Origin of the sequence: Bacillus sp. PS217, from assembly GCF_037963535.1 — a bacterium.
GTDB lineage: Bacteria > Bacillota > Bacilli > Bacillales > Bacillaceae > Bacillus > Bacillus subtilis.
This window is the reverse complement of the sequence record NZ_CP150157.1, coordinates 1,612,580-1,727,922: the sequence shown is the minus strand read 5'-3', so window position 1 is coordinate 1,727,922 and position 115,343 is coordinate 1,612,580. Positions and strand designations below refer to the sequence as shown.

General features: G+C 43.7%; 122 protein-coding genes, 2 riboswitches and 1 other annotated feature (2 of these 125 running past the window's edge). Of the genes, 3 read left to right on the top strand and 119 right to left on the bottom strand.

The window, feature by feature from the left end; genetic code table 11:
- The 59 genes from cdsA to NSQ83_RS08800 form a co-directional block, all read right to left on the bottom strand.
- A protein-coding gene (cdsA, locus tag NSQ83_RS09090) for a phosphatidate cytidylyltransferase (protein ID WP_080481272.1) crosses the window boundary here: on the bottom strand, positions 1 to 651 show its 5' portion. The gene continues 159 nt to the left of window position 1, outside the view; 651 of the gene's 810 nt are visible here — the first part of the coding sequence; its start codon is at positions 649 to 651; its stop codon lies beyond the left edge, outside the window.
- A 3-nt stretch (positions 652 to 654) separates the two neighbouring features.
- Positions 655 to 1,437, bottom strand: a complete 783-nt coding sequence (locus NSQ83_RS09085; protein ID WP_003231925.1) for an isoprenyl transferase — start codon at positions 1,435 to 1,437, stop codon at positions 655 to 657.
- A gap of 130 nt (positions 1,438 to 1,567) precedes the next feature.
- Complete coding sequence (frr, locus tag NSQ83_RS09080) at positions 1,568 to 2,125, bottom strand: ribosome recycling factor (protein ID WP_003231927.1); 558 nt, start codon at positions 2,123 to 2,125, stop codon at positions 1,568 to 1,570.
- A 1-nt stretch (position 2,126) separates the two neighbouring features.
- Positions 2,127 to 2,849, bottom strand: a complete 723-nt coding sequence (pyrH, locus tag NSQ83_RS09075) for a UMP kinase (RefSeq protein WP_003220923.1) — start codon at positions 2,847 to 2,849, stop codon at positions 2,127 to 2,129.
- 145 nt (positions 2,850 to 2,994) lie between these two features.
- Positions 2,995 to 3,876 (bottom strand): translation elongation factor Ts, encoded by an 882-nt coding sequence (gene tsf / locus NSQ83_RS09070; protein WP_003231929.1) that lies wholly within the window; start codon positions 3,874 to 3,876, stop codon positions 2,995 to 2,997.
- Positions 3,877 to 3,977: 101 nt separating this feature from the next.
- Positions 3,978 to 4,718 carry a 30S ribosomal protein S2 gene (gene rpsB / locus NSQ83_RS09065; protein WP_003220918.1) on the bottom strand — a complete coding sequence of 247 codons (741 nt, stop codon included), beginning with the start codon at positions 4,716 to 4,718 and terminating at the stop codon, positions 3,978 to 3,980.
- 143 nt (positions 4,719 to 4,861) lie between these two features.
- Complete coding sequence (gene swrB / locus NSQ83_RS09060) at positions 4,862 to 5,365, bottom strand: swarming motility protein SwrB (RefSeq protein WP_015252089.1); 504 nt, start codon at positions 5,363 to 5,365, stop codon at positions 4,862 to 4,864.
- 28 nt (positions 5,366 to 5,393) lie between these two features.
- Positions 5,394 to 6,158: an RNA polymerase sigma-28 factor SigD gene (gene sigD, locus NSQ83_RS09055; RefSeq protein ID WP_003220911.1), complete on the bottom strand. Its 765-nt coding sequence runs from the start codon at positions 6,156 to 6,158 to the stop codon at positions 5,394 to 5,396.
- A gap of 22 nt (positions 6,159 to 6,180) precedes the next feature.
- Positions 6,181 to 6,681, bottom strand: a complete 501-nt coding sequence (gene cheD, locus NSQ83_RS09050; RefSeq protein WP_003244852.1) for a chemoreceptor glutamine deamidase CheD — start codon at positions 6,679 to 6,681, stop codon at positions 6,181 to 6,183.
- The gene (gene cheC / locus NSQ83_RS09045) at positions 6,678 to 7,307 is read right to left on the bottom strand and encodes a CheY-P phosphatase CheC (protein WP_003231935.1); all 630 of its coding nucleotides are present in this window, start codon (positions 7,305 to 7,307) and stop codon (positions 6,678 to 6,680) included. Before cheC ends, cheD begins: the two co-directional genes overlap by 4 nt.
- Positions 7,308 to 7,325: 18 nt before the next feature.
- Positions 7,326 to 7,796, bottom strand: coding sequence for a chemotaxis protein CheW (gene cheW, locus NSQ83_RS09040; RefSeq protein WP_003231938.1), 471 nt, complete (start codon positions 7,794 to 7,796; stop codon positions 7,326 to 7,328).
- 21 nt (positions 7,797 to 7,817) lie between these two features.
- Positions 7,818 to 9,836, bottom strand: coding sequence for a chemotaxis protein CheA (gene cheA / locus NSQ83_RS09035; protein WP_015483230.1), 2,019 nt, complete (start codon positions 9,834 to 9,836; stop codon positions 7,818 to 7,820).
- 5 nt (positions 9,837 to 9,841) lie between these two features.
- A complete protein-coding gene (gene cheB, locus NSQ83_RS09030) occupies positions 9,842 to 10,915 on the bottom strand; it encodes a protein-glutamate O-methylesterase CheB (RefSeq protein WP_080529321.1) in 1,074 nt (357 codons plus the stop codon).
- 1 nt (position 10,916) lies between these two features.
- Complete coding sequence (flhG, locus tag NSQ83_RS09025) at positions 10,917 to 11,813, bottom strand: flagellum location/number ATPase FlhG (RefSeq protein WP_198878782.1); 897 nt, start codon at positions 11,811 to 11,813, stop codon at positions 10,917 to 10,919.
- Positions 11,804 to 12,904 (bottom strand): flagellar biosynthesis protein FlhF, encoded by a 1,101-nt coding sequence (flhF, locus tag NSQ83_RS09020; RefSeq protein WP_198878781.1) that lies wholly within the window; start codon positions 12,902 to 12,904, stop codon positions 11,804 to 11,806. The genes flhG and flhF overlap by 10 nt, the downstream gene beginning before the upstream one ends.
- A complete protein-coding gene (flhA, locus tag NSQ83_RS09015; RefSeq protein ID WP_003231947.1) occupies positions 12,904 to 14,937 on the bottom strand; it encodes a flagellar biosynthesis protein FlhA in 2,034 nt (677 codons plus the stop codon). Before flhA ends, flhF begins: the two co-directional genes overlap by 1 nt.
- 32 nt (positions 14,938 to 14,969) lie before the next feature.
- A complete protein-coding gene (gene flhB / locus NSQ83_RS09010; protein WP_003231949.1) occupies positions 14,970 to 16,052 on the bottom strand; it encodes a flagellar biosynthesis protein FlhB in 1,083 nt (360 codons plus the stop codon).
- Positions 16,052 to 16,831: a flagellar biosynthetic protein FliR gene (gene fliR / locus NSQ83_RS09005; protein WP_003245510.1), complete on the bottom strand. Its 780-nt coding sequence runs from the start codon at positions 16,829 to 16,831 to the stop codon at positions 16,052 to 16,054. Before fliR ends, flhB begins: the two co-directional genes overlap by 1 nt.
- A gap of 7 nt (positions 16,832 to 16,838) precedes the next feature.
- On the bottom strand, positions 16,839 to 17,108 hold the full coding sequence (gene fliQ, locus NSQ83_RS09000) for a flagellar biosynthesis protein FliQ (RefSeq protein ID WP_003220888.1): 270 nt from the start codon (positions 17,106 to 17,108) through the stop codon (positions 16,839 to 16,841).
- A 14-nt stretch (positions 17,109 to 17,122) separates the two neighbouring features.
- Positions 17,123 to 17,788 (bottom strand): flagellar type III secretion system pore protein FliP, encoded by a 666-nt coding sequence (fliP, locus tag NSQ83_RS08995; protein WP_003245692.1) that lies wholly within the window; start codon positions 17,786 to 17,788, stop codon positions 17,123 to 17,125.
- Positions 17,781 to 18,440: a flagella biosynthesis regulatory protein FliZ gene (fliZ, locus tag NSQ83_RS08990; RefSeq protein ID WP_198878780.1), complete on the bottom strand. Its 660-nt coding sequence runs from the start codon at positions 18,438 to 18,440 to the stop codon at positions 17,781 to 17,783. Before fliZ ends, fliP begins: the two co-directional genes overlap by 8 nt.
- Before the next feature lie 14 nt (positions 18,441 to 18,454).
- Positions 18,455 to 18,817 (bottom strand): chemotaxis protein CheY, encoded by a 363-nt coding sequence (cheY, locus tag NSQ83_RS08985; protein WP_014476812.1) that lies wholly within the window; start codon positions 18,815 to 18,817, stop codon positions 18,455 to 18,457.
- A 25-nt stretch (positions 18,818 to 18,842) separates the two neighbouring features.
- Positions 18,843 to 19,979 (bottom strand): flagellar motor switch phosphatase FliY, encoded by a 1,137-nt coding sequence (fliY, locus tag NSQ83_RS08980; protein ID WP_198878779.1) that lies wholly within the window; start codon positions 19,977 to 19,979, stop codon positions 18,843 to 18,845.
- Positions 19,969 to 20,967, bottom strand: coding sequence for a flagellar motor switch protein FliM (gene fliM, locus NSQ83_RS08975; RefSeq protein WP_003220879.1), 999 nt, complete (start codon positions 20,965 to 20,967; stop codon positions 19,969 to 19,971). Before fliM ends, fliY begins: the two co-directional genes overlap by 11 nt.
- Before the next feature lie 33 nt (positions 20,968 to 21,000).
- Positions 21,001 to 21,423: a flagellar basal body-associated protein FliL gene (gene fliL, locus NSQ83_RS08970; protein WP_003231964.1), complete on the bottom strand. Its 423-nt coding sequence runs from the start codon at positions 21,421 to 21,423 to the stop codon at positions 21,001 to 21,003.
- Entirely contained in the window at positions 21,420 to 21,635 is a 216-nt protein-coding gene (gene swrD, locus NSQ83_RS08965; RefSeq protein WP_003231966.1) for a swarming motility protein SwrD, read from the bottom strand. The genes fliL and swrD overlap by 4 nt, the downstream gene beginning before the upstream one ends.
- A gap of 39 nt (positions 21,636 to 21,674) precedes the next feature.
- Positions 21,675 to 22,469: a flagellar basal body rod protein FlgG gene (gene flgG, locus NSQ83_RS08960; RefSeq protein WP_003231968.1), complete on the bottom strand. Its 795-nt coding sequence runs from the start codon at positions 22,467 to 22,469 to the stop codon at positions 21,675 to 21,677.
- 21 nt (positions 22,470 to 22,490) lie between these two features.
- Positions 22,491 to 22,913, bottom strand: coding sequence for a flagellar hook assembly protein FlgD (gene flgD, locus NSQ83_RS08955; protein WP_003231970.1), 423 nt, complete (start codon positions 22,911 to 22,913; stop codon positions 22,491 to 22,493).
- Positions 22,910 to 24,373: a flagellar hook-length control protein FliK gene (locus NSQ83_RS08950; RefSeq protein ID WP_198878778.1), complete on the bottom strand. Its 1,464-nt coding sequence runs from the start codon at positions 24,371 to 24,373 to the stop codon at positions 22,910 to 22,912. Before NSQ83_RS08950 ends, flgD begins: the two co-directional genes overlap by 4 nt.
- A 12-nt stretch (positions 24,374 to 24,385) precedes the next feature.
- Complete coding sequence (locus NSQ83_RS08945) at positions 24,386 to 25,000, bottom strand: MotE family protein (RefSeq protein WP_014479784.1); 615 nt, start codon at positions 24,998 to 25,000, stop codon at positions 24,386 to 24,388.
- Between the two features lie 11 nt (positions 25,001 to 25,011).
- A complete protein-coding gene (gene fliJ / locus NSQ83_RS08940; protein WP_003231977.1) occupies positions 25,012 to 25,455 on the bottom strand; it encodes a flagellar export protein FliJ in 444 nt (147 codons plus the stop codon).
- A gap of 2 nt (positions 25,456 to 25,457) precedes the next feature.
- Positions 25,458 to 26,774 (bottom strand): flagellar protein export ATPase FliI, encoded by a 1,317-nt coding sequence (fliI, locus tag NSQ83_RS08935; protein WP_198878777.1) that lies wholly within the window; start codon positions 26,772 to 26,774, stop codon positions 25,458 to 25,460.
- Positions 26,771 to 27,523: a flagellar assembly protein FliH gene (fliH, locus tag NSQ83_RS08930; protein ID WP_198878776.1), complete on the bottom strand. Its 753-nt coding sequence runs from the start codon at positions 27,521 to 27,523 to the stop codon at positions 26,771 to 26,773. Before fliH ends, fliI begins: the two co-directional genes overlap by 4 nt.
- On the bottom strand, positions 27,516 to 28,532 hold the full coding sequence (gene fliG, locus NSQ83_RS08925) for a flagellar motor switch protein FliG (RefSeq protein WP_003231981.1): 1,017 nt from the start codon (positions 28,530 to 28,532) through the stop codon (positions 27,516 to 27,518). Before fliG ends, fliH begins: the two co-directional genes overlap by 8 nt.
- Before the next feature lie 12 nt (positions 28,533 to 28,544).
- Positions 28,545 to 30,155 carry a flagellar basal-body MS-ring/collar protein FliF gene (gene fliF / locus NSQ83_RS08920; protein WP_051388163.1) on the bottom strand — a complete coding sequence of 537 codons (1,611 nt, stop codon included), beginning with the start codon at positions 30,153 to 30,155 and terminating at the stop codon, positions 28,545 to 28,547.
- Positions 30,156 to 30,200: 45 nt separating this feature from the next.
- Positions 30,201 to 30,521 carry a flagellar hook-basal body complex protein FliE gene (gene fliE, locus NSQ83_RS08915; RefSeq protein WP_003238544.1) on the bottom strand — a complete coding sequence of 107 codons (321 nt, stop codon included), beginning with the start codon at positions 30,519 to 30,521 and terminating at the stop codon, positions 30,201 to 30,203.
- A gap of 10 nt (positions 30,522 to 30,531) precedes the next feature.
- The gene (gene flgC / locus NSQ83_RS08910) at positions 30,532 to 30,984 is read right to left on the bottom strand and encodes a flagellar basal body rod protein FlgC (RefSeq protein WP_003245521.1); all 453 of its coding nucleotides are present in this window, start codon (positions 30,982 to 30,984) and stop codon (positions 30,532 to 30,534) included.
- Positions 30,984 to 31,373: a flagellar basal body rod protein FlgB gene (flgB, locus tag NSQ83_RS08905; RefSeq protein WP_003245656.1), complete on the bottom strand. Its 390-nt coding sequence runs from the start codon at positions 31,371 to 31,373 to the stop codon at positions 30,984 to 30,986. The genes flgC and flgB overlap by 1 nt, the downstream gene beginning before the upstream one ends.
- 379 nt (positions 31,374 to 31,752) lie before the next feature.
- Complete coding sequence (gene codY / locus NSQ83_RS08900; RefSeq protein WP_003220850.1) at positions 31,753 to 32,532, bottom strand: GTP-sensing pleiotropic transcriptional regulator CodY; 780 nt, start codon at positions 32,530 to 32,532, stop codon at positions 31,753 to 31,755.
- 39 nt (positions 32,533 to 32,571) lie between these two features.
- Positions 32,572 to 33,984, bottom strand: a complete 1,413-nt coding sequence (gene hslU / locus NSQ83_RS08895; RefSeq protein WP_256683486.1) for an HslU--HslV peptidase ATPase subunit — start codon at positions 33,982 to 33,984, stop codon at positions 32,572 to 32,574.
- 7 nt (positions 33,985 to 33,991) lie between these two features.
- On the bottom strand, positions 33,992 to 34,537 hold the full coding sequence (gene clpQ, locus NSQ83_RS08890; protein WP_003238555.1) for an ATP-dependent protease subunit ClpQ: 546 nt from the start codon (positions 34,535 to 34,537) through the stop codon (positions 33,992 to 33,994).
- Between the two features lie 12 nt (positions 34,538 to 34,549).
- On the bottom strand, positions 34,550 to 35,464 hold the full coding sequence (gene xerC / locus NSQ83_RS08885; RefSeq protein WP_003231988.1) for a tyrosine recombinase XerC: 915 nt from the start codon (positions 35,462 to 35,464) through the stop codon (positions 34,550 to 34,552).
- A 67-nt stretch (positions 35,465 to 35,531) separates the two neighbouring features.
- Entirely contained in the window at positions 35,532 to 36,839 is a 1,308-nt protein-coding gene (trmFO, locus tag NSQ83_RS08880; RefSeq protein ID WP_003244725.1) for an FADH(2)-oxidizing methylenetetrahydrofolate--tRNA-(uracil(54)-C(5))-methyltransferase TrmFO, read from the bottom strand.
- Positions 36,840 to 36,914: 75 nt separating this feature from the next.
- A complete protein-coding gene (gene topA, locus NSQ83_RS08875; protein ID WP_198878775.1) occupies positions 36,915 to 38,990 on the bottom strand; it encodes a type I DNA topoisomerase in 2,076 nt (691 codons plus the stop codon).
- 187 nt (positions 38,991 to 39,177) lie between these two features.
- The gene (gene dprA / locus NSQ83_RS08870; protein ID WP_198878774.1) at positions 39,178 to 40,071 is read right to left on the bottom strand and encodes a DNA-processing protein DprA; all 894 of its coding nucleotides are present in this window, start codon (positions 40,069 to 40,071) and stop codon (positions 39,178 to 39,180) included.
- 60 nt (positions 40,072 to 40,131) lie between these two features.
- Positions 40,132 to 41,034, bottom strand: a complete 903-nt coding sequence (gene sucD, locus NSQ83_RS08865; protein WP_003238566.1) for a succinate--CoA ligase subunit alpha — start codon at positions 41,032 to 41,034, stop codon at positions 40,132 to 40,134.
- 28 nt (positions 41,035 to 41,062) lie between these two features.
- Entirely contained in the window at positions 41,063 to 42,220 is a 1,158-nt protein-coding gene (gene sucC / locus NSQ83_RS08860; RefSeq protein WP_003244732.1) for an ADP-forming succinate--CoA ligase subunit beta, read from the bottom strand.
- A gap of 172 nt (positions 42,221 to 42,392) precedes the next feature.
- The gene (locus tag NSQ83_RS08855) at positions 42,393 to 42,674 is read right to left on the bottom strand and encodes a FlhB-like flagellar biosynthesis protein (protein WP_003232001.1); all 282 of its coding nucleotides are present in this window, start codon (positions 42,672 to 42,674) and stop codon (positions 42,393 to 42,395) included.
- On the bottom strand, positions 42,671 to 44,401 hold the full coding sequence (locus tag NSQ83_RS08850) for a hypothetical protein (protein WP_198878773.1): 1,731 nt from the start codon (positions 44,399 to 44,401) through the stop codon (positions 42,671 to 42,673). Before NSQ83_RS08850 ends, NSQ83_RS08855 begins: the two co-directional genes overlap by 4 nt.
- A gap of 31 nt (positions 44,402 to 44,432) precedes the next feature.
- Positions 44,433 to 45,200: a ribonuclease HII gene (gene rnhB, locus NSQ83_RS08845; protein WP_029317794.1), complete on the bottom strand. Its 768-nt coding sequence runs from the start codon at positions 45,198 to 45,200 to the stop codon at positions 44,433 to 44,435.
- Between the two features lie 70 nt (positions 45,201 to 45,270).
- Entirely contained in the window at positions 45,271 to 46,119 is an 849-nt protein-coding gene (ylqF, locus tag NSQ83_RS08840; RefSeq protein WP_041057465.1) for a ribosome biogenesis GTPase YlqF, read from the bottom strand.
- 142 nt (positions 46,120 to 46,261) lie between these two features.
- Positions 46,262 to 46,609: a 50S ribosomal protein L19 gene (rplS, locus tag NSQ83_RS08835; RefSeq protein ID WP_003220825.1), complete on the bottom strand. Its 348-nt coding sequence runs from the start codon at positions 46,607 to 46,609 to the stop codon at positions 46,262 to 46,264.
- Between the two features lie 139 nt (positions 46,610 to 46,748).
- Positions 46,749 to 47,480 (bottom strand): tRNA (guanosine(37)-N1)-methyltransferase TrmD, encoded by a 732-nt coding sequence (trmD, locus tag NSQ83_RS08830; protein WP_003232011.1) that lies wholly within the window; start codon positions 47,478 to 47,480, stop codon positions 46,749 to 46,751.
- Entirely contained in the window at positions 47,477 to 48,001 is a 525-nt protein-coding gene (rimM, locus tag NSQ83_RS08825; RefSeq protein WP_003232013.1) for a ribosome maturation factor RimM, read from the bottom strand. Before rimM ends, trmD begins: the two co-directional genes overlap by 4 nt.
- 4 nt (positions 48,002 to 48,005) lie before the next feature.
- On the bottom strand, positions 48,006 to 48,392 hold the full coding sequence (locus tag NSQ83_RS08820; RefSeq protein ID WP_032721548.1) for a YlqD family protein: 387 nt from the start codon (positions 48,390 to 48,392) through the stop codon (positions 48,006 to 48,008).
- Between the two features lie 121 nt (positions 48,393 to 48,513).
- Positions 48,514 to 48,759, bottom strand: coding sequence for a KH domain-containing protein (locus NSQ83_RS08815; protein ID WP_080529314.1), 246 nt, complete (start codon positions 48,757 to 48,759; stop codon positions 48,514 to 48,516).
- Entirely contained in the window at positions 48,759 to 49,031 is a 273-nt protein-coding gene (gene rpsP / locus NSQ83_RS08810) for a 30S ribosomal protein S16 (protein ID WP_003220815.1), read from the bottom strand. The genes NSQ83_RS08815 and rpsP overlap by 1 nt, the downstream gene beginning before the upstream one ends.
- Positions 49,032 to 49,136: 105 nt before the next feature.
- Positions 49,137 to 50,477: a signal recognition particle protein gene (gene ffh / locus NSQ83_RS08805; RefSeq protein ID WP_003232020.1), complete on the bottom strand. Its 1,341-nt coding sequence runs from the start codon at positions 50,475 to 50,477 to the stop codon at positions 49,137 to 49,139.
- 13 nt (positions 50,478 to 50,490) lie between these two features.
- Positions 50,491 to 50,823 carry a putative DNA-binding protein gene (locus tag NSQ83_RS08800; RefSeq protein WP_003238590.1) on the bottom strand — a complete coding sequence of 111 codons (333 nt, stop codon included), beginning with the start codon at positions 50,821 to 50,823 and terminating at the stop codon, positions 50,491 to 50,493.
- 177 nt (positions 50,824 to 51,000) lie between these two features.
- On the opposite strand from NSQ83_RS08800, the gene NSQ83_RS08795 reads away from it, so the two are divergent.
- Positions 51,001 to 51,486, top strand: a complete 486-nt coding sequence (locus NSQ83_RS08795) for an Ig-like domain-containing protein (protein WP_003245834.1) — start codon at positions 51,001 to 51,003, stop codon at positions 51,484 to 51,486.
- A gap of 35 nt (positions 51,487 to 51,521) precedes the next feature.
- Here the strand turns inward: NSQ83_RS08795 and ftsY are convergent, their stop codons facing one another.
- From ftsY to NSQ83_RS08730, 13 genes are all read right to left on the bottom strand, one after another.
- Positions 51,522 to 52,511 (bottom strand): signal recognition particle-docking protein FtsY, encoded by a 990-nt coding sequence (gene ftsY / locus NSQ83_RS08790; RefSeq protein ID WP_003232026.1) that lies wholly within the window; start codon positions 52,509 to 52,511, stop codon positions 51,522 to 51,524.
- 19 nt (positions 52,512 to 52,530) lie between these two features.
- Entirely contained in the window at positions 52,531 to 56,091 is a 3,561-nt protein-coding gene (smc, locus tag NSQ83_RS08785; RefSeq protein WP_080529313.1) for a chromosome segregation protein SMC, read from the bottom strand.
- Between the two features lie 100 nt (positions 56,092 to 56,191).
- A complete protein-coding gene (gene rncS / locus NSQ83_RS08780) occupies positions 56,192 to 56,941 on the bottom strand; it encodes a ribonuclease III (protein ID WP_003232030.1) in 750 nt (249 codons plus the stop codon).
- A 139-nt stretch (positions 56,942 to 57,080) separates the two neighbouring features.
- A complete protein-coding gene (acpP, locus tag NSQ83_RS08775; protein ID WP_003154310.1) occupies positions 57,081 to 57,314 on the bottom strand; it encodes an acyl carrier protein in 234 nt (77 codons plus the stop codon).
- An 83-nt stretch (positions 57,315 to 57,397) separates the two neighbouring features.
- The gene (gene fabG / locus NSQ83_RS08770; RefSeq protein WP_003232035.1) at positions 57,398 to 58,138 is read right to left on the bottom strand and encodes a 3-oxoacyl-[acyl-carrier-protein] reductase; all 741 of its coding nucleotides are present in this window, start codon (positions 58,136 to 58,138) and stop codon (positions 57,398 to 57,400) included.
- Positions 58,131 to 59,084: an ACP S-malonyltransferase gene (gene fabD, locus NSQ83_RS08765; RefSeq protein WP_029726491.1), complete on the bottom strand. Its 954-nt coding sequence runs from the start codon at positions 59,082 to 59,084 to the stop codon at positions 58,131 to 58,133. The genes fabG and fabD overlap by 8 nt, the downstream gene beginning before the upstream one ends.
- 18 nt (positions 59,085 to 59,102) lie before the next feature.
- Complete coding sequence (gene plsX, locus NSQ83_RS08760) at positions 59,103 to 60,104, bottom strand: phosphate acyltransferase PlsX (RefSeq protein WP_003232041.1); 1,002 nt, start codon at positions 60,102 to 60,104, stop codon at positions 59,103 to 59,105.
- A 13-nt stretch (positions 60,105 to 60,117) separates the two neighbouring features.
- Complete coding sequence (fapR, locus tag NSQ83_RS08755) at positions 60,118 to 60,684, bottom strand: transcription factor FapR (protein WP_003232044.1); 567 nt, start codon at positions 60,682 to 60,684, stop codon at positions 60,118 to 60,120.
- Positions 60,685 to 60,792: 108 nt separating this feature from the next.
- Positions 60,793 to 62,841 carry an ATP-dependent DNA helicase RecG gene (gene recG, locus NSQ83_RS08750; protein WP_029317792.1) on the bottom strand — a complete coding sequence of 683 codons (2,049 nt, stop codon included), beginning with the start codon at positions 62,839 to 62,841 and terminating at the stop codon, positions 60,793 to 60,795.
- The gene (sdaAA, locus tag NSQ83_RS08745; RefSeq protein WP_003232049.1) at positions 62,819 to 63,721 is read right to left on the bottom strand and encodes an L-serine ammonia-lyase, iron-sulfur-dependent, subunit alpha; all 903 of its coding nucleotides are present in this window, start codon (positions 63,719 to 63,721) and stop codon (positions 62,819 to 62,821) included. The genes recG and sdaAA overlap by 23 nt, the downstream gene beginning before the upstream one ends.
- Before the next feature lie 25 nt (positions 63,722 to 63,746).
- Complete coding sequence (sdaAB, locus tag NSQ83_RS08740) at positions 63,747 to 64,409, bottom strand: L-serine ammonia-lyase, iron-sulfur-dependent subunit beta (protein WP_003232050.1); 663 nt, start codon at positions 64,407 to 64,409, stop codon at positions 63,747 to 63,749.
- A 138-nt stretch (positions 64,410 to 64,547) separates the two neighbouring features.
- Positions 64,548 to 66,209 (bottom strand): DAK2 domain-containing protein, encoded by a 1,662-nt coding sequence (locus NSQ83_RS08735; RefSeq protein ID WP_198878772.1) that lies wholly within the window; start codon positions 66,207 to 66,209, stop codon positions 64,548 to 64,550.
- Positions 66,210 to 66,224: 15 nt separating this feature from the next.
- Positions 66,225 to 66,587 (bottom strand): Asp23/Gls24 family envelope stress response protein, encoded by a 363-nt coding sequence (locus NSQ83_RS08730; protein ID WP_003232054.1) that lies wholly within the window; start codon positions 66,585 to 66,587, stop codon positions 66,225 to 66,227.
- Positions 66,588 to 66,863: 276 nt separating this feature from the next.
- Between NSQ83_RS08730 and rpmB the strand changes: the two genes are divergently transcribed.
- Positions 66,864 to 67,052 carry a 50S ribosomal protein L28 gene (gene rpmB / locus NSQ83_RS08725; protein ID WP_003221548.1) on the top strand — a complete coding sequence of 63 codons (189 nt, stop codon included), beginning with the start codon at positions 66,864 to 66,866 and terminating at the stop codon, positions 67,050 to 67,052.
- A 72-nt stretch (positions 67,053 to 67,124) separates the two neighbouring features.
- Here rpmB and spoVM read toward each other — a convergent pair whose 3' ends face one another.
- The 17 genes from spoVM to NSQ83_RS08640 form a co-directional block, all read right to left on the bottom strand.
- Complete coding sequence (gene spoVM, locus NSQ83_RS08720; RefSeq protein ID WP_003221545.1) at positions 67,125 to 67,205, bottom strand: stage V sporulation protein SpoVM; 81 nt, start codon at positions 67,203 to 67,205, stop codon at positions 67,125 to 67,127.
- Between the two features lie 71 nt (positions 67,206 to 67,276).
- Positions 67,277 to 67,921, bottom strand: coding sequence for a thiamine diphosphokinase (locus tag NSQ83_RS08715; RefSeq protein ID WP_014479765.1), 645 nt, complete (start codon positions 67,919 to 67,921; stop codon positions 67,277 to 67,279).
- 72 nt (positions 67,922 to 67,993) lie between these two features.
- Positions 67,994 to 68,647: a ribulose-phosphate 3-epimerase gene (gene rpe, locus NSQ83_RS08710; protein WP_003232058.1), complete on the bottom strand. Its 654-nt coding sequence runs from the start codon at positions 68,645 to 68,647 to the stop codon at positions 67,994 to 67,996.
- A gap of 4 nt (positions 68,648 to 68,651) precedes the next feature.
- Complete coding sequence (rsgA, locus tag NSQ83_RS08705; RefSeq protein ID WP_003232060.1) at positions 68,652 to 69,548, bottom strand: ribosome small subunit-dependent GTPase A; 897 nt, start codon at positions 69,546 to 69,548, stop codon at positions 68,652 to 68,654.
- 14 nt (positions 69,549 to 69,562) lie between these two features.
- Positions 69,563 to 71,509, bottom strand: a complete 1,947-nt coding sequence (prkC, locus tag NSQ83_RS08700) for a serine/threonine protein kinase PrkC (protein ID WP_017694852.1) — start codon at positions 71,507 to 71,509, stop codon at positions 69,563 to 69,565.
- Positions 71,503 to 72,267 (bottom strand): protein-serine/threonine phosphatase PrpC, encoded by a 765-nt coding sequence (gene prpC / locus NSQ83_RS08695; protein ID WP_014479762.1) that lies wholly within the window; start codon positions 72,265 to 72,267, stop codon positions 71,503 to 71,505. Before prpC ends, prkC begins: the two co-directional genes overlap by 7 nt.
- A gap of 6 nt (positions 72,268 to 72,273) precedes the next feature.
- Entirely contained in the window at positions 72,274 to 73,365 is a 1,092-nt protein-coding gene (rlmN, locus tag NSQ83_RS08690) for a 23S rRNA (adenine(2503)-C(2))-methyltransferase RlmN (RefSeq protein ID WP_195727863.1), read from the bottom strand.
- Between the two features lie 3 nt (positions 73,366 to 73,368).
- A complete protein-coding gene (gene rsmB, locus NSQ83_RS08685; protein ID WP_195727864.1) occupies positions 73,369 to 74,712 on the bottom strand; it encodes a 16S rRNA (cytosine(967)-C(5))-methyltransferase RsmB in 1,344 nt (447 codons plus the stop codon).
- Complete coding sequence (gene fmt, locus NSQ83_RS08680; protein ID WP_195727865.1) at positions 74,699 to 75,652, bottom strand: methionyl-tRNA formyltransferase; 954 nt, start codon at positions 75,650 to 75,652, stop codon at positions 74,699 to 74,701. The genes rsmB and fmt overlap by 14 nt, the downstream gene beginning before the upstream one ends.
- Before the next feature lie 4 nt (positions 75,653 to 75,656).
- On the bottom strand, positions 75,657 to 76,139 hold the full coding sequence (gene def / locus NSQ83_RS08675) for a peptide deformylase (RefSeq protein ID WP_015383630.1): 483 nt from the start codon (positions 76,137 to 76,139) through the stop codon (positions 75,657 to 75,659).
- A 26-nt stretch (positions 76,140 to 76,165) separates the two neighbouring features.
- On the bottom strand, positions 76,166 to 78,583 hold the full coding sequence (gene priA / locus NSQ83_RS08670) for a primosomal protein N' (protein ID WP_198878771.1): 2,418 nt from the start codon (positions 78,581 to 78,583) through the stop codon (positions 76,166 to 76,168).
- Positions 78,580 to 79,800: a bifunctional phosphopantothenoylcysteine decarboxylase/phosphopantothenate--cysteine ligase CoaBC gene (coaBC, locus tag NSQ83_RS08665; protein ID WP_042975747.1), complete on the bottom strand. Its 1,221-nt coding sequence runs from the start codon at positions 79,798 to 79,800 to the stop codon at positions 78,580 to 78,582. Before coaBC ends, priA begins: the two co-directional genes overlap by 4 nt.
- Positions 79,801 to 79,882: 82 nt before the next feature.
- Positions 79,883 to 80,086 (bottom strand): DNA-directed RNA polymerase subunit omega, encoded by a 204-nt coding sequence (rpoZ, locus tag NSQ83_RS08660; RefSeq protein WP_003221520.1) that lies wholly within the window; start codon positions 80,084 to 80,086, stop codon positions 79,883 to 79,885.
- Between the two features lie 3 nt (positions 80,087 to 80,089).
- Positions 80,090 to 80,704: a guanylate kinase gene (gene gmk / locus NSQ83_RS08655; protein ID WP_003232083.1), complete on the bottom strand. Its 615-nt coding sequence runs from the start codon at positions 80,702 to 80,704 to the stop codon at positions 80,090 to 80,092.
- A gap of 7 nt (positions 80,705 to 80,711) precedes the next feature.
- A complete protein-coding gene (remA, locus tag NSQ83_RS08650; RefSeq protein WP_003154355.1) occupies positions 80,712 to 80,981 on the bottom strand; it encodes an extracellular matrix/biofilm regulator RemA in 270 nt (89 codons plus the stop codon).
- Positions 80,982 to 81,057: 76 nt separating this feature from the next.
- The gene (locus tag NSQ83_RS08645) at positions 81,058 to 81,933 is read right to left on the bottom strand and encodes a YicC/YloC family endoribonuclease (RefSeq protein WP_015252115.1); all 876 of its coding nucleotides are present in this window, start codon (positions 81,931 to 81,933) and stop codon (positions 81,058 to 81,060) included.
- Between the two features lie 82 nt (positions 81,934 to 82,015).
- Positions 82,016 to 84,688, bottom strand: coding sequence for a calcium-translocating P-type ATPase, SERCA-type (locus NSQ83_RS08640; protein WP_015252116.1), 2,673 nt, complete (start codon positions 84,686 to 84,688; stop codon positions 82,016 to 82,018).
- A 121-nt stretch (positions 84,689 to 84,809) separates the two neighbouring features.
- On the opposite strand from NSQ83_RS08640, the gene rqcH reads away from it, so the two are divergent.
- Positions 84,810 to 86,522: a tRNA modification protein RqcH gene (gene rqcH / locus NSQ83_RS08635; protein WP_021479315.1), complete on the top strand. Its 1,713-nt coding sequence runs from the start codon at positions 84,810 to 84,812 to the stop codon at positions 86,520 to 86,522.
- Between the two features lie 37 nt (positions 86,523 to 86,559).
- On the opposite strand, the gene sirC is transcribed toward rqcH, so the two are convergent.
- From sirC to NSQ83_RS08485, 30 genes are all read right to left on the bottom strand, one after another.
- On the bottom strand, positions 86,560 to 87,048 hold the full coding sequence (gene sirC, locus NSQ83_RS08630) for a precorrin-2 dehydrogenase (protein WP_015715866.1): 489 nt from the start codon (positions 87,046 to 87,048) through the stop codon (positions 86,560 to 86,562).
- Complete coding sequence (sirB, locus tag NSQ83_RS08625) at positions 87,029 to 87,814, bottom strand: sirohydrochlorin chelatase (protein ID WP_015715865.1); 786 nt, start codon at positions 87,812 to 87,814, stop codon at positions 87,029 to 87,031. Before sirB ends, sirC begins: the two co-directional genes overlap by 20 nt.
- Positions 87,815 to 87,816: 2 nt before the next feature.
- Positions 87,817 to 88,590, bottom strand: a complete 774-nt coding sequence (gene cobA, locus NSQ83_RS08620; RefSeq protein ID WP_167559772.1) for a uroporphyrinogen-III C-methyltransferase — start codon at positions 88,588 to 88,590, stop codon at positions 87,817 to 87,819.
- Between the two features lie 98 nt (positions 88,591 to 88,688).
- Complete coding sequence (cysC, locus tag NSQ83_RS08615) at positions 88,689 to 89,282, bottom strand: adenylyl-sulfate kinase (protein ID WP_015715863.1); 594 nt, start codon at positions 89,280 to 89,282, stop codon at positions 88,689 to 88,691.
- A 12-nt stretch (positions 89,283 to 89,294) separates the two neighbouring features.
- Positions 89,295 to 90,443 (bottom strand): sulfate adenylyltransferase, encoded by a 1,149-nt coding sequence (gene sat, locus NSQ83_RS08610; RefSeq protein WP_014479751.1) that lies wholly within the window; start codon positions 90,441 to 90,443, stop codon positions 89,295 to 89,297.
- A gap of 48 nt (positions 90,444 to 90,491) precedes the next feature.
- A complete protein-coding gene (cysP, locus tag NSQ83_RS08605; RefSeq protein WP_198878770.1) occupies positions 90,492 to 91,556 on the bottom strand; it encodes a sulfate permease in 1,065 nt (354 codons plus the stop codon).
- 11 nt (positions 91,557 to 91,567) lie between these two features.
- Complete coding sequence (locus NSQ83_RS08600) at positions 91,568 to 92,269, bottom strand: phosphoadenylyl-sulfate reductase (RefSeq protein WP_003221498.1); 702 nt, start codon at positions 92,267 to 92,269, stop codon at positions 91,568 to 91,570.
- 161 nt (positions 92,270 to 92,430) lie between these two features.
- Positions 92,431 to 92,536, bottom strand: a riboswitch (SAM riboswitch).
- 144 nt (positions 92,537 to 92,680) lie between these two features.
- On the bottom strand, positions 92,681 to 93,313 hold the full coding sequence (gene pyrE / locus NSQ83_RS08595; protein WP_029726497.1) for an orotate phosphoribosyltransferase: 633 nt from the start codon (positions 93,311 to 93,313) through the stop codon (positions 92,681 to 92,683).
- Entirely contained in the window at positions 93,310 to 94,029 is a 720-nt protein-coding gene (pyrF, locus tag NSQ83_RS08590; protein ID WP_119899308.1) for an orotidine-5'-phosphate decarboxylase, read from the bottom strand. The genes pyrE and pyrF overlap by 4 nt, the downstream gene beginning before the upstream one ends.
- Positions 93,998 to 94,933, bottom strand: a complete 936-nt coding sequence (locus tag NSQ83_RS08585) for a dihydroorotate dehydrogenase (protein ID WP_119899306.1) — start codon at positions 94,931 to 94,933, stop codon at positions 93,998 to 94,000. The genes pyrF and NSQ83_RS08585 overlap by 32 nt, the downstream gene beginning before the upstream one ends.
- The gene (gene pyrK, locus NSQ83_RS08580) at positions 94,933 to 95,703 is read right to left on the bottom strand and encodes a dihydroorotate oxidase B electron transfer subunit (protein WP_198878769.1); all 771 of its coding nucleotides are present in this window, start codon (positions 95,701 to 95,703) and stop codon (positions 94,933 to 94,935) included. The genes NSQ83_RS08585 and pyrK overlap by 1 nt, the downstream gene beginning before the upstream one ends.
- Entirely contained in the window at positions 95,700 to 98,915 is a 3,216-nt protein-coding gene (gene carB / locus NSQ83_RS08575; protein WP_182932254.1) for a carbamoyl-phosphate synthase (glutamine-hydrolyzing) large subunit, read from the bottom strand. Before carB ends, pyrK begins: the two co-directional genes overlap by 4 nt.
- Positions 98,900 to 99,994: a carbamoyl phosphate synthase small subunit gene (locus tag NSQ83_RS08570; protein WP_198878768.1), complete on the bottom strand. Its 1,095-nt coding sequence runs from the start codon at positions 99,992 to 99,994 to the stop codon at positions 98,900 to 98,902. Before NSQ83_RS08570 ends, carB begins: the two co-directional genes overlap by 16 nt.
- Complete coding sequence (locus NSQ83_RS08565; protein ID WP_198878767.1) at positions 99,991 to 101,277, bottom strand: dihydroorotase; 1,287 nt, start codon at positions 101,275 to 101,277, stop codon at positions 99,991 to 99,993. Before NSQ83_RS08565 ends, NSQ83_RS08570 begins: the two co-directional genes overlap by 4 nt.
- Positions 101,261 to 102,175, bottom strand: a complete 915-nt coding sequence (locus NSQ83_RS08560; RefSeq protein ID WP_198878766.1) for an aspartate carbamoyltransferase catalytic subunit — start codon at positions 102,173 to 102,175, stop codon at positions 101,261 to 101,263. Before NSQ83_RS08560 ends, NSQ83_RS08565 begins: the two co-directional genes overlap by 17 nt.
- Positions 102,176 to 102,319: 144 nt before the next feature.
- Positions 102,320 to 103,627 carry a uracil permease PyrP gene (pyrP, locus tag NSQ83_RS08555; protein WP_015483210.1) on the bottom strand — a complete coding sequence of 436 codons (1,308 nt, stop codon included), beginning with the start codon at positions 103,625 to 103,627 and terminating at the stop codon, positions 102,320 to 102,322.
- 173 nt (positions 103,628 to 103,800) lie between these two features.
- Entirely contained in the window at positions 103,801 to 104,346 is a 546-nt protein-coding gene (gene pyrR, locus NSQ83_RS08550) for a bifunctional pyrimidine operon transcriptional regulator/uracil phosphoribosyltransferase (RefSeq protein ID WP_003232127.1), read from the bottom strand.
- Between the two features lie 182 nt (positions 104,347 to 104,528).
- Complete coding sequence (locus tag NSQ83_RS08545) at positions 104,529 to 105,440, bottom strand: RluA family pseudouridine synthase (RefSeq protein ID WP_003245307.1); 912 nt, start codon at positions 105,438 to 105,440, stop codon at positions 104,529 to 104,531.
- Between the two features lies 1 nt (position 105,441).
- Positions 105,442 to 105,906: a signal peptidase II gene (gene lspA / locus NSQ83_RS08540; RefSeq protein ID WP_003245047.1), complete on the bottom strand. Its 465-nt coding sequence runs from the start codon at positions 105,904 to 105,906 to the stop codon at positions 105,442 to 105,444.
- A gap of 102 nt (positions 105,907 to 106,008) precedes the next feature.
- On the bottom strand, positions 106,009 to 106,383 hold the full coding sequence (ylyA, locus tag NSQ83_RS08535) for a sporulation-related RNA polymerase-binding protein YlyA (RefSeq protein WP_003245479.1): 375 nt from the start codon (positions 106,381 to 106,383) through the stop codon (positions 106,009 to 106,011).
- Between the two features lie 144 nt (positions 106,384 to 106,527).
- On the bottom strand, positions 106,528 to 109,293 hold the full coding sequence (gene ileS / locus NSQ83_RS08530) for an isoleucine--tRNA ligase (protein WP_015715852.1): 2,766 nt from the start codon (positions 109,291 to 109,293) through the stop codon (positions 106,528 to 106,530).
- Positions 109,294 to 109,345: 52 nt separating this feature from the next.
- Positions 109,346 to 109,572, bottom strand: a binding site (T-box leader).
- Positions 109,573 to 109,634: 62 nt separating this feature from the next.
- Positions 109,635 to 110,129, bottom strand: a complete 495-nt coding sequence (gene divIVA, locus NSQ83_RS08525; protein ID WP_003221468.1) for a septum site-determining protein DivIVA — start codon at positions 110,127 to 110,129, stop codon at positions 109,635 to 109,637.
- A 94-nt stretch (positions 110,130 to 110,223) separates the two neighbouring features.
- Entirely contained in the window at positions 110,224 to 110,997 is a 774-nt protein-coding gene (locus tag NSQ83_RS08520) for an RNA-binding protein (protein WP_015252130.1), read from the bottom strand.
- Between the two features lie 60 nt (positions 110,998 to 111,057).
- Positions 111,058 to 111,330, bottom strand: coding sequence for a YggT family protein (locus tag NSQ83_RS08515; RefSeq protein ID WP_014479736.1), 273 nt, complete (start codon positions 111,328 to 111,330; stop codon positions 111,058 to 111,060).
- Positions 111,331 to 111,336: 6 nt separating this feature from the next.
- Positions 111,337 to 111,792 (bottom strand): cell division protein SepF, encoded by a 456-nt coding sequence (gene sepF, locus NSQ83_RS08510; protein ID WP_003244791.1) that lies wholly within the window; start codon positions 111,790 to 111,792, stop codon positions 111,337 to 111,339.
- The gene (locus tag NSQ83_RS08505) at positions 111,789 to 112,481 is read right to left on the bottom strand and encodes a YggS family pyridoxal phosphate-dependent enzyme (RefSeq protein ID WP_198878764.1); all 693 of its coding nucleotides are present in this window, start codon (positions 112,479 to 112,481) and stop codon (positions 111,789 to 111,791) included. The genes sepF and NSQ83_RS08505 overlap by 4 nt, the downstream gene beginning before the upstream one ends.
- A 6-nt stretch (positions 112,482 to 112,487) precedes the next feature.
- A complete protein-coding gene (gene pgeF / locus NSQ83_RS08500; protein ID WP_195727867.1) occupies positions 112,488 to 113,324 on the bottom strand; it encodes a peptidoglycan editing factor PgeF in 837 nt (278 codons plus the stop codon).
- 162 nt (positions 113,325 to 113,486) lie between these two features.
- The gene (locus NSQ83_RS08495; protein ID WP_003232153.1) at positions 113,487 to 113,732 is read right to left on the bottom strand and encodes a YlmC/YmxH family sporulation protein; all 246 of its coding nucleotides are present in this window, start codon (positions 113,730 to 113,732) and stop codon (positions 113,487 to 113,489) included.
- An 82-nt stretch (positions 113,733 to 113,814) separates the two neighbouring features.
- Positions 113,815 to 115,095, bottom strand: a complete 1,281-nt coding sequence (ylmB, locus tag NSQ83_RS08490) for an N-formyl-4-amino-5-aminomethyl-2-methylpyrimidine deformylase (RefSeq protein WP_195727868.1) — start codon at positions 115,093 to 115,095, stop codon at positions 113,815 to 113,817.
- 87 nt (positions 115,096 to 115,182) lie between these two features.
- Positions 115,183 to 115,284: riboswitch (TPP riboswitch) on the bottom strand.
- 12 nt (positions 115,285 to 115,296) lie between these two features.
- Positions 115,297 to 115,343, bottom strand: partial view of an ABC transporter ATP-binding protein gene (locus tag NSQ83_RS08485; RefSeq protein WP_029726507.1) — the final stretch only. It continues 748 nt past the right edge of the window; 47 of the gene's 795 nt are visible here — the last part of the coding sequence; its start codon lies off the right edge, out of view — the gene reads right to left on this strand; the stop codon is at positions 115,297 to 115,299.

Here is a 115,343-nt window from a genome sequence, read left to right as displayed (position 1 = left end):
GAAAACAGACAAAAACAGCGTGATCAACAGCAGATAGATATACGGGATCGGAAGTTGTGCAACAAGCTGAAAAATCGTCGCCAATACAAGTGCGATGACAATTCCGCCTGCAAACCCTTCCACTGTTTTATTCGGACTGATTTCAGGCCACAGTTTCCGCTTCCCAAGCGATTTACCGACAAAATAGGCACCGGAATCGGTGGACCAAATGACAACACACGCGTAAAAAATGTATGTTAATCCGTATTGGTCAAGATTTCTGATTTCGATAAAATAATGAAAACACATTCCGATGTAAATTGCTGCAAGCGTAATAAACCCGACTTCATCAAAAGTAAAGGTGTTCTTGACCAACACTGTGTAAGTCAGCAATAGCAGTACCGCAAATAAAGCGATTTCCATTTTGGAAATTCCGCCCGCTTCAAAAAACGAATACTGGCTTGGCAATAAGAACATCCACAATAATAAAAGACCGATCAAACCAGGCAGTGAAACCAGCTTCAGCTTTTTCATCCGTAAAAGTTCAAAAAGCGCCACACTGCCCATAGCATAAATTAATATGGTGAACGGCAATTTCCCGACAATAACCAAAAATAAAAATACAATTGCTGCCAGAACACCTGTCAAAATTCTTTGTTTCATGTCCACCATCCTCTAAATTCCGCCAAACCTCCGGCCTCTCTGCTGAAACTCTCCTAACGCCTGCAAGAAGTGATCTTCTTTAAAGTCAGGCCACAAGACGTCAGTAAAGACAAATTCACTGTAGGCAACCTGCCATAGCATAAAATTACTCAGCCTTATCTCGCCGCTCGTTCGAATTAAAAGTTCAGGATCCTGCAAAGATTCAGTCATCAAATAAGTAGAAAAAAGCGATTCATCAATGTCTTCAATATTCAAAGAGCCTTCCTTCACTTTTTCCGCGAGTGATTTTGCAGCACTGACAATTTCAGTACGGCCTCCATAGTTAAGAGCAAAATTAAGGATCATTCCGTCGTTTTGCGCCGTGTCCTGTACAGCTTTTTCAATCGCACGTAATGTGTGCGCCGGCAAAGCCGTTTCATCCCCAATGATCCGAACCTGTACATTTTCCTCAACAAGCTCTGGAAGATACGTATTCAAAAATTCTTCCGGAAGCTTCATTAAAAAATCGACCTCCATTTTCGGTCTTTTCCAGTTTTCTGTTGAAAATGCATACAATGTCAGTACTTTGACACCTAATTCGTTTGCGAGCTTCGTGGTCCTTTTTACCACCTTCATCCCTTCATGGTGGCCTGCAATTCTGGGAAGAGAGCGTTTTTTAGCCCAACGGCCATTTCCATCCATGATAATGGCGATGTGTTCGGGAATTTCTCCCTTAAGTATGTCTTCTTTTGTATAACGTTCTAAGTTGGAAGCCGCAGTTTGCTGATTCTTCCAATTTTTGAGTATGTTGAGCATGAGATTCCTCCGTCACCCAAAAAGGTTACATTCCCTGCTGATAATCAATGTAATCAACAGTATTAACAAAAAAACCCCCTGTAAACATGAGAGGGTCTTTTCACTATTATCTATTGTACATAGTTTTTCATTAAACTTCCATGATTTCTTTTTCTTTGTCTTTTGTGACACTGTCAATTTTTGACACATATTCATCTGTCAGTTTTTGAACGTCTTCAGTGGAAGCACGCAGTTCATCCTCAGTAATGTCTCCGTTTTTCTCAAGTTTTTTGAGATCATCGTTAGCATCACGGCGAACGTTACGAACAGCTACTTTTGCTTCTTCAGCATATTTTTTTACAACTTTCACTAATTCTTTCCGTCTCTCTTCTGTTAGTGCCGGAATTGCAATTCGAATCATATTGCCGTCACTTGTTGGTGTAAGACCTAAATCAGCTTTTAAAATCGCTTTTTCGATATCACCGATTGCTGTTTTATCGTATGGCGTGATAACGAGCATACGAGCTTCAGGCACGTTAATAGAAGACAACTGATTTAAAGGTGTCTGCGCTCCGTAATATTCAACCGTTACTTTATCTAATAATGATGGATTTGCACGGCCTGCGCGTACAGTAGCCAATTCGCGCTGATAAGCAGCAATTGCTTTTTCCATTTTTTCTTTTGTTTGAGTTAATACTTCTTTTGACACGTTATTTCCCCCTCACGATCGTTCCGATTGATTCACCGATAACGGCACGTTTGATATTTCCTTCTTCCATAATAGAAAAGACGATAAGCGGAATGTCATTGTCCATGCATAAAGAGGAAGCTGTTGAATCCATGACTTCCAGGCCGTCTTTAAGAACGTCAAGATAAGAAAGTGATTCATACTTAACAGCTGATTCATCTTTTCTAGGATCAGCATTATACACACCGTCAACGTTATTTTTAGCCATTAAAATAACGTCTGCCTCAATTTCAGCAGCCCGCAGTGCAGCTGTCGTATCAGTTGAGAAATATGGGTTTCCTGTGCCCGCAGCGAAAATAACGACACGTTTTTTCTCTAAGTGGCGTATCGCTTTTCTTCTTATGTACGGTTCAGCAACTTGTCTCATTTCAATGGATGTTTGCACTCTGGACTGGATTCCGAGTGTTTCCAAGCTGTCTTGAAGAGCAAGCGAATTCATTACTGTCGCCAGCATTCCCATATAGTCAGCAGTCGCGCGGTCCATGCCCAGGTCACTTCCTGTTTTTCCGCGCCATAAGTTGCCGCCGCCTACTACAACAGCCACTTCGACTTCAAGCTCAGCGATTTCCTTCACTTGCTTTGCAATGGATTGAATGACAGTCGGGTTAATTCCATTTCCCTGTTCTCCTGCCAATGCTTCCCCGCTAAGCTTTAATACGATACGTTTGTATTTTGGTTTTTCCATGATAACCTCCAAGTGTAAACATTGCCGTTTTCTATTATGCAAGAGAAAAAAAGGTTTGTAAATATAGTTTTAAAAATAGGGAACACAAAATGTGTCCCCTATACTGCCTGAAAAGACGCGACTTAGCCGCGAAATCTTTTCACCATTATTTTTTCACTTGGTTCATTACTTCTTCAGCAAAGTTTTCTTGACGTTTTTCGATGCCTTCTCCAACTTCATAGCGGACAAAAGTTTGAACAGTAGCGTTTTTCGCTGCAATAACTTGTTTCACTTTTTCATCTGGGTTTTTAACGAACGCTTGGTCTAATAGACAAATTTCTTCGAAGAATTTGTTCAGACGGCCTTCAACCATTTTCGCTACGATGTTTTCAGGTTTGCCTTCTTGGAGGGCTTGCTGAGTTAAGATTTGACGCTCATGATTTGTTTCTTCTTCAGATACTTGATCACGAGAAATGTAACGAGGGTTAACTGCAGCAACGTGCATTGCGATATCTTTCGCAGTTTCTTCATCAGTTGTACCGTTGAGAACAGTTAATACACCGATGCGGCCGCCCATGTGAAGGTAAGCACCGAATGCAGAGCTGTCGTCTTTTGTAAGAACTGTAAAGCGGCGAAGAGTGATTTTCTCACCGATTTTAGCAACTGCGCTTGTGATGTACTCTTCAACAGTTGAGCCATTTTCCATTTTTTGACCCATTGCTTCTTCAACATCTGCTGGCGTGTTTGCAAGAAGGTGGTCAGCTAAAGTGTTAAGAAGCTCTTTAAAACCTTCGTTTTTCGCAACGAAATCAGTTTCAGAGTTTACTTCTAGGATAACGCCTTTGTTGCCGTCAGTTTTAATAAGAGTAGAACCTTCTGCTGCGATACGGTCAGCTTTTTTCGCTGCTTTTGCAATCCCTTTTTCTCTTAAAAGATCAATTGCTTTGTCCATATCTCCGTCAGTTTCAGTTAACGCTTTTTTACAATCCATCATGCCCGCGCCAGTTTTTTCACGCAGTTCTTTTACTTGCTGTGCAGTAATTGCCATTTGTATTCCTCCTTATATGTTTAAACAAGAGTATGTATATTACACATTTTTCTTGAAAAAAGGTGATAAAAGGCAGTCCCTCTTATCACCTTTTGAATAGGTTACGCAGTTGTTGTTTCTGTTTCTGGTGCAGTTTCTTCAGCAACTTCCGCTTCTTCTTCGCCTTGCTTCGCTTCTAAGATTGCATCTGCCATTTTAGAAGTTAGAAGTTTAACAGCGCGGATAGCGTCATCGTTCGCTGGGATAACAACATCGATTTCATCTGGATCACAGTTAGTATCTACGATACCGATGATAGGGATGTTTAATTTGCGAGCTTCCGCAACAGCGATGCGCTCTTTGCGAGGATCGATGATGAATAATGCATCAGGAAGATCCTTCATATCTTTAATTCCGCCTAGGAATTTTTCAAGACGCTCTAATTCTTTTTTCAATTGAACGACTTCTTTTTTAGGAAGTACATCAAACGTACCGTTTTCTTGCATTTTTTCAATGTCTTTAAGACGTTTAATACGTTTTTGGATTGTTTCAAAGTTTGTTAATGTACCGCCCAACCAGCGTTGGTTGACATAGTACATGCCAGAGCGTTGAGCTTCTTCTTTAACAGAATCTTGAGCTTGTTTTTTTGTTCCGACGAAAAGGATTTTTCCGCCTTCAGCAGCAAGATTTTTAGTGAAGTTGTAAGCTTCCTCTACTTTTTTGACTGTTTTTTGAAGGTCAATGATGTAGATTCCGTTACGCTCCGTGAAAATGTAACGCTTCATTTTTGGGTTCCAACGGCGTGTTTGGTGACCGAAGTGAACACCAGCTTCAAGCAATTGCTTCATAGAAATGACTGACATGTTATTTCCTCCTAATATAATGGTTTTTTTCCTCCGCTTAGGTCATTTTTGTGCAGAACTGCCGCCTGCAGCACCCTCTGCATAAATCGTTAAGCGTGTGTATTTAACACCAAGACATAATATAACACAGCTTTATCCGACAATCAAGAATCCTTTACACCTTTGGAGCGAAATTTTAAAAATAGCTCGATTTCTGTCTTTCCGCTCTTCATTTTCTGGGCAATTTGACTTGCCGAATATCCCTGTTCATATAATTCTATGACCTGGTCTTCAAATGATTGGACCTCACTGTTTACGATCTCTTCCCGACGGTCAACCTCTGTAATCAGACCTTCAATATGTTCAGGAAGATTCTCTGCCTCTTGAACTGGATCCCGCTCTTGATATGTTTCAGAGTGCTGAAGGCCTGGCTTTTGGGATTCTTCATCTGATTGACTTGCAGATGAAGCTTTATTTTCTATCAGTTTCTCATTTTCTTCTTTTAATTCAAGCAGAAATGCCGCCAAGGTGTTTTCCGTCTCTTCAAGTATCTGTTTTTGCTGTTTTTCTGTTTCTTTCACTGCAGCGAGCCTCGTATACAGGATAATGACAGCGTACAGAAGAACGCCGTGGAGCGTAAAGCTTAAAAGCCATAATAGTGTTGACATGTTTTTCACTCGCTAACCATGAAATTCATTATTGTATCACTTTTTCCAGCAGATTCTTTAATTTAAATAATGCCTTTGAATGGATCTGAGATATGCGGGACGTAGAAAGATTTAATACTTGTCCGATTTCTGTCAGTGTCAACTCCTCTTTGTAGAACAAACTCACAACCAGCTGTTCTTTTTCAGAGAGTTCGTGAATTTTTTCCGCAAGCTGTGCAATCAGTTCATCCTTCATAATCTTTTCTTCAGGCGGAACATTTTTGTCATCTCTGATCATGACTTGAATGTTTTCCCCGTCATCTTGATCATGGAGCTTTTCATCAATCGACAGCAGATTTGCAAAAAAACCTTCATTCATTGTTGACACGACATCCTGTACCGTCATTCCGAGTTCCTCTGCAATTTCCGCGGGCGATACATTCCGAAGATACCGCTGTTCAAGCTTTTCAATTGCCGCTTCAACCTTTTTTGTTTTTTCGCGTGAGGTTCTGGGCAGCCAATCTTCTTTACGAAGCCCGTCTATGATTGCGCCGCGAATTCTAAACGAGGCGTAGGTATCAAATTTTAAGTCCCGGCTGGGGTCAAATTTTTCAAGGGCATCATATAAACCAAGCATACCAAGGCTCATAAGATCGTCTTTATGCACTGATTTCGGCAGCCCGACAGAAATTCTGCCTACATGATATGTGACAAGCGGCATGTAACGGCGCATTAAGTCGTCACCGGCTTTAGGATCTTTCCACTCTTTCCAGCGCGTCCAAAGCACCTGATCTTCATAATTCAAGGATTGCATTGTTATCCCCCTAATACCTTAATTAAATCGTTTTTTCACCTTGTTTAACAGTTCGAATATGCAGCATGCAGGACTTCGGTTCAAATTCTATCGTCCGGCCGCTTGAGCCGCCCGTATCTTCACTAATAATAGGAATATTAAATAAAGACAGCTGTTCTTTTATCGCTAATACATTTCTCGGTCCGATCTTCATCAAATCATTTGTCGATTTAAATTTAAACATCTCTGATCCGCCGGCCAGCTTTGCTTTTAATGCAAATTTCCGGCATCCCGCTTCTATCAGCATATCAATCGTGGTCTGTACGGCGGTGTCAGCGTACTTAGCCCGGTTGAGCTCGGCAGTTTTCGATAACGTCGAATCCGGAAGCATGACATGAACAAGACCCGCCGTTTGCTTTTCTTTATCATAAAGCACCAGCCCCACACATGAGCCCAAACCAGAGGTCCGGATGGTATCCGGGAAGCGGGCGATCTTCACGTCAGCAATCCCAACCTTTATAACAACAGCCTCAGTTGTACTCATAATGATGCACCTAAGGCGACAAAGAGCTTTTCAAATGAATCATAGTCCGGCAGCATAAACATATGCGCTTTTAGCTCCTGCTGATGGCTTTGGTCAAAAATTGACGTGTCGACAACAATGGCGTGTTCTCCAACCTGACTGAGCTCCATCAGCCCTTCGCTGATCACAGCTCCGAACATGTCCAATGAGACTTCAGGAACACTTGGATAGAGCTGGAGTTTCGTCAAATCCGCCAAAGCTGTTAAATATGACCCCGCTAAAATATTGCCCAGTTCATGCAAAGCGGATGAGCTCATGTGGTCTTCACCTAAGTCCTCTATGTCAAAATCGGGGTTTCCAATAAGCTCTCTGATAAACTGCTCCGCCTGAAAAAAAGGCATTATAAAGAACATTGAACCCGTTAAATCGCCTTCCATTCTTAAAAAGATGCTGGCAACCGGGACATCGGCGCCGCCGAAAAAATCAACAAGCTCATCAAAAGACAGCAGCTTTGCAAATGGGACTTCCATATCTATCTTTCTATTTAACAGCTGGGCCATTGCAGAGGCGGAGTGGCCGGCGCCTATATTGCCGACTTCCCGCAAAATGTCCATCTGCTCTTCTTTGATTCCATTAAAAATACTCATGTCATAACCCCTTTAAGATTAAGCTTGATCGGGCACAGCGGACTGAGATGATTCTTTATCCAAAACCGCGTTCGCATCAATAATATTTAAGAGTCTGTTCTCTTGTTTCACAATCTGTTCGATCGACACATCCGTATCTTTCTGAACGCCTTCTGGAGCAGATTCTATTTCACTTTCGTGTACGGTAATCACATCATTCGCTTCATCCACAATCCAGCCGACTTCAATATCACGATAAGCAATAATGATAATTCGTGTTTCATCGGTAATTTCATACTCTGGCAAATTCAGGCGTTTTCTTAAATCAATAACCGGAGTCACCACCCCGCGTAAATTGATTACCCCGCAAATATATGGTTCGACGCCAGGTACCCTCGTTGGCTTTTGCCATTTTTCAATTGATTTCACCTGAGTGACGGAAATGGCATATTCTTTGCCATTTACCATAAAGACTATCATTTTTTCGCCTGTTTTAATTTCTGCAGTCATGTGAGACACCTCCTCGAATGGTTAAATAATCAGTGCATTACAATCAATAATGAGCGCTACTTCTCCGTCTCCTAAAATAGTAGCTCCGGAAATTGCAAAGACGTTTGTTAAATAATCTCCGAGTGATTTCAGCACAACTTCCTGCTGGCCAATAAAGGAGTCCACCACAAATGCAGTAGGTTTGTCGCCTTTTTTCACGACAATGATATGGAGCTGTTCCGCATCTTTTCTTGTATCTTCTATTTTAAACTCTTCTTTTAAATAAACGACAGGGACAATATGCCCTCTAAAGTCAATCACTTCACGGTCATGCGTTTGCAAAATGTCTTTTCTGTCAATAACTGCTGTCTCAATGATTGAAGAAATCGGAATGGCAAATGTCTCTTCTTCCAACTTAATCAGCAGAACTGAAATAATAGACAAGGTAAGCGGCAGCTGGATGCTGAATAGAGAGCCTTGACCCTCGGCTGATTTCACACTGACTGAACCGCCAAGAGACTCCAGTTTGTTTTTTACAACGTCAAGTCCTACACCGCGGCCGGAAATATCAGAAATTTGGTCAGCAGTTGAGAACCCCGGAGCAAAAATCAATTCGTAAATTTGGTTGTCTTCTAAGGTTTCAGCTTCTTTTTCCGTTATGACCCCTCGCTCAAGCGCTTTTTCCAGAATTTTTTTGCGATTAAGGCCTGCGCCGTCATCCTCTACTTCGATAAAGACATGGTTGCCGCTGTGATAAGCTTTAAGCACAACTTTTCCTGATTCCGGTTTTCCCTTTTGCAAACGTGTTTCCGGCGCCTCGATACCATGGTCAATACTGTTTCTGATCAAGTGAACGAGTGGATCTCCGATTTCATCAATTACTGTACGATCCAGTTCAGTTTCCGCACCGATGATCGAGAGTTCAATTTTTTTATTCAGCTCTTTCTGAAGCTGGCGAATCATTCTCGGGAATCTGTTAAAAACGGTTTCAACCGGGACCATTCTCATATTCAGAATAATCGATTGCAAATCTCCGGAAATTCTCGTCATTCGTTCAACCGTTTCAGTCAGTTCATTGTGCTCAAGCTCTTTCGCAATCTGCTCGAGACGCCCGCGGTCAATGACAAGCTCTTCAAATAAGTTCATTAAAGAATCAAGCCTGTCAATGTTGACACGAATTGTTTTAGATCCGCCGGCTGAATGCTTCGCCTGTTCATCGTTTTTAGCAGGCTGTTTTTGTTTCTCCTGCTTCGCAGGTACAGCTGCTGCTGGTGAATCTTCTTGCTTAGATTCTTCAGGCTTTTCAGCTGATGTTAAAGGAGCCCCTTGAATGACTTCAACATGCTCAATTTCCGACACACCATTGATTAATTGTTCAATGTCTTCCGCTGATTGATGTGTTAAGAAACAAACTTGAAAGTCAGTTCCAAAATCTTCTGTTTCAAGCACTTCAGCACTTGGAATTGTTTTGGCTACTTCTCCGACTTCATTTAGTTTTTCAAACACCATATAGACACGAACTGCTTTTAACATACAGTTTTCGTTCAGAGAAATCTTGATTTCATATCGTTTGAAGCCTTGCTCCTCCGCTTCTTGTATAACTGTGCGTTCAAATTCATCATATTCCCAATCAGATGCTGAACTCTGTGCTTCTGCAGGTTCCGCGGAGGCAGCGGATTCAGCGTGCGCACCATTCACATCAAGCTTGGCACTCACTTCTGAGATATCTCTTTTACCATCCCCGCCATCAATAATAGACTGAACCATTGCTTCCAGGTGATCCAGAGCTTCAAACAAAATATCCAGCCAGTCTGAGGTGACTGCCATGTCTCCGTTTCGGATTGCATCCAGCACGTTTTCAAGCAGATGGGTAAGATGTGCTAAATCCGTGTAGCCCATCGTTGCGCTCATTCCTTTTAATGTATGGGCAGCCCTGAATATATCATGTACGAGCTGAAGATCAGTCGGGTCTTTCTCTAAAAGAAGAAGCTTTTCATTACATGTTTGTAAATGTTCTTTACTCTCATCAATAAAGACATCTAAATACTGATTCATATCCATTTGAATCACACCCTCTCTTTTTTCACACAGCTTGTGATGGATGCTGCGATATCTTCCACATGTTTAATCTCATGAATGAGACCCGCTTTAACAGCAGCTTTTGGCATCCCGTATACGACACAAGATTCTTCAGACTCCGCAATGGCTTTCACATTGCCGGCTGTTAGCATGTCCTTTAGCCCAGCAGTGCCGTCACTGCCCATGCCGGTCATGATAACCGCTACTTTTTCATAATCTGTCAGTTTCCCGACAGAACGGAATAAATAATCAGCAGATGGTTTATGACGGCTTGGTGTGTCATGGTTATCAAGCACAATCTGGAGTCCTTCGCTGTTTTTAATAACGGATATGTTTTTTCCGCCCGGTGCTATGTAAACACAGCCGTTAAGAGCTGCTTCACCATCTTTTGCTTCTTTTACCTGAATGTCAGATAAATGATTCAGCCGATCAGCCAAAGAAGCAGTAAACCCTTCAGGCATGTGCTGTACGACAACCACTGGTGCGTTCAAATCCTTAGGGAGCTTCGGTATCACCTTTTGTAACGCCCGTGGACCGCCTGTTGATGTGCCGATACACACAATTTGTCTGCCCGTGCCAGGTTTCGGTTTGCTTAATTCAGGCTTAAAGACAGCACGCACAATAGGTTCGGGCCGAACTGTCTGGGAAACAGGACGTTTCCGCTTGCCGGAAAGTCCTGCCGCGACGACACGCTCAACTAATTGTTCTTTAATTTTGTATAGATCCAGAGATATTGAGCCTGATGGCTTTGTGATAAAGTCAAAGGCACCGATCTCCAAACAATTAATTGTGCATTCTTTACCTTTCTCGGTCTGGCTAGACACCATAATGACCGGCAAGTTATAAATCTCAATAATTTTGCGGAGCGTATCTGTCCCATTCATGACCGGCATTTCAACATCTAGAGTAATAACATCCGGTTTTAATAATTCAATCTTCTTAAGCGCTTCTTCTCCGTTTCTCGCAGTTCCGATTACTTCTATCTGCTTTTCTTCGGTCAGAAAATCACTTATCATTTTTCTCATAAAAGCTGAATCATCAACTACAAGCACACGAATCAAATTAAGCCCTCCTCATTAAAAAAGAAGATAATTTCTCAATAAATGTCTGTTTGTCTTCTTTGTGTCTCGTTTCTTCTCTTTCAAACAAGGCGTCCGCTAAAATACGGACTGACCGGCTGGCTTTTGCCTGAGGGCTTTTTATGAAAAAAGGAACCTGTTCGACAACCGCTTTGCTCACGATCACATCGTCAGAAACGGAACCGGCAAACTGAACCTGAACATCCAAAAACATATGAATTGTACGGGAGAGGCGGGAAAAAGCGTCAAGCCCTTCCTTTTGGTCACGGCACCGATTGACAGCCACCTTCATTGAAAGCTTATTTTCTGTCAAAACCAAGTGCTTGACAGCGCTGTATGCGTCCATAATGGCCGTCGGCTCGGGAGTTGTTATAATCAAAATATCTTCTGCTGATAAAATAAAAGGCAGTTGATCTTTTGATAAGCCCGCTCCCATATCAAACAGCACATAATCGAACTGGCTTAATGCATGAGAAAGTTCATTGGCAAAAAACGTCCATTTTCTCTGATCGAGCTGAAACATCACATCCAGACCGGTTCCCCCTGATATATACCGCAAACCCTTTGGGCCAATGGATAATGACTGCAGCAAAGGCTTACGATCGGTTAAAACATCGATTATCGTGGCAGACGATGAATTTCCCATTAATATATCAATGTTCCCCATCCCGATATCAAGGTCGATGAGCAGCACCTTCTTACCTTTATCCTGCAGCGCAAGTGCCATATTTAAGGTAATATTGGATTTTCCGACACCGCCCTTGCCGCTGATGACAGCAAGTGTCTTCGCTTTTTGTGAATAAACCATCGGCAGAACGCGCTCACGTTTTTCCATTTTCGCCCGTAAAGTTGCTGCTTGGTCATATCTGTTCATCTGCACAGCATCCTCACAAAACCAAGTGGAGATACAGTCTGTATATCCTCAGGCACATTCTGTCCGTTTGTCATAAACCCGACACCTATTTTTGATTCTGCCAGTATATTAAATACAGAACCTAAGGAAGTCGTTTCATCTATTTTCGTAAAAATATACTGATTGACAGGGATGGATGAAAACCGTTTGACAATATGCTTCATATCTTCATATTTTGCAGTCGCGGATAAAACAAGAAATGACTGAATGCTGCTCTCAAAAGGAATCGTTTCTTTCAGTTCATCAATGTATTGCGGGTCCTTGAAGTTTCTTCCGGCTGTATCAACAAACACATGATCATACTCAGAAAATAACTCCTTCGCCTGCTGAAATTCTTCTTTTGTATAGCAAACTTCCAGAGGAGCCTGCAGCAGTTCAGCGTATGTTTTCAACTGTTCAACAGCTGCAATACGATACGTATCTGTTGTAATAAAAGCGATTTTTTTATGTTTTTCAAGCATAGATATGGCTGCGAGTTTAGCAAGTGTAGTTGTTTTACCAGCCCCTGTTGAACCAAAGAGAACGATATATTTTGAATGAATTGGCTCCTGCCACTTGTCTGCTGCGGGCAGCATATCGCATAGTATTTCCTGAAGTTTGCCGACAACATTTTCTTCAGTCAAGCCGCCTGCTTCAACAGAGAAGCGAAGCAATTTTTTCAGAGTGTTCGTTTTCGTAGACTCTTTGATCCCTGTTTCTTGCAAAAGCTTTTCTGCTTTTCGCAGCGGCTCAGGAAGTACAGATTGATATGCTGAAAAATCACCAAGCTCCTGTTGCGCCGGAATTTGAGGGGGATATGTTCTCTCCTCTATTTTCAGACTGCTGACCGGAGTTTTTAATGTTTGTTTCGGTTCAGCTGCCTTCTGAGGCATTTTTTTCTCAAGAAAGTCCTGATCCAATACGGCGATTACTTCAACAGCAGGCTTGTTGACGAGGCCAAACCATTTTCGCTTTTTAATTTTTTTCGAATTTAATATGACCGCTTCATTACCTAACTCTTTTCTGATGAGAAGTGCCGCTTCTTGCATTGAAGCAGCAGTAAATTTTTTTATTTTCATTAAATATCCACCACTCCAATGCTTTGTACCTCAACATTCGCCTCAAGTTCGTTATAAGAGAGTACCGGAAGATCAGGGAAGTATCGTTCCAGAAGCTGCTTCACATACATTCTGACAGGCGGCGAGCAAAGAAGAATCGCGGTTTCCTGACGTAATGAGAGCTGTTCAGCTTCTTTGGCGACAGAGCGCACTATACTTTCTGAAATATCTGGTTCAAGTGATAAATAGTTCCCGTGTTCCGTCTGCTGCACACCGTCTGCTATTGCTTTTTCTACACGGCCCGAACAAGTAACAACCTTCAACACTTCATTTTCTTTGGCAAACTGGGCTGTAATTTGTTTAGCAAGCGCTTGTCTTGTATACTCTGTCAAAAGATCAGAATCTGTTGTTAATTTCCCATAGTCAGCAAGTGTTTCAAAAATCGTTACTAAGTTTCGAATTGAAACTTTTTCTTTTAAAAGCTTAGCAAGCACTTTCTGAATATCACCGACAGACAATGGATTCGGCGTAACCTCTTCAACCAGGACTGGATACGATTCTTTCAAGTGATCGATCAGCTGTTTTGTCTCCTGCCTTCCGATCAATTCGTGGGCATGCTGCTTAATTTTCTCCGTAATATGCGTTGAAACGACTGATGCAGGATCAACTACTGTATAACCAAGCATGTCGGCTTCATCCTTTACCGCTTCGCTAATCCATTTAGCCGGCAGCCCGAATGAAGGCTCCACTGTTTCAATCCCTTCAATGAGATCGTCCTCAGGAGTAGGCGACATCGCTAAATAATGATCAAGCAACAACTCGCCTTTTGCTACTTCGTTTCCTTTAATTTTCAATCGGTATTCATTAGGCTGCAACGCTATATTATCTCTGATTCGCACGACAGGAATGACAAGCCCGAGTTCCAAAGCCAACTGACGGCGTATCATAACAATTCGGTCTAATAAATCACCGCCTTGATTGGCATCAGCAAGCGGTATCAGGCCATATCCAAACTCAAATTCTATCGGATCTATATGCAGAAGCTGAACAACACTTTCAGGGCTTTTAAGCTCGTCCACCTCAGCCTCTTCCTCAAGAATCTCATCCACTTCTTCTTTTTCCTTACCTGATTTAGATAGTGTATATGCGCCAAAAGCAAGCAATCCCGCAAGCGGCCCCGTCAGAAGGATGCCGATCGGAGTGAAAATACCTAAAAGCATGATCGTAGCTGCTGCGACGTATAAAAGCTTTGGATACGCAAACAGCTGGCCTGTAATGTCATGCCCTAAGTTTCCTTCAGAGGCAGCTCTTGTGACCACAATACCCGTAGCCGTAGAAATTAACAGTGCCGGGATTTGCGAAACAATTCCATCCCCTACAGTCAGCATCGTAAAGTGTGAAGCAGCCTCTTGAATGGACATGCCCTGCTGAAGCATCCCGATCACGATTCCGAAAATAATATTGATCATCACAATGATGATTCCGGCAATGGCGTCACCTTTTACAAATTTACTGGCACCGTCCATTGCTCCATAAAAGTCTGCTTCTCTTGCCACTTTTTCGCGGCGATGCTTCGCTTCCTGTTCGGTAATCATCCCTGCGTTTAAATCAGCATCAATACTCATCTGCTTCCCAGGCATTGCGTCCAGCGTAAACCTTGCTGCAACCTCGGAAACACGTTCAGCACCTTTTGTAATGACGATAAACTGAATAATAATAAGGATGATAAATACAACGAGTCCAACTAATACATTTCCGCCGACAACGAAATTTCCGAAAGTCTCGACGACTTTACCTCCTTCACCGTGTGAAAGAATTGAACGGGTAGTTGAGACGTTCAAGCCCAAACGAAATAGGGTCAAAAGCAGCAACAGTGACGGAAAAATCGAAAACTGAAGCGCTTCCTGCATATTCATTGTGGTGAGAAGCACGATCAACGCAAGAGAAATATTAATAATGATCAAAATACTTAACAGCCATGGAGGAAATGGAATCACCAGCATCGCCACAATGAGGACAACACTTATTAAAACGGATAAATCTCTTGTTGACATGCTGTTTTTTCTCTCCTTTTAAATCGAAAAATTCAATATACTTTTTGTTTTGTTTTATATACGTAAGCCAGAATTTCTGCTAAAACTTTAAAAAATTCTTCCGGCACTGCCTGGTCAATTTCCACCTGATCATATAACGCACGGGCAAGCGGTCTGTTTTCTACCATCATGACATCATGCTCTTTAGCAATTTTCCTGATTTTTAACGCAAGGTGGTCGACGCCTTTTGCAACAATATAAGGTGCGTCCATTTTTTCTTCATCATATTTCAAAGCAATCGCATAGTGAGTCGGGTTTGTGATAATGACATCTGCTTTTGGAACTTCCTGCATCATCCGCCTCATCGCCATTTCCCGCTGTCTTTGTTTAATTTTAGACTTGATAATCGGGTCTCCTTCAGATTTTTTGTACTCATCTTTTATATCTTGTTTTGACATTTTGATATTTTTCTCATAGTCAAATCTCTGATATAAATAGTCGAGACCAGCAAGAATCAACAATGCACCTGCACCGCTTAGTCCCATCCACAAAGTGAGTTTTGAAACGAAAGAAAGTGCCTCTTCGGGTGTCAGGAGAGGAAGCCGGAGAATTTCTCCATAATGCAGCCAAAGCACAGCAAAAGCCGCAAAACCAACGACTACGATTTTCAAAATTGATTTAATCAGCTCTACAATCGCCCTCATACTGTATATTCGTTTAAAGCCTTTGATCGGATCCAGTTTTTCAAGCTTAGGCTGTATCACTTCAGCAGAAAATAAGAACCCAACCTGCATATAGTTGCTTACGACTCCTGCAACAAGAGCAACAAGCAAGATCGGTGCGAGTATCATGCCCATATCCTTTAATAAGCTGACAAACAATGTATGCACATTTGATTCTGAGAGCTTCATTGTGAGCGATTCGGTATAAAATGTTTCTATGAATGACAGCAGCCTGTCTCTCATATACGGACCAATTGCAATAAGCGAAAGGAATATTACCAGTAAAGAAACGGCGGTATTGACATCCGAGCTTTTGGCTACTTGCCCTTTTTTTCGCGTATCCTTCCGTTTTTTCGGAGTGGCTTTTTCTGTCTTCTCTCCCGCAAAAAACTGCAGGTCAACTCTAAGCTTCATTAAGAAACACCGACCAATGCTAAAAGATTCCGCATCGTTTCAATCGTTAAACTGAAAACATTCCGGACAACGACGAAGATAACGGACATACATACAATGAGCATAATGAAACTGACAGCGATCTTTAAAGGCAGACCGACCACAAATACATTTAACTGCGGAACAGTTCGAGCCACGATACCTAATGCTAAATCAACTAGAAACAAACTGGCCACAACCGGCGCTGACATTTGAAAAGCGATAATAAACATTGCATTAAAGCTTTTCGCAATAAAATAGGCAAACTTTTCATCGCCGAAATTCGGAAATGCCTGATCAACTGAAATATACTGAAAGCTGTAGTAAATACCATCCAGCAACAAATGGTGGGCATTGACACTTAGCATAAACAAAAGTGCCATCGTATAGATAAACTGGCCAATCAACGGACTTTGTGCACCGGTTTGCGGATCAATAACGTTTGCTATTGAAAATCCCATTTGAAAATCAATAAACGAGCCGGCAATCTGCACTGCGGCAATCATCATATAAGCAATTAAACCCAGACATAGGCCGACCAAAGCTTCTTTAAACGCCAAAAGCATATAGTGCTCATCTATCTCCAAAGAGGGCGGTTTATCAATGGTGCTGAAACAAATGACCGCAAGAAAAAAAGCAAAACCTATGCGATGAACAGCTGGCACATTTCGATGTCCAAATAGCGGAATCGTTACAAAAAAAGCAGAGATTCTAATAAAAACCAATAAAAAAGCAGGAAATAAGTCAATAATTGAATTCATCTCTACATTACCCTGCAAAACGATTTAAATTAGAAAACAGCTCTGTTGTAAATGAAAGAATCGTCGACAGCATCCACGGACCAAAAAAAATGAGAGCCAGGAGAACCGCCACGATTTTCGGAATAAACGCCAAAGTCTGTTCCTGGATTTGAGTTGTCGCCTGAAATATGCTGACAATTAAACCGACCAGTAAAGCAATAGCCAATAATGGCCCGCTGATCATCAGCGTTACGTATACGGCTTTTTCCGCCATAGAAATTACAAATTCTGAACTCACGTTTAGCACCTACCCTAAAAGCTCTGAAGCAAAGATTTCACAATTAAATACCAGCCGTCTACCAAAACAAAAAGTAATATTTTAAAGGGCAGAGAAATCATAACTGGAGGCAGCATCATCATTCCCATTGACATCAAGACGCTCGCCACTACCATATCTATAATTAAAAAAGGGATAAAAATCATAAAACCTATTTGAAATGCTGTTTTAAGCTCCGATATGGCAAAAGCCGGAACCATTGTTGTTAACGGAATATCCTTTAATGATTCAGGTTTATCCATTTTCGCGTAATTCATAAACAGCGCCAGATCCTTCTGCCTTGTGTGTTTACTCATAAATTCTTTAATCGGTTCCTCAGCTTTCGTATACGCTTCATCCAAGCTGATTTTGTTGTCCATTAATGGGGTCAGCGCTTCTTTATTAATTTCTGAAAAAGTAGGAGCCATAATAAAAAATGTTAAAAACAGCGCAAGCCCGATTAGAACCTGGTTTGGGGGCATAGATTGCGTCGCAAGTGAAGTTCTGACAAATGACAGAACAATGACGATGCGAGTAAAACAAGTCATAAGAATCAATATTCCAGGCGCCACTGAAAATACAGTTAACAATAATAGTAATTTAACAGTCGAACTTACGTTTTCCGGATCGCTTGAACTGAAAATATTTATAAACTCATTCATGATGACGTGGGCCTTTCTTCTTTCCTTCAGAACGGTTTTGTTTTAACTCTTCAAGTTGCTCTTTTAATGCTTTTGAAAATGAAGGCAGTTTTTGCTGCGGCTGATGTTCAGAACTCTTAAGCGGCTTCACAAACTTTTGCCACTCTATTTTGCTTGACATTGCCTCTTCATGCTGACTGAGAATGACTTCAATCTCTTTTTCATCCTCAATTTCTTTCAGCAGCTGGATCGTCTCTCCTACACCGACGATGAGCACACTTTTTCCGACCTTGATCAATTGTATGGATCTGTTCTGGCCGACCGATGTGCCGCCAATATTTTCAACATATTGAAAAGGCTTTAGGAGCCGATTTCTTTTGTTCATGAGCTTAACCAGCCCGTAAATCAGCGCGATAACAAACAGTAAAGCGAAAATCATCTTTACAAAATCAAAAGCTGAGACAGAAGGAGCAGCCACTCCCTCCGTCTCATCAGCAGTTTTTGTTGTTTTCTCTTTCTTTTGTTCTGACTTATCTGCAGTTTTTTCATCTTTCTTTTGAAACCATTCGTTTACAGTTGAATTATCAGAGTCTGCCGCGGCAGCAGCAATCGGATGTACACTGAATAAAACGAAAAAACAAATAAAAACAATAAAATATTGACTCTTTTTCAACAGTCGTACACCCTTTAACTTAATGTTTTGTTGATTGCTTCAAGCACACGGTCAGCCTGGAAAGGTTTCACAATGAAATCCTTAGCGCCGGCCTGAATGGCATCAATAACCATTGATTGCTGTCCCATAGCAGAACACATGATGATTCTTGCCTGCGCATCAATTTGTTTAATTTCTTTTAATGCTGTAATACCATCCATTTCTGGCATCGTGATATCCATAGTAACAAGGTCAGGTGAATGCTCTTTATATTTCTCTACCGCTTGTGCTCCATTTTCAGCTTCCGCCACAACTTCAAAACCATTTTTAACCAAAATATCTTTAATCATCATTCGCATAAATGCTGCGTCATCTACAATTAAAATTCTATGTGCCATAATCTATCTCTCTCCTTGTGTTTCGTTATTTTAAATTATTAATGCGCTCTGCCTGGCTTAAAATGTCAGTGACTCTCACTCCGAAGTTTTCTTCAATGACAACGACCTCGCCTTTGGCAACGATACGCTGATTAACTAAAATATCTACAGGCTCACCGGCTAATTTATCAAGCTCGATAATACTTCCGGCAGAAAGCTCTAAAATCTCTTTTACGCTTCTCTTCGTTCTGCCAAGCTCCACAGTAATCGAAAGCGGGATATCCAAAAGCATATCCAGATTATGAATAGGGGCTTGTACAGCTTCGTTTGGATCAAACGCGGAAAATTCCACCGGTGAAACCTGAACTGGCGCTGCTTTTTTTGCTGTTCCCTGCCTTTTTGGCGGCTGCTGCTGTTGCTTCGGTTCAATACGCGGCTCTGGCGTCACAGGCTCTTTCGGCTGTTCGTATGTAACTTCAGGCTGCACCGTTTCTTCTTTCTCTGCACTTTCTGAGTTCATAAGGCTTGAAATTAAATCTTTCGCAAATGTCAATGGGTAAAGCTGCATAATGCTGGAGTCTATTAATTCTCCCACCTTTAAGTTGAAAGAAACTTTCACCAGCATTTCATCATCAGGAATACGGTCTGTACCCTTTTCTTCAGTAACATCCAGCAATTCAACCCGAGGAGGCGAAATATCAATTTTTTTACTGAATACAGTAGACATTGATGTGGCAGCCGATCCCATCATTTGGTTCATTGCTTCTTGAACAGCACTTAAATGGATTTCACCCAGTGAAGGGTCCGCACCTTTTCCGTCTCCCCCGATCATTAAGTCAGCAATGATCGCCGCGTCACTTTGTTCCACGACTAACAGGTTGCTTCCGCTGAAGCCCTCCGTATAATTCACTTCAATCGCTACATACGGTTCAGGAAACGCATCGCTGATTTTACTTCTTGGAATGACCGTTACGCTTGGAGTCGTAATATCGACCTTTTGATTTAAAAGCGTTGACAGTGCTGTCGCAGAACTGCCGAATGAAATATTACCGATTTCACCGATCGCATCACGCTCCATTTCCGATAAGTCATCTACTTCCGGAACCTCTGGCTCATCAAGCGTGCTGCCAGTACCGTTAAGAAGCGCGTCAATCTCATCTTGAGATAATCTATTATTCTCCATCTTGTTCACCTCTTATGTCGTGATCTAAAATTTGCACTGCCTGTTTTCGATTCACCCGGCCGGCTTGTCCTAAAAATTTCGGCTTATCTCCGACCAATACAGTAAGAGGATCCGTGACTGATTTGTCCAAAGTTATGCAGTCTCCGACTTCTAAACTTAAAAACTCTTCTATCGTCAGTTCAGATGTGCCGAGCTCGGCCACGACAGGTATTTGTGCTGTCATGATACGTTTTTCAAGCGACTTTGTTTCCTCAGGCTTGGGCTCATTTCGGTCTGATTGCATCCAATAGTGGACTGAAAGCTTCGGTATGAGCGGCTCGAGTACGATATGCGGGATACAGAGATTAATGACACCGCTGATTTCACCAATTTGAGTATTGAGCGAGATCACCACGACTGTTTCATTAGGAGATACCATCTGAACAAATTGCGGATTCACTTCAAACTCAGTCATTTCCGGTTCAATATCAGCAATTGACTGCCAAGCTTCTTTATAATTACCCAGTGCATTTTCAAATAAATTAGAAATGATTTTTGTTTCAATTTCTGTCAAACTGTCAACCTTGTTATGACTGATTCCAATCCCGCCCATGACTCGATCCATCATCGTATAAGCTATCGTGGGGTTGACCTCCATCATAATTCTTCCTTCCATCGGATGAACATCAAATAGATTTAGAATCGTCATGTTTGGAATCGATCTGATAAATTCCTCATACGGAACCTGATCAACAGAACTGACAGATATGTGAATATAGGTTCTGAGCTGAGCAGAAAAATGAGTGGTAAGAAGTCTTGCAAAATTGTCATGAATTCTCGTTAAACTGCGGATCTGATCCTTAGAAAACCGCAGCGCACGTTTGAAATCATAAACCTTGACTTTCTTCTCTTTTTCTTCTTTTTTCAGCTCTTCAGCGTCCATTTCACCTGTTGATATTGCAGAAAGCAGTGCATCTATTTCATTTTGGGAGAGAACTTCTCCTGACATTTTCCTCACCTCCGTATTCTGTCAAATTATGCTTTATTGCAGATTAAAGGAGGTAATATACACTTTTTCTACTTTTCCTTCTTGGAGGTAGCTATTTATTTTATCTTTTAGTTCCTTCTTAAAGGTTTCTTTTCCCTTGTCTCCCTCAATCTGATCAGCATTCGTATCAGCCAGCAGTGATATAACAGCGTCTTTCACTTGGAAATCACGTTTCTCAAGTTCTTCTTTTGATTTATCAGAATCAGTTTCAAGTTTAATAGCAAGACGGATAATGTTATCAGACTTTAAATTTGTTGTGATCTCTTCTACATCAACAGAAGACGCAACGATTTCATCAATACTTTTTTTCGCTTCACTTTTTTCGGACTTTCCGCCTAAAACAAAATAAGCCGCCGCCCCGAGAGCACCAATTACGATAAGAATAATTAGTAATATGATCATTAACTTTTTCTTCATTCCGGTTCCTCTATTCCTTGATCCATTGCAAATATTTGTATTTTTCGGTAGAAAGCTGCGATCTTTTCCAGAACAGCTTCTTCATCTTCTTTTACTACAAACTTCTTACCATTTGACAGAGTAATTGTAGTATCCGGAAAACATTCAATCTGTTCAATAAATAGCGCATTCAGTGTAAAGGGCTGCCCGTTCAAACGGGTTACTTTAATCATAAAACAGCGGAGAAGCGATTACTCGCCTCCCCTCCCTCCTTAACGTTTAAGGTTAACCAGTTCTTGAAGGATTTCATCAGATGTTGTAATAATTTTTGAGTTTGATTGGAATCCGCGCTGGGCTACGATCATTTCAGTAAATTCGTCAGTTAAATCGACGTTAGACATTTCGAGAAATCCTGATTTAAGAGCACCAGTTCCGCCGTCACCAGGCTGGTTCGCTGCACTGGCCGTTCCAGAGTTTAAAGATTCACGGTATAGGTTGCTTCCGATTTTATCCAATCCATCACTGTTGGCAAAAGTAACAATCCCGATTTGTCCCCCGTCTTGTGTTTTCCCCTCAGCATCAACAATTGACACCTTTCCATCAGAACCAATGCTAAAGCTTTGAGCATCAGTAGGAATTTTAATTGTTCCGCCATTCATATTTAGTACATGGTAGCCATCACCTGTAACCAGTGTTCCAGTATTATCTAAATAGAAGTTCCCTGCTCTTGTATAAGCTGTCCCGTCACCTGTATCAATTCGGAAGTAACCGTCGCCGTCAATTGCTAAATCAAGTGTTCTTCCTGTGCTTTGTGTCGCGCTTGTTGAATGAATTGTATCAATTGTGCCAGATGATGAACCTAAACCGATTTGCTTAGAGTTTGTTCCGCCGATTGTTGCACCAGCAGCAGAACCGCCGGCAATGGTTTGGCTTACCATATCTTTAAAGGTCACACGGCTCTTTTTGAATCCTACTGTATTTACGTTGGCAATGTTGTTACCGATTACGTCAAGCTTTGTTTGAAAGTTCTTCATACCGCTGATTCCAGAATAAAGTGAACGTAACATAATATATTCCCCCAGATGTTTTTATTTAGATGATTGTCCCACAGACATGACATTCGCAGGACTGATCTCGGTCCCATCATCAAGAACGAGATAATAATTTCCTTTAAAATGTTTAACAGAGCTTACTGTGCCTGTTTTATCTGTTGCACTTTTACCATCAGTCCAAGATACTTCTTTTCCCATCCAATCAACATACGTTGTAAACGGATCTTGGTTTTCAACGAATTGAGTCATTGTCGTATTCAGATTCATCATTTGCTCCAAGCTTGAAAAAGTCGCCATCTGGCTGATAAATTCTTTATCGTCAATCGGGTTAAGCGGATCTTGGTTTTGAACTTGAGTCATTAATATTTTTAAAAACTCGTCTTTCCCCAAGCTGCTGTTGTTCGTCGACACAGTGTTCGTTTTTTCAGGCAGTTTATATTCTGAACTTATAGAAGTCATTCTTCTTCCTCCATTTCAACCATCGACACTTCATCGAGCAGATCGCCAAAATCATTTGATTGCTTTTTCTGTCTTTGCTGTCTCTGCCCCTCTTGCTGCTGTTTTTGTTCATCAGCAAGCTGGCCGTATATCGGCTGATCCCCGCTTTGGACGGGAAGAGTAAAACGGTCAATTTGGACGGCCATATTCGGCAATGATTGCTTCAGCTGAGGAAGATGCTGTTCAAGCAATTCTTTTGCTGATTGGCTAGATGCTATGATTTTACTCTGAAACATTCCATTTTCATTTGTCAGCTTGATTGTGACAAATCCTAAATGTTCAGGGTTCAGCCGAATAGTGAAACTTCCCGTCGATCTGCCGAAAGGCGTATATTTCATCTGCTTCCACGCATTAATCACTTGATCAGCCACCGTTTTTGTTTCGGCATTTGGTATATCAGATGACATCTGCTGCAGATCAAGTGTTTGAACTCCTCCTATGCCCCGATACCCCGAAAACAGCATTTGGAGTCCTGATTTACTATCTACAGGCTGAATACTTCCAGAAACATCCGATGCATTTTTGCTGGATGAACTCTGCGAGAGCGGTGTGAGAACACGCTTCCCAAAGTCTTGTGATGATTCGGATGATTTCGATAACAAGAAGGCTTTCAGCTGGCTTTCAGCTAGACTCCATTCTTTGGTCCCTTTTTGAGGAAGCATAGACATTTGGTCCATTAAGCTTTGAAAACTTTTCAGCTCTGACGCTGTCATGGAGTAAAGTTTTGAACTTGACTCAGCTTTAGTGAATATTTGCTGTTTAAGATCCTGAATGAGTTGTTGAGATACACCCTTTTTTTCTAATGCAGAAAGGAATTGATCTCCACTTTGGTAAATGGCATGAGCTTCATTCCCATTCCCGCGATCAGTCAGCTTATTCCCTTCTACGAGCTGGCTAATGAACATCTGGATATAGATAAGCTCTTTAGCAGGCTCGGATACTTCATTTTCCTCATTTGATTGCTCTGTATCAGACTTCAGTGCTCCATTAATGTCAGAAGCAGAATCATTGGCACTCAGAGCTGTTTTAGCTTCTGAAAAGATTTTCTCCGTTTCTGTGAGCAATTGATCCGTCCCGCCTGACATTTTTGATTCAACTGCTTGCAAAAGATTTTGCAACATTTGCAGAGCATTCGCATCCAATTGCTTCCCTGTCAGTTTGCTTAATGTTTGCAAAAGATCCGCATTTTGTTTGTCTTGATCTTCAGGACTTGCATTTAGCCATTCACCGATCTTTTTAAGCGCATCTGCTAAAAGCTGATCTTCGGAATTAGGAGTACCCTTTCCTTGTTCTGAAAGTTCCTTCAATCCAGCCTCAGACATAAGCCAGTTTTGAAAAACTCCCTGGCTACTTTTCATGTTTTTAGCGGCAGAACCCGTTGTGGTTTGCAGCAAAGGTCCGGCTAATTCAAGCAGCTTCACCTTTCATTCCCCCTATTCTTGGCTGGCAGCAATTTTTTCTGTATAGGTTGCTGCTTGCTCAGGAGTCATTTTCGCCAATATGTCAGCAAGCTGCTTTTTGCTTAGGCCATTCAATATTTTCAGTGCTTCTTGCTCCTTTAATTGGGCAATAATTTTAGCAGCCTTTCCGCTGTCCATGCTTTTGTACACACTGATCACTTTGTCATTTTCAGAAGAAGCTTTCGAGTCTGCTGATCCTTCAGTATGATCTTCTGATGACTTTTTTTGATCCTCAGCCGTCTTTTCAAGTGAACGGATCTTTTGATTGAGCCTATCGATTTCTGATTTACTTGTTTCTAAATCTTTATTCAATATACTGATTTCACTTTTTTGATCCTTAATGGTCTTTTCCAGAGCTGCCGTATTACTGCTATCCTTACTTGATGCTGCGCCTTTTTTATTTTCGGTTTCAGGGACCAATTCTTTAAGAACCGGCGTTTTTGCCGCAGCATCCTGTATCGGCTTTATGACATTGATACCAGCAGCCCAAAGAACAATCCCCCCTGCGATTAATAGAAACATCAGCGGGAGGATAATGATAAGCAAAACCGAACGGAACTTACCTGATTCTTTCTTTTTGCCGGACATTACATTCGCTCCTAATGGCCTTGAATCATAAACTGCTTAATCGAAATATCGTCCATTTCTTTCATTTCTGCAGCTTTATCTTCAAGAGCAAACATTTTAAACTGTTTTTCACGCATTTTTTCAAACTTTTTCACTTCAATGTTTTTCTCTGTCAAAATTTCTTGTTTTTGATTCATTTGATTTCTTTTCATAATGACAAGCTTTTGATAGTGATAGATCGTATTATCAAGATTTGAGACAAATTGTTGGTAGTGCCTCATTTCTTGTACACTCATGCCGCTTTTTAATTTCTTTTCCTTATTTTGTTCCAGCAATTCCTTTTTGCTCATATTCTCATATAATTTTTCAGCAACGTTTTCAAATTCAGAAACTGATTGCTGATACTCGGATAAGGATTGGTCTTTTTCATTTTCTTTTAGTTCCAGCAGCTTTTGGAATCTAAATTGATAAGCCACGTTTATTCCTCATTTCCTGTCAAACTAGTTAATACAGCAATGCTTTCTTCCAATAAAGCCGGTTCGTCTGTTCCCTGCTTTAAAAATTGAATAAGCTGCGGATAAAATTGTATCGCTTCATCAATTTCTCTGGATGATCCTCTTTTGTAAGCTCCGATATTAATGAGATCTTCCGAATTTTGATATGTCGATAAAAGTTCACGGAATTTATTTGCCGCATCCAGATGCTGTTTTGTTGAAATGTTTGTCATCACCCTGCTGATGCTTTTTAGTACGTTAACTGCAGGAAACTGGCCTTTATTGGCAAGCGCCCTGTCCAACACAATATGTCCGTCTAAAATTCCGCGTACAGTATCGGCAATCGGCTCATTCATGTCATCCCCGTCTACCAACACTGTATAAAATGCCGTAATGGTTCCATGCTCGTTTGCACCTGTTCGTTCTAGTAAACGAGGTAAAATAGCGAACACTGAAGGTGTATAACCTTTTGTCGTCGGAGGCTCTCCTGCAGCCAGTCCAATCTCTCGCTGCGCCATTGCCACCCTTGTAACAGAATCCATCATAAACATGACATTTTGGCCTTTATCTCGGAAATACTCGGCAATTGCAGTCGCTGTATATGCCGCTTTCAATCTCATTAATGCTGGCTGGTCTGAGGTGGCAACGACTACAATCGATCGTTTCAGCCCCTCTTTCCCCAGATCTTTTTCAATAAACTCCCGAACCTCTCGTCCGCGTTCTCCGACAAGTGCAATGACGTTTAAGTCAGCCTCTGTCTGTTTGGCGATCATCCCCATTAAGGTGCTTTTTCCGACACCGCTACCTGCAAAAATTCCAATCCGCTGGCCTTTACCGACTGTCAGCAAGCTGTCAATTGATCTGACTCCAACACCCATCTTTTCACGGATAGGCGGCCGTTTCATCGGGTTGGGCGGTGATTGCTCCGTTGATACAGGCGAAAGCCCTTTAGGCAGAAGTTTTCCGTCAAGCGGTTCTCCAAAAGCATCGATGACTTGTCCAATCAGTCCGGTTCCAACTTTAACCCGAAGTGATTCCCCAGTAGCTTCTACAATGCTGCCAGGTGCAATGCTCGCAGCCTCTAAATAAGGCATAAGCAAAATATTTTCTTCCTGGAAGCCGACTACCTCAGCTTTAATGACTTTCCCAGATTGTCCTTTTGCATAAATCAGGCACACGTCGCCAATTGAGCTTGCTGGCCCTTTTGATTCAATCATCAGGCCGATGACCCGCTTGACTTTTCCGTACCGTTTATACGAGTCTGTCATTTCTATACAATCTATCAGACTCTGTGTCTTCATTCAGCTGCACCTGCTTCCAGCGCTGTCAGAAGTTTATCTTTCAATTGCATCAATTGTGTGTCAACACTCGCATCTACCCTGCCAAAAGGAGTTTCAATATAACAGGTTCCTTTTTGAGCTTTTTCATCAGCATATATGCCAAGCCGACATTCTTTATAAAGAAGCTGCTGGATTTCATCTTTTTGCTGAAAGATTGTCTCATAGTAATATGGATCAACATAAATTGATATATCGTCATATTCCTTCACTTCGTTTATAACCTGTTGTACAAGCAGGAGGAAAGCCTCTTTATCATCAGACTTTTGCTGCCAAACTTTTTTTGCTAGGGCAACGGCAAGCTCAACGATTTCTTCATTAGCGTCTTCAAGCTTGTCCTCAACAGCTTTTCTGGACATTTCAGTTATACTGTTTGCTTGGCCGATCAGTTCTGCATACTGTTTCATTGCCTCAGCTTTGCCCAGCGCTACTCCTTGTTCAAAGCCCTCGGCTTTTGCTTCTTCAATAAGCTTCTGTTTTTCAGCCGCCCAATCGTTTTTCTCCTGTTCAATTTGACGGCGAATATTTTCTATATGACTGTTTGCCTGCTCAGAAATCCGGTCAGCTTCCTCTTTCACTCGGTCCATAAGCGCCTCCGGGTTCTCTTCAGCCTGCAAAAGGTGAGAATGATCAATACGCACCTCTTGTATAGAAAGTTTTCTTTTTTCCTTTTGTGGAGAAATAGATGATTCTTGTTTAATGATATTAGACAATAATATCATCCCCTCCGCCTCTTGCTATTACAATTTCACCGGCTTCTTCAAGCTTTCTGACGATGCTTACAATTCTCGATTGAGCTTCTTCTACATCTTTCAAACGTACAGGGCCCATAAATTCCATTTCTTCTTTGAAGGTTTCAACCATACGCTGTGACATATTGTTGAACACAATTTCTTTGACTTCCTCGCTTGCAACCTTTAATGAAAGGAGCAAATCGTCGTTCTCAACATCGCGAATGACTCTCTGAATTGCACGGTTATCAAGTGTGACAATATCTTCGAAGACAAACATCCGCTTTTTAATCTCTTCAGCAAGATCGGGATCCTGAATTTCCAATGAATCCAAGATCGTCTTCTCTGTCCCTCTGTCTACCCCGTTTAACACTTCCACAACAGCTTCAATTCCGCCTGTTTGTGTATAATCCTGAGTAAATGCAGAAGATAATTTTTGTTCCAGAATCCGTTCTACCTCGTTAATTATTTCTGGAGACGTTCTATCCATGACCGCGATTCTTCTCGCAACCTCAGCCTGCACTTCAGGGTTCAGCTCGGATAAAATTTGCCCGGCCTGCACTGGATCTAAATAAGACAAGATTAACGCCATCGTCTGCGGATGCTCTTGCTGGATAAAATTCAAAATTTGTTCTGGCTCCGCTTTTCTGGCAAAATCAAATGGTTTAACCTGCAAAGAAGAAGTCAGCCTGTTTAGAATGTTCTCCGCCTTATCCTCTCCAAGCGCCTTTTCCAGAACTTGTCTTGCATAGCTTAAACCGCCTTGAGAAATATAATCTTGCGCAATGGCTATATTATGAAATTCTTCTATGATTTCATCCTTTTTTTGATGATCGACGCTTCGAACACCTGATATTTCCAGAGTAAGCCTTTCAATTTCTTCATCGGTTAAGTGCTTATAGACAGAAGCTGACACATCTAACCCCAAGGAAATCATGAGAATGGCTGCTTTTTGTTTTCCTGTAAGCTTATCTTGATCACGTCTCGCCATTTCTAATTCCTCCTAATCCTCGGCCAGCCAGCTTCTCAGCAGTTTTGCAAAATCTTCCGGCTTGTCTTTCGCCATCTTTTCAAGCTGTTTTCGTCTGACTGATTCCGCTGTTTCATTTTCCTCTTCGTTGATATCAGGCAAATTGATTGGTTCTTGAGGAACCTCATACTCATATTCCTCAAATTCATCCTCTTGCGCCCGTTTCTTTCTGATAAGCATAATGATCAGAACAATGATCGCTGCGATTAAAACACCGCCTACAATATATGCCCACAGCGGGATACCTGAGGATTTTTCCGTATTTGTATCCAAATTGACTTTTCCGTCGAATGGCTGTACGGAGACAACAATCTTATTATTGATATCAGCATCAGATAAATTCTGGTTTTGCGTTTCATCTTTATCCAAAGATGTTCTGACTACAGTTGAAAGGATTTTTTGTATATCATCTTGTCTTTCAGTTGATAGCGACGCTGTGTTTTTGGCATCAGGCGGCTCTACCATTACTTGAATCCCTAAATCTCTGACCTTATAAGGACTTTCAGCGATTTCTTTATGAATTCGGTTAACCTCGTAATTGATTTTGTTGCTGTTTTTTTCGTAGTTCCCGCTTTCGGTATTTTCACCGTCAGCCTTATAATTTGTTACATCTTCCTCGCCGGTTCCGGCAGTTCCGCCGTTGGCTGCACCGTCGCCCTGATATGTTTCAGATACCTTTTCAGCGCTGACTGCAATGCCTTCCATGTTTTCTTTATCCACAGGTTCGACAATGTCTTCTGTCCGATTTTCTTTTGTGAAATCAATGTCTGCTGTAACGGAGACAACGACTTTATCTTGGCCCATCATCGTACCAAGAAGTGACTGTACATGTTTTTGAATGTCTTTTTCAACTTGAGACTTAATTCCTTGCTGAGAAGAATAACTATCCGCGTAGGACCCTGCATCGCTGTCTGATTTGTCGTAGTATGTAGAATTTTGATCCATGATGACGATGTTATCTTCTTTTAGATTCGGCACGCTTTTAGATACCAGATGATATAATCCGTTGATTTGGCTTTGATCAAGTGTATAACCCGGTTGAATCTGCAAAACGATTGATGCAGATGCTGCAGATTGCTCTTCACCGACAAACACCGCGTCTTTCGGGAGATTAATCATTACTTTTGAACTTTTAATACCGTCCATTTCATTGATCAAGTTTGACAGTTCTGTCTGTGTAGCTTTTACTTTCACCATATCAAACTCATTGTCTGTCAAACCAAAGCCGGCATTCTGTCCAAAAAATGAATAATCAATTGATCCGGTTTTAGGAAGTCCTTCTGCAGCCATCTGCACTTTCAAAGAATCAACCTGATCCTCCGGAACACTAATCACTGTACCGCCATTCGAAAGTTCGTTTGGCACTTTTTTTGCATCCAATTCTTCTTTGATTTGTCCTGCTTCTTCGGCAGACAAATCTTTGTACAGCGGCGCCATTTTAGAATTTGAAGCAAAAACACTAATAATAATTCCAATAATAATAATTGCCGCTAAAGCACTAACCATTAAAATCTTTTGTAATTTAGATCTATTTTTCCAAAACTCACTCGTTTTGTTTTTCATTTGCATTAGAGTACGATTCATGTTAACCCCCGGTCATTCCACTCTTTCTCTAAATCGTCAGACCCCCTACATTTGCATTCTCATAATCTCCTGATAAGCTTCCACAGCTTTATTGCGGAACTCTGTTGCTGCAGTTAGAGAGATGCTAGCTTTTTGAGCAGCGATCATGACCTCATCAAGATTTACATCTTTTCCTGCAGCCAAGGCATTAGTCATGTTGTCAGAAGCTACTTGGGACTCATTTAACGAACTAATAGAGTTTTTTAAAAGCTCCGAAAAGCTTGTTTGATTTGAAGAATCTGTTTTTTGGCTATTGTTTACTTGATTTGTTGCATTTTGAGTGTTTTGAGTATTTTGAACCTGAAAAGGAGAAATTGCATTAATCACATTCATTCACCTACTTTCCGATTTCTAACGCCTTCATCAGCATTCCCTTTGTGGCATTCATCGCCGTGACATTCGCCTCGTATGATCTAGTGCTGCTGACAAGATCAACCATTTCCTTTAATGGATCAACATTAGGCTTTTGTACATATCCTTCAGCGTTTGCATCAGGGTCTGTCGGATCATAGACAAGATTAAAATCCGAATCATCCTCCGTAATTTTTGAAACCTTCACACCGTTTCCAGCATTCCCGCTTCCGCTCATTTGAGAATTGAGAATGGAAGAGAACGATTCACCTTTTGACTGAAGGGAAACCATTTTTCTTCTGTAAGGCACCCACTCTCCATTCACCTGCTTAGCTCTTGTGGTATCCATATTTGCTAAGTTAGATGATACAACGTCCATTCTGACTCGCTGAGCTGTTAAAGCCGATGCTGAAACATTTAAGCTATGAAAAGCTGTCATCATTTTCCTCCTGTTAATACGGTCTTCAGCGAATTAAATTTACCGTTCATTCTTTCAACCAAAGCTTGATAGTTGATTTGATTTTGCGCCAATTCTGTCATCTCTTTGTCAACATCAACATTGTTTCCGTTTTGCTGATACGATGTATCTCCGCTCGCAACAATTGAATAATTCGAATCAGTATCAGAAAAATCAACATGACGATAGTCTGTTTTTATCGCTTCAAGACGCGAGGATTCTTGATCTAATAAATTTTGGAAAGAGACTTTTTTCGCCTTATAGTTCGGTGTATCTATATTGGCGATATTATTAGTTATGACTTTTTGCTTAATATCCGCTCTGCTCAAGGCATTTTCAAGATTTTGTATCGTTCCAGAAAATAAGCTCAAATCCACTTACCTCCATTTCAGTTTTTTTCACCCTCAATATCCTTGTCGAGAATTGTAAAACTATATGCTTATTGTAAGAAATAACAGGCATAAAGTCTATGAAGTTCGTGTAAAAAAATGTCCTCACAATTATCTATTTTGCAACTAGGTATAAAGTCCTAGATTGTTAGAACTACATTTCTCGCCTTGATATAAGCCTGAAAATAGCAGAATTTCTGTTTTTTCTCCTTTCTTTTCGGCATTTTTGAAACTTTTTGAAGAAAAATGCAAAATTTATTAAAAGTATTACATAGAAAGACTTTAAACCCAGGAAATAAAGCTTATTGATTTCCTTTATTTGAAATAAAAAAAGAACCCTCAAAAAGGGTTCTTTTTGTGATTAATGAGATTTTAGATTTTCTAATTCAATTAGGAATTTGTTGTTTAGTACCTTGATATAAGTACCTTTCATTCCTAATGATCTAGACTCGATAACACCGGCGCTCTCCAGCTTTCTGAGTGCGTTCACAATAACAGAACGGGTAATGCCGACACGGTCAGCAATTTTACTTGCAACAAGAAGACCTTCGTTTCCGTCAAGCTCCTCAAAAATGTGCTCAATTGCTTCAAGTTCACTGTAAGAAAGCGAGCTGATAGCCATTTGTACGACAGCTTTGCTTCTTGCTTCCTCTTCAATTTCTTCTGCTTTTTCTCTTAGGATTTCCATTCCGACAACTGTTGCGCCGTATTCAGCTAGAATTAAGTCATCGTCATTGAATTGATCTTGTAAACGTGAAAGAATAAGTGTTCCTAATCTTTCCCCGCCTCCGATGATCGGCACAATTGTTGTTAAACCAGCTTGAAACAGGTCTCTGTTCTCAACAGGGAAAGCAGTATATTCACTATTAATATCCAAGTTAGAAGATGTTTCAGGGACATTAAACAGATTTTTCGTATATTCTTCAGGGAATTGACGATCCTCAAGCATTTTTTTCATACGATCATTTTCAATTTGCTGGTTAATAGAATACCCAAGGAGTTTCCCTCTGCGGCTTACAACGAAAATATTGGAATCAATTACATCCCGCAGCGTCTCCGCCATTTCCTTGAAGTTTACCGGTTTCCCTGCCGCAGCTTGCAGCATGGAGTTAATAATTCTTGTTTTTTGTAATAAAGCCATGATAAATAATCCTCCTAAACATTCCTCATATTAAATTTTTCACAATATAAATTGACTTAAATCTTTGTTTTTGGCTATCGTTCCGAGCTTTTCTTCGACATACTGTGGTGTAATCGTTATTTTCTCCATCGTTACATCTGGAGCTTCAAACGACAAATCTTCTAATAGGCGTTCAAGTATTGTATGAAGGCGTCTCGCACCGATATTATCTGTGTCCTGGTTCACATGATAAGCAACTTCAGCAATCTTATGAATAGCTTCGTCAGAAAATTCAAGAGATATACCTTCTGTCTGCAATAATGCCTGATATTGTTTCAGCAGCGCATTATCCGGCTCAACCAAAATTCTCACGAAGTCGTCTACCGTGAGTTTGTTCAGTTCTACACGAATCGGGAAACGCCCCTGCAGCTCAGGAATCAAATCAGACGGTTTGGCCATATGAAACGCTCCTGCTGCAATAAATAATACATGGTCTGTTTTTACAGAACCATATTTTGTGACAACGGTAGAACCTTCAACAATCGGAAGGATATCCCGCTGAACGCCTTCTCTTGAAACATCGGCAGAAGAAGATGCACCGCCGTTCTTTGCGATTTTATCAATCTCATCGATAAAGATAATCCCGCTCTCTTCTGCTCTCTGAACAGCTTCCTGGCCGACTTCATCCATATCGATGAGTTTGCTTGCTTCTTCATTCGTCAGGACTTTTCTGGCTTCTCTGACTGTCATTTTGCGCCGCTTCTTTTTCTTTGGCATTAATCCGCTCAGCGCATCCTGCATGTTCATACCCATCTGCTCCATACCCGAGCCCTGCAGCATGTCAAACATAGAAGGCTGCTGCTCTTCGACTTCTACTGTTACATAGTAGTCTTCGAGCTCTCCTAAAGCCAGCTGATGCGCCATTCGTTTTCTTTTTTCTTCGATGTTTGCTTCTTCCTGGCTCTCCGCCTCATCTTCACCATTCGGCTGGCTGCCTCCAAAAAACATTTCAAACGGATTTTTAACGCCAGATTGTTTTTTCTTCCCAGGAACTAACAGACGAACAATGCGTTTGTTTGCATTTTCTTCTGCCTGTTCCTTTACTTCATTCATTTTCTCTTCTTTTATAAGCCGAACAGAAGTCTCCACAAGATCTCTGACCATTGATTCAACATCTCTGCCTACATAGCCGACTTCGGTAAATTTAGTAGCTTCAATTTTGATAAATGGCGCACCTGAAAGCTTAGCGATTCGTCTGGCAATTTCAGTTTTCCCGACGCCGGTAGGACCCATCATTAAAATGTTTTTCGGAACGACCTCGTCCTTCAGCTTTTCATCCAGAAGACTTCTTCTATAGCGGTTTCTTAATGCCACGGCGACAGCTTTTTTCGCATTTTGCTGACCGACAATATATTGGTCTAACCGATCTACAATCTGTCTAGGAGTTAACGGTTTTTTTTCCATGCGCCTCAAGTCCTTTCTATTCAAGCTCTTCCAGTATGATTTGATCGTTCGTGTAAACACAAATTTCGCCTGCTGTTTCTAACGCGGCTCTGGCAATCTCACTTGCAGACATGCTTTCACCGGCATGCTTTTTCAGTGCTCTTCCCGCTGCCAAAGCGTAATTGCCTCCTGATCCAATCGCGAGAATGCCGTCATCTGGTTCGATCACCTCGCCTGTTCCCGATACGAGAAGCAAAGTATCCTGATTCATAACAATCAGCATGGCTTCGAGCTTTCTTAGCACTTTATCACTGCGCCATTCCTTCGCAAGCTCAACAGCCGCCCGTTTTAAGTTGCCGTTATATTCTTCAAGCTTAGCTTCAAACTTTTCGAATAAAGTGAAAGCGTCTGCAACAGATCCCGCAAAACCAGCAAGAACTTTGCCGTTAAACAGTTTTCTCACTTTCCGTGCCGTGTGTTTCATGACAACAGCCTGACCAAATGTTACTTGGCCGTCTCCGGACATAGCGCTTCGTCCTTTATGCTGTACGGCAAATATTGTGGTCGCATGAAAAGATGACATAAAGGGCCTCCTTTAATTTTTCTTAAATGCTCTTGGATGGTGAGACATATATGTGTTTCTCAACATTTCCTTCGAAACGTGCGTGTATATCTGTGTAGAAGACAGATTGGAATGCCCGAGCAGTTCTTGAACGCTTCTCAAATCCGCTCCTTCATTTAACAGATGCGTGGCGAACGTATGTCGAAGCATATGCGGATGGATATGTAAAGTGCTTGACGCTTTTTGAACAAGCCCGCTTAAAATATGTCTGATGCCACGGGCTGTAAGCGGTCCGCCTCTTTGATTTACGAATAATAGATCATGAGGTTCTTTTGCCTTCATCAGCAAGCACTGTCTTCCGCTATTCATGTATACCTTCAACGCTTCGCGGGCATAAGACCCAAAGGGGATATAGCGCTGCTTCTTGCCTTTACCGTGAACAAGCACAGTGTCCATAAATAAATCAACGTCGTTAATAGTTATGGAACAGCATTCACTGACCCTCATTCCGGTGGCATAGAGCAGCTCTAACAGCGCTTGATCCCTCATTCCGGCCGGCTGGCTTATATCTGAAACTTCAAACAGCTCCTCAAGCTCTTTTTGATATAGAAACTTCGGTATCCGTTTCTCCTGTTTTGGCAGATGAACAAGCTGAAACGGATTTTCTTCAATAAGCTTTTCCCGCATCAGAAACTTATAAAAGCTTCTTAATGCAGATATCTTTTTGCTTATTGTTCTTCTCGATAAACCTTTTTCATAGGCTTCTGTCAAAAAAATCCTAGTATCTTGATATGCAGCTTCTTCAAATCCATTTATACCTTGAACGCGCAGGAAAGTCTCGAATTCTTCAATTGAATCCACATAATTCACAATAGTATATTGTGAATAATTTTTTTCAATTTGTAAATATTCAACGAATAACTTTACGAAATTCTTAACATTCTCCATGCCTAATACCTCCCCAGGAAGGGCTTTTAAATGGTATCACAAATCGCGCTCAGGTTGCAATCAATACCTATATTGTTTTCGAAATTGTTTGAATTGTTTCAATCGCACGGTTCGCGTATTGTTCATTTCGTTCTTTTTTATTTTTAATTTTAACTGGCAATTCTTTCAAAAGCCCAAAGTTTGCATTCATCGGCTGGAAGTTCTTCTGGTTTGTTGTTGTAATATAATGTGCCATACTGCCAATTGCTGTTTCCTGAGGGAAGATCACAAGCTCTTCTCCCAATACAAGCTTCGCCGCATTAATGCCTGCTACAAGTCCTGAGGCAGCTGATTCCACATATCCTTCTACTCCCGTCATTTGGCCTGCAAAGAACAGATCACTGCGGTTTTTAAATTGATAAGTCGGCTTTAACAGGCTTGGAGAGTTAATAAATGTGTTTCTATGCATCACGCCATATCTGACGATTTCTACATTTTCAAGTCCTGGAATCAACTTGAGAACTTCCTTTTGGTCTCCCCATTTTAAATGTGTCTGGAATCCTACAATATTATAAAGTGTTCCCGCAGCATCATCCTGTCTGAGCTGAACGACGGCATAAGGGCGTTTTCCTGTAACAGGATGCTCTAGACCAACCGGTTTCATCGGACCGAAAAGCATTGTTTTCTTACCCCGTTTTGCCATAACTTCAATCGGCATGCAGCCTTCAAAGAAAATCTCTTTTTCAAATTCTTTTAACGGCACTGTTTCTGCTGATGTTAATGCTTCATGAAAACGGTCAAACTCTTCTTCTGTCATCGGGCAGTTCAAATATGCTGCTTCACCTTTATCATAACGGGATTTTAGGTACACTTTATCCATATCAAGGCTGTCTTTTTCTACAATTGGCGCCGCTGCGTCATAAAAATATAAATAGTCCTCTCCAGTCAGCTCCTTCAGCTGGGCAGACAGCGATTCAGATGTTAACGGACCCGTTGCGATGATAGTAGGGCCTTCAGGAATTTCAGTCACTTCTTCATTAATAACGGTTACGTTTGGATGATTTTTCACCCGATTTGTCACACTTGCGGCAAATTCATGACGGTCTACTGCAAGAGCGCCCCCGGCAGGCACCGAACATTCGTCAGCCGCAGCGATAATGGCTGAATCAAGCGCACGCATTTCTTCCTTTAATACACCGACAGCGTTAGCAAGTGTATTAGAGCGAAGAGAGTTGCTGCAGACAAGCTCAGCAAATTTATCTGTATGATGCGCAGGCGTTTGTTTAACTGGCCGCATTTCATACAATTTGACTTGAATCCCACGTTTGGCAAGCTGCCATGCTGCTTCACTTCCTGCGAGTCCGGCTCCGATTACATTCACTGTTTGTTGGTTCATCTTTCACATCTCCTAGTTTATTATTCAAGGCCTTCTTTTAACACACAAAGAAGGTGAGCAAGACCCTGCTCACCGCTACTTCTGTGGTTCTTCCTTATAATCGCATTCCACGCATTGGACTTGTATACCTTTTTTGAGTTTTTTCTCGACGAGCATTTTTCTGCATTTCGGGCATTTTCGTTCAATTGGTTTGTCCCATGATACGAATTCACAGTCCGGATAACGGTCACAGCCGTAAAACACCCGTTTCTTTTTCGATTTTCGCTCAACAATGTTTCCTTCTCCGCAGCTCGGGCACTTCACACCGATTTGTTTCACAATCGGTTTCGTGTTCCGGCAGTCAGGGAAGTTGGAGCAAGCTAAGAATTTACCGTACCGTCCCATTTTATATACCATTGGAGAACTGCACAATTCACAATCCTCTCCAGCATACTCTGGTTCAATCTCAACTTCCTTCATTTCCGATTCGGCTTTTTTGACGCGTTTTTCAAAATCGGTGTAGAAATTATCGATAATCTTGACCCATTCGGTATTTCCTTCTTCAACATGATCAAGATCTCTCTCCATTTTAGCTGTAAACTCAACGTTAATGATCTCAGGGAAAAACTCCATGATCAAGTCAAGAACGATCTGACCTAATTCAGTCGGAACGAAACGTTTATTATCCAATGCCACGTAGCCGCGCCGCTGAATAGTATCAAGTGTCGGAGCATATGTGGATGGACGGCCGATACCGCGTTCTTCAAGGGTTTTAACAAGCCGGGCCTCAGTATATCGCGGAGGCGGCTGGGTAAAATGCTGCTCAGGTTCTATATCTTTTGATAATACCGTGTCGCCTTCTTGTAAGTCAGGCAGCATCCGGTCTTTTTCTTCCATTTGATCGTCTTTTCCTTCAACATACACCTTCATAAACCCGGAAAACTTGACTTTACTTCCATTTGCACGAAATGTCAAACCGTTGTTTGTCAGGTCGACACTCATTGTATCGAGAACAGCCGGTGCCATTTGGCTGGCAACAAAACGCTCCCAAATTAATTTATACAGTCTCATTTGGTCTCTGCCGAGGACTGCTTTTAATTCACTTGGTTTTCTAAGAACTGATGTCGGCCGAATTGCTTCGTGGGCATCCTGGGCATTTTCATTCTTTTTCGCAGGCTTCCGTTTTCCGCCTAGGAACTCTTTTCCATATGTCTGATCAATAAATGCAGCTGCTTCATCAACAGCCGTATTTGAAATACGGGTTGAATCCGTTCTCATATACGTGATCAGACCAACCGTTCCTTCTCTTCCTAAATCAATTCCTTCATATAATTGCTGTGCAATCATCATCGTTTTCTTCGCTCTGAAATTGAGCTTGCGAGCCGCTTCCTGCTGCAGGGTAGAAGTGGTAAAAGGCAAAGCAGGATTACGTTTGCGTTCCTTTTTGGTTACTTTTTCAACTGTATATTGATTCCCTTTGAGCTGAGAAAGAATCTCTTTTACATCAGCTTCACTATTTAAAGGAAGTTTTTTGCCGTTTTTCCCGAAAAAGCTCGCTTCAAAGGTTTCTTGACCTTTTAAGAACGTACCGTCAATTGTCCAATATTCCTCAGGCTTAAAGTCGTTAATCTCTTTTTCACGGTCAATAATCAAACGGAGGGCAACGGATTGCACGCGTCCTGCGCTAAGCCCTTTTTTGACTTTTTTCCATAAGATTGGACTGATTTTATATCCGACAAGCCTGTCTAAAATACGTCTCGCTTGCTGTGCATCCACTAAATCCATATTGATCATGCGGGGATGCTTAAACGATTCCTTAATAGCGTCTTTTGTAATTTCGTTAAACACCACACGGCAGTCTGAGTTGAGATCTAAATCAAGACTGTGTGCCAAATGCCATGCAATCGCTTCCCCTTCTCTGTCGGGGTCAGCTGCGAGATACACTTTTTTGGCTTTTTTCGCAGCCGTTTTCAGCTCTTTTAATACCGGGCCTTTACCTCGAATGGTAATATATTTCGGTTCAAAATTCTGTTCTATGTCAACTCCCATTTGACTTTTTGGAAGATCCCGGACATGTCCCATTGATGCTTTTACTTTATATTTTTTACCTAAGTAACGTTCAATCGTTTTCGCCTTAGCGGGCGATTCCACGATGACTAGATAATCAGACATTTTCATCCCCCTCAAGAGGTGTTCTCTCTCTTTTCAAGATATTTCAATTTTATTTTTGCAGCTGTCTTTATTTGGCTTTCAACATTTCATTCTTTATCATGAACGTCATTAATTAAATAGAAAACAATATGCAACTTTAAATCCTCACTATTATTAAATATTACAATACCGTTTGTCAAACGATAATTCAAAAGGGTTCCGTATATTGAACGTTTCGCTCAGGAAGTTCCTCGAAAATATCCTCTGCTGACCATATGGCTTTAGCCCCCTGCTGGATCAGTTTTATAGGACCTCCGGCGTAAGGGTCAAACAATGAACCGGGTACGGCAAATACCTCTCTCCCTTGTTCCAATGCTTGATAGGCAGTAATCAGCGAACCGCTTTTTTCTTTGCCCTGAACGACAATAACGCCTTCACTTAGTCCGCTGATAATACGGTTTCTCATAGGGAAATGCCATTTTTGGGGTTTAGTTTCAGGTGGGTGCTCTGACAGCAGGATATGGTGTTTAGCCATGTGATCTGCTAACTGAAGGTTTTCTCGGGGATAAATGTGTTGAAATCCGCCTGCAATGACGCCAATTGTCCGCCCCTTCGCCTTAATACTTGCAGCATGGGACATTCCGTCTATCCCAGACGCCAGTCCGCTGACAATCACCCAACCTTTACGACAGATCTCTTTTGTAAGATGATTGACAACTTGTTTCCCATAAGCTGTTGGATTTCTTGTCCCTACAATTCCAATTTTTCTCCCTTTCGAAAGAAGAGTCATATCACCTTTTGCAAACAGTACGGCAGGGGGATCATAAATGCTTTTAAGCCAGAAAGGATATTGCTTTGAAGAAATAGGGATGGTGTTAATGCCTTGCTCACGATAAGCAGCAAGTACACGCGGGAGCTTTGGATAAAGTTGTTCTATTTCGTTTTTTAATGCAGCTGCTTTTATTTGATCACGAGTAACCGTTTGTAACACGGGTGATGTCAGCGACATAGACGGATCGGCTTTCCACCATTTTAATAGAAGGGATGGGGATAATAATTGATTGATTCTGCAAATCGTTAGGCAGGCAGCAGCCTGATCCAATAGATTGACCTCCTTTTGTTAGAAAAAGCAGGAACAGCCTTGACGGCTGTCCCTTTTTTATTAATGCGTTTTACAAGTTTCGAACAAGTTCTTCTCTTTCAGCACCTTGATTAAGGTTTCACCCATGACAGAAGGTGTCTCTGCAACTTCGATTCCGCATGCATTAAGGGTTTTGATTTTTTCATCAGCTGTCCCTTTTCCGCCGGAAATAATGGCGCCTGCATGCCCCATGCGCTTCCCAGGAGGTGCTGTTTTACCGCCGATAAAACCGACTACCGGTTTTGTCATGTTGGCTTTTACCCACTCTGCCGCTTCCTCTTCGGCAGTACCGCCGATTTCGCCAATCATGATGACTGCGTGTGTGTCAGGATCTTCGTTAAACGCTTTTAAAACGTCAATAAAGTTTGTTCCATTTACAGGGTCGCCACCGATTCCAACAGCTGTAGATTGCCCTACACCCGCTTCTGAGAGCTGGTGCACCGCTTCGTATGTTAATGTCCCTGAACGTGATACAACGCCTACATGACCCTTTTTATGGATGTATCCGGGCATAATGCCGATTTTACATTCTTCAGGCGTAATGACACCAGGACAGTTCGGCCCTATCAGTCTCGTTTTCTTGCCTTCCATGAAGCGTTTGACCTTCACCATATCCAAAACCGGGATATGTTCTGTGATACAAATCACGAGATCAAGCTCCGCATCTACCGCTTCCATAATCGCATCAGCTGCAAACGGTGCGGGCACATATATAACAGACGCGTTAGCGCCGGTCGTTTGAACTGCTTCAGCCACTGTATTAAATACAGGAACACCTTCCGCTTCTGTTCCGCCTTTTCCAGGTGTTACACCGCCAACGATATTTGTGCCGTATTCAAGCATCTGCTTCGTATGAAATAAAGCGGTAGAACCTGTAATCCCTTGCACAATAACTCTTGTATCTTTATTAATGAAAACACTCATTATTTGGTCCCCTGCCTTTCATTCTTTCTTAAACTAAGGATACGATTTTCTGCGCGCCGTCAGCCATTGATTCCGCAGATGTAATGTTTAATCCTGATTCACTAAGGATTTTCTTCCCTAGATCCACGTTTGTGCCTTCAAGACGGACGACAAGCGGCAATGTCAAACCAACTTGTCTAGTCGCTTCAACAACCCCTTCTGCGATGACATCACATTTCATAATGCCGCCGAAAATGTTGACAAAAATCCCTTTAACGTTTTGATCAGAAAGAATGATTTTAAATGCTTCCGTGACTTTTTCAGCGGTTGCACCGCCGCCCACATCAAGGAAGTTGGCCGGTTCTCCTCCATAATGCTTGATAATATCCATCGTGGACATTGCAAGCCCCGCGCCGTTTACCATACAGCCGATATTTCCATCAAGGGAAATGTAGCTTAGATCATATTTGGACGCTTCAATTTCTTTCGGATCTTCTTCATCCAAATCTCTGTATTCCATAATGTCCTTTTGTCGGTACAACGCATTGCTGTCAAAATTCAATTTTGCATCAAGCGCCATCACATTTCCGTCGCCGGTAACAACAAGCGGATTGATTTCGGCGATTGAGCAGTCTTTCTCAACAAACGCTTTATATAGTCCAAGCATAAATTTAGCAGCTTTTCCCACGAGCTCTTTTGGAATATTAATAGCGAATGCAATTTCTCTGGCTTGATAGCCTTGAAGGCCAACAGCCGGATCAATGACAGCTTTTTTGATTTTTTCCGGTGTTTTCTCCGCAACCTCTTCAATTTCCGTTCCGCCTTCTTCAGAAGCCATCAAAACGATTCTTGAAGTGGCGCGGTCAAGCACTAGACCGATGTAATATTCTTTTTTAATATCGCAGCCTTCTTCAATAAGTAAGCGTTTTATTACTTGGCCGTCCGGACCCGTCTGATGTGTAACTAGGGTCTTACCTAATAGTTCTTCGGCATACGCTTTTACTTCGTCTAATGATTTTGCTATTTTTACCCCACCAGCTTTGCCTCGACCGCCAGCATGAATTTGAGCCTTTACGACATAAACCGAGCTGGATAAGCTCTTTGCACTCTCAACTGCTTCTTCTGCTGTAAAAGCCACTTTACCTTCAGGAACAGATACCCCATATTTTCTGAGGACTTCTTTTCCCTGGTACTCATGGATATTCATTTCCCATCCTCCTAACTTATGTAACAAAACTAAAATAGACTGCGCTTTCATTCTATAATAATACTGGAAGAATTGTCTACAGTTCGATGCAAAATCTTTTAATCCTTCTAAACATTCAAACTTTTACTTTATTAAAAACATAAATTTCAAAGGAGGATGGGGAATATTTTAGCTATTTTTTGTTTTTTACGCTTTCGTCCAATTTGTAAATGAATGAAAAAATCTCGGCTACCGTTTCATAAAGAGCTTCAGGAATTTGATCATCTACCGTCAAATGGCGCATTAATTCGACAAGGGTCCGATCTTCTTGAATCGGGACCCCTGCTTTTTTCGCTTCTTTGATAATGTTGTCAGCTACATGGCCCTTCCCTGTGGCAATCACTCTCGGCGCCTTGTCTTTTTGTTCGTCATAATGGAGAGCAACAGCTTTTCTGATCGGTGTCTGCTCTTTCATATTTTCACATCCACTTCCTGATCACTGATACTTGTTATATATTGATCGATTGAAGCCTTTTCTTCGGTGTGAACCCTTTTTTTAGCGTTTACCCCTGAAAGGCTGTACCCCATTTCCTTTAGCCCCTGTTTAAGCGCGGGCACCATCGGATCGATCGCAGCCTGCAGCTCGAAATCAGTCTCTATTGTAATGGTCATGACTTTTTGCTGTACCAAGCAATCAACGACGGTTTCTTTTAGTGTATCAAGCTGCAGCAAAAACAAAAGGCGGCAATGGGAAGGATCAAGCTTTCCATCCGCTTCTTTCTTTCCTTTAAACAGAACAGTCATGTCCTGAACCCCTGACTTCGAAAACATCGGAAATGACATTACAATTTGGCTGTATGATGGATGGTCCTGCTGCATGAAAAGCTGGCCATTTAATTTATGAAAAAGCTGATCGGCTTCTTGTTTGACTGGTTCGGCTACCTCATGCGATGCTCTTAAGGCAGAAAGAGCCAGCTTGATGGATTGCATTTCGCCAGATGTGACTGCGCTTCCTTGTTCAAACGCTTTAATGAACGCAACCTCGTCCCTTGCGCCGATTGCCGTTTTCACTTTGGATAAGAAAGAAAGAACATCTGCCTTATCCGCCAAATGGGGTGCTGTCTGCTGAACAGCCTTTAAAAAGACTTCGGCTTCCTGGTCTGTGACTTGTGCCGCTTGTAAAACAGCTGAAGCTGCAAGTGACTTACTATCACCCGATGAAGCAGCCGCTTTAATCCAATTTGCTGCTTCTTTAACAATTTGGAGACTGTTTTTTTCAGCAGATTCCGTCAGCTTCACCAGCAGCTGGCGGGCTTCTTTAATTGGAATGTCTGCTGCTGTTTTAACAGGCTCTTCTTGTATACTTCCCTGTTCTGCTGTGTGATTTGCAATCGGCAGGCTGGCTTTTCCGGGGGAGCCAGCTGGTGTGCTAAGCTCCCTGCTTCCAGCTGTATTCGTCGGAGAAGGTGCTTTCGTATTGTCGGTTAAAGAAATAAGCTTATCAATCAGCCGTTCTGCATGGACATCGATTTCACTATTTAAAAGCACCGTAATTGCTTCCTTTAGCTTTGACATCATTTGGCTCTGCTGAGGGTTTTGGTCGATTGCCTGTAGCAGCTGGGATACGTGCTGATGCAACGGAACAGGCGATTTCACAGCGTGAACACCATTTAAAATCTCGTAGTGAATGGGAAGATCACGCTTTAAAGCGAAGAGAACCGTTTCAACTGCTTTTTTTGTGTCTTGCGAAGGCAGCGTGTCCATCCAGCGGACAGCTGTTTTGATATCATTTTCTGTTACGGGTGTTTTGCTCTTCAGCATCGCTCCTGTCATCATGAGAGCTGCGTTTGACGTCTTCACTGACAAGGCATTTAAAAGCTTGCCAGCTGCATCCTGAATGGTTTTAGGATTTTGATCAAAGCTTTGAACGACCTGAAGACGGCCTGCTTGTTCTGCCGTTTTTTTTTCGTAGGAAAACCAATAGTATGCCTGAGGACGAAGCTGAGTTTCAAGTTTTCCCTGAACAGTTTGATTGCCGACTTGAATCAGAGCATGCTGATCTCCTAGTAAACGAAGCACTTTTCCTAAGAGGAGACGCTTCTCCCCGTTTAGCGCTTCGTTTACTTTTGATGTTTCCTGCGGGACGGCTGTACGCCCGAAAAGGTGCTGCAGCGCCTTTTGCACATCATTTCGTATGTTCATTTTAAAAAGGTGCCTCCTTGTCCATGGTGATTTATCTGAAAGATTGAACAGGAGCGAAAGTTTTGCGGTGCAATTCAGTTGGGCCGTATGCAGCGAGAGCTTCCAAATGTTCTTTTGTCCCATAGCCTTTATTTTTTTCAAAGCCGTACATGGGATACGTTTCGGCATAAGCGCTCATCATTCGGTCCCTCGTCACTTTTGCGATACACGCACCTGCCGCAATAGACACGCTTTTGGCATCGCCTTTTATAATTGACGCCTGAGCCGTGTCGAGCGGAAGTGTCATTGCGTCAACAAGCAAATAATCAGGTGTATCCGACAAATCCTGTATCGCTCTCACCATTGCCATTTTTGAAGCTTCATATATATTGATCTCATCAATCACAGTAGCTTCTACAATTCCTATCCCGACCGCCAGTGCTTCCTTCATAATAAGCTCGTAATATTCCTCGCGTTTTTTCTCTGAAAGCTTTTTGGAGTCTGTCAGCCCAAGTATTTCACATTCCTCTGGAAGGATGACTGCGCTGGCGACAACTGGTCCTGCCAATGGCCCCCGGCCGACCTCGTCAACACCTGCAATCAAGCGAAATCCTTTGTTTCTTGCCAGCCTTTCATAGGAAGTCATATTCACCCATTGTTCTTTCAGCGCTTTTTCTTTCGCTTGCTTTTTAAGCCATTGCTCTACAAGCGTTTGAACGCTTTTTCTCGGGTCGTTTTCGCATTGGGCAATAAATGGGTCTTGTGCATCCTTCACTTCCTGCAAACGGTCTTTAATGTCCTTTACGGTTAATGTATTCACTTTCTCTTCTCCCTTACTGTATGTATCGGTTCAGCCAAGAAAAAATAAAGACCCGCATTTCTGCGCGCCTTTACATCGTCGGCTGTTCAAATGACAGCCTGCCGAACTTTTCAGTGCGAATATCGCGAATGATGACTTCAGTCGTCTTATCGTAGTTAATGAGCCCACCGCTCATGAGACAGCCCCGCTTTTCACCTATTGCATCAAACAGCTCAGCAATGTCCTCTGGGATCTCCTCAAGGCCATAACGCTCTTTAAGCCGTTCTGGGTAATGTTCTTCGAGAAAACGAAGACCAAACACGGCCACGTCCTGCAAATTGATAATCGAGTCTTTAATAGCCCCAGTGACTGCAAGTCTCAAACCGACAAGCTCATCCTCAAATTTAGGCCACAAAATCCCCGGTGTATCTAATAGCTCTAATTCTTTCCCAACTTTGACCCACTGTTGAGAAGTCGTAATGCCAGGTCTGTCTCCCGTTTTTGCTATGTTTTTCTTTGCAAGCCGGTTGATGAGCGTTGATTTTCCGACGTTTGGAATGCCGATAATCAAAGCGCGAATCGCTCTCGGTTTCACACCTTTCGCACGCATCCGGTCAAATTTTTCTTGGAGGATCTCTTTTGATGCAGGCACAATTTGATTTAACCCTTGTCCATTTACAGAATTAATAGACAGAGAGCGGATCCCCTGGTTCTCAAAGTGCTCTTTCCACCGCTGTGTAACTGCCGCATCTGCTTTGTCAGCCTTGTTTAACAGCATAATTCGCGGCTTGTTTTTTAGAATATCTTCAATCATTGGGTTTCTTGATGACATTGGAATTCTGGCATCTACCAATTCATATACGATATCGATTAATTTTAATTTTTCGGTTACTTCCCTTCTTGCTTTTGCCATATGGCCCGGGAACCATTGAATTGTCATGTGACACGAACACCGCCTTTATCTTCAGTATGCATGATTCATTGTTGTCCTTTATGTATTTTACGATGCCTGTCCGGCATTTTCAAATTCTGTATAAAAAAAGAGCTTGTTACAGGTAACAAGCTCTTTTCGTTCGTTATCATTATCGTCTGATCTCTTTAATACGAGCCGCTTTTCCGCGAAGTTCACGCAGATAGTAAAGTTTAGCACGGCGTACTTTACCGTAACGTACAACTTCGATTTTCGCGATTTTTGGTGTGTGTACAGGGAAAGTACGTTCAACGCCAACACCGTAAGAAATCTTACGAACTGTGAACGTTTCGCTGATTCCACCACCACGACGCTTAATCACAACACCTTCAAAGATCTGGATACGCTCACGGTTACCCTCAACAACTTTAACGTGTACACGTAAAGTGTCACCAGGACGGAACGCAGGAAGATCAGTACGAAGCTGTTCTTTTGTGATATCTTCAATTAGTTTTTGCATCGTTTTCAACTCCTTCCAACAGATGCTCTTGGCCACAAAAACCGGCACAGCGGAACATCGTTTTCAAGCTTGCAGCGGATAAGCCCGCTTAAGCCACAAGTAGTATCTTATCACAATTTCATAGCCTATGCAATAAAATCTATTCTTTTTCCCATTCAGAAATCCACTTTCTTTGCTGCTCTGTAAGCGGGTAGTCTTTCAACAGATCCGGACGTCTTAGGTAGGTCCTTCTGATCGATTCTTTATTCCGCCATTCTTCAATTTTTGCATGGTTTCCTGACAAGAGTGTTTCAGGCACTTTTAAACCTTTGTAATCTGCCGGTCTTGTATAATGCGGGTGCTCTAAAAGTCCGGTGCTGAAGGAATCCTCAATATGGGAAGCCTCTTTACCCAGTACGCCCGGAAGCAGTCTGACCACACTGTCTGCGATCATCATTGCAGGGAGCTCACCGCCCGTCAGAACAAAGTCGCCAATTGATATTTCATCCGTTACCAAGTGCTCGCGAATGCGTTCATCATAGCCTTCATAGTGGCCGCAAATGAACAGCAAATGCTCTTCCTTAGCTAATTGCTCGGCTTTTTTTTGGGTAAAACGCTCACCTTGCGGGCATACGAGGATAATACGCGGAGCAGCGGCTGCCTTTGATGTCAGGTCCTCGACCGCGTCAAAAACAGGCTGGGGCTTGAGAACCATGCCTGCCCCGCCGCCATAAGGATAATCATCAACAGTATTGTGCTTGTTATCAGAGTACTCCCGGAAATTTACGACTTGAAACTGCACCGCATCTTTTTCCTGGGCTTTTTGAAGAATCGATGAGCCGAGCACGCCTTCAAACATTTCGGGAAACAGCGTCAAAAAATCGATTTTCATTCGTCTATTAACCCTTCCATGAGTTCAATCTCAATTTTCTTTTCCCTGACATCGATATGTTTAACCACTGATTCAATGTAAGGAATGAGTGCGTCTTTTTTTCCTTTTCGTCCGATGACCCAAACGTCATTGGCTCCAGGCGTCAAAATTTCTTTGACCTTTCCGATGAGTTCGCCTTCTTCAGTAAATACTTCACACCCAATAATTTCGTGGAAATAAAATTCACCCTCATTCAGCTCTCCTAATTCTTCTTCAGGAACTTTAATGATTGCGTTTTTCAGCTCTTCTACTTCATTTAGGTTTTGTCTTTCTTTAAACTGCAGGAGATGAAATTGCTTATGCAGTCTATGTGTGTTTACCGTTACCTCCACTGGTTCGTTACGGCCGTCCATAAACAAATACAGCGTGTTTCCCGGCTTGTATCGTTCTTCGGCAAAATCTGTTTTTGAAATCACCCGCACTTCGCCTTTGATTCCGTGGGTATTTACGATTTTGCCTACATTAAACCATCGCTTTGTCATATGATCACCTCTGGCGAATTTCAATTACTTTTCCGTCTTTTATGACGATGGTGTTCGCTGCTGTTTTCTCATGCCAGTCATCCCCGGCTTCAATCGTCAGCAGCGCATCGACTTCCTTTTCTTTCAGCTCACTGCCAAGCGGCAATGTATGTACTTGAGCAATTTGAAAATCGATGATTTTTATATCATCTTTTCGCTTTTCTATTGCCTTTTTAAATTGTTCAATCATATCAGGGTTTTGCTGTTCTTTCTCATGTTTTCTAAGCTGAAAATAGAGCTGGCTGCATTCTCGTTCAAGCATTTGTTTCTTCTCGGCAAAAGAAGCTAAAAGCTTTTCTTTGCTGCACTCGGTTAAGACTTGCATAACGGCTACACGGTGAATAATTTGCATCGCACCAAGCTCCCCGCTTTTAAAACTTTTACTCGCCCAGGCTTTTCTATTTTGCCTAAGCTTCTATCAGTTTACCCTTTTTTTGCGTGTAAAAAAAGGGGAGGTGCCGGCCCTCTCCCTTTTAGTCAAATATTTCAAATTGAACTTTCTTAGAAGACTGTGCGCCAGCTGCAAATACAGCTGTTCGAATCGCTTTTGCAGTCCGGCCTTGCTTTCCGATAACTTTACCGGTATCTGACTTATGGACAGATAAGCGCAGCGCAATCTTTTGATCGGTTTCTTCTCTTATGACGCAAATGTCATCTGGATGATCAACAAGCGGCGTCACAATGTGGACAATCAAATCTTCCAAGTGTTGATCAGTCATTACTTGCCTTGTTTAGCGTTGTGGAATTTTTCCATGATTCCTTGGCTAGAGAACAAGTTGCGAACTGTATCAGATGGTTTCGCTCCAGTTTGAAGCCATTTAAGAGCAAGCTCTTCGTCAATTTTTACTTCCGCTGGTTTTGCAACCGGGTTGTAAGTTCCGACTGTTTCGATGAAACGGCCGTCACGTGGTGAACGAGAATCTGCTACAACAATACGATAGAAAGGAGATTTTTTTGCTCCCATACGTTTTAAACGAATTTTTACTGCCATTTTACTAGCACCTCCGAAAATATTTCAACAAGATAGTATATTAACAATGATAAAAGTGTTTGTAAAGTGTTTTTTCTTAACAACGGTTTTATCATGTATAACCGATTACATAAAAGGTAGCTTAAACCCTTTTTTCTTGCCTTTTGACATGTTTGTCATCTGCTTCATCATTTTTTTCATTTCATCAAACTGCTTAAGCAGACGGTTGACTTCCTGTACGGATGTCCCGCTTCCTTTTGCAATCCGCTTCCGTCGGCTGGCATTGATGATATCCGGCTGTTCTTTTTCAAGAACAGTCATTGATTTAATGATTGCTTCCACATGATTCAGCTGTTTTTCATCAACTTGGATGTTTTTCAGGCCTTTCATTTTACCTGCACCCGGCATCATTTGCAGAAGCTCATCAAGCGGCCCCATGTTTCTGACTTGCCCGAGCTGCTCCAGAAAATCGTCCAATGTGAAGCTCATCGTTCTCATTTTTTGTTCCAGCTCTTTGGCTTTGTCTTCATCAACGCTGGCCTGTGCTTTTTCAATCAATGTCAGCACGTCGCCCATGCCGAGAATCCTTGATGCCATGCGTTCAGGATGGAACGGCTCTAACGCATCAAGCTTTTCGCCCAAACCTGCGAACTTAATTGGCGTGTTTGTAACAGCGCGAATAGAAAGCGCAGCCCCGCCGCGTGTGTCTCCATCCAGCTTAGTTAACACAACACCGGTTAAACCGAGCTGTTCATTAAAGCTTTTGGCAACATTCACAGCGTCCTGACCGGTCATTGAATCGACAACCAGGAAAATTTCTTCCGGATTCGCGATTTCTTTGACGTTGGTCAGTTCATCCATCAGTTCATGGTCGATATGCAAGCGCCCTGCCGTATCCAAAATGACGTAGTCATAATGTTCTTCCTTGGCTTTCTCAATAGCCTGTTTAGCTATTTCTACAGGACTGACCTGATCGCCAAGAGAGAAAACAGGCATATCAAGCTGTTTGCCGAGTGTTTCCAGCTGTTTAATTGCGGCTGGGCGGTAAATATCGGCAGCAACCAGCATCGGTTTGCGATTATGCTTTTTGCGCAGCAGATTCGCAAGCTTACCGCTTGTTGTCGTTTTACCGGCACCTTGGAGACCGACCATCATAATAACAGTCGGCGGCCTTTTTGCGACGGCGATTTTGCTCTCTTCGCCGCCCATCAGCTCAGTCAGTTCCTCTTGAACAACTTTAATGACCTGCTGGCCGGGCGTCAGACTTTTCATGACGTCTTGGCCTACAGCGCGTTCACTTACTTTTTTGACAAAATCTTTGACTACTTTAAAGTTAACGTCAGCCTCAAGCAGCGCAAGACGAACCTCACGCATCATCTCTTTTACATCTTGTTCGCTGACTTTCCCTTTTCCGCGGATTTTAGAAATCGTCTGCTGCAGTCGGTCGGCTAATCCTTCAAATGCCATAGTTTGCCGCCTCCTAATCTAATTTCTCAAGCGCTTCAATCAGAGCTGTAATTTCTTCCTCTTCTTTTGAACCGGAAGCAAGCTCCTTCAGCTTATTAAACATCTCTTTACGCTCCTGAAACTTTTTCAAAAGGAGCAGCTTTTCTTCATATTGTTCAAGCATCGCTTCTGTTCGTTTGATGTTATCATAAACAGCTTGTCTTGAAACCTCATATTCTTCGGCTATTTCGCCTAGGGAGAAATCGTCCAAATAATAAAGCGACATATAGCTCTTCTGTTTTGACGTCAACAACGACTGATAAAAATCAAACAGATAATTCATTCTCGTTGTCTTTTCGAGTGACATTTGAGCTCTCCCCTTTGTTAAGTCAAATCCCTTTACGATAACTTAGTTTACACGGTTTTATTGACACTGTCAAGTTTTTATCTTGTCAAAGCGACGATTAACCTTTTCCAAAATAAGCTAAATATCATCCAATTTATTCCGATATTGTATATGAACCCTATTTTAAGGAGGATTTTTATGAAAAAAATCGGTTTATTGTTTATGTTGTGTCTGGCAGCCCTGTTTACAATAGGTTTCCCGGCACAGCAAGCAGACGCTGCTGAGGCACCTTATAAGGCCTCAATCACAAATATCAGCACAGATGGAGGGGTATACGGTAAAATCAATTACGGACAAGGTCAATATTGGCGAGTCAAGTACAATATTACAGTAAGCGGCAAATTACTCGACCAAAACGGACAGCCAGTGCCAAACGCGCCCGTAAGATTTGAAGCAGACACGAAGGTCGGAAACACAACACAAACTGCTTCAGGAACGACTGATGCAAACGGAACATTTGAAGTTCCAATGTATTTGGGGCCAGCTGCTGGTTACTATACGTATTACACATCTGTTTCCGTTCATTACTATGACATCATCCCATTCAGAGTTTTTTCTGGTGAGTCAAGACTGGTTTCCACTGATAACAGCCTTTATCATTTCGCCTATCAAGTAAGAAGATAAAAAAGAAAAGGCCCCAAGATGTTGAGGCCTTTTTCTTAATCGTCGGCTTTTTCCACTAAATCTGAAAAGAGTCCGTACACATAGGATTCTGGATCAAATTCCTGAAGATCATCAACTTTTTCTCCTAAACCGACTAGTTTAACCGGGATGTGAAGCTCGTTGCGAATCGCAAGGACGATACCGCCCTTTGCCGTACCGTCAAGCTTCGTTAAGGCAATGCCGGTAACATTTGTTGCTTTAGAGAACTCTTTTGCCTGAGCCATTGCATTTTGGCCGGTCGTGGCATCAAGGGCAAGCAGCACCTCATGCGGAGCTTCAGGAACTTCTCTTTCGATAACACGTTTTACTTTTTCAAGCTCTTTCATGAGATTTACTTTGTTTTGGAGACGACCTGCCGTATCACAAATTAATACATCGGCATTTCTTGCTTTCGCAGCATGAACAGCATCGTAGATGACAGCCGCCGGATCGCTTCCGGCCGTCTGCTTAATGACAGGCACTCCAGTACGCTCTCCCCATACTTCCAGCTGTTCAATGGCTCCCGCTCTGAAAGTGTCTCCGGCGGCAAGTACAACAGATTTTCCTTCTTGTTTCATTTTATGAGCAAGCTTTCCGATCGTTGTTGTTTTCCCGACGCCGTTTACACCTACCAGAAGGATTACGTTTAAACGCCCATCCTGGATGTTCAGTTCTGAAATTTGCTCATCTCCGCTGTTATAAATCTCGACCAGTTTCTCAGAAATCACTGACTGGACTTCCTTTGGATCTTGAATATTTCTGCGTTTGACTTCTTTTTTCAGCTCATCTATTAATTCCATAACGGTTGTAAAACCGACATCCGCGCTGATAAGAACCTCTTCAAGCTCTTCGAAGAAATCCTCATCCACTTTACGGTAACGGGATACAAGATCATTCACTTTGTTTTGAAAGGAGTTTCTTGTTTTTTCAAGGCCATCCTTAAACTTTTCAGATACGGAATCTGTCTGTTTTGTGATTTTCTCTTTTAATTTTTTAAAAAAGCTCATCTTTTAACCTCTTTCCTCGTTACTGAACGAATTCTTTTGTTTCTTCCAGCTTAACGGAGATTACCTTGGAAACACCGGATTCCTGCATGGTTACGCCATAAAGCACATCCGCTTCCTCCATCGTTCCTTTTCTGTGGGTAATCACAATAAACTGGGTATCACTGCTGTATTTTTTTAAATACTGCGCAAACCGGAACACATTCGCTTCGTCGAGCGCAGCCTCTACTTCGTCAAGGACGCAAAACGGCACAGGACGAACCTTTAGGATTGAGAATAAGAGCGCTATAGCAGTAAGCGCACGCTCTCCGCCTGACAGGAGGTTTAAGTTTTGCAGCTTTTTCCCCGGCGGCTGAGCGATAATCTCGACTCCTGAATGAAGCAGATCGTTAGGATCGGTGAGCCTCAGTTCAGCTCGCCCTCCTCCGAATAAGGAGCGGAAAACTTGATCAAAGTGTGAGCGGATTTGGACGAATGTGTCGTTAAAGCGCTTCGTCATTTCTTCATCCATTTCTTCAATCACTTGGAACAAGGTATTTTTCGCTTCTGTTAAATCTTCTTTTTGTTCCGACAGAAACTTGTACCGTTCGTTGACCCTCTCAAACTCATCTATGCTTCCGAGGTTCACGGTACCCAGCTCTTCAATTGCGAGTTTAATCAGCTTCACGCGCTTTCTGGCTTCCTCTGGATCAGTTTCAAGCTGATATTTCTCTTTTGCCCCCTCAAAGGACAAGCTGTATTCCTCCCGTAAGTATTGGAGTAAATTATCAAGCTCGACTTCCATTCGTCCGAGTTTGACTTCTTCGTCTTTTAAGAGCGTTGTTTTTTGTTTATACAGGCGTTTCATTTCTTTCAGCTCACGCTCATACGTATCAAGTCCATGCTGAAGCTTGATGCGCTGATCGCGCCTTAATGCAATCAGTTCGATCGTTTTCGTTTTGTCATTCAATTTATGTTTTGCTGCTTCTTCCAGCTTTTCTTCGCCGCTGGTGCTAGATGACATCTCTGACGTTAAGAAGCTTAAGTCTTCTTTTGCTTCTTTTAACGCAAGCTCTGTTTCAGTGAGCTCTTTCTTTAATCTGGCAAGGTTGTCCTCTTCCCCCTTGCAAGCCTGCTCTTTTTTGGCCGCTGCGATCTTCAGCTCAGTCAGCTCGTTGGAGAGAGACTCTTTCGTTGAGGATTGCGTTTGTTTTTGTTTTGTCAGTTTGTCTATGTCCTCTTCAAGCTGTTTCATCTTTTCAGATACGGCAGAGAGCTCTTCTTCAAGCTTGCGTTTGCGCACTTTTCTCTCTTCATCGCTTTCTGACAGAGCAGATTTTTCTTGATCATAGAGCTCTAAATGGGTATTGATATTTTTCTCGGCAACTTGAAGTTCGTACAGCTGGCCTTTCACATCCTGCTGCTTTAACCTTAAGCCTTCCCCGGTTTCTCTTAAGTCAGCCAGTTTTTTCTCCATATCCTGAATGGAGTGCTTAAGGGTTTTGACCTCTTGTTCAAGCAGAGCTGTTTTCTCTTCCATTTCAGCGAGCCGTTTCGTCACATCTTCTAGCTCCCGGCTTCTTCCGAGGAGGGAGTTATTTTTCTTTTTAACCGCGCCGCCCGTCATTGAACCACCGGGGTTCACAACATCTCCCTCAAGGGTTACGATGCGGTACCGGTGCCCGAGAAGCTTCGCAAGCTCGTTTGCACCCTTTAAGTCCTCTGTGATCAGAACGGTTCCAAGAAGATTCTGGATGACGCTTCGATACGCAGAATCAAATGTGACAAGTTCACTGGCAACCCCGAGAAATGATGAATGCCGGGCGGCTATTTCCGCGTCACGGCTTTGAAGCTGGCGGTCTCTAATAACAGAAAGAGGCAGAAACGTCGCCCGGCCGAAGGAATTCTGCTTTAAATATTGAATCGCTTTTCGGGCAGATTGTTCATCGTCGGTCACGACATGCTGAGCAGAAGCGCCGAGCGCTATTTCAATGGCCGTTTCATACTTCTGTTCTGTAGAAATCAGCTCAAGAACCGCTCCGCGAATTCCACCAAGGCGCTCTTTCGCTTTTAGCACTTCTTTAACACCTTGATAAAAGCCGGAAAAATCTCCCTGCATCGTCTCAAGCATGTCCTTTTTTGATCTCGCTTGCTGAACGTATTGGTATGCCTGATACAGAGCGGATTCATTTTTTTCGTATTGGCGCTTTTTCTGCTCATATTTTGTCTGCATATCACGATATGCACCGACTTGACTGTGAATCTCCTGCTCAATTCGGGCGAATTCCGTTTCACATGCGGCTTTACGCGCAGAAATATCACGCCGTTCCTGCAGGTGCTTTTCATTGTTGTCCGCGAGTCTCTGCAATGTGACAGCGGATTGGGACATCTGGTCATCAAGAAGCTGGAGTTCGTTGCGTATCGAAGCCTGGCTGTTTAACAGCTCAAAATAATCACTTTTCAGCTGCTCGATTTTCTCTTCGACATTTTCATTGTGAAGACTGAGAGCCTGCTGTTTTTCTTTTACTTGCGCCCTTAACTGCTTCACCTCAGCCTGAAGCGTTTCGAAGACAGCTTCCTGCTTTGAAAGCTCTTCTTTCAGAACCGTTTCTTTTTGCTGGAACTGAACGATGGCTTCTTCAAGCTGTTCTTGGTTTTGCACAGCGTTTTTCTTTCGTTCTTTCAGGACTTCTTTACGGCCTTCAAGCTTTTCCAGTTCTTCACTAGTTACCAGTAAAACTTGCTGGAGCTCATCTACTGACTCATCAAGCGCTTGTATTTTGTCCCTTGTATCCTCAATCTTTGCTTCTTTCGCAGAAATAGCAGACGATTCAGCAAGCTCTTCTTCTTTTGCCATCTGCACTTTCTCTTTAAGAGTCGACCATTTACCATGCAGCTCTTCGATATCATAGGCAGTCAGCGCAATTTCAACATGCTCCAGCTCTTTCTTTTTCTCAAGGTAGTCTTTCGCTATTGAAGCTTGAATTTTAAGAGGTTCAACCTGTCCTTCAAGCTCATGTAATATATCTTCTACCCGATTTAGATTGTCCTGTGTCTCAAACAGTTTATTTTCTGCTTTTTTCTTTCTCGTTTTATATTTAAGCACCCCGGCCGCTTCTTCAAAGATACTGCGGCGATCCTCCGCTTTGCTGCTCAGGATCTCTTCCACTTTCCCTTGGCTGATAATAGAAAATGCTTCTTTACCAAGCCCAGAGTCCATAAATAAATCAATAATATCTTTCAAGCGGCATGGCTGATTGTTAATCAGAAACTCACTCTCACCTGATCTGTACACACGTCTTGTGACACTCACCTCGTGGAAGTCAATTGGCAAGAAATGATCATCATTATCAAGAGTAAGCGTAACTTCAGCTAGATTTAATCGCTTTCTTGAATCACTCCCGGCAAAAATGATGTCTTCCATTTTTCCGCCGCGAAGAGAGCGTGCCGATTGTTCGCCGAGAACCCAGCGAATGGCATCCGTGATGTTGCTTTTTCCGCTTCCGTTCGGCCCGACAACTGCTGTCACGCCTTTAACGAAGTCTACGGAAATCCGTTCTGCAAATGATTTAAATCCTATAACGTCTAAACGTTTGAGGAACATAGCGATCCTCCTTATGTAATAAGTATTTCAATTCTATCATAAACATTGGTCAAATAAGACGGCATACATACTGAAATCCCCCTGAGTCATAAGGGGGATTTTATTGTTTCGTATGGTGTTTTTGCAATTTAGCTAAAGCTTCCTGAGCAGCGTGCTGTTCGGCTTCTTTCTTTGAACGGCCGTTTCCGACTCCGAGTGGTTCACCTTTTAGAGATACGATGGCTTCAAATTCACGGTTGTGCGCAGGTCCTTTTTCGTTGGAGATTTTATACTCCAGAGAGCCTTTGCCGTCCCGCTGCACGTATTCCTGCAGCTGGCTTTTGAAATCCATCACATGAGAAAAAGCACCATCGTTAATTTTAGGGAACACATAAACTTTTAAGAAACTTTCGACCGGCTCTAATCCTTGGTCAAGGTACAAGGCTCCGATAAATGCCTCAAAAACATCCGCCAATAGAGCAGGACGCTTTCTTCCGCCTGTCATTTCCTCGCCTTTACCCAACAGGACAAGATCGCCGAATGACAGCTCGTGAGCCAATGAAACGAGAGACGGTTCGCAAACAATTGCGGCTCTCAATTTCGTCAAATCTCCTTCACTCATAGCCGGGTATTTGGCAAATAAGAATCTGGAGATCGTCAGTTCCAAAACAGCGTCACCTAAAAATTCAAGCCTTTCATTATCTTCATACGGCTTTTTCCGATGCTCATTCACATAAGATGAATGTGTAAATGCTTGATACAAAAGCTTTTCATTTTGAAAGTGAACCGAAATCCGTTCTTGAAACTCTTTAAATTGTTCTACTTTTTTATAGAACTTTTTTTTATCTTTATAATGTGAGTGTTTTGACATAGTAACCTCCATAGGCACATCAGGTTCACCGCGCTTCTCTGACTAAACCGGATACAGCGCGCGTAAAAGCGGCATGCTGTAATAACTGCACGAATAAAGGGCTAAAGCCCCGCGTTTCGGCGGGACTTTTAGCATCAGCTTATTGCTGGTTTTGTATGTAGTTCACAGCGTCGCCGACTGTTGCAATCTTTTCAGCATCTTCGTCAGAAATCTCCATATCAAACTCGTCTTCAAGTTCCATAACAAGCTCAACTACATCTAGGGAATCAGCACCTAAGTCTTCCTTGAAAGAAGCTTCAAGTTTGACGTCTGCTTCATCAACGCCAAGGCGATCTACGATGATTTTCGTTACACGCTCTAATGTGTCTGCCATAGCAATTCACCTCCCCTCAAGTATTATAGTGGATTCGTTTTTAAAAAACTAGAGAAACTACGATGAAATTTTCGAGAAAAAACTTACATCACCATTCCGCCGTCAATATGAAGCGTTTGGCCTGTCATATAACGAGCTCCCTCTGAAGCTAGGAACGTGACAACACTGCTGACATCGCTAGGTTCACCAAAGCGCGCAAGCGGAATTTGTTTCAGCATTTCGTCTTGAACGTCTTTTGCAAGTTTATCTGTCATATCAGTTGAGATAAATCCTGGCGCTATTGCGTTTACCGTAATATTTCGGCTGGCGAGCTCTTTAGCAGAAGATTTGGTTAAACCGATGACGCCGGCTTTTGCAGCCACGTAGTTGGCTTGTCCAGGGTTTCCGCTGACGCCGACGATAGACGATACGTTAATAATGCGGCCTGAACGCTGTTTCATCATTTGTCTTGTAACAGCTTTTGTGCAGTTGAAAACACCCTTCAGGTTAATGTTAATGACGTCATCCCATTCGTCTTCTTTCATTCTCATGATGAGATTGTCTCTTGTAATTCCCGCATTATTAACCAGAATGTCAATCGTAGAAAAAACAGACAATGTTTCTTTTATCATGTTTTGTACATCTTCGGGATTTGATACATCCGCTTTGACAGCAATTGCTTTTCTGCCCATTGATTTAATTTCATCTACCACTTCATTTGCTTTCGCTTCATTGCCGGAGTAGTTCACGACAACATTTGCGCCGCTTTTTGCCAGATCAAGGGCGATTGAGCGGCCGATTCCGCGGGATGCGCCAGTGACAATAGCCGTTTTATCATTAAGCATTATCATTCTCCTCCTTAAGCGTTTGAATTGCCAGCTCGATCGTTTCCGGATCTGATACAGCAATTGTTTTTAACCGTCTATTTACTTTTTTCACAAGGCCTGAAAGCACTTTTCCGGGACCGATTTCAATAAAAGTCGTAACACCCTCTGCGATCAGCTTGTTAATGCTTTCCTCAAAACGAACCGGAGAGTAAAGCTGCTCAATAAGTTTTTCTTTGATATCTGCTTTTTCAGTCATCACGCCAGCAGAAACATTTGAGATGACCGGAACGTCAGCGTCTTTTATGTCACAGGCGTCCAATACCTCTTTCAGCTTTTCAGCAGCCGGTTTCATCAGTTCAGAATGGAACGGACCGCTTACTTCAAGCGGAATTGCGCGTTTTGCGCCGTTCTCTTTTGCCAGTTCAGATGCAAGCTCAACCCCTTTAGCTGTTCCGGAAATGACGATTTGGCCAGGACAGTTGAGATTCGCAAGCTGTACAAGGTTGCCTTCCTCTGTGACTTTATCGGTTACTTGCTTTAATGCTTCAGCATCCATACCGAGAATCGCAGCCATTGCTCCTTCGCCAGCCGGCACCGCTTCATTCATAAACTCTCCGCGTTTTCTGACGGTATAAACAGCATCTTTGAAAGACAGAGCGCCAGCCGCAACCAGTGCAGAATATTCACCAAGGCTGTGTCCTGCTGTGAAATCAGGTGTAATGCCAGATTCTTTAAATTTCTCAAGAACAGCGATGCTTGTCGTAAGCAAAGCAGGCTGCGCATTGTATGTAAGTGTTAATTCTTCAGCAGCACCCTCAAAAATAAGCGAGCTGAGTTTTGTTTCCAACGTTTCATCGGCTTCATCAAACAGACGCTTTGCAGCAGGCACCTGCTCATAAAGCTCTTTTCCCATGCCGATAAATTGTGATCCCTGACCCGGGAATAAAAATGCAATCTTACTCATGATGTAAAAACCTCCAGACTACTCATCTGTTTTTTCTTCTTTCACTTCTTCCTGAATGAGCGCAGCCACATTTTGGCTGACCATCTCTCTTGCTTGCCGAATCGCATGGAATACAGCATTTGAATCTGAAGAGCCGTGCGCCTTGATCACAGGCGCTTTTAAGCCAAAAAGACTTGCTCCGCCATAATTCGAATACTCCATTTTCATTTTCATTTCTTTCAATTTTGGTTTCAGCACAGCTGCTGCAAGCTTGGATGTCAAAGTAGACGTCATTACGTCTCTCATCATTTTAAAAATTGACAACGCAGAGCCTTCCAGCGTTTTGAGTGTAACATTCCCGGTAAAGCCGTCTGTTACTACAACGTCCGCCACATCATCTAAAAGGTCTCGCGCTTCCACGTTTCCGATAAAATTGATGTTTGCTGTTTCTTTTAAAATTTGAAACGTCTGCTTCGTCAGTTCGTTTCCTTTTTTATCTTCTGTTCCGACATTTAAAAGTCCGACTCTCGGTGAAGTGACACCGCGCACTTGCTGAGAATAAACAGAACCCATGATGGCATATTGAACGAGGTGCTCCGGTTTGGCATCGACATTGGCGCCGACATCAAGGAGAAGAAATCCGTCTCCCGAAACAGTCGGAAGTGTCGGAGCAAGCGCCGGACGGTCAATTCCTTTAATTCTCCCGACAATAAAGAGACCGGCTGTCATTAATGCACCGGTATTTCCCGCTGAAATGCAGGCGTCAGCTCTGTTTTCCGCAACCTCCTGCGCCATAAGAACCATAGATGAGTTCTTTTTTCTTCGCACGGCACGGACCGGTTCATCCGTAGGCTCAATCACTTCATCCGCGTGCAGCACCGTGATGCGATCTGATGTAGTTGTTAAATGTGATTCTATCGTTGTTTTGTCACCGACAAGTGTGATATGGAGATCATCAAATGCCTCTATACCTTTTATAACTCCGTCAATAACAGCTTTGGGAGCGTGGTCTCCTCCCATTGCATCTACAGCTATTCTCATGCATGCTCCACCTTTATGAATGTTTTGAACGATACATGTCAAAGCGTCCAGAAAAAACAATTTCTTCGCCAACGTAGCTGTTCACTTCGACAACCGTTCTTCCTTTTTCTTTTTCGACAGCCGTCACTTTCGCTTTTGCTACGACACGTTCACCCTGCTTTACCTGTCTTGTAAAGCGGATGTCTGCACTTGCAGTCAGCGCCAGCTCGTCATCAATGACTGCAACGGCCAAAGAATTCGCCTGTGCAAATAAATGGTGTCCTCTCGCAATCTGATTCCGGCTGAACACGTGCTCCTGTTTTATTTCTAAAATGGATATCGCCTGATCATCCAGCTCAAGGTCAATAATTTCTCCGATAACTTCATCAAGTGACAGGGACTTCACTTCGTCCTCAAGTGTTTTCTCTGCCACGTTCTTAATTCTTTCTCTCAGTTCAGGTATGGAAAGCTCTAAGCGGTCCAAACGTATCGTCTGGATGCTCACCCCAAATTTACCCGCTAATTCTTCATCTGTAATAAAGGGGGTTGCTTGAATCGTCTGCTGAAGTAATTCCTGGCGTTCTCTCTTATTTCTTCTCATATCTAAACACCATCCGGACAATTAAGACTAGGTACTAATAGTAGTATATAATTTCATAGATTGGAATGCAACGATTGTTTCTGGCTGAACACCAAAAACTTCTGATACTCAGCTTAATTTTTCCCCGTCCATTACTCCGCTCTTCAGCAATTCATCTCTTAACACAGCGTATTCCGGCTCCTTCCAGAACGCGTCAGAAGCCACAAGATTCGCAGCATCCTGCCTTGCCGTTTCAAGCGCTCTGTAATCATGAACCATGTCCGCCACTTTAAATTCCGGCATTCCGCTTTGTTTTTTCCCGAAGAAATCACCGGGACCTCTCAGTTCCAGATCCTTTTCAGACAGCTCGAAACCGTCATTGGTCTCCGACATGATCCTCATCCGTTCTTTCCCTGTTTCTGATTTTGGATCAGCCATCAGAATACAGAAAGATTGATGCTCACCCCGTCCAACACGGCCGCGCAGCTGGTGAAGCTGTGATAGCCCGAAACGGTCGGCGTCATAAATCACCATAATTGTTGCATTCGGAACATTCACGCCAACCTCCACAACAGTGGTTGATACGAGAATTTGACAGTGATTTGCGCTGAATTCTCTCATGACCTGGTCTTTTTCATCGGAATGCAGCTTTCCATGCATAAGGCCGACATTCCATTTTCCCCGAAAAATATCAGAAAGCATATTGTACACGTCAATAGCGTTTTGCACATCAAGCTTGTCTGATTCTTCAATCAGCGGACAGATGATATAAGCCTGCCTGCCTTGCTTTAATTCTTTTTCGACAAATGCCAATATACGATCCAGCATGTCATGTTTTACCCAATAGGTCTCGATTCTCTTTCGTCCAGCCGGCATCTCATCAATGACAGATACATCCATTTCACCGAACACTGTGATCGCTAATGTTCTTGGGATTGGAGTGGCTGTCATAAAGAGAACATCGGGATCCTGCCCTTTGTTCCGAAGCTTTTTGCGCTGCTCAACTCCAAATCTGTGCTGTTCATCTGTAATAACGAGACTCAGCGCCTTAAACTCCACCTCGTCTTGGATTAAAGCGTGGGTTCCTACAAGAATATCAATCTCACCCGCCGCAAGACGCTCAAGCAGTTCTTTTCGCCGCTTCCCTTTAACAGAGCTTGTCAAAAGAGCAACGCTGACGTCCCATTTTTCAAATAGCGAAACGAGCGAATCAGCATGCTGCTCGGCCAGAATTTCTGTCGGCACCATGAGCGCTCCTTGGTATCCGGATAGGATCGCGGCATACAGTGCAATGGCGGCGACTGCCGTTTTTCCTGATCCAACGTCCCCTTGAAGAAGGCGGTTCATTCTGTATGGAGAAGACATGTCTGCTGTTATTTCGCGAAGAACGCGTGACTGGGCGTTTGTGAGGGGAAACGGGAGGCTTTTGATAAATCTCATGAGTTCTTCGTTTGAAAAACGCTGCCGTATCCCTTGTGTCTGCTCTCTTTCCGCCTTTCGGAACGCCTGCATTTTCAACTGAAACAACAAAAATTCTTCATAAACAAACCGCCGTCTGGCAAGCTTTAATGCTTCCCTTGTTTCAGGCTGGTGCATTGCTTTTAACGCTTGATAATAGTCAGGCAGTTTATAGCTTTTTCTTAGCTTTTCCGGAAGAGGATCAGGAAGTGAGTCTGCATATTGGGTCAGCGCCTGCTGAATAAAGCGCCTCATCATTTTGACGGTAACATTTTCTTTCACAGAATACACTGGTTCAATGCTTTTGTCTTCTTGATGCGGCCCGTTTTTCAACTCCTGAACAGAGATGGTTTGGCGGTGCTTGTCCCATTTACCTGAAACCGTCACCACAGAGCCGAGCGAAAGCTTCTTCTTCAAATAAGGCCGGTTAAAACATACGGCTGTGATTAAATAGTGGCCGACCAGAAGCCTGAATGTCAGCCTGTTTCGTTTTTTTCCGTAATAGGTAAGAGAAGGCTCTGAATGAACCTTCCCTTCGACTGTGACTCTTTCATCATGCTTTACTTCTTCTAAATCCCTCAGCTCGTAGTCATCATAGCGATAAGGGAAATAATTCAGAAGATCAGAAATGTCATAAATACCGAGTTCGTGTAATGTTTTTTCTGTTTCCGGCCCAATACCCTTAATGTTAGCTATACTAGTTTGCTGATGTTGTTTCACGTGAACCTAGCGCTCCTCCGAAAATTTTTTTCTCTAATTCTCTTCCTGTCGGTGTTGCCGCTAAACCGCCTTGGCCTGTTTCTCTAAGTGCAGTTGGCATCGTTTGGCCTATTTTATACATGGCATCGATAACCTCATCACATGGAATACGGCTTGTAATGCCCGCCAATGCCATATCAGCGGCAATCATTGCATTTGACGCGCCCATCGCATTCCGTTTCACGCAAGGCACCTCAACAAGCCCTGCAACAGGGTCGCACACGAGGCCTAGCATATTTTTTAATGTAATGGCCATAGCTTCCGCGCTTTGTTCGGGTGTTCCTCCTGCCATTTCAACAATGGCCGCAGCCGCCATGCCTGAAGCTGATCCAACCTCTGCCTGACATCCTCCGGCGGCGCCGGAAATGCTTGCGTTATTAGCCACGACAAATCCGAAAGCCCCGGCTGTAAACAAAAAGCGGATCATTTGTTCTCTTGTTGGATTCAGCTTTTCTTTTACAGCAAATAACGTACCGGGCACCACACCGGCAGAACCTGCAGTCGGTGTCGCACAGATGGTTCCCATGGCTGCATTTACTTCATTTGTTGCAACGGCTTTCGATACAGCATCTAAAATCAGCGGGCCAGACAGGCTTTTTCCTGATCGAATATAGGCCTGCAATTTAACGGCATCTCCGCCTGTTAAGCCCGTTTGGCTCGTAACTCCCTCGAGTCCTTTCTGAACCGCCGCTTCCATAACAGACAGGTTATGATCCATCTGCTGAAAAATGTCCTCTTTTGTTTTTTCTGTTACTTCCATCTCTTGAGCTATCATCACATCAGAGATCAATATTTGTTTTTCTTTAGTAATCTCAATTAATTCTTTTACATTACGAAACATAACTGGCTCCTCCTGACCCTTTTCGCTAGTCAGCAATCTTTGTCACTTGAATAATATTCGGCAGTTTCGACAGCTCGTCGAGAATGTGGTCGTCAATATTTTGATCGACCTCTATTGTCATCAGCGCAAGCTGTCCGATATCTTTCCGGGCTACTTCCATATGTCCTACGTTGATTGAAAATTTCGCCAGAACATTGGCAACACCGGCAATTGTGCCAAACTTGTCATTATGAACAACTAATATGGCCGGATGATTTCCTGACAGCCGGAGCTCAAAACCATTCAATTCTGTGATTTCAATCTTTCCTCCGCCAATCGAAATACCCGTCAGTTCCAGCTCACCCTTTTCATCAGAAATGGTGATTTTTGCTGTGTTCGGATGGACCGGGACTGCGTCTTCTACCCGAAACTCTATATCAATTCCTTTAGCTTCTGCAATTTGTATAGCGGTTTTAATCCGTTCATCGAATGTATCAAAATCAAGCAATCCGCCGATAATCGCGACATCTGTGCCGTGGCCCTTATACGTTTCCGCAAACGAGCCGTAAAAAGATACAATGATGCGCTCAGGTTCTCTGCCAAATAAACTTCTGGCCACTCTCCCGATTCTAGCAGCTCCCGCTGTATGAGAGCTGGACGGACCGATCATAACCGGGCCGATAATATCAAAAACGCTTCTGTATTTCATGCTATTCCTCCTTATGAACCAGAGCTTATTAGCGCTTTGCTTCTAGACTAATTGATCAGATATAAAATGGCAAGCGGGCGCGTTACAGCGCTGCCGCACTTAAAAGCAGACATAAGAATAGAAGGGCAAATTGCCCTTCTATTCTGCAGAAACTATATACGAATACAGAGGCTGTTTCCCATTGTGGATCTCAACCTCAATCTCCTCGTACTTTTCACTGAGAAACGCTTCAAGCTGCTCAGCTTCTTCCTGAGACGCATCCTCACCATATAGAATGGTCACGATTTCATCATCTTCTCCGATCATTTCTGACAGCAGCATTTTCGCGGCTGACAGCTGATTGTCAGAAGTGCCGATAATCGTTCCATTCAGAATGCCCATAAAGTCGCCTTTTTTAATATCTTTACCGTCAATATGAGTATCTCTGACTGAGAACGTCACCTGTCCGCTTTTTACTTGCTGAATGGCGCTTAGCATATTGGCCTCGTTCGCTTCAGCTGCTTGATCCGGGTTAAAAGCCAGCAGGGCTGACATCCCTTGCGGAACCGTTTTAGCAGGAATGACAAAAACCTGTTCATCCACTACGCTGGCCGCTTGGTTAGCAGCCATGATAATGTTGGAGTTGTTAGGCAGGATAAATACCGTATCTGCATTTACAGACTTCACGGCATCAACAATATCCTCAGTGCTTGGGTTCATGGTCTGGCCGCCTTCGATCACAACAGAAGCGCCAATGCTTTTGAATAGGTCTGAAATTCCTTCTCCCATCGCCACAGTCACAATGCCATACGGCTGTTTTGCCGGCGGTGTTTCGTTGTCTGCAGGTTTGCTTTCTTGACTGATGATAGAGGTATGCTGTTCTCTCATATTTTCTATTTTTATTTTGATCAATTCACCGTAATGCTGGGCGTAGTTTAACACGTTTCCCGGCTCTTCAGCATGAATATGAACCTTCGCCAGCGATTCATCCGCAATCACAAGCAGAGAATCTCCAAACTGGCTGAGGTCTTGCCTGAACGTACCTTCGTCGAACTCTCTTTTTGTCTGATCAAGCCTAACCATCACTTCAGTACAGAATCCAAATTCAATATCTTCGGTATTCATCATGCTTTGCGCGCTCTTGTGATGCTCTGCGCTGACCATGTCGTCAAGTGACGGAAGAACTGCTTTCTGAGGTACAGTTTCACCTTTTAATGAAGCAAGGAAACCTTCATACACACAGAGCAGGCCTTTGCCCCCGCTATCGACAACTCCTACTTCCTTTAGGACAGGTAGCAATTCAGGGGTGCGGTTTAAAGACGCCTCTGCTTCTTCTGTCACTGCAATCATCAGCGCAGTGATATCGGTTTCTTTTTCTGCTAAGATCATCGCTTTTTTTGCAGCGTCTTTTGCAACTGTTAAAATGGTGCCCTCTACAGGTTTCATGACAGCTTTATACGCCATGTCTACACCTGCTTGCAGCGCAGCGGCAAACTCAAGTGCATTAATTTCTTTTTTCGTTTCAATGCTTTTGCTAAATCCGCGGAACAATTGGGATAGGATAACTCCTGAATTTCCGCGTGCTCCCATGAGCAGCCCTTTAGATAACGCGGAGCCCACCTTCCCGATATCATCCGTATCCATTTGTTCAACTTCTCTTGCTCCGGAAGTCATCGACAGGTTCATATTTGTTCCCGTATCACCGTCCGGCACCGGAAACACGTTCAGTGCATCAACTGCACTGGCGTTTTGAGACAGATTCTGCGCTCCCGCAAGAATCATCTCGGCAAAGGTTCTGCCGTCTAATGTTCTGATAGACAATCCTACTCCTCCTAACTACGGGTTCGTCACTCGTACGCCTTGGACATAAATATTGACAGAGTCCACTGCCAGTCCGATGGTTTGATTTACTGTGTACTTTACTTTTGTTTGGACATTATGTGCCACTTCAGAAATTTTCGTGCCGTAGCTGACAATGATATACATGTCGATATGTATCTGTTCTCCTTCTTGGCGAACTTGGACACCCCTGCTGAAATTCTCTTTCCGAAGGATTTCAGTCAGTCCGTCTTTAATCTGGTTTTTAGAGGCCATGCCGACAATGCCGTAACAGTCAACCGCCGCGCCTCCTGCAACCATCGCGATGACTTCATTAGATATATCAATCTGTCCGTACTTCGTTCTTAATTCAATGGACACACTAGTTCCTCCTTCGAATGCATAGAGTTACAGCTATTCTACTATATGGTTTCCATTATGAAAAGACCAGGCAATAATCGCTGGCCGTACCTCTACATATACTATAGCGCTGCTGTTTCCGCAAGATGTCAAGTGAATTTTCTTGAAAGATGATGAAACAATAGTTGCAAACGTTTTTTAGCTGTGGTAAATTATTTAAAGTATCCATATCGAAAGCATCTAAGATTATATGAATGTTAAAAAGTAGATGTTTTGTGCAAGTGAGGAGGGAAACAAATGGCACGTAAATGCGTTATCACAGGTAAAAAAACAACAGCTGGGAATAACCGTTCTCACGCAATGAACGCTTCTAAGCGCACTTGGGGCGCGAATCTTCAAAAGGTTCGTATCCTTGTGAACGGAAAACCTAAAAAAGTATATGTATCTGCTCGAGCTTTGAAATCCGGTAAAGTTGAGCGTGTATAACAAAATGAACGCCTGCCCCGATATGTGGCAGGCGTTTTTATGTGGTGAAAGAGGGCTTTGAACCCCTGGGCATTAATCTTTTCTAAATGAGCCCAGCATCGCCCGGACAATTCCTCCTAAAAACTTCGGCAATTTAATGGTGTAAAATTTCATTTTTGTCCCCTCCTATAACGTCCCGTAACCGCCTTGTTCATTGTTTTCAGCAATTGAATGAAAGCACATGCTTAATCCGTGCTTCTTATCATTATTAATATGCCTTTTGCAAACGAAAAAGTACCTCGTGAATGAATGAGTTCGTTACTAATACATAGTGTTGAACCGAGCGTAATATGACAATTATTTAGAGGATATTTAAAACCGGTCAGGGTCAGCTCATGTATGTCTTCGGAAAACGGTATGAAGGAGATATATCGCTTATTTTCATCCTTCTCAATATCATATTCACCAGGAGGGAACATTTGAATATGATTTTGTTTGTCTATCAGCCTAATTTTTATGTTCGTTTTTACACCTCTATACAGTAGCTGAATGTTTCCTAAAAAATGATCAGCTCTGCCGCCTGTAATGCCGAAAATCTGAATAATATCCGGCTGCTTTTCCAGCGCCCAATCAAGGGCGAGGTCTAAATCTGTTTGATCTTTTTCTGCTTGATACACATGAAGGGCGGGAGCGGCTTTTTCTATTCGCCGGCGTTCTTGCTCCGTTATGCTGTCAAAATCTCCGAAGGCTTCAACAGGAATGATCCCGGCATCTAAGAGAGTGACGGTGCCTTTGTCAACACCGATCCAAAGCGTGTGTTCATCCGTATAGCCGGTTAGATCGGGAATGAGATTTTTCGGGCCTCCCGCAACGATATTAATTGTTTTCATCTCTGATTCCTTTCTCTGCATACAGGAAAAAGAGCTTAGGCTATTGTATGCCCAGCTCTTTTCTAAAGCTGCTTATTTACTTCCTCTGATTTCAGAAATTGCTTTTTTGCGGTCAGACTGGCCATAAACAGCTGAACCGGCAACGAGTAAATTTGCGCCCGCTTCAATGACGAGCGGAGCGGTTTCTTTGTTGACGCCGCCGTCTACTTCAATTAACAGATCTTTTTTTCCTTTTTCATCCGCCATTCGCTTAACCTCTTTTATTTTAGGAAGGACTGAATGAATAAATTTCTGCCCGCCGAAGCCCGGGTTCACCGTCATTAAAAGAACAAGATCGAGATCGTCGAAAACATGCTCGATGACTTGTACAGGGGTATGCGGGTTTAGAACCACTCCGGCCTTCACTCCTTGCTCTTTAATGAGCTGGATGGTACGGTGCAGGTGCGGACATGCCTCAGCATGCACAGACAGGATATCTGCGCCTGCTTTCGCAAAAGCCGGGATATAACGATCCGGCTCTTCTATCATTAAATGGACATCAAGCGGCAGATCCGTTACCGGCCGGACGGCTTCTACAATCAGCGGACCGATTGTGATATTCGGGACAAAATGGCCGTCCATAACATCAATATGAATACAATCGGCTCCGCCTTTTTCTACATCTTTAATCTCATTGCCTAAAGCGGCAAAATCAGCGGAAAGAATAGATGGTGCAACCTTTATCATTATGCTAATACCTCGGCTTTCTGTCTTTAATCTCCGTCATAAATTCAACATAATGGTCATAGCGATACTGCTTTAATTCTCCGTCTTCAACAGCTTGTTTCACCGCGCATTTCGGCTCTTTCAGATGTAAACAGCCTCTAAATTTGCATGAAGAGCTTTTTTCTCTGATATCAGGGAAGGTATAGCCCAGCTCTTCTTCCTCAATGTCTGTAAATTCAAGCGAGCTGAATCCCGGTGTATCTGCAACCAAACCTCCGGACGTATGAATCAGCTCCACGTGGCGGGTTGTGTGTTTCCCGCGGCCCAAATGCTCAGAAATCTCGTTTGTTCTTAATCCAAGCTCCGGACTGATCGCGTTGAGAAGCGAGGATTTCCCAACACCGGACTGACCGGCAAATACCGTTGTTTTATCCTGAAAATGCGGGATGATGTCCGCTAAACTGTCTTGGTCCTTAGAGGAGGTAAGGTATACGTCATAACCAATATTCCGATAGTCCTCTGCATAGGCTTGTATCGTATCTTCTGTATCTTGATCTTCAATCAGATCCATTTTAGTAATGCATATAATCGGCTGAATATCATTGGCCTCAACGAGAACCAGGAAGCGGTCGAGCAATGCCGTGCTGAAAGAAGGCTGAACCGCTGAGAAAACCAGGACCGCTTGATCAACGTTGCAAATTGGCGGCCTGATAAGCTCGTTGGTTCTTTCTTTAATTTCCATTAGATATCCTTCTTTGTCATTTTCAGCTTGATACACAACGTAATCACCGACAAGAGGGGTAATTTTGTTTTTTCTGAAAATGCCTCTTCCTCTGCATTGTATTACTTTATCTGAATCCTCTGATTCATCCAGTACATAGTAAAAGCCGCTTAGCGCCTTAATAATTTTGCCCTCAGGCATATTTTCCCTCCTTGTTATTCATCTTTCGGATACTCAATGGTTTTGTAGCTGACAACTTTATTGTTTACCATTACTTGATAGTACCCTTTTTGGCCGGGTTCAATCTTTAGTTCGATCGTTCGTTCAGTCGGCTCTTTTATCTTAAATTCTTCGTAAGTGTCAGAGATGCTGTGATCCGCATCGTCAACCGCGATTTGCACTTGAAGCTCGTCCCCTTCATTTTCTGGTTCGTAGGGGATCTTGACCTTTTCTTTCACTGTTTTCGCAGGTTTTTTCTCTGGTCCGAGAGAGAACGTCACTTCAACTTCGTTTCCCGGCTTTACTGCCGTACCTGCTGCTGGTTTTTGTTTGACAACCTGTCCTTCTGGAACATCATCTGAGTATGCTTCTTTTTCTACAAGCTTTAATCCGTTGTCTTCCAGATATCCAGACGCTGCTTCTTTACTGTAGGTTTTCAAGTCTCTAAGCGTAATGTCTTCGGGTCCGATACTGACTGTAAGTTTGACTTGATCTTCACTCGGGACAAGCTCAGTCCCTGCTGAAGGATTTTGGTCAATGACAGTGCCCGCGTTTTTCTCGTCATTCACTTCATTTACCGTTACATGTTTAAACCCTTGGTCCTTCAACGCTTTTTTTGCCTGGTCGACCGTTTGGCCTGTCACATCACCGATCTCCGTTTTTGTCTTTCCGGTGCTTTTATAAAGAGTGACCGTGGCGCCTTCTTTGACTGTTGTATCCGCTTTAGGGTCCGTTTTTACCATCAGGCCCTCTTCAATTTTTTCATCTGAGATTTCCAACACCTCGGAATCAACCTGTAAACCTTCTTTTTCCAAGAGCCCTGCGGCTTTTTCGTATTCCATTCCGGAGACATCAGGTATTTTGACATCCTTAGGCATGAAAAGCGACGGAAAAACAGTGACAGCAAGAATTCCAGCTGTGATAAAAACGAGGCATATCGTGAGCAAAACCCACGGCCACTTTTTTCTTTTGCCGTTCTTCTTTGTTTTGTTTTCTTGTGCGGTTGTCACTTCAGCTTCTTTTTCGCCAGCAGCTTTAGCGAGTTCTTCATCTTTAATGATAGGTATCGCTTTTGTCATTTCTTCATCTTCTTGAATCGTAAATCTCTTTTCATTGAGTCTGTCGGCATCAAAAGCTGTTTTTATGTCTGCTTCCATGTCTTCAGCCGTTTCGTAGCGATGAAAAGGATCTTTGGCAGTTGCCTTGAGTATGATGTTTTCAACGCTTTGGGGGACCGATGGATTCCACCTTTTTGCCGAAGGAGTTTCCGCTTGAAGATGCTTCAAGGCGATGCTGACTGCTGACTCTCCATCAAACGGAATACGGCCGGTTAAAAGCTCAAATAGAACGATTCCCAGCGCATAAATATCCGATTTTTTTGTGGCTAAGCCGCCCCGGGCCTGTTCAGGTGATAAGTAATGGACCGAGCCCAGAACTGAATTGGTATGGGTGATTGTGGTCGAACTTAGTGCCGTCGCAATTCCAAAATCCGTTACTTTGATATTTCCCATATGATCAATCAAAATGTTATGCGGCTTGATGTCTCTGTGAACAATCTGGTTTTGATGGGCATGAGCGATGGCTGAGACAATTTGCTCCATGATGTTCAGCGCTTCTTTAGGGTGAAGCGGCCCATTTGCTGTTATGTATTCTTTAAGCGTCATGCCTTCAACGTATTCCATGACAATATAATAAATATCATCTTCCTCGCCCAAATCGTAAATGCTGACAATATTCGGGTGATCGAGGCTTGATGCGGATTGGGCTTCTCTGCGGAAACGTCTGATAAATTCATTGTCATTTGCATAGTCAAACCGCAGGATTTTAATTGCGACTTCACGGTCTAGAATGATATCCTCAGCTAAATACACGTTGGCCATTCCCCCGCCGCCTATAACACGGAGAATTTGGTAACGCCCGCTGATCCGCTTGCCGATTAGCACTGATCTTCACCCTCTTCAACTTGTAAAGCAAGCTCAAGCAAAACTGCTGTAATGTTGTCTTCTCCGCCATTCTGATTGGCTTTGTCCACAAGCAGGTTTACTTTTTCCTGAGGAGCTGAATCGCTTTGCAGGATGTCTTTTAACTCAGTGCCTTCCACTTTATTCGTCAGTCCGTCAGAACATAGAAGCAGTTTGTCTCCGGGTTCTATATCAAAGGAACGGGTGTCAATACTGACTGACTGGTCTGTTCCAAGCGCCTTCGTCAACACATTTTTTCGCGGATGATGTTCAGCGTCTTCTCTGGAAATCTCTCCAGTGCGAACCAGTTCATTTACAAGCGAATGGTCTTCTGTCACTTGAACGAAATCATCGTCCTGAAGCAAATAGCATCTGCTGTCTCCGATATGGGCAACAGAAACCGTTTTCCCCGTAAAAAGTGCACATACAATCGTCGTCCCCATGCCTTGGCATTCTTCGTGGGCTTGAGCGTGATCGTATATTTTGCTGTTTACCGAAAGAATCTGTTCAATGAGCCATTTTTCACATTCCGAGGGCGCAGTTGGAATCGTCTCTGCTTCATTCCATTTCTCCCCCATGGCTTTCACAGCCATCTTGCTCGCAACATCTCCAGCAAGATGGCCGCCCATGCCATCAGCGACAACCGCTAATATAAATTCATCTTTCCCCTTGAATATCCCCGCATCATCTTCATTATGCTGGCGGATTTTTCCTGTATCTGTTTTTAAGGCTGTTAACAACCCTCATCACCTCGTCTCGTCTTGACGCTCCTTCGCGCGAAGCTGACCGCAGGCTGCGTCAATGTCATGTCCTTGCTCTCTTCGGATTGTGACATTTACTCCGCGGGATTTCAGCGTTTTTTCAAAAGCAAAAATCTGATCACGCGGTGTGCGCACATAGTCCCGTTCAGGCACGTAGTTTACCGGAATCAAGTTCACGTGGCATTTGACTCCATCCAGCAAGTCGGCAAGCTCTTCGGCGTGTTCCACCTGGTCGTTTACGCCTCCGAACAGCCCGTATTCAAAGCTGATGCGGCGTCCCGTTTTATTAATATAATATTTAACGGCTTCCATTAGATCAGGCAGTTTATATGCTCTGTTAATCGGCATCAAACGGCTTCTAATTTCTGTGTTCGGCGCGTGCAGAGAAATTGCAAAGTTAATCTGCATTTGCTGATCAGCAAATTCGTAAATTTTCGGGATGATTCCACTCGTAGAGACCGTTATATGGCGAGCACCGATATTCAGGCCCTTGTCATGGTTAATGATTTTCAAGAAAGCGAGCATTTCGTTAAAGTTATCAAAAGGTTCGCCGATTCCCATGATCACGACAGAGCTGACGCGTTCATCCGTTTCATCAAGAGCTTTTTGCACTTTGACTACTTGAGCGACAATTTCCCCTGCTTCAAGGTTTCGTTTTAAGCCTCCAAGCGTTGACGCGCAGAATGTGCAGCCAATACGGCAGCCGACTTGTGTCGTTACACATACAGAATTGCCATACTCGTGTCTCATTAAAACGGTTTCGATGGTATAACCGTCATGAAGCTCAAACAAAAACTTCATCGTACCGTCTTGAGAAGTTTGTTTAACAGCCGTTTTCAGCGTTGTTAACACAAAGTGAGTGTTTAATTTCTCACGCAGATCCTTTGAGAGGTTTGTCATTTCTTCAAAAGAAGATACGCGTTTTTCATATAGCCATTCAAAGATCTGAGCCGCACGGAACGGTTTCTCTCCGTTGTCTGTCAGCCATTGTTTAATTTCATCTAATTCAAAAGAATAAATAGACGGACGCTCTGTCCGCAATTCTTTTCTTACTTTTGTTTTATTAAGTTCTGCCATTGCTTATCCCTTCTTTCTCATGCTGCAAATAAAGAAACCATCTGTTCCGAAATAATGAGGAAGGATTTGAAGCCTTCCATCCCGAACAAAGGGTCTCACCTTTTCAGGCAGCCGCTTTTCAAGAGACAAATCGGGTTCAAAATCAGGATGTTCTTGTATAAACGCATGTATTACTTCATCATTTTCTGTCCGGTCCATTGTACACGTACTGTAGACAAGAGTGCCACCTTTTTTTACTAATGGTGCGATTTCCCTCAAGATCGACAGCTGGATTTCAGCTAGACGGGCGCTGTCGTCAGATTTTTTCGTGTATTTCATGTCCGGCTTTCTTCTGATAACACCGAAACCTGAGCACGGGGCATCGACCAATATTCGGTCAAACTGTTCGTTTTCAAACGTTTCCCCCGCTTTTCTAGCATCCATTGTTTCCGCATGAATGATTGTCAGGCCAAGCCGGTCTGCCGCTTCTTTGATCAGCTTCACTTTATGTTTGTGAAGATCAAGCGACGTAACGCTCCCCTTGTTCTTCATTAATTCTGCGATATGAGCCGACTTTCCGCCAGGCGCCGCACACGCGTCAAGCACTGTTTCATCAGGCTTAGGATCAAGGGCGCGGGCGACGAGCATGGAGCTCTCATCCTGGATGGAAACTTCACCGTTTTGGAAGAAATGAGTTCCAGCAATTGTTCCCTTTAAGAGCTTCACAGCATCTTCAGCGAGGTCGCCTTTTTCAACTTCGATTCCCTCAGCAGCCATTTGGTCAAGCAGCTTAGCTCTGTCTGCTTTCATTTGATTGACACGCAGCGTCTGCTTCGGCGGAATGAGATGGATGCGGCAAATCTTCTCCGCAGCTTCAAATCCATACGCGTCCGCCCACTCTTTCACAAGCCATTCCGGATGGCTTGTTTCTGTCGCCAGCCGGCGTACAGGATCTTCGATCGCGTCAAAGGATGGAACACCTTCGCGCTGAATAGAACGGAGCACGCCGTTGACAAATGAAGCAATGCCTTTATGTCCGCGGATTTTAGCAATCTCAACCGCTTCATGGATGGCTGCCCTGTCTGGAATCTTCTCTAAATACTCCATTTGATATAAGGATAGGCGAAGAAGCTGAATCACCCACGGCTTTACCTTTTGAGGCTTATTGATAAACGGTTTAAGCATATAATCAAGCGCGATCTTATTTTGTAATGTACCATAGACAAGTTCAGTCAAAAGCCCTCTGTCCTGATCACTCAGTTCATTTGATTTAATGACCGATTTCAGCAGCAGGTTGCTGTATGCCTGGTTTTGTTCTAATTTGATCAGCGCCTCAAGGGCGATGTCACGAACACTAGTTTTTTTCATTGTTTACTCCTAACACATCACCGGCTTCAACATGAGCGCCTCGCACAAAGTCTTCGCCTTTCATTCGTTTTTTGCCTGCCGGCTGGAGTTCGGTTAATAACAGAGCCGTATCGTTACCTGTGGCAACGATAATCCCTTCCTTTTCAACCGCAACGACTGTGCCTGGCTCAGCTTTGGTTGGTGCGGGTGTTTTTTTCGATTCCCACACTTTCAAGTTTTGTCCATTAAGCGTCGTATAGGCAACAGGCCAAGGATTTAAGCCGCGGACCTGGTTGTAAAGCTCTTCGCCCGTTCTGGACCAGTCGAGCAGCTCTTGCTCTCTTTTAATGTTAGGCGCGTATGTCGCTTTCTCTTCATCCTGCTTTTCAGGTGAAATGCTGCCGGCAATAACGTTTGGAACCGTTTCAGACAATAGCTTCGCGCCAGCAACGCTTAATTTATCGTGCAGTGTTCCGACATTGTCGGTTTCTTCAATGTCCACTTCCACTTTTGAGATCATGTCCCCGGCATCCAATTTTTCTACCATATACATAATGGTAACCCCGGTTTTTTTCTTTCCCTGCAGAATGGAATAATGGATCGGAGCACCGCCGCGCAGTTCCGGCAAAAGGGATGCGTGAACGTTAATGCAGCCGTATTTTGGACTGTCGAGAAGCTCTTTAGGCAAAATTTGTCCGAATGCCGCCGTTACAATCAGGTCAGGCTTTAATGCAAGCACTTTCTCAATTTCTTCTGTCAATCTGACTTTTTCCGGCTGAAGAACCGGGATGCCGTGACGCAATGCCTCTTCCTTGACCGGAGGAGGTGTCATGACTTTTTTTCTGCCCTTCGGACGGTCCGGCTGTGTGACGACCCCCACTACTTCATATCCGTCCTCAATCAGGGTTCTTAAAACAGGAACTGAAAAATCTGGCGTTCCCATAAATACGATTCTCGTCATCAAATCATCCTTCCATATCCGCTAGTTCATCTTCTGTATAGTATTTACTTATTTTAGATGTAAACAACACACCGTCTAAGTGGTCCATTTCATGCTGCACGGCTCTTGCTAAAAAGCCTCGCGCTTCCAGAATGAACGGTTTTCCCTGACGGTTAAACGCACGCACTTTGACATAATCGGCACGTGTGACATCACCATAGACGCCAGGAAAGCTCAAGCATCCTTCAATTCCGGTTTGCTCGCCGCTTTTTTCTAAAATTTCAGGATTAACGAGATCAATTCTCCCTCTGTCATCCCCGATGTCTACAACGGCCGCTCTTTTTAAAATGCCGATTTGCGGCGCTGCCAGTCCGACACCATCCATTTCAAGCATGGTGTCGTACATATCATCAAGCAGTTTTTTTAGCTTTTTATCAAAAACAGTCACGGTTTCCGCAGGTGTTTCCAAAACCTCCGCAGGATGTGTGACGACCTTTTTTACTGCCAATTTGTTACCCTCCAAGACGTGAGATCTTACATCATCATATAAGGATTCATATCAATTGAAATCATTACATGTTTTTGTTCAATTTCGCGTTTATAATGTTCCAGTATCTTCTTCAATAAAGCGGATAACTGGTTTTCCTGTTTGTATTTTATCACGCATTGATAGCGATATCTATCTTTGATCCTGGCTATCGGCGACGCGCTTGGTCCGAGAATTTTCGTGTCATCTCCGCAGTTTGCTTTCAAAAAATGAGCGATTTTTTCAGCTGTAACCGCTGCTTTCGCCACTTCCTCATGAGAAACAGTCACAAGAGCCAAATAGTAGTATGGCGGATAGGATTGCTCTCTCCTGTGCGCCATTTCATGCTGATAGAACGTTTCATAATCGTGTGTTTTCGTCAGCTGGATACTGTAATGAGACGGTGTATACGTTTGAATGATGACATGGCCGGGCTTTTCATGCCTGCCTGCCCGGCCGCTGACTTGCGTTAACAGCTGAAATGTTTTTTCAGCCGATCTGAAATCAGGAATATGAAGTGTTGTATCAGCACTTAACACTCCGACAAGCGTGACATTCGGAAAATCAAGCCCTTTCGCGATCATTTGCGTTCCGAGAAGAATATCCGCTTTTCCTTCTCCGAAAGCTGACAGTAATTTTTCATGGGCGCCTTTCCGTGATGTCGTGTCAACATCCATCCGAATCACTCTCGCACTTGGCAGCACTTTTGTCAGCTCTTCCTCCACTCGCTGTGTTCCCGTTCCGAAAAAGCGGATATGCTCGCTTGCGCATTCAGGACAAGTGTGCGGAACAGGCTCTTCATGTCCGCAATAATGGCATTTCAGCCTTTGGCCGTAACGATGATACGTCATGGAAATGTCGCAGTGCGGGCATTGCGGGACATAGCCGCAATCCCTGCACATCACAAAGGAAGAATAGCCCCTCTTATTTAAAAACAGCACCGCCTGCTCACCCTTGGCAATCGTTTCTTCAAGCTTTTCCATCAATTCAACTGAAAACATCGAGCGATTGCCGTTTCTAAGCTCCTCTCTCATATCGACAAGCGAAACCTCGGGCATCACCCGATGGTTAACACGGTGCTTCAGTGAAAGAAGCTCGTATACGCCCTTTTGCGCTCTAGCATATGATTCTAATGTCGGCGTAGCACTCCCTAATACAACCGGGCAGCTGTGATGCTCAGCCCGCTTGATTGCCACCTCTTTCGCATGATAGCGCGGCATTTCTTCCTGTTTATAGGAAGACTCGTGCTCTTCATCGATGATTATCATTCCGAGATTTTCAAACGGAGCAAAAATGGCGGATCTGGCACCGACGACAAGCCGTACTTCCTTCCGGTGGATTTTACGCCACTCGTCATATTTTTCTCCTGTGGATAAACCGCTGTGCATGACTGCCACCTGGGAGCCGAAGCGGCCCTTGAAGCGGTTGACCATTTGCGGCGTCAGCGATATTTCCGGTACGAGGACGATGGCTTCTTTTCCTTTCGCCAGTACTTTTTCAATTGATTGCAGATAAATTTCCGTTTTTCCGCTTCCTGTCACGCCGTGAAGGAGGAACACTTTATGCTCATCGCTGTCCAATGTCTCGCGTATGGGCTCGAAGGCAGCCCTCTGTTCGTCTGTCAGCGGCAGGGGCTCTGTTTTTTTGAACATTTTGTCCTGATAGGGATCTCTGTAAACCTCTTCATAGCTTTCCTTCAAAAGCCCTTTTTGGATAAGGGTTTTGATGGTTGCAGAGCTCGTGTCCGTTTTTTTGCACAATTCCGCCGCAGGAATTTTCACACCTTCCGGCTCAGAGATGAGAAAGTGAAGAATCGCCTGCTGTTTTGCTGCTTGGCGGGACAATCCCTCAGCCTGCTTAGCAAGCTCTTCTTTACTCGCATTTGCCTGAATATGCCTGACCATTTTTTTATTGGTTTTTTGCGCGACTTTATACGTCACGTCAATGTCCCCTTTTTGAACATGCCTTTGAATCAGTTTCAGCGTCTCATGATCGGGTATATCTGAATACAGCAGCGTCTTTGTTTCAGAAAACAGCCGTTCCACTTGCGGCGGAAGATCGGCTCCGTGTGCAATTTTTAATTCTTTTTCATATTTCGCCTTTAAGGCGGCAGGCAGCATTGCTTGAAGCGCCGTTATTTTAAAAGACAGCGTTTTGTCTGACAGCCATGATGACAGAATCATAAGCTCCTCTGTCAGAACAGGTGTAAGATCTAATAAATCCTCTACTTCCTTGACAGATTTTCCCGATAGGTCAGATGCTTCTTTGACTGCTGTCACAAACCCTTGAATCTTACGGGGGCCAAACGGAACAATGACCCGCATCCCCGTTTTGATCATGCCCTTCAGATGGTCTGGGATTTTATAATCAAAAGGCCTGTCTATATTTTTGGTGCTGACATCAACGATGACTTCTGCAAAATTCATGAGCGCTCTCCGGTTTGTTTTGAGAGGACTGCGATCTCCTGAAGGATTTCAAAAGAAACATCGAGCTTAGACATAATCGGGAGTTCGCGTTTATGCCCGTCTTTGAAAAAGATTGTCACGATATTCGTATCAGCACCAAAACCGGCCCCATTTGCTTTCACATCATTTGCCACAATCAAATCAAGGTTTTTAGCGGCGAGCTTTTTACGTGCATAGTGTTCAATGTCTTGTGTTTCGGCGGCAAATCCGACCAAAATCTGCTCTTTCTTTTTCTCGCCCAATTCTTTCAAAATATCGACTGTTCTTTTCAGTTCTAAGGTCATGCCGCCGTCTTGTTTTTTCATTTTATGGTCAAATACTGTTTTCGGCGTAAAATCGGCTACCGCAGCTGTTTTAATGACTATATCGCTTGCGTCATACACAGAGAGCACAGCTTCGCGCATATCCGCAGCCGATTGAACAGGGATAAACTCAGCAAGGCCTTTAGGCTGATCAAGTGAAACAGGCCCAGAAATTAAGGTTACCCGTGCGCCGAGCTGAACAGCAGCCTCCGCTAGTGCGTAGCCCATTTTGCCCGTCGATTTATTGGTAAAAAACCGGACAGGATCAATCGCTTCCCGCGTTGGGCCGGCTGTAATGACCACATGCTTGCCTTCTAAAGGAGCGGATGTTTCTTCAGCAAAATGTTTTTCGGCCAGCTTTACGATGTTTTCCGGCTCTTCCAATCTGCCTTTTCCTACGTAACCGCATGCTAAATAGCCCTCACTTGGCTCAATAAAACGATAACCGTCCTGATAAAGAACAGAAATGTTTCGTTTGACTGCCGGGTGGTCATACATATGAACGTTCATCGCCGGCGCGATCCAAACGGGAGCCGTTGCTGCCAACAATGTTGTCGTCAGCATATCATCAGCGATGCCGTTTGCCAGTTTTCCAATCACATTAGCCGTAGCCGGCGCTACGATAATCAAGTCGGCCCAGTCTGCGGCATCAATATGAGAAATAACGCTTGGATTTTGTTCTTTAAATGTATCTGTATAGACTTCGTGGCGGCTCAATGCCTGAAATGTCAGCGGTGAAACGAATCGGCAAGCGGATTCAGTCATAATCACTTTGACATTTGCTCCTGCCTGAACCAGCTTGCTCGTTAACGCACAGGCTTTATAAACAGCGATGCCTCCGCTCACGCAAAGTAACACATTTCGATTGTTTAGCAATGAATTCTCCCCCTCTGCACTTTACAAAACCGCACGGAAAAAAATAACAACCTACATGTGATATAGGTTGCTACTTGTGCTACTATTCGCGGTCTTCCTTTTCAAACGAAAGCAGGCCTGCATCAATTTCTTCTAAAGCTTTGCCTACATATTTGTGTGAAATCGTATGTTCAATCATTTGGTCTTTTTTGATTTGCATTTCACGTGCGCGTCTCGCAGAAACAGTCACCAGCGTATATTTTGAATCTAATTTATTCATTAAAGAATCAATTGACGGATCTAACATTGATTATTCAACCTCCAGCATTTTCTTATATCTTGGTGCAACGCGTTCACGCTTCAAATGTTCAGCAAGAACGATTGCTTTGATTTTATCGCAAGCCGTTTCGACATTATCGTTTTCAACGACATAGTCATAAGCATCCATCATTTCGATCTCAGCTTTTGCGGCTTTCATTCGATTTTCAATCAGAGCGTCTGTTTCTGTGCCTCGTGTCACGATTCTGTTTTTCAGTTCAGAAAGGCTTGGAGGCGCAAGGAAAATAAACAGGCCTTCCGGGAAAGCATTTCTCACTTGAAGAGCCCCTTGAACTTCAATTTCTAAAAAGACGTCTTTTCCATCTTGAAGCGTCTGTTCAACATAATCGACTGGCGTGCCGTAATAATTGCCGACATACTCTGCCCATTCAAGCAGCTTGTTGTCCGCAATCATTTGTTCGAATTCGTCTCTTGTTTTGAAAAAATAATCGACTCCGTTCACTTCGCCCTCTCTTGGACTTCTTGTGGTTACTGAAATCGAATATTCAAATTTTGTGTCTTCCTGCGAAAAGATCGCTTGTCGAACCGTTCCTTTACCAACTCCTGAGGGACCTGAGAGAACGATTAATAACCCTCTTTCTTTCATGCGGCAATTACCCCTGCCCTTCATCCATAATTTCTTCTTTAACAGAAAGTCTGTGTGCAACTGTCTCAGGCTGGACGGCAGATAAGATAATGTGATCACTATCCATGACGACAACTGCACGGGTTCTTCGTCCGTATGTAGCGTCAATTAGCATTCCGCGGTCTCTTGCATCCTGAATCATCCGTTTGATTGGCGCAGACTCCGGGCTGACAATCGAAATCATCCGATTGGCGGAGATGATATTGCCAAATCCGATATTAATCAGTTTAATCGTCATCTTCTACGTTCCCCCTGTAAAATAGACGTCTCTAGTTTAGCCTAGTAAGACCGTCTGTAAACAATACGCACAGTCACTATTCTATATTTTGCACTTGTTCTTTTATTTTTTCAATAGAACTTTTCATTTCAACGACAAGCTTTGTGATCTGATGATCATTTGCTTTTGAGCCGATCGTATTTGCTTCCCGATTGAGCTCCTGAACAAGAAAGTCGAGTTTGCGCCCGACAGCTCCGCCACTAGCTAATATATCACGAAACTGGGCGAAGTGGCTCTTCAGCCTTGTAATCTCTTCAGTGATATCAGAGCGGTCTGCAAAAATAGCGCATTCTGTTACAAGCCGGCTCTCGTCTAATACGTCTTCAGTCCATTCTTTGATTCTGGCGTACAGCCGTTCCCGGTAACGAGATACGACATCTGCAGCCAGCAATTCAGTTTCTCTCACCAGCTCTTCAAGCTGATCAATATGCATCAGGCAGTCTTTCGCTAAGAGCAGCCCCTCTTTTTCACGCATTTCACAGAGACCTTTTACCGCTTCTTCTGCAGCATCGATGATCAACGCCTCCAGCTTGTCATTTTGCGTCTGTTCTTCATGAATCTGGACGACATGATCAAGCTTAAAGAAATCCATTACATCGGGCTCTGCAGACAATTGATACCGCTTCTTCATATCTCTCGCGGCTGCGACAAACTCATCGAGCAGCGGCCAATCAATTTCAAGCCTTTTCTCAACAAGCATATCGCTGTCAACAGATACGAAAAGCTCAATTCTTCCGCGCTGAATATGCTGCAGAATGGTCTGTTTCAGCTTATCTTCAAAATATAGCAAAGGCCTTGGCAAACGAGCGTTCACTTCTTTAAATCTGTAGTTCACAGATTTAAGTTCAACGCTTACAGAGAGATCGTCTTGTGTTTTGCTTGCACTGCCGAAGCCTGTCATACTTCGTATCATTTTAAAACACCCAATTCTTCCCTGTTCTCATAATAAAAGGGCAATAGACACGCTATTACCCCTAAGATTATATCATATGAATTTATTTTTTTCTTGTTAAAAGTGACCCCGCCAGCAAAAAAGTAGGGATGGCGGACATACCGATGACGAGCATCCAGTCCCCCGGCGTGATGGCTACAGTATGGAAAATCGGCTGAAGCGGCGGATAGTAGATTACTACAAGCATCAGCAAAATGGATGACAATACCGCGCCGATTAAATACAGGTTTTGAAACGGATTTCTAGAGAAAACAGAAGTTTCGCTGCGGCAGTCAAACACGTGAATAAGCTGAGCGAGCACCAATGTGGCAAACGCGATCGTCTGGGCATAAGCTAAATTTTCCGGATTGCGGTGGTACACAATGATAAACGCTAAAATAGTGGCAACTCCGATTAAAAATCCTCTGGAAACGACCTTCCATCCTAGCTTGCGGGCAAATACCCCTTCTTTCGGATGACGGGGCTTGCGCTTCATGACGTCTCCTTCGGGCTGATCCATGCCGAGCGCCATTGCCGGCAATCCGTCCGTCACCAAGTTGACCCACAAAATCTGAATCGGAACGAGCGGTAAAGGAAGGGCGAGTAGCATCGCAAACAGCATGACAAGGATTTCTCCGACGTTAGACGCCAGCAGGTATCTGATAAACTTCCTGATATTTTCGTAGATGTTCCTGCCTTCTTTTATCGCCGATTTAATCGTCGCAAAATTATCATCTACGAGAACAAGAGATGATGCTTCTTTGGCCACATCTGTCCCGGTAATGCCCATAGAGACGCCGATATCAGCTTGTTTAATGGCAGGAGCATCATTGACGCCGTCTCCCGTCATCGCCACAATATGCCCGTTCTCCTGATAGGCTTTTACGATTTTTAGTTTATGTTCAGGGGAAACGCGGGCAAATACATATACATCCTCCACCACATGAGAAAGCTCTTCTTGAGAAAGCTCATTCAGCATCTTGCCGTCCATGATTTTGCCGCTTTTCGGAAGGAGGCGCAAGTCTTTCGCTATCGCTTTAGCGGTCTCTACATGATCACCTGTAATCATAACGGTCTTAATTCCTGCTTCACGGCATTCTTTTATCGCCTGCCTGACTTCCGGCCGCGGGGGATCAATGATACCTGAAAGGCCAAGCATGGTCAGATCTTTTTCCGCCTGCTCCATTGACGGTGTTTCGCCTGCTTTTATCGGCCTGTAGGCGACCGCTATCGTTCTGAGCGCCTGTGATGCCAAATGTCTTAATACCGCCTCTGTTTCTGCTTTTCTTTCATTTGAAAAAAGAGCCGCTGAGCCGTCATAATAAATACGGGAAGATCGCTGCATCAGTACATCCGGTGCACCTTTTGTAATGATATATCGCTTTCTGTCTTGATCCTCTACGATGACAGTCATCATTTTCCGTGCAGAATCAAACGGAAATTCTTCGACCACCCGGTAGTTTGATTCAACAAACTCCTTTGAAAAACCGCCTTTTCTTGCCGCGGTGAGCAGCGCTCCCTCTGTCGGATCTCCGTCAAGCACATATTCGCCGTCTCTTTTCTCAATATTGGAGTTGTTACAAAGCGCTCCGAACAGAAGCATCTGCTGAAGCGGCTTATGTTCATTGACACTGATCTCTTTTTCGTTTAGTGTGAAGCTTCCTTTCGGTTCATAGCCGGCCCCTGCCACTCTCCATGTTTTCCCTCCGGACCAGACATGTGTCACCGTCATTTTGTTTTGGGTCATTGTCCCTGTTTTATCTGAACAAATGATAGACGCACACCCAAGCGTTTCAACAGCAGGAAGCTTTCTAACAATGGATTTTTGTTTAATCATCCGCTGTACACCAAGTGAAAGCGCCACTGTCACAATCGCCGGCAGCCCCTCCGGAATAGCGGCTACCGCTAACGAGACACCTGCTAAAAACATACTGTACAGATCATGACCCTGAATAACACCGACAGCAACGACAAGTACGGTCAGAAGCAATGCAACAACAATCAAAATCTTCCCGAGCTGCTCCAGTCTTCTTTGCAGCGGGGTTGACAATGTCCCTGCCGATTCAAGCATGTCGGCAATTTTCCCCATAGCCGTATTCATTCCTGTCCCGACGACAACCCCCACACCGCTGCCACGGGTCACAATCGTTCCCATAAATGCCATATTGGTAATATCGCCAAGTGAAACATCCGGTTTTTTCAATTTATCAGCATGCTTCACAACCGGGATAGATTCCCCCGTCAGCGCTGATTCTTCTATTTCAAGGCTTCTCGCTTCAACAATTCGAACGTCTGCGCCAATTCTGTCCCCGCTCGTAAATTTCACAATATCACCCGGCACCAGTTCCTTAGAAGGAATCTTTGTCCAGCTTCCTTCCCTGAGTGCCATGACATGCGGTGTTGAAAGCTCTTTTAAAGCCTGAAGAGATTGCTCAGCACGCCTTTCTTGAAAGAAACCAAGTATGCCATTCACAAACACAATCGCAATAATCGCAACCGCATCTACATATTCACCAAGAAATCCTGAGATTAACGTTGCCGCCAGAAGCACAAGCACCATAAAATCTTTGAACTGCGCGAAAAACAAGAGAAGCGCTGAAGTTTTTTTCCCTTCTTGCAGCTCGTTTGGTCCATGCTTGTCAAGGCGTTTTTTTACCTCTTTTTCTGTTAATCCTTGTTTCATGGACGTATTGGTTGCCTCTAGTAAATCTGTTTGTCCCATTTCATGAAACTTCATTCCGCTCGTCCACTCCCCTGCTCTCTTATAGAGATATCACTCTATAAGCATGCTTATTCTGACTCGTCCCATTTCATGCTATAATTATCGAATGCAGGAAGAATGAGAGGGTGTATTGCATATGTCGTTTGATGGCATGTTTACATACGGAATGACACACGAACTTAACGAGAAAATAATGGGCGGACGAATTACAAAAGTCCATCAGCCATATAAGCACGATGTGATTTTCCACATCCGTGCCAAGGGAAAAAACCAAAAACTATTATTATCGGCACATCCGAGCTATTCACGGGTGCATATCACGGCACAAGCTTATGAAAATCCAAGCGAACCGCCAATGTTTTGCATGTTGCTGAGAAAGCATATCGAAGGCGGATTCATTGAGAAAATTGAACAAGCGGGCTTAGACCGCATTATGATTTTTCATATCAAAAGCCGAAACGAAATTGGCGATGAAACCGTACGAAAGCTTTATGTAGAAATTATGGGCCGTCACAGCAATATCATTTTGACTGACGCAGCAGAAAATGTGATCATCGACGGACTTAAGCATTTATCACCGTCAATGAACAGCTACCGTACAGTACTGCCCGGCCAAGATTATAAGCTTCCGCCTGCTCAGGACAAAATATCGCCTCTTGAGGCGTCAGAAGATGATATTTTGCGTCACCTCAGCTTTCAAGAAGGAAGGCTTGATAAACAAATTGTCGACCACTTTTCAGGCGTGTCTCCGCTTTTCGCCAAAGAAGCGGTTCACAGAGCAGGCCTTGCCAACAAAGTCACACTGCCAAAAGCGTTGCTGGCACTGTTTGCCGAAGTGAAAGAGCACCGTTTCATTCCCAACATTACGACTGTAAACGGAAAGGAATATTTTTATCTGCTGGAGCTGACTCATCTAAAGGGCGAAGCGCGCCGTTTTGATTCATTAAGCGAACTGCTCGACCGTTTTTATTTCGGCAAAGCTGAACGAGACCGAGTCAAACAGCAGGCTCAGGATCTTGAGCGTTTTGTTGTGAACGAACGGAAGAAGAATGCCAACAAAATCAAAAAATTAGAGAAAACCCTGGAGTATTCGGAAAACGCGAAGGAATTTCAGCTTTACGGAGAGCTTTTAACCGCTAATTTATATATGCTGAAAAAAGGTGATAAACAGGCCGAGGTCATCAACTATTATGATGAAGAAAGCCCGACAATCACGATTCCTTTAAACCCGAACAAAACGCCTTCTGAAAACGCACAGGCCTATTTCACGAAGTATCAGAAAGCGAAAAATTCGGTCGCGGTTGTCGAGGAGCAAATCAGGCTGGCACAGGAAGAGATCGAATATTTTGATCAGCTGATTCAGCAGCTTTCGTCCGCTTCTCCCCGGGATATCAGCGAAATCAGGGAAGAGCTTGTAGAGGGCAAATATTTACGCCCTAAGCAGCAAAAAGGACAGAAAAAGCAAAAACCGCACAATCCGGTGTTAGAAACATATGAATCCACCTCAGGCCTGACTATTTTAGTGGGTAAGAACAATCGCCAAAATGAATATTTAACGACCAGAGCGGCGGCCAGAGACGATATCTGGCTTCACACGAAGGACATTCCCGGCTCCCATGTTGTGATCAGGAGCAGCGAACCTGATGAGCAAACAATCATGGAAGCCGCGACAATTGCAGCTTATTTTTCAAAAGCTAAAGATTCAAGTTCAGTGCCTGTAGATTATACAAAAATCAGGCATGTCAAAAAACCAAACGGCGCGAAACCCGGTTTCGTCACTTATGACAGCCAGCATACCGTCTTTGTCACGCCTGATGCTGATACTGTCATCAAGCTCAAAAAAAGCTGAGCCGCATAAAGAAAAGCCAGAGCATTTGTGCTCTGGCTTATTTCTTTCTTCTCACCTGATAAAGCCTGTTCACTTCAGCAACAAAATCGCCGTCAATCAGCTTATCCACGTTTTCAGCAAGCTCTTTCGTGTGCTTTGGACTGGCTCCGCTTGTAGAAACAGACACAGTGACATGCCCTCTTTTTACGATTTTCGGCATATATACATTGCCAAGCTCAGCGTCACTGACACAATTGACAAGCTGAAAAGGCGAAGCGGATTGGGCAATTTCTTTGTTCACTGCCGCATTATCCGTCGCAGCAATAATGAAGAAAGCATTGAGATAATCTTCTTTTTCAATTGTCCGTTTTTCCCATTTGATACGCCGCTCTTCTGCCATTTGCTTGATTTCCGGTTCCACATCCGGACTGACAAGCGTTATATCAGCTCCCTCAGAAATCACCGTTTTCAGCCTTCTGAGAGCGATGCTTCCGCCCCCCGCAATCACAACCTTCTTCTTTTCCAGGCTAATGTGCAGCGGAAGCATATGAACCTCCATCAAAATCAAATTGTCCCTCAGAATTTGCCGCAGTTTCTCTCACACGGTTCAAAAATGCGTTTTTCACATGAGGATGAAAACCGATATAGGAAGAGAGGTAGACGTTCGGATTATGGGCTTTTAATTTCTGAACCTCTCGTTCGATTTCATTCATCAGCATACCCGTAAAAAGCAAATATGGAACGATAAAGGTTGTTATGCCGTCATCTTTTTTAAGTTCTGAAAAAACCTCTTTGTAATTAGGGCCGCATGCTGTCAAAAAGCACGGAATGACTTCCTTGACTGGAATTATTTCCTGAAGAAGATTAGCAATACCGGTTACGTCTCTTTTGACATCTGGATCTGAACTTCCCCTTCCGATGAGTACCACTCTGGCATTTTCATATGGAACACCTATGTCTTTCATTCGGTGATATACAGCCTTGACTACTTCTTCGTCAATCCCGATCGGCTTTCCGTATGAAATGCGGACTGACGGATATCGGGATGCAACACGGGCAATTTCTTCCGGAATATCATGTTTTGCATGCGCAGCTGTTAAAAGAAGCAGAGGCACCACTGCGATATGAGTGGCGCCTTGCTTCACACATGCTTCAAATCCTGTCTCAATTGTGGGCTCCTGAAGCTCTAAAAAGCTGATTTCTTGTACTGGCACAGAGATGTGGGCCTTGCATCCTTCCAAAAAGGCTGCGGCTTCTTGCTGTGCTTTTTTGACCCGGCTGCCGTGGCCGACATATAAAATTGCTTGTTTCATTTTTACAACGCCTCGCTTAAATCTTGTTTTTTTAGTTCAGATTCAAACCATTCCAGCTTATAGTGATAATTTACAACATTTCCAATGACAATTAAACTCGGATTTGTAATGTTTTCTTTTATCACCGTTTCTGAAAGGGTGTCAACTGTACAAAAAACAGATTTTTGCTTGTCCGTTGTCCCCCAATGAATAAAGGCTGCCGGCGTAGAACCGTCCCGGCCGTTTTCAAGGAGTTTTCTTTCAATCTGCTGCACGTTTTTGATACCCATATAGATGACAAGTGTATCAATTCCTGTAGCCAGCGCTTTCCACTTTTCCTCAAAATCTTCTTCTTTTTTATAATGACCCGTTACAAAAGCGACGTTAGAGCCCGCATCCCGATGAGTAACAGGAATCCCGGCATAAGCGGCTGCCGCGATTCCAGACGTAATGCCGGGGATGATTTCAAACGGAATTCCGTTTTCAGAGAGACATTCCGCTTCTTCTCCCCCCCTGCCGAACACAAAAGGGTCTCCGCCTTTCAGCCTGACAACGGTTTTCCCTTTTTGCGCATACTTTACAAGAAACCGATTGATGGTTTCTTGCTTCATCGTATGAAAATCTGGAAGCTTCCCGCAGTAGATCAGGTCTGCTTGCTCTTTGGCATATTGTAAAATCTCTTTATTTACTAATCTGTCATATAAGATGACATCAGCTTTTTCAATGGCTTTCAGCGCTTTAATTGTCAGCAGATCAGGGTCACCGGGACCCGCTCCTACAATATATACTTTCCCCATCGTATTTCCCCCGATCTATTCGAGTTCTTCCAGAGCATTCGCTGTGATGATGTTCTCGCTTGCATTCCGGCATCTGAGAAGAACGCAGCAGATCATATTCAGCTCAATTTTTGTTTAACAAACTCGATCAGCTGATTTTTACACGCTTCACGGTCATGCTGTCCTGATTCAAGAACGAGCTCTGGAGCTTCCGGTTCTTCATAAGGAGAATCAATTCCTGTAAAGAACGGAATCTCGCCGTTTCTTGCTTTTTTGTAAAGCCCTTTCGGATCTCTTTGTTCACAAATATCAAGGTCGCATTTAATGTAGACTTCATTAAATTCGCCCGCTTCCACAAGCTCGCGAACCTGTTGCCTGTCCTCGCGGAAAGGAGAGATAAAAGCAGTAATCACAATGGTTCCCTGCTGAACAAAAAGCTTTGCCACCTCTCCGATTCGGCGGATGTTTTCTTTTCGGTCTTCATCAGAAAAACCAAGATCCTTATTTAAGCCGTGACGGATATTATCCCCGTCAAGCACAATCACTTGGTAGCCTTGCTCAAACAATTCTCTCGCAGCGGCGTTGGCAATCGTTGATTTGCCTGAGCCGCTTAACCCTGTCAGCCAGAGAATGGAGCTTTTATGCTTGTTTTTTTGCTGGTACTCTTCTTTTGTGATAGAGGCTTCATGCCATACAATATCGCGATTTGTCACTGCCAGTCCTCCTTAAGATACGCCTACTTCTTCTTTTTTCTTCATCCCTTTGATTAACACTTCTACGACTTCTTTTCGACTGAATTCAGCAGGCGGCAGCACACCGTCTCTCAGCATACCTCTTACCTTAGTGCCTGATAAAATGACGTGATGCTCTCTGCCATGAGGGCAAGTTTTCGCTGTTCCCATATTTCCGCATTTTTTACAGAAGAAGCTGTGCTCAAATTTCAGCGGTGTAATTCCGAGTTCTTCAGGTTTAAATGTGTCAAACAGCTCCTGTGCTTCGTATGTTCCGTAATAGTCGCCTACACCTGCATGATCACGGCCGACGATGAAATGTGTGCAGCCGTAGTTCTTTCTGACAAGCGCGTGGAAAATTGCTTCTCTCGGGCCTGCATAACGCATCGCCGCTAAAAAGACACCAAGGAAAACGCGATCTTTCGGGTAATAATGATCAAGAAGCACTTGGTAGCTTTCCATCCGTACATCAGCTGGAATGTCATCAGATTTTGTTTCACCTACTAACGGATTCAAGAACAAGCCGTCTACTGTTTCAAGAGCCGTTTTTTGAATGTATTCATGCGCTCTGTGAACAGGGTTTCTTGTTTGGAAACCGACAATGGTTTCCCAGCCTTTTTCCGCAAACTGGCGTCTCGTTTCTAACGGTTCAAATGTAAATTCAGGGAACTGTTTTGAAGCTTTTTTAATCAACGTAATCGGCCCGCCGACATATGTATTGCCGCGGCTGAACAGCTTTTTAACACCAGGATGCTCCTGTTCATCTGTTTTGTACACATTGACAGCTTCTTTTTGTTTGTCAGGCACGTACAGGTCTTCGATTTGGATAACGCCGTATGTTTCTCCTTCATACGTTAACTTTACCGTTTCACCAAGTGACAGTTCCGCTGCTTTTTGCGCATCGACCGGAAGCGTGATTGGAAGAGACCAGACAACGCCGGAAGAAAGACGCATGTTTTCGACTACAGATACGTAATCTTTTTCATTAAAGAAACCTTCAATCGGGCTGTATGCACCGATACCGATCAATTCCAAATCCGCGAAAGAAATTAAATCAAGTTCAATTTCTTTTTGAATGCCGCTCACATCATATGATTCATCTACTCTGTTTACTAATGTTCCTCCGTGTGGTGCTAAGCTCATAATAGCCATCTCCTCCTAGTTAACTTATAAAATTACTCAGATTAATGATCAGATTCCCCCGCCTTGTTCGTGGACTGAGCGTCTCTCTTTACGAATGGCCTTTGTCAGGCTGACGGCACCGCCCGCCGCTAAAAGCACACTTACCATGATAAAGATCGAATAATAATCTGCTTTTAAAAACAAGGATACAAGCAGATAAGAAATCGATAAAGATAAAAACGGCGATACGATCCATACCTTCAGCATCGTTTGAACAACTTGTTTATGGAACACGTTCGGACCGTTTTTTGCCATGCCTATTCCGATAATAGACGATGACGTGACTTGCGCCAAGGGCACCGGCATCCCAAATACAGAACTGATGATCACCAGTCCGGCTCCTGTACCGGATAAGAGAATGCCTTCCCCTTTGGAGAATCTCGTAATTTTCTTCCCGTTTGTTTCTAGCACACGCTGGCCTAATAACAGTGCGCCAAGAGCAACAAAAGCTCCTCCATACAAGGTTCCTTTTCCGACATCAAGCACACCGGCAGCTACTAACGGGCCAACAGCATTCGCCACGTTATTCATGCCGGCAGAGAATGCTTCGAAAAATCCGGCAACTAACAAAACAACGCCGAGGATTTTTTGCTTTTTAGAAGATTTTACTTCAATCTTAAAATAACGAAACAGCTTAGATACGAAATAGGTGAAGCCGAAAGCGAACAGCGGGACAAAAACCCAAAATGACACAATGATCAGAAGATTGTTCACAAACAATACTTTATAAGCCACTCCCACGCCGACAACCGCGCCGACTGTTACTTCACTTGTCGACAAAGGAATGCCGAGCAGATTAGCAGTAAAGAGCGACAGGGCAGCAGCTCCAATAATGATGCAAACAATCGTCAGTGTAATCGTCTGCTCAGGAATAATGCCGGAGCTGATTGTTTTTACAACCTCGCCTCCGCCAATGACCGCCCCGGCAAAGACACCGACTGCGCATAGGATCAAAGCGTAGGTTTTCTTTTTGATGGCTCCGGAGCCGTAAGCAACCCCCATCGAAGCTGCAGCGCCGCTTGCACCAATATTCATCGCGAAAAACAAGCTAAATAAAATAGCGGCTAATTCCATTTTGCAGCTCCTTATTCATGCAGTCCGCATTCTGTTTTCGCCATACCATTCCATCTGCCTGAGCGCAAATCCTCTGCTGTAAAAGCGGGAGCAGTGCAAGGCGCACATCCAATACTTGGATATCCTTGGTCATGAAGCGGATTGTAGTCCAGTTCATTCCGGGATGTGTATCTCCAAATGTCTTTCCAAGTCCAATGGATAAGCGGGCAAACTTTTACTGACTTGAATTTTTCATCTTTGTTTAAGAAATTCGTATTGGCACGGCTTGGCCCTTGATCACGACGCAGGCCGGAAAGCCAGGCTGGATGTCCTGAAAGCGCCTCTCTTAAAGGAACGACCTTTCTAAGATAGCAGCACTGATTCGGCTCTCTTTCCCACAGTTTGTCACCATGTTCTTCGGCTTGTTCCTCAAGGGTGAGGTCTGGTTTTTTCAGGATGATATTAAGACCCGGATAACGCTCTTTCACTCGTTCAATTGTTTCATAGGTTTCTTTAAAATGAAGTCCTGTATCAAGAAACACAATCTCTGCGTCTTTTTTCACTTTATAAATTAAGTCAATCAGAACGATTCCCTCAATTCCGAAACTGCAGGCATAAACAAGTTGATTGCCGTAATGGCCGTATGCCCATTTTAAAACTGACAGCGCTCCTTTATAAGGATCGTCTTCCGGAAATGTAATCGTTGGTTCTTCCCAATTATCATACGTTAACATTTCTTCTTTCCTCCTTTCGGAGACAAACAAACAGTAGCTTTCTGCCGGTTGTCTTTTCCCATGTAATGTGATTCGCGGCTGCTGATATACAGATAGCCTTTTTACCTCTTAAAATAAAAAACTTTCAATCCGGCGGAAAGAAAGACAGGAACAGCATGTAGCCCTTATCTTTCAAAATGGAATTCATTTTGCTGGAAGTAGCACCTTACAAACTATGCAGGTTGCCGGGCTTCATAGGTCCAGTCCCTCAGCCGCTCTTGATAAGTTTTTAGATTTGTAGTAAATTTTAGCACAATTCTAACATAAGTCAACCCGACTTTTTTTATAGGATTAATAAAAAAACAGGCCTCACAGCCTGTTTTCAAGTACATCAAGGCTTTGAAGCCTCTTTACATCATTTGAATTTATTTTTTATTTTTTAAACCAATCTTTCGACTCGGGATTCCGTTTCCATGTTTGCAGCTTTTTTAGATCATCTGAATGAATATTTCCATTTTCAAGCGCGACCTCTGTGAGCGTATCATAATCGGTTAATGAGTAGTATGGCAGTTCTGCCTTTGCGAAGGCTTCCTCCGCTTTAGGAAGTCCGTACGTAAAGATTGAGACGACACCAAGCACCTCACAGCCGGCCGCTTGTAAAGCTGCACAAGCTTCAAGCACGCTGCCTCCTGTGGAGATTAAGTCTTCAATGACGACTGTTTTTTGCCCTTCTTGCACAGCTCCCTCAATCTGATTGCCTTTTCCGTGCGACTTCGGCTTGCTCCTCACATAACACATCGGAAGATTCAAACGGTCAGCCGCAAGAGCAGCATGAGGAATACCGGCAGTTGCTGTTCCCGCAATCATTTCAGCTTCAGGAAAATGCTCTTTGACAAGCTTGCTGATACCTGAGGCGACATCGTTTCTGACCTCTGGGAAAGATAGCGTAAGGCGGTTGTCACAGTAGATTGGTGATAAAATGCCGCTTGCCCATGTGAACGGCTCGTTCGGGCGTAAAAATACAGCTTGGATGTCTAATAGATGTTTTGCGATGATTTGTTTCAAGATTTGATTCCCTCCCATTCAAGTCTGACAGCCTTATAGGCTTTTACCGGGTCTTCCGCTTTTGTAATCGAGCGTCCTACTACAATCGCTGATGAACCTTTCTCTCTTGCAATAGCAGGCGTCGCCACGCGGACTTGGTCATTCGCAGCGTCCTCAGACATTCTGATCCCCGGAGTGACAGTCAGAAATGAAGGCGACACCGCTTGGTAAATGGCTTTTGCTTCATGAACAGAGCAGACCACTCCATCCAGTCCGCTCTCTTCCGCCTGTTTGCTGTAGTGCACAACCGTATCAATCAGAGATTTTTCGATCAGCAGTTCATCTTTCATGATTTGTTCAGATGTGCTTGTCAGCTGGGTTACCGCGATAAGTGACGGACGTTTTTTTCCGGCCGGCGTACCTTCTTCTAAGCCTTCGAGAGCTGCCTGCATCATTTTTTTGCCCCCGGCCGCATGAACATTGACGAGATCTACTCCGAGACTGGCAAGGCGCTTCATCGCTTTGTTTACAGTGGTCGGGATGTCATGAAGCTTGAGATCTAAAAACAGCTCGCAGTTTCTTTCTTTTAATTGTTTCACGATAGATGGCCCTTCTTGATAAAAAAGCTCCATTCCAACCTTTACAAATAATGGTTCTTGATGAAAAGGCGCTAAGAACGCGAGTGTTTCTTCAGCTGATGCAAAATCAAGCGCGATGATGGGCAGGTTGTTTTTCATGATTCCAGCTCCTTCCGATGCATTCTTCAATTGATTGATAGCCGTATTGGCGCAAAACAGATGGGAGCTGTTCAATAATCTCTGGACAGGCAAAAGGATTCACAAAGTTTGCTGTTCCGACAGCGACTGCGCTTGCTCCTGCGAGAAGAAATTCCAGGGCATCTTCAGCCGTTTGCACGCCTCCCATTCCGATAATCGGGATGTTGACCATCTGGCTGACTTCATACACCATGCGAATGGCAACCGGCTTCACAGCAGGGCCCGAAAGTCCCCCTGTTTTATTCGCTAATATCGGTTTGCCGGTTTTTAAATCGAGTCTCATGCCGATTAGTGTGTTGATCATCGTAAGACCGTCCGCTCCCGCTTCCTCGATCGCTAATGCAATTTCTGTGATATTAGCCACGTTCGGGGATAGCTTCACATAAACGGGCACATCCGAAACCTCTTTCACCGCTTTTGTCAAATCGGCAGCCATTTCAGGATTCGTGCCAAAAGCGATTCCGCCTGTTTTCACATTCGGGCAGGAAATATTCAATTCAAGTGCATGGACATTAGGCGCTTTGCTGATATGTTCTGCGACTTCAACATAATCATCGACTTGAGAACCTGCGACATTGGCAATGATCGGTGTATCAAACTGCTCAAGCCACGGCAGCTCATGATGCAACACACTATCCAGCCCCGGATTTTGGAGACCGATCGCATTGAGCATTCCAGCACCAGTCTCAGCTACCCGCGGCGTCGGATTCCCAAAGCGTGGCTCTTTTGTTGTAGCCTTAATCATGATGGCTCCAAGACAAGACAAATCATAAAAACGTGAAAATTCTTTTCCAAAACCGAAGCAACCTGATGCAGGAATGATTGGGTTTTTCAAATCAAGTCCCGGCAATTTCACCTCTAGCATTACAGCGCCACCTCCTGAGCTTTAAATACAGGCCCGTCGAGACATACTTTTACATAGGATGTCTCACTTTCGTTTGTATGGCACACACACGCGAAGCATGCGCCGATTCCGCAGCCCATTCGTTCCTCCATGGACAGATATACTTCTTTATGGGCATATTCCTGTTTTAACGCCTTGAGCATCGGTGTCGGCCCGCAGCTGAGGAGGATATCAAACTCTAGATTTTTCCGTTTAATCACATCTGTGACAAATCCGGTTTCCCCGTAGCTTCCGTCAGCTGTTGCCACATACGTGTCTCCGTACTGCCGGCATTCTTCCTCGTAAAAAACATCCTTTGCCGATTGGAATCCTAAAACGTGGATGACATTTACCCCTTTTTCAATCAAGCGTTTCGACAGCTCTTGGAGAGGCGGCACACCTACTCCGCCTCCTACCAGCAAAGCCGTCTTTCCGGGTTGAACTTCATTAACAGGAAAGCCATTTCCCAAAGGCCCGAGGACATCCACAAATTCTCCCTGCTGCTTCAGTGACAAGAGTCTTGTCCCTTCCCCATCTACCCGATAAATGATGGTGACTTCATTTTTTTCAAAGTTGACGTCTGCGATGCTGATTGGTCTTCTCAAAAGAGGCGTAACCGCTTCGCTCACTTTAAGATGAAGGAACTGTCCAGGGGTTGTAAACCCTTGGACAAGCTCCCCTTTCAGAACCATTTGATACACCCGGTCTGCAATTTGCTGGTTAGAACATACTGTCAAATACGCTTTTTTCATATAGTGACTGCCGCCTCCTGATTTGTGTTGACTGCCGGCATTTGATCAGCACGGAATGTCATGCTTTCCAGCACTCGCAATATCGCCTCTGCCGTATCTAAAGATGTTAGGCAGGCAACACCATTTTCTACTGATTCACGTCTGATTCTAAAACCGTCTCTTGCCGGCTGCTTTCCTTTTGTCAGCGTATTGATGACAAACTGCGCTTCTCCGTTTCTGATGACGTCAAGCAGGTTCGGGCCATCCTGACCGATTTTTCCGACGACCTTCGCTGGAATGGAAGCTTCTTTCAAGTAGCCTGCCGTTCCTTCCGTCGCTAAAATGTTGTAGCCGATCGCGTGGAACCGCTTAGCAATGGCAAGCCCTTCTTCTTTGTCCTTATCAGCTACTGTTAAAAGCACGGAACCGTAGTTCGGGATTTGAATACCTGAAGCAATCAAGGCTTTGTAGAGCGCCTTTTCAAGTGTCGAATCTTTCCCCATGACTTCACCTGTTGATTTCATTTCAGGCCCTAACGTAATGTCCACTCTTCTCAGCTTGGCAAAGGAGAAGACCGGCGCTTTTACAAATACACCTTGCTGTTCAGGCTGAAGGCCCTCTGTATAGCCAAACGCAGCCAGCTTTTGACCAAGAATGATTTTTGTTGCGAGATTCGCCATTGGGATACCCGTAATTTTGCTTAAAAACGGTACGGTTCTGCTTGATCTCGGATTCACTTCTAGCACGTACACCTCACCTTGCGACAAGACGAATTGAATATTGAGCAAACCGACAATATTCAGCCCTTTAGCCAATGCGATCGTGTATTGTTCAATTTTTTTCTTGATGTCCTCTGTGAGAGACTGAGGCGGATAAACAGCGATTGAGTCTCCGGAGTGAACGCCCGCACGTTCAATGTGCTCCATAATTCCCGGAATGACGACTGTTTCACCGTCGGATACTGCATCGACTTCAATTTCTTTTCCTGTCAAGTATCTGTCAATTAATACAGGGTGCTGTGGATTGATTTTAACTGCGTTTTTCATGTAATGAAGCAGCTCTTCTTCATGATACACAATCTCCATTGCCCGGCCGCCAAGTACATAGGAAGGGCGTACCAATACCGGGTAACCGATATCGCTCGCGATGCTTACCGCCTGATCAACTGATGTGGCTGTTTTGCCAAGCGGCTGCGGAACACCAAGTTCTCCAAGCGCTTGTTCAAATTTATCCCGGTCTTCTGCACGGTCTAAATCTTCTAATGAAGTTCCAAGGATTTTCACTCCGCGCGCAGAAAGCTCGTCAGCAAGGTTAATCGCAGTTTGTCCGCCGAACTGTACGACAACGCCCATTGGCTGTTCGAGGTCAATGATGTGCATAACATCTTCAATCGTAAGCGGTTCAAAATACAGCTTGTCTGAGATGCTGAAGTCTGTTGAAACGGTTTCCGGGTTGTTGTTGACAATAATGGCTTCATAGCCTGCTTGTTTAATTGCCCATACAGAGTGAACCGTCGCATAGTCGAACTCGACACCCTGACCGATTCGAATCGGCCCCGAACCAAGCACCATCACACTTTTCTTATCTGTAACGACAGATTCATTTTCTTCTTCGTATGTGCTATAGAAGTATGGCGTTTCTGACTCGAATTCCGCCGCGCACGTATCTACCATTTTGAATACCGGCGCAATCCCCGCTTGTTTTCTCAAGCTGTAAAGCTCAGATTCTTTCATTTTCCACTCGCGGCTGATGTACTGATCAGAGAAGCCGAGTTCTTTTGCCCGTCTCAGCACATCTGTATCGCCCGCATTGGCCTTCAATTCTTTTTCAAACTGTACGATTCCGAACAGCTTATGCAAGAAGAAGACATCGATAGCAGAAAATTCATGGAGGTCTTCTACCGTGTAGCCTCTTCTGTACGCTTCAGCTAAGTAGAATAAGCGTTCATCACCGGCCTTTTTAATTCGCTTTTCAAGAAGCTCATCTGAAATGTCAGCGGCGTCCTTCAATTCAAGATGATACACATCCGCTTCCAGTGATCGCACTGCCTTCAGCAATGACTCTTCAAGCGTGCGGCCGATTGCCATGACCTCACCTGTCGCTTTCATTTGCGTGCCAAGCTTTCTGTTTGCTGATTCAAACTTATCAAACGGCCAGCGCGGAATTTTGGATACGACATAGTCAAGAGCAGGTTCAAATGCTGCATATGTTTTTCCTGTCACCGGGTTCATCATTTCATCTAATGAAAGTCCGACTGCAATTTTAGCAGCGAGCTTTGCAATCGGGTACCCCGTTGCTTTTGATGCAAGGGCAGATGAACGGCTGACACGCGGATTTACTTCAATAATGTAATATTGGAAGCTGTCTGGATCTAAGGCGAGCTGGACATTACATCCGCCTTCGATCCCAAGCGCGCGAATCAGTTTTAACGATACATTCCGCAAGAGCTGATATTCCCGATCGCTGAGCGTTTGGCTCGGCGCGACAACAATACTGTCTCCAGTATGGATTCCAACCGGATCAATGTTTTCCATGTTACAAACGACAATGGCGTGATCCTGGCTGTCTCTCATGACTTCATACTCGATTTCTTTATAGCCGGCGATGCTTTTTTCAAGCAGACATTGGTGTACCGGGCTTAATTTCAAGCCGTTCTCAACGATTTCTTTTAACTCTGTATCATTCGAGCAGATGCCTCCGCCTGTTCCGCCTAATGTATATGCCGGGCGGACAATGACAGGGAATCCAATTTGACTGACGAATTTTTCTGCTTCTTCAAGGGAGTGGATAATCTCACTTTCAGGCACCGGTTCATTCAGTTCATTCATTAATGTTCTGAACAAGTCACGGTCTTCAGCTTGCTGAATCGCAGACAGTTTCGTGCCAAGCACTTCGACGCCGCATTCTGCCAAAACGCCTCTTTCAGAAAGCTCAACCGCAAGATTCAAACCGGTTTGGCCTCCGAGTGTAGGAAGAATGGCATCCGGGCGCTCTTTTCTGATGATTCGTGTCAGGAATTCAGGTGTGAGCGGTTCGATGTAAACCCGGTCAGCCATTTCTGTATCTGTCATGATCGTGGCAGGGTTTGAGTTGACAAGGATGACTTCATAGCCTTCTTCTTTCAAAGCAAGACAGGCTTGTGTTCCCGCATAGTCAAATTCTGCTGCTTGGCCGATGATGATCGGTCCAGATCCGATTACTAAAATTTTGTTAATGTCTACGCGTTTTGGCATACCGCTTCCCCTTCTTTCTCTGTTGTTTCGATCATTTCGATGAATCTGTCAAATAGATGGTTGGCATCCTCAGGACCAGGTGAGGCTTCGGGATGATATTGAACCGTAAATGCCGGCAATGTTTTATGCTTCAGCCCTTCAATCGTATCGTCGTTAATTGCGATATGCGTCACTTCCAGTTCTGTTTTACTGATAGACGAAACTGTATATCCATGGTTTTGAGATGTTAAGGCAACTTTTCCTGTAGCCAGCTCTTTTACCGGGTGGTTTGAGCCCCTGTGGCCGAATTTCATTTTTTCAGTATTCGCCCCGCACGCCAGCGCGAATAATTGGTGGCCGAGACATATTCCGAATAATGGCACTTTTCCAAGAACACCTTTAATCATTTCAATCGCTTCAGGCACATCCTTCGGGTCTCCAGGTCCGTTAGAAAGCATGATACCGTCCGGTTTCAGCTGAAGCACCTCTTCCGCTGTAATGTTGTAAGGCACAACGATGACGTCACATTTCCGTTTGTTCAGCTCTCTTAGAATTCCGTGTTTCATGCCGAAGTCAACCAAGACGATGCGTTTGCCTCTTCCCGGGCTCGGATATGCTGTTTTTGCTGATACTTGGGATACTTGATTTCTTGGCAATTCCGTTTCGTTCAGTCTTTTTAACACTGCTTCGATATCTTCATCAGATGAAGCGAATGTTCCTTTTAGCGCGCCTGCCGTGCGGATCATTCTTGTCAGCTTCCTTGTATCAATCCCCTGGAGTCCGGGAATGTTTTTCATTTTTAAATACTCGTCTAAGGTGTATGCTGAACGCCAGTTGGAAGGCAGCTCACATAATTCTTTGATGATCAGCCCTTTGACAAAAGGGGTAATGGATTCAAAATCATCACGGTTAATGCCGTAATTTCCGATAAGCGGGTATGTTAATGTTACGATCTGTCCGCAGTAAGAAGGGTCAGATAAAATTTCCTGATAGCCTGTCATCCCAGTATTAAAAACGACTTCTCCCATGTTGTGTTCTAAGCTTCCGAAGGCTTCTCCCTCGAATACCACTCCGTTTTCCAGTACTAATCGTCTCTTCATTTGACAAGTCTCCCCTCTTCATAAGCAAGCTTCCCTGCCGCAATTGTAGCGACCGGCCAGCCGGTGCAGCTGATGCCGTTGAATGGTGTATTTTTTCCTTTTGATAAAAATGTCTCTTTGTCTATAACTGCTTCTTTTTCTAAATCGATTAACGTAATGTCCGCAGCTTGCCCCGTTTGTAATGTTCCATATGGGAGACCGAACGCTTCGCATGGCTTGATTGTCATGTAGTCAATCAACTGCTTCAGCGACCAGCTGCCATTTTTGACAAAGTGTGTGTAAAGAAGCGGGAATGCTGTTTCTAAGCCGACAATTCCGAATGGCGCCAGTTTCATTTCTGTGTTTTTCTCTTCTTCCGTATGCGGTGCATGGTCTGTTGCGATAAAATCAATTGTTCCGTCTAAAAGACCTTCAATTAAAGCAGCTCTGTCTTCTGCACTGCGGAGCGGCGGATTCATTTTATAGTTTGTGTCCAGCCCCGGGATGTCCTCATCACAAAGCAGCAAATGATGCGGCGACACTTCTGCTGTCACTCTGATTCCCGCTTTTTTCGCATCGCGTACAACTCTGACAGATTCTTTCGTGCTGATATGGCATACATGATAATGGCAGTTTGCCGCCTCAGCCAGTAGCACATCGCGGGCAATATGAACCGATTCACACACAGAAGGAATGCCGTTTAGCCCGTTCGCTTTGGAGAATGTCCCCTCATGTACGCTCCCTCCGTAAATTAAGGAGTTGTCCTCGCAATGTGCAACAATCGCTTTGTCAATTGCGGCTGCCCGTTTCATCGCTTCATACATCATTCCTGCTGTCTGTATACCAACGCCGTCATCTGTAAAAGCAAATGCCCCGGCTTCTTTTAACGCTTCAAAGTTTGTCATTTCATCGCCGATTTGTCTGATCGTAATGGATGCATATGGAAGAACTCTTACGCATGATGTTTCTTTAATTCTGTTTTGCACCCATTCCATCTGCTCCTTTGTATCAGGAACCGGCCGCGTATTCGGCATTGCTGCTACTGTAGTATAGCCGCCGCGTGCTGCTGCTTTTGCTCCGGTTTCAATGGTTTCTTTTTTCTCTCCGCCCGGCTCTCTAAAGTGTACGTGGAGATCCACAAACCCAGGTGAAACGAGCAATCCTTTTGCGTCAATGACCATTTCTTCCTCAGCTGCATCAAGCTTGCCGATTTCTGAGATGATTTCTCCTGTCACTCGAATGTCCGCTTCTGTTTTTTCACCGTTTTCGTTAAGTATCCAGCCGTTTTTAATGAGATATGACATACGCTGCTTCTCCTCTTTTCACTTTGGTTTGTAAGGCACGCTGTATCACTGCCATTCTGATAAAGACGCCATTTTGCATTTGCTTGAAGATTCTTGATTTTTCACTTTCTACTAGGCTGTCAGCAATCTCCACTCCTCTGTTTACCGGAGCAGGATGCATAATGATCGCATGCTGCTTCATGCGCTCAGCCCGTTCTGCGGTCAAGCCGTATTGATTTAAATAACCTTCCTGGCTGACAGCAGACTGATGTCTTTCATTTTGAATGCGCAGCAGCATGACGACATCGGAAGCCTCAACCGCTTCATCCATTGAGACATATGTGCCGAATGTATTCTCTTCATCCTGCCATTCAGAAGGACCTGAAAACAGGACGCGGGCACCCAATCTTGTCAACACTTCCGCATTAGACCTTGCCACTCTGCTGTGCTTGATATCGCCGTGAATGGAAACGGTAATCCCTTTGAACGTATTAAACTCTTCATAAATCGTCATTAAATCCAGCAGTGATTGTGTCGGATGCTGGCCGCATCCGTCTCCCGCATTCAGAATCGGGATATTCACCTGGCTGACAAGCGCTTGATAGTATTCATCCTCACTGTGCCTGATGACACAAACGTCCACACCGATTGATTCAAGCGTCCGGATGGTGTCATATAAGGTTTCGCCTTTTTGCACGCTTGTGCTTGTTCCATCAAGATTCAGGACATTCATGCCGAGCTTTTTCTCCGCCACTTCAAAGCTGAATCGCGTTCTCGTGCTTGGTTCAAAAAACAGGTTAGCTGCAAACGTTCCTGTCAGCTGATTGTCTGTTTTTCCGCTTTTGAGATCTTGTGCTGTTTGAAGCAAATCTTTGATTTCCTCAGTGCTGAGTTCACTCATCGTCGTTAAATGCTTCATGTTCTTTCCCCTCTCTTTTCAACTTAAGGCTGAAAAAAACCCCGGTCTAAGATAGACTCGGGGTACGGTTAAATAGAGGGCAGCATTGAAGCTTCCTTCTCTTCATAACCCTTCCAAGCCTCTCTGGACTTTCATTAAAAGGTTTTAGATATGATGTTGTTCAGATGTGTCTGCCTGCTCTTCCTTCGCCTGCGGAAGAATCAGGTTTAAGATGACACCGACAATTGCGGCAAGCGCCATTCCTGACACTTGGAATCCGCCTTGAGATACTTGGATAAAAGCGCCTCCTACACCGATGACAAGGATTACTGATGTAATAATGAGGTTTCTGTTGTTTTCATAATCAATTTTGTTGTCAATCAGCATTCTCAGGCCGCTTGAAGCAATGATTCCGAACAGCAGGAAGGAGACGCCTCCCATGACCGCTGACGGCACTGAACTGATCAGCGCTGAAATTTTGCCGATAAAGCCGAAGCAACAGGCAATCACTGCCGCTCCTCCGATGACAAAGACGCTGAATACTCTTGTGATGGCCAGCACGCCAATGTTTTCTCCGTAAGTCGTTGTCGGCGGACCGCCGATCAGGGAAGCGAGGATTGTCGCCACACTGTCACCCATAATAGAGCGATGAAGACCTGGCTTTTTAATGAAGTCTTGTCCGACAACCTTGCTCAGCACCATTTGGTGGCCGATATGCTCTGACATTGTGACAAATGCGACAGGAACCATTGCGGCTGCGATGCCGAGTGTAACTGATGGTGAATAATCTTTGAACGGAATGATAAATTCAGGCACTGCAAACCATTTCGCGTCAAGCACCGGCTGGAAGTTGACAATCCCTTGAGTAAGGGCAAACAGGTATCCGCCGATGATTCCGATCAGAACCGGAATCAGGCTTAAAAATCCTCGTAAGAAAATCGCACAAATAATCGTGATTGCCAGCGTAACTCCTGCGACACTAAAGTGCTTTAAGCTGTAGACCAACTCACTCGCGTTCGGATCAGCATACATCGCCATATTTACTGCAGTGCTTGCCAGTCCCAGCCCGATGACGATAATAACAGGCCCTACGACTACAGGCGGGAGAATCTTCATCAGCCATCCTGTTCCAAGCTGCCTGATCAATAAGGCAATCAGCCCGTACACCAGCCCTGCAAGAAACGCTCCAACCATTGCCGCCCCCGGCCCGCCGGTCGCTTTTACCAGAATGATCGGAGAAATAAAGGCGAAGGACGAACCGAGATACGCCGGAATTTGTCCTTTGGTAATAAGAAGGTACGCCAGTGTTCCGATGCCGCTTGTCACCAACGCCACAGCAGGACTCATTCCGACGAGCTTCGGAACCAAAATGGTTGAGCCAAACATGGCAAACAAATGCTGAAGGCTGAATGAAACCCAAGAGAAAGGTGTCGGGACATCCCTGACCCCTAAATTTACTTTTTTCTTACTCATGATGATTTCCCCCTGATTGTTGACTTTCATTTTAGGATGACTCAATGACTGTATAAAAAAACCTCTTTGCATTTTTACGCAAAGAGGCATACAAAGACCTGCCGAATACTTTTTGGGCCTTTGTTGTGCACCTCTTTGCAACCTCTCTGGATTGCCCTTAAAAAGGTGATCTATTATTCGTTTTCATAAATGGCGACGAGATCGTTTTGGTCTACCTCATCAAGCTGAACCATAACCTTTTCAGACTTTGATGTCGGGATGTTTTTCCCGATATAATCCGCTCGGATCGGCAGCTCCCGGTGCCCTCTGTCCACAAGCACTGCAAGCTGAATGGAGGAAGGTCTGCCTACATCAACAAGCGCATCCATTCCTGCTCTGACTGTTCTTCCGGTATACAGAACATCATCAACGAGAATGACTTTTTGATCTGTAATATCTACCGGAATATCTGCACCTTTTACAAGCGGTTCATCGTTGCTCGTTTTTTTAGAAAGATCGTCTCTGTAAAGAGTAATATCAATTTCACCGACTGTAACAGGATTTCCCTCAATCTGTTCAATGCGTTCCGCAAGGCGTTTTGCCAGGTAAATCCCTCTTGTCTTAATACCGACAAGAATGCAGTTATTCATTCCTTTATTGCGTTCGATCATTTCGTGAGCAATCCTGGTCAGCGCTCGTCTGATTGCCTGTTCGTCGAGAATGACAGCTTTTTGATTCAATGTGTGACACCTCACAGTTCATATAGAAGAAAAAACCCCTCCTGCCAGAGCATAGAGGGGTTTTAGGACAAGGTGCGCGCCTGTACACGCATCCCGTCTATCCGTTATCCTTCTCAGCCTCTCTGGACTGTTTTAAAGAATCTATTCAGCTTCGTTTATTATTTCAGAAAAGAAACCCTCTGTCAACCGTTTTTTCTGAGGTTTTCGATTAATTCTGCCATATCCTCAGGAAGCGGCGCTTCAAATTCGACATATTCTCCTGTTCGTGGATGGTCAAAACCTAAAACTCCCGCGTGAAGCGCTTGGCCATTAAAGTCGATTGTTTTTCTTGGGCCGTATTTCGGATCGCCTGCTAATGGGAATCCGATATATTTCATATGAACACGAATTTGATGGGTTCTCCCTGTTTCAAGCTGGCATTCCACTAACGTAAAATCCTGAAAACGCTCTAGTACATGAAAATGAGTGACAGCGTTTTTGCCATCACGTGTCACAGTCATGCTTTGACGGTCTTTCTTATCTCGTCCGATCGGCGCGTCAATTGTTCCGTCATCGTGAGAAATAAGCCCGTGGACAACGGCCGTATATTTTCGGGTGACCGTTTTGTTGACCAATTGGTTTACGAGTGACTCGTGCGCCATATCATTTTTCGCCACCATTAATAACCCGGACGTGTCCTTATCGATTCTGTGAACAATACCCGGACGCATCACACCATTTATTCCGGAAAGGTCTGTGCAATGAGCCATAAGGCCGTTTACAAGTGTGCCCGTAAGATGCCCGGGTGCTGGGTGAACAACCATTCCGCGAGGTTTGTTGACGACCAGCACATCCTGGTCCTCATAATAAATATCCAGATCCATAGGTTCTGCCAAGACGTCGAGCGCTTCCGGTTCGGGTACAGTGACGGTCACCTGATCACCCGGCTGAATTTTATAATTCGCTTTCACCGCGCTTCCGTTCACGACAACCTGTCCGTCTTTTACCCATTGCTGAACTTGGGTTCTTGACCAATCATTCTCAGTCGATGCCAAAAATTTATCAATCCGCTCACTTTTTTGTTCTTCTGAAGCGGTTATATCAATTTGATTCATGCTATTGCTCCTTTTTCTTTTTCCCGCTGTCCAACAGCATTTGTATAAATAAAAGCATTACGCCGACACATAGTGAAGAGTCCGCGATGTTAAATATCGGGTAATTGTAATTGACAATAATAACATGGATAAAATCCACAACTTCCTGTCTGACAGCCCGATCGATAAAGTTGCCGATGGCACCGCCAAGCATAAGTCCGAGGGCAACGCCAAGAAGCCTTTGTCCCTTTGTATAACGCTGTATGTAATAAACAATACCAATAATAACAGCGGTTGTTATGAGGTAGAAAAACCACATTTGACCCGCTAATATCCCCCATGCAGCACCCGTATTGCGATGGGAGGTGATATAGAATACCTGATCAATGATCGGAATGCTTTGGCCAAGTTCCATGTTCTTAACAACTAGCCATTTTGTCAATTGATCGGCTGCAATAATAAGTAGTGCAATCATATAATACAGCACAAACGTTCCTCCAGTTTACGGTTACTTTAATCCATTATGCATTTTATCAATAAAAAGCACTGGAGTAAAGAAATATCAGGCATATTAACCGGACAGACACTGTTATTCATACAGTGCCTGACCATATTCGATATCCGTTGATTTCCATATCGGAAGCGTTTTTTTCTCAAATTGGACAGAATAAAGAAAATCGTTTGCTGTTCGGGCCGTCGGCAGCACTGCCAGCTTTGCAAGAGGAATGGGGGCCCCAGTTTCTTCACAGTATCCGAATGTGCCGTTTTCGATTTTGGACAATGCAAGGAGAACGTCTTGAAGTTCTTCTTTAATATGATAGATCAGAGTTGCTTTTTGTTTTTGATTGATTGCTGCTTGCGGGCTTGTAGAAACCTGAAAGCAAGAATACTCAAATAATCTCGACTGTAATTCTTCTTTCATCAGAAGAAGTTCCGTATAAATTGCGGTCAGTTGATCATTCATTCTTCACAACTCCTGCTCTTAACGTAGTATCTTTATTGTTGCCTGTGAATGATGATCTAAAGCCCATAAGATTTTTCCTTTCGTTCTAAAGGATGTCACTCTTGGCACAAAAAAAGCCCGGCTTTTACGCCGGGCTCTTTTGCATTATTTTTGATAGTATTTTTCAACGATTTCAGCGTTGCGTAATGAAAGTGTAGGATATTTCGGATTTGCCCCTACATCTTTTGAAATCACACGAGATCTCTCACACATTTCGCCTTCCGCTTTCTCGACAGCGATTTTACCCGTCGCAAAGCTTTGCGCATCGTTCGGCGCTTCATTTTCTTCGCTGATTGTCAGTTCAGACACAATAAACAGCTGAGAAAGGTTTTCTTTTATGGAAGCCAAGAGCTCCTTGTTTTCTTTGTTTGGATACAATTTCAGGTTTGCTTCCAAAGATTTACCGATAATTTTTTCATTTCGCGCAGTTTCTAATGCTTTCAACACGTCATCACGAAGAGCCATAAAGCGGTCAAATTTTTCTTCAGTCGCTTCACTGTTTGGAACCGCGATTGTTTCCGGCATATCGGTCAGCTGAACGCTCTGCTCTTCAACAAATGTTAAATGAGACCACAATTCGTCTGCCGTATGTGGAAGGATAGGCGCTGAAAGCTTCACTAATGCAAGAAGCGTTTCGTAGAATACTGTCTGCATGCTGCGTCTATCCGGATGATCCGCATGCTCGATGTAGACAATATCTTTTGCAAAATCAAGGTAGAATGAGCTCAATTCGATTGTGCAGAAATTATGAATGCTGTGATACACAACCGCAAATTCGTACTCATCATACGCTTTTTTCACTTTATCAATCAGCTTGTTCAGCTTAATCAGCATATACTGATCCACTTCACGAAGATCTTCGACAGCCACCGCATTTGTTTTTGGATCAAAATCGAAAAGGTTGCCGTGAAGGAAACGGAACGTGTTGCGGATTTTACGATATACTTCCGCAACTTGCTTCAGAATAGCGTCAGACACGCGAACGTCCGCCTGATAATCCACCGAAGATACCCATAATCTTAAGATGTCGGCACCAAGCTGTTTCATGACTTTAGCCGGAACAACAACGTTACCGATTGATTTACTCATCTTGCGTCCTTCTCCATCCAGTGCGAACCCATGGCTGAGCACACCTTTATACGGCGCTTTCCCTGTTACGGCTACTGCTGTAGAAAGAGAAGAGTTAAACCAGCCGCGATATTGGTCAGATCCCTCTAGGTATAAATCAGCCGGGCGAACGAGGTCATCACGTTCTTCAAGCACTGCTTGATGTGAAGAGCCTGAATCAAACCAAACATCCATGATATCCTGTTCTTTTGTAAATGTGCCGTTCGGGCTGCCAGGATGCGTAAAGCCTTCCGGAAGAAGATCCTTTGCTTCTTTTTCAAACCAAATGTTTGATCCGTGCTGTCTGAACAATTCAGAAACATGTTCAATGGTTTCATCTGTAATAATCGGTTCTCCGTTTTCAGCGTAAAATACTGGAATCGGCACACCCCACGCACGCTGTCTGGAAATACACCAGTCTCCGCGGTCCCGAACCATGTTGTGCAAACGCTGCTCGCCCCATTCAGGAACCCATTTGGTTTCTTTAATGGCATCCAGCAGGTCTGATCTGAAATCTTTAATAGACGCAAACCATTGCGCTGTCGCTCTGAAAATGGTTGGTTTTTTTGTTCTCCAATCATGCGGATAAGAGTGAGTAATGAATTCAAGCTTCACAAGTGCGCCTTTTTCATCGAGCTGCTGTGTGATCGCTTTATTTGCATCATCATAGAACATGCCTTCAAACCCAGGAGCTTCGCTTGTCATTACACCTTTTTCATCAACCGGGCAAAGCACATCTAAACCGTATTTTTGGCCGATGATAAAGTCATCTTCCCCATGTCCTGGCGCTGTATGAACACAGCCTGTTCCGGCATCAGTTGTTACGTGTTCACCAAGCATAACGAGAGAGTCTCTGCCATATAGCGGGTGTTCAGCGATAATGTTCTCAAGGTCTTTCCCTTTGACCGTTCTTGTCACTTCATACTGATCAAATCCGCATGCCGATGCAACATTTTCGACTAATGCACTTGCTACGACAAAGCGGTCATCACCTACTGCAATCACGCTGTACTCAAGATCAGGGTGCACTGAGATTCCGAGGTTCGCCGGAATTGTCCAAGGCGTTGTTGTCCAAATGATGATGCGCTCGCCGTTTTCAAGAACGCCTTTTCCGTCTTTTACACCAAAAGCGACGTAAATAGATGCTGAACGTTTGTCTTGATATTCGATCTCGGCTTCAGCCAGAGCAGACTCACTTGAAGGTGACCAGTTAACCGGTTTAAGGCCTTTGTAAATGTAGCCTCGTTTTGCCATTTCACCAAATACGCGGATTTGCTGCGCTTCGTATTCCGGTTTTAATGTCACATATGGGTTTTCCCAGTCACCGCGGACACCAAGACGTTTGAATTGCTCACGCTGTCCCTCGATTTGCTTCCAAGCGTACTCTTCGCATAGTTTGCGGAATTCCGCTACTGACATTTCTTTGCGGTTGACCTTTTTGTTTTTTGTCAGAGCTGTTTCAATTGGCAATCCGTGTGTATCCCAGCCCGGCACATACGGTGCGTTGTAGCCGCTCATTGATTTATAGCGGACAATGAAGTCTTTCAAAATCTTGTTAAGTGCATGGCCCATATGGATGTCGCCGTTTGCATACGGAGGTCCGTCATGTAAAACAAATTTCGGGCGGTCTTTCGTCCGTTCCTGAACAAGACGATAGATATCCTCTTCCTCCCATTTTTTTTGAATGTCAGGCTCACGGTTTGGCAAATTTCCACGCATCGGGAAATCTGTTTTCGGCATTAAGAGCGTGTCTTTAAAATCCATTTTCATTCCTCCACTGCATTTTTTCAGAAAATAAAAAAAGCCCTCTCATCCCATAAGGGACGAGAAAGCTTATCTCGCGGTACCACCCTTTTAGAAAAAGCAAGCATACACTTTTTCCTCTTGAGCATCGTAACGTGATGAACGTCCTAACCTACTGTGAGTTCAGCAAGGAAACTAAAGGGCTGATCTACATGATTCCGGCCATCCCGGACTCTCACCATCTCCGGGTCGCTATGAAGGCCTGAAGGAAACATGACTGTCCCTTTCAACCGTTTTTTCATCTGAATTTATGAACGTATTATATTCGACAAGCTAAGAAAATGTCAAGATAATCAGAGAATTTATTCCTTTTCCTCAAATACAGCGTCGACTTCATACTCAAGGAGATGATCCCAATCGTCATTTTTCAGAAGATCAAGCTGAGCTTCAATCAGCATTTGGAAACGTGTTCTAAACACTTTAGACTGTTTTTTCAGCTCTTCAATTTCCATTGCAATTTTTCTTGATTTTGATAACGATTCGTTGATAATGCGATCAGCGTTTTTCTCCGCTTCCCGAACAATCAGCTTTGCCTCTTTTTGAGAATTGCGTTTTACGTCTTCAGCCGCTTCTTGAGCAACTAAAATTGATTTATTCAATGTTTCCTCAATATTGGCAAAGTGTCCGATTCTTTCATCTAGCTCATTGACTTTCGCTTCAAGCTCAGTTTTCTTGCGGAGAACAATTTCGTAATCTTTTCTGACTTGGGCTAGGAATTCATTTACTTCATCTTCATCATATCCGCGAAAACTTTTTGTAAACGTCTTGTTGTGAATATCATTTGGCGTTAATGGCATGATGCCACCTCCATTTTTTACATTTCAGTACGGTTATCTAGTTCACATTATAAAACAAATTTCGCACAGATGGAGAAAAAAACTGAAAAACCGACTATTTTTGTCGTTCAAACGTAACTCTCCATTTGTCTTTTTTGGTTTTCCCTTCGATTTTTGTTAAGCTGCACCGGCCAAAACCTCTGATTGACAGCATGTCCCCTTCCGCGACTATGTATGAAGGATCTTCAACCACCTTCCAGTTCACTTTCACAAGGCCGTTTTTCACAAGCGTCTGTGATTTCTGGCGGGATTGCCTGCTCATAGAGGCGCAGACGGCGTCAAGCCTTAAAGAAGAAACCGTGTCATCTCTTATTTCGACATCAACTGCTGGAATGTTAAGGTCTGACAAGTCGATTTTCTCTAGGCTGACCGCCGCTTTGCCTGCTTGGGTCAGCTGTGCAGCCACAAAATCAGCGGTATCGGCTGAGACAATCAATTGCACTGCTGTCTCAGAAAACACGATGTCACCGAATTTTTGCCGCTTTAATCCTATGCCCATTAATGCACCAAGCAGAGAACGATGATCTACTGAGACAAACTTGTCAGCATAACGGACGTTAAACGCCTGCAATTCAAAATCCGATTCTTCCGGAGTAATGTACTCTGGATACAGAATCGCCCGTTTCCGCTCCGCTCTGTTATAGCCGCCGGAAAAAGCAAGCCCGACGTCAGCCTGTCCCGTAACAGCAGAGAGGATGACCTGCTCTCGGGGATCTAAAAAGTCGGTCAGCTTCATCCGGTACTGCTCCTGGACAATTCTTTTCCATTCGAGCGCCTGATCAATAAAGGCCCGCTCGTCTTTTCTGAAGTGCTGATATATATCGCTCATCGTCTTTCCCTTCTATGTAAAGAGGCTTGGCTGCTGCCAAGCCCCTATCAAACTGTCACATTAAAACGCAATCATGCGATAAAGCCCCCACAAGCCGGTTGTCGCAAACCGAAGCACAAGTATTGCTACGATTGGTGAAATATCCAGCATTGCAATCGGAGGGATGATTTTTCTGAATGGTTCGAGATATGGTTCACAAATCGAAGCCAAAAAACGCCCGACTGCTGTTTCCCTCGTACTCGGCACCCATGACATAAAAATATATATGATCAGGGCAAATGAGTATATTGTGATTAATAAGTTTAAAACCGAAAAAACTTGATAAAGGATCATCTCGCTTTACCACCTCTGATGTTCGTCTTCAGATATGAGCTCAGAAATTGTGCCTGATACATCTACGTTGTCAGGCGTGCAGAGGAAAATATCTGAGCCGATTCTTTGAATATCGCCGCCGATGGCATAAACGGTTCCGCTTAAAAAGTCAACAATCCGCTTCGCCTGGTCATGCTGTATCCGCTGAAGATTGACGACAACTGCCCGCCGGTTCTTCAAATGGTCGGCTATTTCCTGCGCCTCCGCATAAACGCGCGGCTCACTCAACACCACTTTAGAGGATTTCTGAACACTTTGCAAGCTCACTACATTCTGTTTGCCCGCAGGTTTATTCCCGTTGTAAGCCGGCTTTTCTTTTTGCTCATGCTCCTCATGAGATTCCCGCTCTGTCTCAATATATTCATATTCGTATTCTTCATCTTCCATTGAGAAAAAGTTTTTCAGTTTATTTTTCATACTCATTGCTGTACACCCCCTGTTTCATTTCCGACTAACGATGAGCCGATTCTAATATAAGTAGCTCCTTCTTCAATTGCAATTTCAAAATCATTTGACATGCCCATCGACAGTTCAGTACACGGAGCGTTCGGCTGGTTCAGCTTCTGAACCTGGTCACGGAGTTCTCTCAGCGACCTGAAACAGCTTCTGATCTGATCTTGATCATCAGTCAGCGGAGCCATTGTCATCAGCCCGGCAACAAGGATATGTTCGAAACCGGAAAGCTCCTGTATGAATGGAATGACTTCTTCTTTTTTCATGCCGTTTTTAGAAGGCTCAAGAGAGGTATTGACCTGCACAAAGCATCGTACAGTACCTTCAGCCCGTTTTTCAATTTCTTTCGCTAATGAGAGCCGGTCTAGGGAATGGATATAGGAAACCGCATTGACGACAGATTTTGCTTTTCTTGATTGCAGACTGCCGATAAAATGCCATTCCGGATTCCCTTTCATCAATTCCTGTTTGCGGAGCAGTTCCGCATCCCGATTCTCTCCGAGGCAGGTGATGCCAGCATCTACTGCCTCCTGTGCTCTTTCAGGCGATACATATTTAGTGACTGCAATAACCGTAACTTCATCGGAGCTGCGGCCCGATCTGTTACATGCTTCGTTTATTCGTTCGTTTATATGTCGTAAATTATCAACAACACGCAAGATCTTTTATGCCTCCTTCATTCCGATAAAGGACATCATCCGTCCAGTTTTCCCCTGATCGCGGCGGTGAGAATAGAAAAGAGACGGCTCGCTTTCCGTGCATAAACCGCTGACAGAAATTTGTTCACTTGCCAAACCGCTGTCCATCAGTATAAGACGGTTCAGCTCTTTCAGATCAAGCTGATATTGTGCCTTTGCCGTCTGATTAACGGCAAGGTCTGCTGAAACCGGCAATGCGCGGACAGCATCCATGACGCGGTCGTCTACCGTATAGCATGCACCGCTGATAGACGGGCCAATAACAGCGTAAATATCTGAGGGATTTGAACCTTCCTTCTCAATCCATTGCTTCACCATTTCTCTGCCAATCTGTTTGACGGTGCCTTTCCACCCGGCATGGGCGACTCCGACAAGCGACTTAACCGGATCATAAAAGAAAAGAGGCACACAATCAGCAAAGCATAATGCTAAAAATACATTTTTTTCATTTGTATATAGCCCGTCCGTTGCTTTTAGAGCCGTGTGATACTCACGGGCGCCTTTTCCCCTATCCCTCTGCGTCACTTTCTGAACGCGATTATCATGTGTCTGATCAGCGAATACCCAAGACTGCAAATCAGTATTAAACATATCGGCAATATATTCACGATTTTTAACTACATCTGCATCTTTGTCATGAACGTGCAATCCTGTATTTAACGATTCAAAAGGCTTTTGGCTGACACCGCCGTTTTTTGTCGTAAATCCGGCAATGACTTTTTTGTTGTTTTGATTCGTTTGAACCCAGTCTTGTATCATGAGTGTCGAGGGTGTGGTAAGACTGAATGGGTGATATGTATTCATGATGATCCAACCTTTCGACAAACATTTAAAAAAGCGGAATTTCCCACTTATTTTACCACATCTTACTGCATTCGTTGAGCGCCGATTTGCATATTTCTAAATGAAATGTGCCGGAAGAATCGAGACTTCCGGCATTTGCCAATCTGCGGCAGACAAGCAGGTTTATGCATGTGGTTCACTTAATCGGACTAAGATTACATCTTCCCCGATTTTTACTATATTTCGCCATGGAATGACCAATTCCTCTTCTTTTCCAAAAAATCCGAGAACTTTCCCATTTCCTCCGAGTATGATCGCCTGAATTTTTCCAGTGGTCACATTGATATCAATATCACCAATACTCCCCAGCTTTTTTCCGTTTGAGACATTGACGACATCCTTTACCTGAAATTCTGAAATGCTGATCATTCCATCACGTCCTTTTTCCGTCCTTTTGTTCAAGTATATGAACGGGCAGGCTGAACCTTGTCAGCAAGAAGAAATTTTCATGTCATTGTTCTTTTTTCCGGCTGCACCAGCTGATGATAAAATCGAGTATAATTTTTGTATACTCTACTAGCTGCTCAATCGATACCTTCTCGTTCACAGAGTGTGCATTGTGCAGATCTCCAGGACCGTATATTACGCATGGAATACCGGCATCATACAGCCATCCGCCATCTGTAACTGATTGAGAAACGTCAATAATTGGACACTCCCGTTTCACTTTCTGATGAGAGGCAGTTAGCGCTAAGACGCCTGGGTGGCCAGGGTCAACTTCCAATGCCGGAAAAATTTCTCCTCTGTCTTCTATCATAGATGAGCCTCCCCACTTGAATACAGGGCGGTTTTCCCTAAGCCAAATATCACTGTCACTCAGCCGATTGACGTAATCTTCTATTTCCGCTGCCACTTGGTCATGGGTTTCATTTGGATAAAAATGGACTGTGATCCACAGCCGGCATTCGTCCGCTATAAAAGCCGCATGTCTGCCGCCTTCTATAACTGCCGGATTAATCGTATTTGTGCCTGGTTTAAAACCGGGATAACTTTTCATAATAGACCAGTGGCGCTCAAGTTCACCGAGCCCCCCAATGATTTTTGCCATTTTTTCAATTGCGCTTGCTCCGAATGTTCCTCCGCCTGCGTGAATCATATTCCGTCTCGTTCCATCATGAAATGTTTGACTGCTTTTGATTTCGATCCAGCCTGTAATGACACCCCCTTGGCCTTGAATATGCATATCGCTCGTATCCGCGACAATTGCAAAATCAGCGTGGTAGCCCCTCTTGCAGCATTCAAGTGTGCCGGCTTCTCCAACTTCCTCCCCAATAACCGATTGCAGAATCAGATCACCGGGAAGTTCAATGCCTGCTTCACGAATCAATTTGACAGCAAACAGCACACACGCCATTCCGCCCTTCATATCGGAAGCGCCCCGCCCGATTAAGAGACCGTTTTTTTCAATTGGATGAAATGGATCATGCTCCCATTCTTCATCCTCTTTTACCTCTGCCACATCTACATGGCCATTGATAATCAGGCTATAATAATCTGCTGAATCTGTTCCTTTTAGCTTCCCTACAACATTGGGATCTCCAGGGTACACATCCCATTTGTCGATCGAGAATCCCAATTCATTTAAATATCCCGCAATCCAAGACTGAATGCCCTCTGTATTTCTTGCAGGCGGAGCGGGTGTTTGATAAGAAATCAGCGTTTTCGCAAGCTGAATAAGCTCCTCCTTATGTTCTTCCACTTTTTTTTGCAAAGAGTCTATTTGTTGATCCAATGTAAATCCGCTCCTATTCTTTAAAATCAAAAAAGCCGTTTCAAATGTGATGAAACGGCTTAATAAAAACAAACGGAGTCCGATGTACTCCGCTTTTCACCGCTTCCCTCCGCTGGCATGATCCAGATCAGGTCAAAAGGGTTGAGACAAAGTCTCTCTCAGCTTCGCAAAGCACCCCTAGGATGAATCTATATATGTTTGTCAGGCATTCGTTATCGGCTCAGCTCTTGTTAAAAACGGCCGATCCT

Bases quoted from the DNA above. Each gene is read 5' to 3' on its own strand.
- NSQ83_RS08820 (WP_032721548.1), bottom strand. From the start codon at position 48,392: ATGCAAATTATTCACCGTGTAGCCGTTATGCAAGTCTTAACCGAGTGC.
- sirB (WP_015715865.1), bottom strand. From the start codon at position 87,814: ATGAAACAAGCAATTTTATATGTCGGCCACGGCAGCCGGGTCAAAAAA.
- NSQ83_RS08520 (WP_015252130.1), bottom strand. From the start codon at position 110,997: ATGAGCGATATATATCAGCACTTCAGAAAAGACGAGCGGGCCTTTATT.
- cysP (WP_198878770.1), bottom strand. From the start codon at position 91,556: ATGGAATTAGCCGCTATTTTATTTAGCTTGTTTTTCGCGATGAATATT.
- spoVM (WP_003221545.1), bottom strand. From the start codon at position 67,205: ATGAAATTTTACACCATTAAATTGCCGAAGTTTTTAGGAGGAATTGTC.
- NSQ83_RS08600 (WP_003221498.1), bottom strand. From the start codon at position 92,269: ATGTTAACGTATGATAATTGGGAAGAACCAACGATTACATTTCCGGAA.
- cobA (WP_167559772.1), bottom strand. From the start codon at position 88,590: ATGGGGAAAGTATATATTGTAGGAGCGGGTCCCGGTGACCCTGATCTG.
- rsgA (WP_003232060.1), bottom strand. From the start codon at position 69,548: ATGCCTGAGGGCAAAATTATTAAGGCGCTAAGCGGCTTTTACTATGTA.
- fliI (WP_198878777.1), bottom strand. From the start codon at position 26,774: ATGAAGACACAGAGTCTGATAGATTGTATAGAAATGACAGACTCGTAT.
- rlmN (WP_195727863.1), bottom strand. From the start codon at position 73,365: ATGGCAGAACTTAATAAAACAAAAGTAAGAAAAGAATTGCGGACAGAG.
- ylqF (WP_041057465.1), bottom strand. From the start codon at position 46,119: ATGACAATTCAATGGTTCCCGGGCCATATGGCAAAAGCAAGAAGGGAA.
- NSQ83_RS08850 (WP_198878773.1), bottom strand. From the start codon at position 44,401: ATGAACATACGAAATGATGTGCAAAAGGCGCTGCAGCACCTTTTCGGG.
- NSQ83_RS08815 (WP_080529314.1), bottom strand. From the start codon at position 48,759: ATGACTGATCAACACTTGGAAGATTTGATTGTCCACATTGTGACGCCG.
- NSQ83_RS08945 (WP_014479784.1), bottom strand. From the start codon at position 25,000: ATGTCCGGCAAAAAGAAAGAATCAGGTAAGTTCCGTTCGGTTTTGCTT.
- rpsB (WP_003220918.1), bottom strand. From the start codon at position 4,718: ATGTCAGTCATTTCTATGAAGCAATTGCTTGAAGCTGGTGTTCACTTC.
- smc (WP_080529313.1), bottom strand. From the start codon at position 56,091: ATGTTCCTCAAACGTTTAGACGTTATAGGATTTAAATCATTTGCAGAA.
- fapR (WP_003232044.1), bottom strand. From the start codon at position 60,684: ATGAGAAGAAATAAGAGAGAACGCCAGGAATTACTTCAGCAGACGATT.
- codY (WP_003220850.1), bottom strand. From the start codon at position 32,532: ATGGCTTTATTACAAAAAACAAGAATTATTAACTCCATGCTGCAAGCT.
- flgD (WP_003231970.1), bottom strand. From the start codon at position 22,913: ATGACTTCTATAAGTTCAGAATATAAACTGCCTGAAAAAACGAACACT.
- sigD (WP_003220911.1), bottom strand. From the start codon at position 6,158: ATGCAATCCTTGAATTATGAAGATCAGGTGCTTTGGACGCGCTGGAAA.
- flgC (WP_003245521.1), bottom strand. From the start codon at position 30,984: ATGACAGCTTTTCATAGCTTAAATGTTTCAGCATCGGCTTTAACAGCT.
- ileS (WP_015715852.1), bottom strand. From the start codon at position 109,293: ATGGATTTTAAAGACACGCTCTTAATGCCGAAAACAGATTTCCCGATG.
- sirC (WP_015715866.1), bottom strand. From the start codon at position 87,048: ATGCTTCCGCTGCACATTAGCCTGGAAAAGAAGAAGGTTGTGATTGCG.
- pyrK (WP_198878769.1), bottom strand. From the start codon at position 95,703: ATGAAAAAAGCGTATTTGACAGTATGTTCTAACCAGCAAATTGCAGAC.
- rpe (WP_003232058.1), bottom strand. From the start codon at position 68,647: ATGATAAAGGTTGCACCATCTATTCTTTCCGCTGATTTTGCCGCTTTA.
- fliF (WP_051388163.1), bottom strand. From the start codon at position 30,155: ATGAATCGTACTCTAATGCAAATGAAAAACAAAACGAGTGAGTTTTGG.
- cheC (WP_003231935.1), bottom strand. From the start codon at position 7,307: ATGAGTATTTTTAATGGAATCAAAGAAGAGCAGATGGACATTTTGCGG.
- ylyA (WP_003245479.1), bottom strand. From the start codon at position 106,383: ATGAATGATCAACTGACCGCAATTTATACGGAACTTCTTCTGATGAAA.
- ftsY (WP_003232026.1), bottom strand. From the start codon at position 52,511: ATGAGCTTTTTTAAAAAATTAAAAGAGAAAATCACAAAACAGACAGAT.
- trmD (WP_003232011.1), bottom strand. From the start codon at position 47,480: ATGAAAATCGATTTTTTGACGCTGTTTCCCGAAATGTTTGAAGGCGTG.
- sucD (WP_003238566.1), bottom strand. From the start codon at position 41,034: ATGAGTGTTTTCATTAATAAAGATACAAGAGTTATTGTGCAAGGGATT.
- tsf (WP_003231929.1), bottom strand. From the start codon at position 3,876: ATGGCAATTACTGCACAGCAAGTAAAAGAACTGCGTGAAAAAACTGGC.
- carB (WP_182932254.1), bottom strand. From the start codon at position 98,915: ATGCCAAAACGCGTAGACATTAACAAAATTTTAGTAATCGGATCTGGA.
- fliY (WP_198878779.1), bottom strand. From the start codon at position 19,979: ATGGAGAATAATAGATTATCTCAAGATGAGATTGACGCGCTTCTTAAC.
- plsX (WP_003232041.1), bottom strand. From the start codon at position 60,104: ATGAGAATAGCTGTAGATGCAATGGGAGGAGACCACGCTCCCAAAGCT.
- rsmB (WP_195727864.1), bottom strand. From the start codon at position 74,712: ATGAAAAAAACTAGTGTTCGTGACATCGCCCTTGAGGCGCTGATCAAA.
- fmt (WP_195727865.1), bottom strand. From the start codon at position 75,652: ATGACGAGAATCGTATTTATGGGAACGCCAGATTTTTCAGTTCCTGTT.
- remA (WP_003154355.1), bottom strand. From the start codon at position 80,981: ATGACGATTAAACTGATTAATATCGGATTTGGCAATATCATCTCCGCC.
- sdaAA (WP_003232049.1), bottom strand. From the start codon at position 63,721: ATGTTTCGTAATGTAAAAGAATTAATTGAGATTACTAAAGAAAAACAA.
- swrB (WP_015252089.1), bottom strand. From the start codon at position 5,365: ATGTCAACACTATTATGGCTTTTAAGCTTTACGCTCCACGGCGTTCTT.
- rqcH (WP_021479315.1), top strand. From the start codon at position 84,810: ATGTCGTTTGATGGCATGTTTACATACGGAATGACACACGAACTTAAC.
- rncS (WP_003232030.1), bottom strand. From the start codon at position 56,941: ATGTCAAAACACTCACATTATAAAGATAAAAAAAAGTTCTATAAAAAA.
- sdaAB (WP_003232050.1), bottom strand. From the start codon at position 64,409: ATGAAATACAGAAGCGTTTTTGATATTATCGGCCCGGTTATGATCGGT.
- acpP (WP_003154310.1), bottom strand. From the start codon at position 57,314: ATGGCAGACACATTAGAGCGTGTAACGAAAATCATCGTAGATCGCCTT.
- NSQ83_RS08560 (WP_198878766.1), bottom strand. From the start codon at position 102,175: ATGAAGCATTTAACGACGATGAGTGAACTCAGCACTGAGGAAATCAAA.
- NSQ83_RS08715 (WP_014479765.1), bottom strand. From the start codon at position 67,921: ATGAAAACAATTAATATCGTTGCGGGAGGCCCGAAAAATCTCATTCCC.
- sepF (WP_003244791.1), bottom strand. From the start codon at position 111,792: ATGAGTATGAAAAATAAACTGAAAAACTTTTTCTCAATGGAAGATGAA.
- cheW (WP_003231938.1), bottom strand. From the start codon at position 7,796: ATGACTGCAGAAATTAAAACAGGCGAAAAAATGATAGTCTTTATGGTA.
- NSQ83_RS08640 (WP_015252116.1), bottom strand. From the start codon at position 84,688: ATGAAGTTTCATGAAATGGGACAAACAGATTTACTAGAGGCAACCAAT.
- NSQ83_RS08495 (WP_003232153.1), bottom strand. From the start codon at position 113,732: ATGATCAGCATTTCAGAATTTCAGGTAAAGGATGTCGTCAATGTCTCA.
- flgG (WP_003231968.1), bottom strand. From the start codon at position 22,469: ATGTTACGTTCACTTTATTCTGGAATCAGCGGTATGAAGAACTTTCAA.
- swrD (WP_003231966.1), bottom strand. From the start codon at position 21,635: ATGATTAAAGTAACCCGTTTGAACGGGCAGCCCTTTACACTGAATGCG.
- rplS (WP_003220825.1), bottom strand. From the start codon at position 46,609: ATGCAAAAACTAATTGAAGATATCACAAAAGAACAGCTTCGTACTGAT.
- sat (WP_014479751.1), bottom strand. From the start codon at position 90,443: ATGAGCTTAGCACCACACGGAGGAACATTAGTAAACAGAGTAGATGAA.
- clpQ (WP_003238555.1), bottom strand. From the start codon at position 34,537: ATGTCATCTTTTCATGCGACCACAATATTTGCCGTACAGCATAAAGGA.
- cheA (WP_015483230.1), bottom strand. From the start codon at position 9,836: ATGGATATGAATCAGTATTTAGATGTCTTTATTGATGAGAGTAAAGAA.
- NSQ83_RS09085 (WP_003231925.1), bottom strand. From the start codon at position 1,437: ATGCTCAACATACTCAAAAATTGGAAGAATCAGCAAACTGCGGCTTCC.
- NSQ83_RS08515 (WP_014479736.1), bottom strand. From the start codon at position 111,330: ATGATCCTTTATCAAGTTTTTTCGGTTTTAAACTTATTAATCACAATA.
- NSQ83_RS08795 (WP_003245834.1), top strand. From the start codon at position 51,001: ATGAAAAAAATCGGTTTATTGTTTATGTTGTGTCTGGCAGCCCTGTTT.
- rpmB (WP_003221548.1), top strand. From the start codon at position 66,864: ATGGCACGTAAATGCGTTATCACAGGTAAAAAAACAACAGCTGGGAAT.
- fabG (WP_003232035.1), bottom strand. From the start codon at position 58,138: ATGCTTAATGATAAAACGGCTATTGTCACTGGCGCATCCCGCGGAATC.
- ffh (WP_003232020.1), bottom strand. From the start codon at position 50,477: ATGGCATTTGAAGGATTAGCCGACCGACTGCAGCAGACGATTTCTAAA.
- rimM (WP_003232013.1), bottom strand. From the start codon at position 48,001: ATGACAAAGCGATGGTTTAATGTAGGCAAAATCGTAAATACCCACGGA.
- pyrP (WP_015483210.1), bottom strand. From the start codon at position 103,627: ATGAGTAAGAAAAAAGTAAATTTAGGGGTCAGGGATGTCCCGACACCT.
- fliM (WP_003220879.1), bottom strand. From the start codon at position 20,967: ATGTCAGGAGAAGTTCTCTCCCAAAATGAAATAGATGCACTGCTTTCT.
- rpoZ (WP_003221520.1), bottom strand. From the start codon at position 80,086: ATGTTAGATCCGTCAATTGATTCTTTAATGAATAAATTAGATTCAAAA.
- cheY (WP_014476812.1), bottom strand. From the start codon at position 18,817: ATGGCACATAGAATTTTAATTGTAGATGACGCAGCATTTATGCGAATG.
- xerC (WP_003231988.1), bottom strand. From the start codon at position 35,464: ATGGAGAATGTTAAGAATTTCGTAAAGTTATTCGTTGAATATTTACAA.
- rpsP (WP_003220815.1), bottom strand. From the start codon at position 49,031: ATGGCAGTAAAAATTCGTTTAAAACGTATGGGAGCAAAAAAATCTCCT.
- sucC (WP_003244732.1), bottom strand. From the start codon at position 42,220: ATGAATATCCATGAGTACCAGGGAAAAGAAGTCCTCAGAAAATATGGG.
- flhF (WP_198878781.1), bottom strand. From the start codon at position 12,904: ATGAAAATAAAAAAATTTACTGCTGCTTCAATGCAAGAAGCGGCACTT.
- flhA (WP_003231947.1), bottom strand. From the start codon at position 14,937: ATGTCAACAAGAGATTTATCCGTTTTAATAAGTGTTGTCCTCATTGTG.
- NSQ83_RS08545 (WP_003245307.1), bottom strand. From the start codon at position 105,440: ATGAATCAAATTGATATAACCGCTTCAGAAGAACAAAAAAGTGAGCGG.
- fliG (WP_003231981.1), bottom strand. From the start codon at position 28,532: ATGGCGAGACGTGATCAAGATAAGCTTACAGGAAAACAAAAAGCAGCC.
- fliR (WP_003245510.1), bottom strand. From the start codon at position 16,831: ATGAATTCAATTATTGACTTATTTCCTGCTTTTTTATTGGTTTTTATT.
- NSQ83_RS08565 (WP_198878767.1), bottom strand. From the start codon at position 101,277: ATGTCATATCTCATTAAAAACGGCTGGATACTTAACGAAAACGGTGAA.
- trmFO (WP_003244725.1), bottom strand. From the start codon at position 36,839: ATGAACCAACAAACAGTGAATGTAATCGGAGCCGGACTCGCAGGAAGT.
- pyrF (WP_119899308.1), bottom strand. From the start codon at position 94,029: ATGAAAAACAACCTGCCCATCATCGCGCTTGATTTTGCATCAGCTGAA.
- cheD (WP_003244852.1), bottom strand. From the start codon at position 6,681: ATGAGTACAACTGAGGCTGTTGTTATAAAGGTTGGGATTGCTGACGTG.
- pyrH (WP_003220923.1), bottom strand. From the start codon at position 2,849: ATGGAAAAACCAAAATACAAACGTATCGTATTAAAGCTTAGCGGGGAA.
- gmk (WP_003232083.1), bottom strand. From the start codon at position 80,704: ATGAAAGAAAGAGGGTTATTAATCGTTCTCTCAGGTCCCTCAGGAGTT.
- fliL (WP_003231964.1), bottom strand. From the start codon at position 21,423: ATGAAGAAAAAGTTAATGATCATATTACTAATTATTCTTATCGTAATT.
- NSQ83_RS08855 (WP_003232001.1), bottom strand. From the start codon at position 42,674: ATGAAAGAGCAGACACCGATCAGAAAAGCTGTTGCTCTCCATTATGAC.
- NSQ83_RS08800 (WP_003238590.1), bottom strand. From the start codon at position 50,823: ATGTCACTCGAAAAGACAACGAGAATGAATTATCTGTTTGATTTTTAT.
- priA (WP_198878771.1), bottom strand. From the start codon at position 78,583: ATGAATTTTGCAGAAGTCATCGTTGATGTCAGCACCAAAAATATAGAC.
- fabD (WP_029726491.1), bottom strand. From the start codon at position 59,084: ATGAGTAAGATTGCATTTTTATTCCCGGGTCAGGGATCACAATTTATC.
- fliP (WP_003245692.1), bottom strand. From the start codon at position 17,788: ATGAATGAGTTTATAAATATTTTCAGTTCAAGCGATCCGGAAAACGTA.
- NSQ83_RS08645 (WP_015252115.1), bottom strand. From the start codon at position 81,933: ATGATACGAAGTATGACAGGCTTCGGCAGTGCAAGCAAAACACAAGAC.
- flhB (WP_003231949.1), bottom strand. From the start codon at position 16,052: ATGAAGCTTAGAGTTGACCTGCAGTTTTTTGCGGGAGAGAAGACAGAA.
- topA (WP_198878775.1), bottom strand. From the start codon at position 38,990: ATGTCTGATTATCTAGTCATCGTGGAATCGCCCGCTAAGGCGAAAACG.
- pgeF (WP_195727867.1), bottom strand. From the start codon at position 113,324: ATGAATACATATCACCCATTCAGTCTTACCACACCCTCGACACTCATG.
- NSQ83_RS08570 (WP_198878768.1), bottom strand. From the start codon at position 99,994: ATGAAGAGACGATTAGTACTGGAAAACGGAGTGGTATTCGAGGGAGAA.
- divIVA (WP_003221468.1), bottom strand. From the start codon at position 110,129: ATGCCATTAACGCCAAATGATATTCACAACAAGACGTTTACAAAAAGT.
- NSQ83_RS08585 (WP_119899306.1), bottom strand. From the start codon at position 94,933: ATGCTAGAGGTGAAATTGCCGGGACTTGATTTGAAAAACCCAATCATT.